This is a genomic window from uncultured Aquimarina sp., assembly GCF_947492115.1.
GTDB lineage: Bacteria > Bacteroidota > Bacteroidia > Flavobacteriales > Flavobacteriaceae > Aquimarina.
Genome location: NZ_CANLMM010000006.1, coordinates 1 through 115343, shown reverse-complemented (window position 1 = coordinate 115343; position 115343 = coordinate 1). Strand labels below are relative to the sequence as shown.

90 protein-coding genes and 3 tRNA genes (1 of these 93 running past the window's edge) are annotated in these 115343 nt (G+C 32.9%); 54 read left to right on the top strand and 39 right to left on the bottom strand.

The features are described from left to right. The 18 genes from Q1A73_RS18090 to Q1A73_RS18005 all read left to right on the top strand — a co-directional run. Positions 1-12366 carry the 3' portion of an SDR family NAD(P)-dependent oxidoreductase gene (locus tag Q1A73_RS18090; RefSeq protein WP_299608347.1) on the top strand. Its footprint begins 1098 nt before the window's first position, so 12366 of the gene's 13464 nt are visible here — the last part of the coding sequence; the start codon falls outside the window, past its left edge; the stop codon is at positions 12364-12366. A 49-nt stretch (positions 12367-12415) separates the two neighbouring features. Next, positions 12416-13912, top strand: a complete 1497-nt coding sequence (locus tag Q1A73_RS18085) for a trehalose-6-phosphate synthase (RefSeq protein ID WP_299608345.1) — start codon at positions 12416-12418, stop codon at positions 13910-13912. A 214-nt stretch (positions 13913-14126) separates the two neighbouring features. Then, positions 14127-15035 (top strand): DUF6734 family protein, encoded by a 909-nt coding sequence (locus Q1A73_RS18080; RefSeq protein ID WP_299608343.1) that lies wholly within the window; start codon positions 14127-14129, stop codon positions 15033-15035. A gap of 65 nt (positions 15036-15100) precedes the next feature. Then, a complete protein-coding gene (locus Q1A73_RS18075) occupies positions 15101-16381 on the top strand; it encodes an MFS transporter (protein ID WP_299608341.1) in 1281 nt (426 codons plus the stop codon). Between the two features lie 30 nt (positions 16382-16411). Continuing rightward, positions 16412-18703 carry an ACP S-malonyltransferase gene (gene fabD / locus Q1A73_RS18070; RefSeq protein ID WP_299608339.1) on the top strand — a complete coding sequence of 764 codons (2292 nt, stop codon included), beginning with the start codon at positions 16412-16414 and terminating at the stop codon, positions 18701-18703. A 9-nt stretch (positions 18704-18712) separates the two neighbouring features. Beyond that, positions 18713-18952, top strand: coding sequence for a phosphopantetheine-binding protein (locus tag Q1A73_RS18065; RefSeq protein ID WP_299608337.1), 240 nt, complete (start codon positions 18713-18715; stop codon positions 18950-18952). After that, positions 18953-19204, top strand: coding sequence for a hypothetical protein (locus Q1A73_RS18060; RefSeq protein WP_299608335.1), 252 nt, complete (start codon positions 18953-18955; stop codon positions 19202-19204). Beyond that, entirely contained in the window at positions 19204-20466 is a 1263-nt protein-coding gene (locus Q1A73_RS18055; protein WP_299608333.1) for a beta-ketoacyl synthase N-terminal-like domain-containing protein, read from the top strand. Before Q1A73_RS18060 ends, Q1A73_RS18055 begins: the two co-directional genes overlap by 1 nt. Before the next feature lie 21 nt (positions 20467-20487). Next, entirely contained in the window at positions 20488-21732 is a 1245-nt protein-coding gene (locus Q1A73_RS18050) for a hydroxymethylglutaryl-CoA synthase family protein (RefSeq protein ID WP_299608331.1), read from the top strand. A gap of 1 nt (position 21733) precedes the next feature. Then, positions 21734-22516: an enoyl-CoA hydratase/isomerase gene (locus Q1A73_RS18045; RefSeq protein WP_299608329.1), complete on the top strand. Its 783-nt coding sequence runs from the start codon at positions 21734-21736 to the stop codon at positions 22514-22516. Next, a complete protein-coding gene (locus tag Q1A73_RS18040; RefSeq protein WP_299608327.1) occupies positions 22504-23250 on the top strand; it encodes a polyketide synthase in 747 nt (248 codons plus the stop codon). Before Q1A73_RS18045 ends, Q1A73_RS18040 begins: the two co-directional genes overlap by 13 nt. A gap of 41 nt (positions 23251-23291) precedes the next feature. Further along, a complete protein-coding gene (locus Q1A73_RS18035) occupies positions 23292-24260 on the top strand; it encodes an acyltransferase domain-containing protein (protein ID WP_299608325.1) in 969 nt (322 codons plus the stop codon). A gap of 85 nt (positions 24261-24345) precedes the next feature. Beyond that, positions 24346-25089 (top strand): 4'-phosphopantetheinyl transferase superfamily protein, encoded by a 744-nt coding sequence (locus Q1A73_RS18030; protein ID WP_299608323.1) that lies wholly within the window; start codon positions 24346-24348, stop codon positions 25087-25089. 82 nt (positions 25090-25171) lie between these two features. Continuing rightward, positions 25172-25831 carry an MBL fold metallo-hydrolase gene (locus tag Q1A73_RS18025; RefSeq protein WP_299608321.1) on the top strand — a complete coding sequence of 220 codons (660 nt, stop codon included), beginning with the start codon at positions 25172-25174 and terminating at the stop codon, positions 25829-25831. 47 nt (positions 25832-25878) lie between these two features. After that, positions 25879-27675, top strand: a complete 1797-nt coding sequence (locus Q1A73_RS18020) for a galactosyltransferase-related protein (RefSeq protein WP_299608319.1) — start codon at positions 25879-25881, stop codon at positions 27673-27675. Between the two features lie 185 nt (positions 27676-27860). Continuing rightward, entirely contained in the window at positions 27861-28775 is a 915-nt protein-coding gene (locus tag Q1A73_RS18015) for an amidinotransferase (protein WP_299608317.1), read from the top strand. A 35-nt stretch (positions 28776-28810) separates the two neighbouring features. Further along, entirely contained in the window at positions 28811-29740 is a 930-nt protein-coding gene (gene ctlX / locus Q1A73_RS18010; RefSeq protein ID WP_299608314.1) for a citrulline utilization hydrolase CtlX, read from the top strand. 116 nt (positions 29741-29856) lie between these two features. Then, on the top strand, positions 29857-30267 hold the full coding sequence (locus Q1A73_RS18005) for an Rrf2 family transcriptional regulator (RefSeq protein WP_299608311.1): 411 nt from the start codon (positions 29857-29859) through the stop codon (positions 30265-30267). A 13-nt stretch (positions 30268-30280) separates the two neighbouring features. On the opposite strand, the gene Q1A73_RS18000 is transcribed toward Q1A73_RS18005, so the two are convergent. Further along, the gene (locus Q1A73_RS18000; protein ID WP_299608309.1) at positions 30281-30907 is read right to left on the bottom strand and encodes a chromophore lyase CpcT/CpeT; all 627 of its coding nucleotides are present in this window, start codon (positions 30905-30907) and stop codon (positions 30281-30283) included. A 66-nt stretch (positions 30908-30973) separates the two neighbouring features. Then, on the bottom strand, positions 30974-32416 hold the full coding sequence (locus Q1A73_RS17995) for an SDR family oxidoreductase (RefSeq protein ID WP_299608308.1): 1443 nt from the start codon (positions 32414-32416) through the stop codon (positions 30974-30976). 148 nt (positions 32417-32564) lie between these two features. Here Q1A73_RS17995 and argS point away from each other — a divergent pair, with 148 nt between their 5' ends. Continuing rightward, positions 32565-34343 (top strand): arginine--tRNA ligase, encoded by a 1779-nt coding sequence (gene argS / locus Q1A73_RS17990; protein WP_299608306.1) that lies wholly within the window; start codon positions 32565-32567, stop codon positions 34341-34343. 8 nt (positions 34344-34351) lie between these two features. Here argS and Q1A73_RS17985 read toward each other — a convergent pair whose 3' ends face one another. Then, a complete protein-coding gene (locus tag Q1A73_RS17985) occupies positions 34352-36340 on the bottom strand; it encodes a tetratricopeptide repeat-containing sensor histidine kinase (protein WP_299608304.1) in 1989 nt (662 codons plus the stop codon). Between the two features lie 148 nt (positions 36341-36488). On the opposite strand from Q1A73_RS17985, the gene Q1A73_RS17980 reads away from it, so the two are divergent. After that, positions 36489-36956, top strand: a complete 468-nt coding sequence (locus Q1A73_RS17980) for a GNAT family N-acetyltransferase (protein WP_299608301.1) — start codon at positions 36489-36491, stop codon at positions 36954-36956. On the opposite strand, the gene Q1A73_RS17975 is transcribed toward Q1A73_RS17980, so the two are convergent. The 3 genes from Q1A73_RS17975 to Q1A73_RS17965 form a co-directional block, all read right to left on the bottom strand. Next, positions 36953-39448: a TonB-dependent receptor gene (locus Q1A73_RS17975; RefSeq protein ID WP_299608298.1), complete on the bottom strand. Its 2496-nt coding sequence runs from the start codon at positions 39446-39448 to the stop codon at positions 36953-36955. The two genes, Q1A73_RS17980 and Q1A73_RS17975, sit on opposite strands and share 4 nt — an antisense overlap. Continuing rightward, a complete protein-coding gene (locus Q1A73_RS17970) occupies positions 39445-40350 on the bottom strand; it encodes a FecR family protein (RefSeq protein ID WP_299608296.1) in 906 nt (301 codons plus the stop codon). The genes Q1A73_RS17975 and Q1A73_RS17970 overlap by 4 nt, the downstream gene beginning before the upstream one ends. A 62-nt stretch (positions 40351-40412) precedes the next feature. After that, complete coding sequence (locus Q1A73_RS17965; RefSeq protein WP_299608294.1) at positions 40413-40928, bottom strand: sigma-70 family RNA polymerase sigma factor; 516 nt, start codon at positions 40926-40928, stop codon at positions 40413-40415. Positions 40929-41046: 118 nt separating this feature from the next. On the opposite strand from Q1A73_RS17965, the gene Q1A73_RS17960 reads away from it, so the two are divergent. The 5 genes from Q1A73_RS17960 to Q1A73_RS17940 all read left to right on the top strand — a co-directional run bounded on the left by Q1A73_RS17960 (position 41047) and on the right by Q1A73_RS17940 (position 47983). Continuing rightward, positions 41047-41694, top strand: a complete 648-nt coding sequence (locus tag Q1A73_RS17960; protein ID WP_299608292.1) for a hypothetical protein — start codon at positions 41047-41049, stop codon at positions 41692-41694. 133 nt (positions 41695-41827) lie between these two features. Then, positions 41828-43186 (top strand): fasciclin domain-containing protein, encoded by a 1359-nt coding sequence (locus tag Q1A73_RS17955; protein WP_299608290.1) that lies wholly within the window; start codon positions 41828-41830, stop codon positions 43184-43186. Positions 43187-43332: 146 nt separating this feature from the next. Then, a complete protein-coding gene (locus Q1A73_RS17950) occupies positions 43333-45516 on the top strand; it encodes a fasciclin domain-containing protein (protein WP_299608287.1) in 2184 nt (727 codons plus the stop codon). A gap of 213 nt (positions 45517-45729) precedes the next feature. Next, positions 45730-47058, top strand: a complete 1329-nt coding sequence (gene ffh / locus Q1A73_RS17945) for a signal recognition particle protein (RefSeq protein WP_299608285.1) — start codon at positions 45730-45732, stop codon at positions 47056-47058. A gap of 46 nt (positions 47059-47104) precedes the next feature. Then, on the top strand, positions 47105-47983 hold the full coding sequence (locus Q1A73_RS17940; RefSeq protein WP_299608283.1) for a bifunctional 5,10-methylenetetrahydrofolate dehydrogenase/5,10-methenyltetrahydrofolate cyclohydrolase: 879 nt from the start codon (positions 47105-47107) through the stop codon (positions 47981-47983). 242 nt (positions 47984-48225) lie between these two features. On the opposite strand, the gene Q1A73_RS17935 is transcribed toward Q1A73_RS17940, so the two are convergent. The 3 genes from Q1A73_RS17935 to rho all read right to left on the bottom strand — a co-directional run bounded on the left by Q1A73_RS17935 (position 48226) and on the right by rho (position 52808). Continuing rightward, positions 48226-49398: an SH3 domain-containing protein gene (locus Q1A73_RS17935; protein ID WP_299608281.1), complete on the bottom strand. Its 1173-nt coding sequence runs from the start codon at positions 49396-49398 to the stop codon at positions 48226-48228. Positions 49399-50296: 898 nt separating this feature from the next. After that, entirely contained in the window at positions 50297-50965 is a 669-nt protein-coding gene (gene msrA, locus Q1A73_RS17930; RefSeq protein ID WP_299608279.1) for a peptide-methionine (S)-S-oxide reductase MsrA, read from the bottom strand. Between the two features lie 163 nt (positions 50966-51128). Next, complete coding sequence (gene rho / locus Q1A73_RS17925; protein WP_299608277.1) at positions 51129-52808, bottom strand: transcription termination factor Rho; 1680 nt, start codon at positions 52806-52808, stop codon at positions 51129-51131. A gap of 202 nt (positions 52809-53010) precedes the next feature. Here rho and Q1A73_RS17920 point away from each other — a divergent pair, with 202 nt between their 5' ends. After that, a complete protein-coding gene (locus Q1A73_RS17920) occupies positions 53011-53421 on the top strand; it encodes a DUF4293 domain-containing protein (protein WP_299608274.1) in 411 nt (136 codons plus the stop codon). A gap of 58 nt (positions 53422-53479) precedes the next feature. Here the strand turns inward: Q1A73_RS17920 and Q1A73_RS17915 are convergent, their stop codons facing one another. Then, entirely contained in the window at positions 53480-53974 is a 495-nt protein-coding gene (locus tag Q1A73_RS17915; RefSeq protein WP_299608272.1) for a metallophosphoesterase family protein, read from the bottom strand. Positions 53975-54092: 118 nt separating this feature from the next. Between Q1A73_RS17915 and truA the strand changes: the two genes are divergently transcribed. Together truA and Q1A73_RS17905 are read left to right on the top strand one after the other, a co-directional pair. Then, entirely contained in the window at positions 54093-54842 is a 750-nt protein-coding gene (truA, locus tag Q1A73_RS17910) for a tRNA pseudouridine(38-40) synthase TruA (RefSeq protein WP_299608270.1), read from the top strand. Beyond that, complete coding sequence (locus Q1A73_RS17905) at positions 54842-56608, top strand: ABC transporter ATP-binding protein (protein ID WP_299608268.1); 1767 nt, start codon at positions 54842-54844, stop codon at positions 56606-56608. Before truA ends, Q1A73_RS17905 begins: the two co-directional genes overlap by 1 nt. Here Q1A73_RS17905 and Q1A73_RS17900 read toward each other — a convergent pair. The 4 genes from Q1A73_RS17900 to folP form a co-directional block, all read right to left on the bottom strand. Then, positions 56605-57381, bottom strand: coding sequence for a DUF3667 domain-containing protein (locus tag Q1A73_RS17900; protein WP_299608266.1), 777 nt, complete (start codon positions 57379-57381; stop codon positions 56605-56607). The genes Q1A73_RS17905 and Q1A73_RS17900 overlap by 4 nt on opposite strands. Before the next feature lie 34 nt (positions 57382-57415). Continuing rightward, on the bottom strand, positions 57416-58210 hold the full coding sequence (locus Q1A73_RS17895) for a DUF3667 domain-containing protein (RefSeq protein ID WP_299608264.1): 795 nt from the start codon (positions 58208-58210) through the stop codon (positions 57416-57418). Next, complete coding sequence (cdaA, locus tag Q1A73_RS17890; RefSeq protein ID WP_299608262.1) at positions 58211-58987, bottom strand: diadenylate cyclase CdaA; 777 nt, start codon at positions 58985-58987, stop codon at positions 58211-58213. A 66-nt stretch (positions 58988-59053) separates the two neighbouring features. Next, the gene (gene folP / locus Q1A73_RS17885) at positions 59054-59887 is read right to left on the bottom strand and encodes a dihydropteroate synthase (protein WP_299608260.1); all 834 of its coding nucleotides are present in this window, start codon (positions 59885-59887) and stop codon (positions 59054-59056) included. Between the two features lie 83 nt (positions 59888-59970). On the opposite strand from folP, the gene Q1A73_RS17880 reads away from it, so the two are divergent. From Q1A73_RS17880 to Q1A73_RS17850, 7 genes are all read left to right on the top strand, one after another. Then, entirely contained in the window at positions 59971-60513 is a 543-nt protein-coding gene (locus Q1A73_RS17880) for a DUF1599 domain-containing protein (protein WP_299608258.1), read from the top strand. Between the two features lie 91 nt (positions 60514-60604). Continuing rightward, positions 60605-62341: a BT_3928 family protein gene (locus Q1A73_RS17875; protein ID WP_299608256.1), complete on the top strand. Its 1737-nt coding sequence runs from the start codon at positions 60605-60607 to the stop codon at positions 62339-62341. Between the two features lies 1 nt (position 62342). Next, positions 62343-63413, top strand: a complete 1071-nt coding sequence (locus Q1A73_RS17870) for an ABC transporter permease (RefSeq protein ID WP_299608253.1) — start codon at positions 62343-62345, stop codon at positions 63411-63413. Positions 63414-63466: 53 nt separating this feature from the next. Further along, on the top strand, positions 63467-64219 hold the full coding sequence (gene tpiA / locus Q1A73_RS17865; RefSeq protein ID WP_299608251.1) for a triose-phosphate isomerase: 753 nt from the start codon (positions 63467-63469) through the stop codon (positions 64217-64219). A 95-nt stretch (positions 64220-64314) separates the two neighbouring features. Then, entirely contained in the window at positions 64315-65154 is an 840-nt protein-coding gene (gene prmA, locus Q1A73_RS17860) for a 50S ribosomal protein L11 methyltransferase (protein ID WP_299608248.1), read from the top strand. Between the two features lie 57 nt (positions 65155-65211). Then, the gene (locus tag Q1A73_RS17855) at positions 65212-65487 is read left to right on the top strand and encodes an ATP-dependent Clp protease adaptor ClpS (RefSeq protein WP_299608246.1); all 276 of its coding nucleotides are present in this window, start codon (positions 65212-65214) and stop codon (positions 65485-65487) included. Positions 65488-66252: 765 nt separating this feature from the next. Continuing rightward, positions 66253-67110 carry a M57 family metalloprotease gene (locus Q1A73_RS17850; RefSeq protein ID WP_299608244.1) on the top strand — a complete coding sequence of 286 codons (858 nt, stop codon included), beginning with the start codon at positions 66253-66255 and terminating at the stop codon, positions 67108-67110. Positions 67111-67471: 361 nt separating this feature from the next. Here the strand turns inward: Q1A73_RS17850 and Q1A73_RS17845 are convergent, their stop codons facing one another. The 3 genes from Q1A73_RS17845 to Q1A73_RS17835 all read right to left on the bottom strand — a co-directional run bounded on the left by Q1A73_RS17845 (position 67472) and on the right by Q1A73_RS17835 (position 71582). Then, positions 67472-70081 carry a TonB-dependent receptor gene (locus Q1A73_RS17845; RefSeq protein WP_299608242.1) on the bottom strand — a complete coding sequence of 870 codons (2610 nt, stop codon included), beginning with the start codon at positions 70079-70081 and terminating at the stop codon, positions 67472-67474. Continuing rightward, the gene (locus Q1A73_RS17840) at positions 70082-71002 is read right to left on the bottom strand and encodes a FecR family protein (protein ID WP_299608239.1); all 921 of its coding nucleotides are present in this window, start codon (positions 71000-71002) and stop codon (positions 70082-70084) included. A 70-nt stretch (positions 71003-71072) separates the two neighbouring features. Beyond that, positions 71073-71582: a sigma-70 family RNA polymerase sigma factor gene (locus tag Q1A73_RS17835; RefSeq protein ID WP_299608237.1), complete on the bottom strand. Its 510-nt coding sequence runs from the start codon at positions 71580-71582 to the stop codon at positions 71073-71075. 302 nt (positions 71583-71884) lie between these two features. Between Q1A73_RS17835 and Q1A73_RS17830 the strand changes: the two genes are divergently transcribed. Next, positions 71885-75319 carry a T9SS type A sorting domain-containing protein gene (locus tag Q1A73_RS17830; protein ID WP_299608209.1) on the top strand — a complete coding sequence of 1145 codons (3435 nt, stop codon included), beginning with the start codon at positions 71885-71887 and terminating at the stop codon, positions 75317-75319. Between the two features lie 510 nt (positions 75320-75829). Here the strand turns inward: Q1A73_RS17830 and Q1A73_RS17825 are convergent. Then, on the bottom strand, positions 75830-76741 hold the full coding sequence (locus Q1A73_RS17825) for a M28 family peptidase (RefSeq protein WP_299608206.1): 912 nt from the start codon (positions 76739-76741) through the stop codon (positions 75830-75832). Between the two features lie 206 nt (positions 76742-76947). Here Q1A73_RS17825 and Q1A73_RS17820 point away from each other — a divergent pair, with 206 nt between their 5' ends. Together Q1A73_RS17820 and Q1A73_RS17815 are read left to right on the top strand one after the other, a co-directional pair. After that, complete coding sequence (locus tag Q1A73_RS17820) at positions 76948-77751, top strand: histidine kinase (protein WP_299608203.1); 804 nt, start codon at positions 76948-76950, stop codon at positions 77749-77751. Beyond that, positions 77748-78437, top strand: coding sequence for a LytTR family DNA-binding domain-containing protein (locus Q1A73_RS17815; RefSeq protein WP_299608200.1), 690 nt, complete (start codon positions 77748-77750; stop codon positions 78435-78437). Before Q1A73_RS17820 ends, Q1A73_RS17815 begins: the two co-directional genes overlap by 4 nt. A 77-nt stretch (positions 78438-78514) precedes the next feature. On the opposite strand, the gene Q1A73_RS17810 is transcribed toward Q1A73_RS17815, so the two are convergent. The 4 genes from Q1A73_RS17810 to Q1A73_RS17795 form a co-directional block, all read right to left on the bottom strand. Continuing rightward, complete coding sequence (locus Q1A73_RS17810) at positions 78515-79732, bottom strand: S8 family serine peptidase (RefSeq protein ID WP_299608197.1); 1218 nt, start codon at positions 79730-79732, stop codon at positions 78515-78517. Positions 79733-80249: 517 nt separating this feature from the next. Then, a tRNA-Arg gene (locus Q1A73_RS17805) sits at positions 80250-80323 on the bottom strand. A 44-nt stretch (positions 80324-80367) separates the two neighbouring features. Next, positions 80368-80595, bottom strand: a complete 228-nt coding sequence (locus Q1A73_RS17800) for a DUF2007 domain-containing protein (protein ID WP_299608194.1) — start codon at positions 80593-80595, stop codon at positions 80368-80370. A gap of 59 nt (positions 80596-80654) precedes the next feature. Further along, a complete protein-coding gene (locus Q1A73_RS17795) occupies positions 80655-81995 on the bottom strand; it encodes an SPFH domain-containing protein (RefSeq protein WP_299608192.1) in 1341 nt (446 codons plus the stop codon). Positions 81996-82370: 375 nt separating this feature from the next. Here Q1A73_RS17795 and Q1A73_RS17790 point away from each other — a divergent pair, with 375 nt between their 5' ends. Further along, a complete protein-coding gene (locus Q1A73_RS17790) occupies positions 82371-82883 on the top strand; it encodes an adenine phosphoribosyltransferase (protein WP_299608190.1) in 513 nt (170 codons plus the stop codon). A gap of 72 nt (positions 82884-82955) precedes the next feature. Here the strand turns inward: Q1A73_RS17790 and Q1A73_RS17785 are convergent, their stop codons facing one another. From Q1A73_RS17785 to Q1A73_RS17755, 7 genes are all read right to left on the bottom strand, one after another. Continuing rightward, positions 82956-83774 carry a hypothetical protein gene (locus Q1A73_RS17785; protein ID WP_299608188.1) on the bottom strand — a complete coding sequence of 273 codons (819 nt, stop codon included), beginning with the start codon at positions 83772-83774 and terminating at the stop codon, positions 82956-82958. Positions 83775-83897: 123 nt separating this feature from the next. Beyond that, a complete protein-coding gene (locus tag Q1A73_RS17780; RefSeq protein WP_299608186.1) occupies positions 83898-84047 on the bottom strand; it encodes an SsrA-binding protein in 150 nt (49 codons plus the stop codon). 91 nt (positions 84048-84138) lie between these two features. Then, complete coding sequence (locus Q1A73_RS17775; RefSeq protein WP_299608183.1) at positions 84139-84759, bottom strand: sigma-70 family RNA polymerase sigma factor; 621 nt, start codon at positions 84757-84759, stop codon at positions 84139-84141. Positions 84760-84785: 26 nt separating this feature from the next. Beyond that, positions 84786-86810 (bottom strand): M56 family metallopeptidase, encoded by a 2025-nt coding sequence (locus tag Q1A73_RS17770; protein ID WP_299608181.1) that lies wholly within the window; start codon positions 86808-86810, stop codon positions 84786-84788. A 3-nt stretch (positions 86811-86813) separates the two neighbouring features. After that, positions 86814-87170 carry a BlaI/MecI/CopY family transcriptional regulator gene (locus tag Q1A73_RS17765; protein ID WP_299608179.1) on the bottom strand — a complete coding sequence of 119 codons (357 nt, stop codon included), beginning with the start codon at positions 87168-87170 and terminating at the stop codon, positions 86814-86816. 187 nt (positions 87171-87357) lie between these two features. Further along, complete coding sequence (locus tag Q1A73_RS17760; RefSeq protein ID WP_299608177.1) at positions 87358-89400, bottom strand: M56 family metallopeptidase; 2043 nt, start codon at positions 89398-89400, stop codon at positions 87358-87360. A gap of 4 nt (positions 89401-89404) precedes the next feature. Further along, positions 89405-89761 (bottom strand): BlaI/MecI/CopY family transcriptional regulator, encoded by a 357-nt coding sequence (locus Q1A73_RS17755; RefSeq protein WP_299608174.1) that lies wholly within the window; start codon positions 89759-89761, stop codon positions 89405-89407. 162 nt (positions 89762-89923) lie between these two features. On the opposite strand from Q1A73_RS17755, the gene Q1A73_RS17750 reads away from it, so the two are divergent. Beyond that, entirely contained in the window at positions 89924-90877 is a 954-nt protein-coding gene (locus Q1A73_RS17750; protein ID WP_299608171.1) for a calcium/sodium antiporter, read from the top strand. A 281-nt stretch (positions 90878-91158) separates the two neighbouring features. On the opposite strand, the gene Q1A73_RS17745 is transcribed toward Q1A73_RS17750, so the two are convergent. Continuing rightward, entirely contained in the window at positions 91159-92181 is a 1023-nt protein-coding gene (locus Q1A73_RS17745; protein ID WP_299608168.1) for a glutamine synthetase beta-grasp domain-containing protein, read from the bottom strand. A gap of 220 nt (positions 92182-92401) precedes the next feature. Here Q1A73_RS17745 and Q1A73_RS17740 point away from each other — a divergent pair, with 220 nt between their 5' ends. The 8 genes from Q1A73_RS17740 (at position 92402) to Q1A73_RS17705 (ending at position 102171) form a co-directional block, all read left to right on the top strand. Further along, positions 92402-94588: a glutamine synthetase III gene (locus tag Q1A73_RS17740; protein ID WP_299608166.1), complete on the top strand. Its 2187-nt coding sequence runs from the start codon at positions 92402-92404 to the stop codon at positions 94586-94588. A 332-nt stretch (positions 94589-94920) separates the two neighbouring features. Further along, the gene (locus Q1A73_RS17735; RefSeq protein ID WP_299608164.1) at positions 94921-96108 is read left to right on the top strand and encodes a hypothetical protein; all 1188 of its coding nucleotides are present in this window, start codon (positions 94921-94923) and stop codon (positions 96106-96108) included. A gap of 80 nt (positions 96109-96188) precedes the next feature. After that, the gene (locus tag Q1A73_RS17730) at positions 96189-96704 is read left to right on the top strand and encodes a hypothetical protein (RefSeq protein WP_299608161.1); all 516 of its coding nucleotides are present in this window, start codon (positions 96189-96191) and stop codon (positions 96702-96704) included. A gap of 23 nt (positions 96705-96727) precedes the next feature. Next, positions 96728-97450 carry a CsgE family curli-type amyloid fiber assembly protein gene (locus Q1A73_RS17725; protein WP_299608159.1) on the top strand — a complete coding sequence of 241 codons (723 nt, stop codon included), beginning with the start codon at positions 96728-96730 and terminating at the stop codon, positions 97448-97450. A 15-nt stretch (positions 97451-97465) separates the two neighbouring features. After that, the gene (locus tag Q1A73_RS17720) at positions 97466-97873 is read left to right on the top strand and encodes a curli production assembly/transport component CsgF (protein ID WP_299608156.1); all 408 of its coding nucleotides are present in this window, start codon (positions 97466-97468) and stop codon (positions 97871-97873) included. 6 nt (positions 97874-97879) lie between these two features. Beyond that, a complete protein-coding gene (locus tag Q1A73_RS17715; protein ID WP_299608153.1) occupies positions 97880-99355 on the top strand; it encodes a CsgG/HfaB family protein in 1476 nt (491 codons plus the stop codon). A gap of 20 nt (positions 99356-99375) precedes the next feature. After that, positions 99376-100866 (top strand): carboxypeptidase regulatory-like domain-containing protein, encoded by a 1491-nt coding sequence (locus tag Q1A73_RS17710; protein WP_299608150.1) that lies wholly within the window; start codon positions 99376-99378, stop codon positions 100864-100866. A 123-nt stretch (positions 100867-100989) separates the two neighbouring features. Further along, a complete protein-coding gene (locus Q1A73_RS17705) occupies positions 100990-102171 on the top strand; it encodes an AIR synthase related protein (RefSeq protein WP_299608147.1) in 1182 nt (393 codons plus the stop codon). Here the strand turns inward: Q1A73_RS17705 and Q1A73_RS17700 are convergent. Continuing rightward, entirely contained in the window at positions 102168-102662 is a 495-nt protein-coding gene (locus Q1A73_RS17700) for a peptide-methionine (S)-S-oxide reductase (RefSeq protein WP_299608145.1), read from the bottom strand. The two genes, Q1A73_RS17705 and Q1A73_RS17700, sit on opposite strands and share 4 nt — an antisense overlap. Before the next feature lie 57 nt (positions 102663-102719). Between Q1A73_RS17700 and Q1A73_RS17695 the strand changes: the two genes are divergently transcribed. Next, a complete protein-coding gene (locus Q1A73_RS17695) occupies positions 102720-103217 on the top strand; it encodes a DUF1648 domain-containing protein (RefSeq protein ID WP_299608142.1) in 498 nt (165 codons plus the stop codon). 62 nt (positions 103218-103279) lie between these two features. Here the strand turns inward: Q1A73_RS17695 and Q1A73_RS17690 are convergent, their stop codons facing one another. Together Q1A73_RS17690 and Q1A73_RS17685 are read right to left on the bottom strand one after the other, a co-directional pair. Then, entirely contained in the window at positions 103280-103474 is a 195-nt protein-coding gene (locus tag Q1A73_RS17690; protein WP_299608140.1) for a hypothetical protein, read from the bottom strand. Between the two features lie 89 nt (positions 103475-103563). Then, positions 103564-103926: a hypothetical protein gene (locus Q1A73_RS17685; RefSeq protein ID WP_299608138.1), complete on the bottom strand. Its 363-nt coding sequence runs from the start codon at positions 103924-103926 to the stop codon at positions 103564-103566. Between the two features lie 121 nt (positions 103927-104047). Here Q1A73_RS17685 and prfA point away from each other — a divergent pair, with 121 nt between their 5' ends. After that, positions 104048-105124 (top strand): peptide chain release factor 1, encoded by a 1077-nt coding sequence (gene prfA / locus Q1A73_RS17680; protein WP_299608135.1) that lies wholly within the window; start codon positions 104048-104050, stop codon positions 105122-105124. Between the two features lie 101 nt (positions 105125-105225). On the opposite strand, the gene lgt is transcribed toward prfA, so the two are convergent. The 4 genes from lgt to folE form a co-directional block, all read right to left on the bottom strand. Next, on the bottom strand, positions 105226-106176 hold the full coding sequence (gene lgt / locus Q1A73_RS17675) for a prolipoprotein diacylglyceryl transferase (RefSeq protein ID WP_299608132.1): 951 nt from the start codon (positions 106174-106176) through the stop codon (positions 105226-105228). A 94-nt stretch (positions 106177-106270) separates the two neighbouring features. Continuing rightward, a complete protein-coding gene (gene yidD, locus Q1A73_RS17670) occupies positions 106271-106516 on the bottom strand; it encodes a membrane protein insertion efficiency factor YidD (protein ID WP_299608698.1) in 246 nt (81 codons plus the stop codon). Between the two features lie 24 nt (positions 106517-106540). Further along, positions 106541-108037 (bottom strand): cysteine--tRNA ligase, encoded by a 1497-nt coding sequence (cysS, locus tag Q1A73_RS17665; RefSeq protein ID WP_299608129.1) that lies wholly within the window; start codon positions 108035-108037, stop codon positions 106541-106543. 41 nt (positions 108038-108078) lie between these two features. Beyond that, positions 108079-108756, bottom strand: a complete 678-nt coding sequence (gene folE / locus Q1A73_RS17660) for a GTP cyclohydrolase I FolE (RefSeq protein ID WP_299608126.1) — start codon at positions 108754-108756, stop codon at positions 108079-108081. Between the two features lie 336 nt (positions 108757-109092). Here folE and Q1A73_RS17655 point away from each other — a divergent pair, with 336 nt between their 5' ends. Continuing rightward, on the top strand, positions 109093-110625 hold the full coding sequence (locus Q1A73_RS17655; protein WP_299608123.1) for a T9SS type B sorting domain-containing protein: 1533 nt from the start codon (positions 109093-109095) through the stop codon (positions 110623-110625). A gap of 59 nt (positions 110626-110684) precedes the next feature. On the opposite strand, the gene Q1A73_RS17650 is transcribed toward Q1A73_RS17655, so the two are convergent. Next, positions 110685-112217, bottom strand: coding sequence for an outer membrane protein transport protein (locus Q1A73_RS17650; RefSeq protein ID WP_299608120.1), 1533 nt, complete (start codon positions 112215-112217; stop codon positions 110685-110687). Positions 112218-112395: 178 nt separating this feature from the next. After that, complete coding sequence (locus Q1A73_RS17645; protein ID WP_299608117.1) at positions 112396-113472, bottom strand: hypothetical protein; 1077 nt, start codon at positions 113470-113472, stop codon at positions 112396-112398. 99 nt (positions 113473-113571) lie between these two features. On the opposite strand from Q1A73_RS17645, the gene proS reads away from it, so the two are divergent. The 3 genes from proS to Q1A73_RS17630 all read left to right on the top strand — a co-directional run bounded on the left by proS (position 113572) and on the right by Q1A73_RS17630 (position 115340). Next, positions 113572-115050 (top strand): proline--tRNA ligase, encoded by a 1479-nt coding sequence (gene proS, locus Q1A73_RS17640; RefSeq protein ID WP_299608114.1) that lies wholly within the window; start codon positions 113572-113574, stop codon positions 115048-115050. A 79-nt stretch (positions 115051-115129) separates the two neighbouring features. Continuing rightward, a tRNA-Glu gene (locus tag Q1A73_RS17635) sits at positions 115130-115201 on the top strand. 67 nt (positions 115202-115268) lie between these two features. Further along, positions 115269-115340: transfer RNA gene (locus Q1A73_RS17630), tRNA-Glu, on the top strand. Positions 115341-115343: the final 3 nt, after the last annotated feature.

Sequence of the window (115343 nt, the reverse complement as noted above, 5' to 3'; positions counted from 1 at the left end):
TTGGTAGGAGAATTAGAAAACAAATGTGGTCATGATTTTTATCCAACTTTACTATTCGAGTATCAGACGATTGAAGAACTTAGTGACTATTTATTAGAAAATGAAGGGCAACATTTCTTGGATTTTAAAAAAGAAGAAGCCCCTGACTTTTTAGAAGTAACAACAAATCAAACAGTAAAGCCAGAAGATACGGTAAAAACTTCTTTGCCACTAGAAACCTCAAAAGAAGATATTGCAATTATTGGTCTTAGCGGGAGATATCCTGACGCAAACAATATACCAGAGTTTTGGGAAAATCTTAAAAATGGAAAAGATAGTATAACCAATAAATTACCTCCCAGGTTAAGAATTGATGCATCAGATAAAACTTTTTGGGGAGGTTTCATAGAGGAAGCAGAAACCTTTGACCCGTTATTTTTTCAAATTTCTCCAAGAGAAGCAGAAAAAATGGATCCTCAGACTCGATTGTTTTTGGAAGAAAGTTGGAATTGTGTTGAAGATAGTGGGTATAAAATCTCCCAATTAAGTAAAGATGAAAAAGTTGGTGTTTTCGCTGGAGTTTTTTGGACAGATTATCAATTGTATAGGGTGCAAAAAGGGAATAAACCTATATACCCAAGTAGTTTTGTTTCCCTAGTAGCTAATACTGTATCTTCGTGTTTTGGATTCAAAGGACCAAGCATAGGGTTGGATACGCAGTGTTCTTCTTCACTAACAGCTATTCATTTAGCTTGTAACAGTATTCGTAATAGAGAAAGTTCAGTGGCGATTGCCGGAGGAGTAAATCTTACTTCGCACCCTAGTAAATACTCGTGGCTATCTAACTCATTGTTTTTATCCTCTAAAGGAAGATGTGAAAGTTTTGGAGAGGGAGGAGATGGATATGTTCCAGGCGAAGGAGTTGGTGTCATTTTGCTAAAAACTTTGTCTAAAGCTATAAAAGACGGAGATCAGATTTATGGGGTTATCAAAGGAACTGCAATAAATCATGATGGAAGGAGTACTGGGTTTACCGTGCCTAATCCAAAAGCTCAATCAGAAGTAATTAAAGAAGCAATTAGTAAAGCAGGTGTGCTGCCAGAAGATTTCAGCTATATCGAAGCACACGGAACAGGCACAAGTATTGGCGATCCAATAGAAATGTCGGGCCTAAAAGGAGCATTTAAGACTGATAAAAAACAATACTGTAGTCTCGGCTCTGTTAAATCAAATATTGGACATTGCGAATCAGCTGCTGGAATTTCTGGCGTTACCAAGGTTTTATTACAGATGAAGTATAAAAAATTGGTTCCTTCTTTGCATTCATCAACACTCAATTCTAAAATAGATTTTAAAAACTCTGCTTTTGTAGTGCAGCAAAAATTACAAAAATGGTCTACACCTGATAATAAATCAAGACTGGCAGGTGTCAGTAGTTTTGGAGCTGCTGGTAGTAACGCACACGTAATTATTGAAGAATTTAAGTGCCAAGACAAAAAAAAGAATGACAATTTCAAAAATGGATTAGTTGTCTTGTCAGCTAAAAATGCTAATAGCCTAAAAAAACAAGTGTCAAATCTTGCCAAATTTCTAAGTGAAAACAAAAAAAGTAGACTAATCGATATCGCATATACCTTGCAAACCGGACGAGAAGAAATGGAAGAAAGGCTTGCTTTTGTTGTTTCGGACAAAGAAGATTTAGCAATAAAACTTTCCAAATATCTCGAAGGGGATTTAGATGGTTTCTATTGTAATAATGTGAGAAAAAATAACCGGTTAACCGATGATATTACAATTGATACAATAAAACAGGATCCATTAACTTCGAAAGAAGAAATTAGTGTAATAGCTCAAAAATGGGTTTCAGGTATAAACATAGACTGGGAATTACTTTATGCAAATGAAGACCCTAAAAGAATTAGTTTACCATCGTATCCGTTTACGAAAAAGAAATATTGGATTCCACAGGAAAGTATAAATCGATCAGTCGAAATCCATCCACTTATTCATCAGAATACGTCTAATCTTACCGAACAGCGTTTTACAAGCTGGTATTCTATAACGGATTTTTTTATAAGAGATCATAAAATTAATAATGACCACATATTACCTGGCGTAGTATATCTACAAATGGCATTAATAGCTGGCACATTATCAACGGATAAAAAAATAACACAGCTTAGTAATATTTATTGGTTGAAACCTTTTATCGGAACGGATACCAATCAAGAAATCAATATCAGATTATATTACAGAGAGCAAAGTTTGTCTTTCGACGTCTATTCTGGATCACACAAAGAAATACATTGCAAAGGAAATATTGATACTAAAGAAAAAACATTTTCTAAAAGCATAGACCCGAATAAGATCAAAACTAGACTCCCTAAATCAATTGATAAGTCGGCTTATTATGAGATGTTTAAGGAGAAAGGATTTGATTATGGATCAAATTTTAAAGGGATTGATAAGGTTTATTATTCAAAAACCGAAGCCTTGTCAAAAATTAAGTTTTCTTCTGAAGATGAAAATCAGCGCATTCTTGGAATTATTGATAGTGCCTTTCAAACATGTGCAAGTCTATACTTTAACCGTGAAGAAAATATGATCTTTATTCCTTACAGGATCGAACAAATTAACCTTTATGAAAAACTTCCATCAAAAGTTTGGTGTCATGTTACAAGTAGACTACAATCAGAAAATAATGACAGAAAAAATATCAGTGATTTAGAAATATATGATAAAAAAGGAGAATTACTGATTGAGATAAAAGGTTTTTGTTCGTTAGCCATCCCTAGTAAAAAGAAACCTGATCAAGACAAAGTACTAAAAGAGGATAAAATTCATTTATTCGATTATGTATGGAGAGAAAAATCTTTGGTAGATCATAAAAACGATCTCCAAAACGACAACTCCAAATTAATTATAGTCGCAGGAGGAACCCCCGATTTATGCGACAAATTAAAAGAAAGCTTAGTTCTAAACGTAGAATATATCAGTGAATATTATGATGAGGAGGACTGCTTCATTACACTTTTAGAAAAAATAAAAGAGCGTAAGCACCCTAAGGAAAATCTAGACATAGTTTTGATCTATGAGAATCAAGATTATTTGAAATATGGATTTGTTTCTGGACTGTTTAAAACAGCAAATTTGGAAAACCCTAAGATAAATGGCAAAACCATTGGTTTTGACAATTTATCACTTAAGAATTTTGGTTTTATCTCAAATGTTATTGATACAGAAGTGGCCTTTTTAAGTGAGGAAATAAGATATAAGGCTGGGAAAAGGGAAATCAAAAAAATAGAACCTTGGCAATTACCATCAAATTCGACTACAGTTCCAGTATTAAAAAAAGGTGGAGTTTATGTAATCACTGGGGGAGCAGGAGGACTAGGTGAAATTTTTGCGTCCTATTTGAATCAATTTAAGAATACAACATTGATTTTGATTGGTCGAAGTGAATTAGATAATAAGAAAAAAGAGAAATTATCTGGCTTGCATAGTTATGAATATTTTCAATGTGATATCAGTAATAAAGATGAAGTTTCTAAGTTAATCCCATACATCGTAGCCGAATATGGAAAGATTGATGGTGTAATACACAGTGCTGGAGTTATAAAGGACAGTTTTATACTAAAGAAAACTAAGAACGAGGTAGCTAAAGTACTTTCTCCAAAGATTAGAGGAATAAAGAATTTAGATGAACTTACCAAGAATGAATCGCTCGATTTCTTTGTTATTTTTTCATCTTTAGCAGGAGTTACGGGCAATATAGGTCAAGCCGATTATGCCTCTGCAAACGCATATATGGATAATTATGCGTCGTATCGAAATGAATTAGTTTCTCGTGACTTAAGAAAAGGTAAAACAATTAGTATTAATTGGCCTCTTTGGAAAGATGGAGGTATGCAAATCTCAGAACAATCTGAGAAAATATTAAAAGAAAAATGGGGTTTTTCACCACTTAAAAAAATAGACGGGATTAATGTTTTTAATGAATTACTTTCTAACAAAAGTGGTCAATGTCTGGTAGTGTATGGAAATAAAAATAAAATCAACCAAAACTTTCTTGGTAAAATAAATAAAGTTGAAATTTCTCCTCCTGATAACACTACCTCTAAAACTTCACGGTATGATTCACCAGAAAATAATGAAAAATTGTTTAAAAATTTAGTGTTTGAAGAATCACAAATTTATCAAGACAAATTTGAACAAATAATAGTGACCAACGATTTTAAAAATAGTGTACACAAATCAGATAATGTACAGTTTAAAGGTGCGAATATGATCAAAAAACAAAACAAGCAAGAAAAAATTACGCTCTCTGTGATTTCTGATCCTATTTCCTCAAATGAGATAAACAATCTCGATGATCAAAAAAAAGTCAATATGATAATTAATAATAATTCTGAGTATAACTCACTTACCGATCAGGAAAAATACGCCATAGCAGATCAATTGACGCAAATGGTAAAAGAATCATTATATATTGATGATGATATCGAAAAAGATATAGCTTTTCAGGAACTAGGAATGGACTCTATTATTGGAGTAGAATTGATTAAAGAGATTAATGAGCATTTTGATCTTGATCTAGAAGCCATAATTCTATATGATCATCCCGATGTTAACTCCTTATCAGAACGTGTTATTACGGAAATAAACAAAAAAAATCAACAACTTGATGAAGCTAACACCAAATCAAGTTTTATTGAGGAAACGATAAGTACTGAAGATCATAAAATAAAGTTGGAGACAATCGAAACGGATAGCTCAGAACCGGAAGAAACACTAGTTGTGAAAACCGATGTAGATAAGGTAGTAGTTGTTGATAATCCAACTATAATCTTGGAGGAAAAACCCTTAATTAGCTCTAAATCTATAGTTGACGCTACAGAGCAAACTAGTACTGAAGAGAGTCAACGAATTGCGATTGTAGGAATGAGTGGAAGATATCCTAAATCTAAAAACTTAAATGAGTTTTGGGAAAATCTTTCTCAAGGGTTGGATTGTATCAGTGAAGTTTCAAAAGATAGATGGGATGTCGAAAAGTACTATAAAAAGGATGGTGAAAAAACTGGTGATATCTATTGTAAATGGTTAGGAGAATTGGAAGATATTGATAAGTTTGATCCTCTTTTCTTTAATATTTCCCCAACTGAAGCAATATTAATGGATCCGCAGCATAGAATATTCCTACAAGAATGTTGGAGGTCCATAGAAGATGCAGGGTATCAAAAATCAGATCTAGATGGTATAAAGTGCGGGACCTATGTAGGAATTATGACAAGTGAGTATATCCAGAAAATTAAGGATACGAATGTAAAAGAAAATCTAGCACAAGTAATGGTCGGGAATGCATCTTCAATATTTGCAGCACGCCTAGCGTATTTATTGAATCTCAAAGGTCCGGCTATTGCAGTGGATACGGCATGTTCAAGTTCTATGGTTTCTATTCATTTAGCGTGCCAAGCTCTTATGAATGGAGAGGTGGATATGGCGGTTGCAGGAGGAGTTACCTTGTATCTAGGGGTAGAATCTTACCAACAAATGTGTGCTGCAGGGATGTTATCTAAAGAAGGGAAATGTAAAACGTTTGATAATAGTGCTGATGGATTTGTTCCAGGAGAAGGTGCAGGTGTAGTAGTGCTAAAAAGACTTGAAGATGCAATATCTAGCGGGGATGATATCAAAGGGGTAATTATTGGAACAGGAATTAATCAGGACGGAAAAACAAATGGTATTACCGCCCCAAGTGTTGGCTCTCAAATGAATTTAATAGATAGTATTTACGAAAAATATCAAATCGATCCGGAAACTATCTCATATGTTGAAGCACATGGAACTGGCACTAAACTTGGGGATCCAATAGAAATAGATGCACTTAGTAAAGCATATAATAACTTCACTAACAAAAAGAATTTTTGTGCAATAGGATCTGTAAAAACCAATATAGGCCATACTTCTGCTGCGGCGGGTGTTGCAAGCCTTCAAAAAGTGTTATTGCAATTTAAACATAATAAGATAGCCCCGTCCATAAATTATAAAAATGAAAATTCCCTGATAAGTTTTGATAAAAGTGCGTTTTATATCAATACGGAACTTCAAGATTGGAAAAATGATTCGAATCAACCTAAAAGAGCTGCTATTAGTAGTTTTGGTTTTAGCGGCACAAATTCACATATGGTTGTGGAAGAATACCACCAACCGTCAGAACAATATCCTCACCATGGAACCGCTATTATTCCAATATCTGCTAAAAATTTGAATAGGCTAGAAGAGCAAGTCACAAATTTGCAGGAGTTTATAAAATCATACTCCAACATAAATATACACGACCTGGCTTATACTTTGCAAATAGGAAGAAGCCCAATGCAAGAAAGAATAGTGTTTTTAGCCGATGATTTAGATAAGTTGCAATTAGAGTTATCCAGATATTTAAAAGACAATACCTCCGGATTTATTAAAGGAAACATAAAGAAAGAAAAATTAGATTTCTTTTTAAAAGGAAAAGCTGGACAGGCCTATATTAGAGAGGCTATCAAGGAAAAGGAACTGGAATCACTTGCTCAATTATGGGTTAAAGGGTTGGAAATAGATTGGAGTTTATTATATAATAATCAGGTTCCAAAAAAGATCAGTTTACCAACGTACCCCTTCGCCAGAGAAAGATATTGGGTGGCAGAAGATAAAAAACAAGTCTTAGAAATAAACACAAATCAATATCTGCATCCGTTGCTCCATCAGAATGAATCAAATTTAGATGAACAAAAATTCGTAAGTAGTTTTTCTGGAGATGAAAGTTTTATAAATGATTATGGATTTACTGAGAAAAAAATGGTTCCATCGATTTCATTTTTGGAAATGGCTAGAGAGGCTGGGGAACGATCATCAAATTTAAAAATTAACCAAATCACCAATATTAATTGGTTAAACTCAATAGGTATTCATAAGAAAACACAAGATGTTGGAGTATCAATTTATAGGGAAGAAGATGAAATCTCGTTCGAGGTATATAATGCAGATTTAGATACAGAGTATGTAAGCTGTACAGGAAATATCAGTGTAATCACTCATAAAGAAATCGATGTTTTCGAAATAGAGAAAAATAAACAAGCAATGTCGGACATTCTTACCGGCGAAGATTGTTACAATATCCTGAAAAAAAGAGGTCTTGAGTACAAGAAAAGTTATCGAGGTATTTCATCTATGTATCTTAGTAGATTTGAGGGATTATCTAAAATAACCATTGCTAAGGAAAAAGGATATGTTTTATCTCCCCAGGCATTGGAAAGTATATTGCAAACCTGTTTAGTCTTGGATAATAGTATTCAGTTTTCTGAAAAATATTCTTTAAATCATATTGATCAAGTTAATATTTATAGGCCTCTTACTGAGACATTTTGGTGTAGTGTGAAAAAAGTAACCACTGAAGGTGCAAATCAAAATAAATTACAGTTCGATGTTATTTTGATAAATGAATTAGGAGAAGCTTTGGTAGAATTTTCAAACCTTTCTATTCTAAAAGAAAAAAGCGTGACTACAACTGAGTTTGTGGATATAAAGGATGATTTGATGTTTTACGAACCAAATTGGAACACTTCCTTGCTGACCGACGCGAAAGAGGTGTTAACTCCCAAAGAACAATTAATATTGTTAGTGGATAACCAGAGGGATCATCAAAATTTAAGCATCAGTCTTGAGACGTTAGAGAATACGAAGGTGCAGGTCATAGTTTCAGAGAACTCTCTTGATTATAGCGTAGTTCTTTTCGATAGTGTTCAAAGTGCGCTAAATAGTGGAAAGCCAAAACATATTGTGGTTCTTCATCAGAATGAAGATTGGACTAATTGTGGTTTCGCTACAGGTTTGTTTAAGACTTTTCAGTTAGGGAATCATCAGTTAAGTGCTAAATTAATTGGTGTAGATTCCTTCTTAATGGAAGAGGATAAACTATTGGATATTGTTTCAAAAGAAAGGCATAATAAAGATATTGAAGTAAGATATACAAATGAAACACGAAAAGTCAGAGGTTTTACATCCCCAACAAATTCAGTTTCAGAAAAGCCTTTAGAAATAAGAGAAGGAGGAGTGTATCTAATTACTGGTGGAGCTGGTGGTTTAGGAATTATGTTTGCAGAATATTTAAGCAAAAAAGCAAATGGAATTAATTTAATCCTAACTGGAAGAAGTGAATTGTCTGAAGAAAAAAAATCAACAATTTCTAAAATACCGAGAGCTACATATTATCAATGTGATATAAGTGACCCGGAATCAGTATCCCAATTAATGCTTTCTATAGATAAAAGTTTTGGCAAAATTAATGGGGTGATTCATAGTGCAGGTGTTTTTCCGTCAGACAATTCAATTCTTTCATTAAATAAAGCATCAATAGTATCTTCCAAAGTCTTATTACCTAAAATAAATGGAACACAATTAATAGATGATTTCACCAGCAATCATCCTTTAGACTTTATGGTGTATTTCTCCTCAATCTCGGGAACATTGGATGGAGTTTTATCCTTAAAAATGTCAGACTATGCATTAGCAAATTCATTTTTGAACTATTACTCGGTTAAAAGAAATGAAGATGTGGCAAAAGGAATAAAAAGCGGTGCTACCATAAGCATTAATTGGCCATTGTGGCAAAATAGCGGCTTGTACGAGGCACAAAGTGATCATTGGATGGATGAGATATGGGGAATTAAATCACTTGAACCGGAGAAAGGATTTGAAGCATTTGATAAAATCTTGGAATATGGTAGTGATCAACTAATGGTATTATATGGCGAGAAAGATAAATTATCGAAGCATTACTGGAAAACGAATCATAAGAAAAATCAAGAGGATAGCAAAGAGATAAGACATAAGTTTGAACGAAATTTGATATCTCTTGCAGCTAAAATTTTAACTTTATCAAATGAGGATATAGATCCTACCGATCAGTTAGGTGAATATGGTTTTGATTCCATTTTACTAACTGAATTTTCGAAAGCGATTAATGATGATTATCAATTGGACATTATGCCAACTGTGTTTTTTGATCATCCTACTATTGCTGAATTATCAAGTTTCTTAATAGAAGAGCATTTTGATATCGTATCTAAAAAGTACGTTACAAGTCAATCTGATAAAATCAAAAGTGATATCGACAATGATACATCTGATCATTACGAGAATCGAATCCCTAAAAGAAAAATACCAAAGGGTAGGCAGATTTCCAAAAAACCCTCAGAACCTAATAAGGATATTGCAATTGTCGGAATGGGAGGGCTATTTGCAGAATCTAATAACAGTGATCAGTTGTGGTCACAGATCATATCAGGTGAATTGATGAATCCTATGTCCTCTTCTGATAATGAGGAATTAAATTACGGAAAGGTTCAAACAAGCTATGACCTAGAAAATCTAAAGGTCCTAGGAATATCAGAGGATCATTATACATCAATGAGTCGTCAACAAAAGTTAGTATTTAGTGCTTTAGGTCAGGCAATGAATCAGAGCAAAATATCGAAAGGGGATATTTCTAAACCATCCACAGGAGTATTTATTGGAGCAGAACAGGAGTCCTTAGATCTGGATAATTTTGCTCAGGCACAAGAGTACCAAGAAAAGAGATCTTATCTGATCCCAAATAAAATTTCTTTTCACCTCAATTTAAAAGGGCCAAGCGAGGTAATAAATACTTCATGTACAAGTTCTTACGTCGCATTGCATAGAGCGATTCAGAGCATACGACTTCAAGAATGTGAACAAGCTATTGTTGGTGGAGTAAATGTAATTTCCGAAAAGCTTTTCAAAAAAGTAGAGCATTTACAACCCTCTTCTGTGTTAAGTAACGGCACTTATACTAAAAGTTTTTCGGATGAAGGATCTGGTTTTGTGAGTAGTGAAGGTGCTGGTGTTTTGATTATCAAAAGCTTGGAAAGTGCAGAACGTAATAACGATAATATTCTTGCAGTAATTAAAAGTAGTTCTGTTACTCACGGAGGGAGAGGTTTCTCCTTAGAAGCTCCTAGTCCCGTTGGAATAAGAGAAGCGATTCATAACAGTATTAAAACGGCCAAAGTGGATCCTACTCATATTGATTACATAGAAGCTCATGGTATTGCAAACCCATTTGCCGATGCAATTGAATTAAAAAGTATTAATGATGCTTATAAAGAGCTTAGTCACGATACAACAAAACAATGGCGTATAGGAAGTATTAAGCCAACCATAGGTCATCCGGAGTTTGCCTCGGGAATTGCTTCTTTGATTAAAGTAATTAAGGCATTTCAAAATAAGGTCATTCCTGGAGTTTCTGGACTAGAAAATATCAATAAAGGTTTAGATCCAAATCACGCTTTAGTTATTACATCAGAACCTTCACCTTGGGAGTCCCCAGGTCGAGCACGCTTGGCAGCATTAAACGGATATGCAATTGGTGGTGTTAATACCCATATTGTTCTTCAGGAATACAAAAATATCGATGAGAATGTTACGCCAGATAGAACACCCCAAAAAAGTAGTGTAGTTCCAGAAGAAAGGATGGTATCCAAAAGCACTGATTCTTTGCACAATCAAAAAACATCTTTGACAAGAAATGAAACCGTTGTCGCCAAATTTAAAAGTGAAATTAAAGAGGAATTGCTTTCAATTTGGTCTGGTGTTTTAGAAGTAGATAAGGAATCCATATCGATCGATACAACCTTTTTTGAATTAGGAGGGCAGTCGATTAATGCAATGAGCCTATTTAATAAGATTAATGATACCTTCAATATAGAGTTGCCCTTACACGAGATTTTTTCTGTAAATACGATTAGATTAATGACTGATTATATTTTAGAAAAGCTCGATAATGATGAAGATGGGAAACCCTTACTGAGATTAAATAGTAAAGAGAATCAGAATTCAAAGGAGTCCTTATTTAAGAAGTTTAATCTTAGTGAAAATATTGACTATGGAGAACAACAAGAATTTGAAGTATTTCATCAGCAAGAAAAGGAATTTGTAAGAAAAAGAATTATTGGCGCGAACTCTTACAATATGTCATTTATGGTACCATTTTCTGACTTAAATACTGAAACATTAGAAGATGTAATTGAAGAGCTTGTGCAAAGACACGAAAGTTTAAGAACAACTTTTAAGTTTGAAAATGGTAAGGTACTACAATATATAGCTAAGAAGATATCAAAAATAGAAATCGAATACATAGACCTTAAAGAAAAAGAAAACAAAGATCAACTTGTTTTAGAAATTCGCGAGAATATTAATGATGTATCATTTGATTTAACGAAATCACCACTTTTTTACTTGCGTGTTGTTCACTATTCTAAGGAAATGTCTGGTTTACTTTTTACTATAAATCATACCATCTCCGATGCACTGTCTATGAATGTATTGAAAAATGAGATCGAAACGCTGTATAAAGAAAAGATAACCAATTGTAATTCTTCCTCATTACCAGAACCAAAGTTTCAGTATAAAGATTATGCTATTTGGGTGAATAGATTTTTAAAGAGTGAGGATGGGATTAAATTAAGAGATAGTTATTTGTCAAAAATCAAAGAAAGCATAGAAAGCTCTCTATCAGAAAATGATAAACTTTCTACCATATCTTATAGAGATCACCTTACCAAGGAACTTAAACAGGAATTGAAAGGGAAAGATATTTCAGGATATTCGGATGCTTATGGAACCATCGTAAAATTATATCCTGGATATGGAGCGTCCTACAACTTTTTCATGCATAAATCTGAATCTTTAGAGCTAAAAAATATTGCAAAGAACAATGAATCAAGTTTATTCATGCAATTAATTTCGGTATATGCACTGATGTTATATAAAACAGGCGGTTCTAAATATTTACGATTTTATATTCCTTTTTCCAATAGAATTTTTAAAGAGTTTGAAAATATTGTTGGTTGGCTTAGTTCCGAAATTGTGTTGACACTGGAAATTAATGACTCGTTATCATTTAATGAATTTGTGAAACAGGTTACAAAAGAGGTATTCGAAACCTCAAAGAACAGGTTTTATCCATACGAGAAAATATTAAATGATTTAAATGTTCAATTAAGCATATTGGCACCTTCATTTTTCAATTATATCATAGAATCTGACACCGTGTTGGAGAACCCAATAACTGGTCATAGTCCTGAAGGATCGGCCCATTTCAATTTTAAAAACACCATTATTGAATATAAAAATGGAATTTATTTTCAACTAGAGTATGATAAAGAGGTTTACAATGCTACGGATATTGAAAATATGTTTCAAACTTTTTTAAAGATTATAGAGAGTTTAAAAAACAACCAGGAAATCACAATTGCACAGTTATTGAAAACTATTCCCTCTGGAGAACTAGGATACCCATCCAATATTTCAGATACCCTAGAAAAATAGAATGCCCAACCAATATTCAATTAATTATAAACAAGGTAATACCGAACTTATGAGATTAGTTATTGTTTCAAATAGACTTCCGATTACACTTTCAGACGCTAAAAATTCTAAGGGCAAAAGAAGTGTTGGAGGATTGGCCACTGGAATCCACTCATATTTGGAAAAGATAAAAAATGGAGAAACCAAATTTACCGATTACAGGTGGCTAGGTTGGCCAGGTTGTGAAATAGGAGCAGGAGAAAAAACAAAAATCCGTAATGAATTCTTATCCAATTATAAGTACGATCCTGTTTTTTTGGAAAAGGAATTAATTAAAGGGTTTTACGATGAATTCTGTAATCAGATTATCTGGCCATTATTTCATGGGTTTCCAAACTTTATAGAAGATAATAATTCCAATGCTTGGGATATCTATGTTAAGGCAAATATGGTCTTTTATGAATCTCTTCGTCAAACATTAGCAGACGGAGATGTCGTGTGGATTCATGATTATCATTTAATGTTGTTACCAGCGTTAATTCGTCGGGACTATCCCAAAATAAAGATTACATATTTTCTTCATATTCCTTTTCCGGACTTGAATAGTTTTAAGCGATTACCAAATAATCAAAGAATTAAAATTTTAGAAGGGATTTCTGGAGCAGATTTAATAGGCTTTCATACGAATGAATATGCAAAGAATTTTTTTAAAAATGTAAAAGAGATTCTCCAATTAGATTGTATTGATAATAAGATTTTGTTGCCAGACAGAAAAAGTGAAGTGGGGGTGTTTCCAATGGGTATTGATTATAATGGCATTAAGGCAATTACCCAAACTGACAAATGCGTAAATCTTAAGGGAAAATCTATGGCTCAAAATGATAACAAGAAGATCATTTTATCCGTAGATAGGCTTGATTATACAAAAGGTATTCTAAATAGATTAAAAGGGTTTAATAATTTTTTGGATCAGTTTCCAGAATGGAAAGAAAAAGTAGTATTGAAGCTTATTGTCGCACCATCAAGAAGGGATATACCAGCCTATAAGGAAATAAAAAATGAAATTGATAAATGGGTAGGTAACATAAATGGAACTTATAGCACTAACACATGGATACCTGTTGTTTATTGGTATAAGCAAATAGATATATATGAGATATGTGCATTATACAAAACGAGTGATATTGCATTGGTAACACCTTTAAAAGATGGCATGAACCTCATTGCAAAAGAATACCTGGCGGCTAACAATTTAGATAAAGGAGCTTTGGTATTAAGTGAGTTTGCAGGAGCCAGTGATGAACTGAAAGGAGCCATTTCCATAAACCCGTACAATGTGGATGAAATTACCTTGGCGATTCATCAAGCATTGACTTTTAGTAAGGACGAATTGTTAACTAGAAATAGAAAAATGCACGATCGGTTACAATCTTATAACGTTGTCCAATGGGCTAAAGATATTTTTGATGCTCTGTTGATTAAAGAAGAAGAGCGTCAGTTAGAAGCACTGAGTTTTGACATATTGGTGCGCAAAATCAATCAATATAAAAGTGGATATGATATGTGAAAAGAAATACAAATTAACTCAAAATTCGTGGAGAGTTATCGATAAATAAACCTAGGTAGAGCAAAAAATAAACATATATAGGTTTTCAAAATAATGAATTAGGTAATAAGCAATTCTAACGAAGTCTTTAAGATCATTTGATTTTTGAGATTTTAAAACGATCAAATCAATAAAATAACAATTAATATAAATTTTTAAACATTATTCAAGCTGTATGAAAATAATACAAAGTTATTGGACTAAACCGGTACTAAATGGAATTATGGAATCTGAAAGTGGACGGTATTCAGGTGGTTGGCTATATGAAAAAACACATTCACTAAGTTGGATTTTTAGCTGCTTACAATTAAAAAAATATTATGATAAAGTAGAACTGGTTACTGATAAACTGGGAAAAGAAATACTGATAGATCAGTTAAAGTTACCATATACCAAGGTTCATGTGATACTAGATGATCTAAATGAATATCATCCGGATTTATGGGCATTAGGTAAGATTTATTCTTATAGTATCCAGGATGAGCCATTTATACATGTGGATAACGATGTTTATGTTTGGGGTGCTTTTTCGGAAAAACTTCATAACGCTAGATTGGTAACACAACACTTTGAAAAAGGATACCCTTTTTATGAGAATCTGTACAAAAATCTCAAAACTAATAACGTCGTATTTCCAGAAGTGATTTTAGAAAACAGGAAAGTAGAAGAGAAAATTCATGCCTATAATGCTGGAATTATCGGTGGGAATGATATCGCTTTTTTCAAAAATTATAGCAAAGAAGCCTTCAAATTTGTCGATAACAATGTTGATAAACTATCAAATATAGATATAGGACGATTTAATACAATATTCGAACAGTATTTATTTTATTGCTTAACACAATCTCAAAACATCGATGTAGCCTGTTATTCGGATATAGTAGGAGAGCAAAAGCTCGATATTTTCTTCCAAAACTTAACCAGGTTCAAAGAAGCTCCTAAGGATGCAAAATTCATTCATTTGTATGGTGAATACTGCAAAAAGCATAAAGAATTCTGTGACGAACTAGAAAATAAAGTTAAAACTCATTATCCAGAATACTATGAGAATGTAATTCCGTCAAAGATTAAAGTAACTGAATAAACGCAATGATAAATCAAAAGAACTATTGCTAAAATAGGTGCTAGCTTTTGTTTAAAAATCGTAATATGAAAAAATATTCAATTCTGTTATTTTTTGCAACAATATCTATTTTAGGTACTGCGATGACTTCTTTCTCCCTTGGTTTGTGGATTTTGAATTCCTCTCAAACTACCTTTGTGTATGCATTAATTAGCTTTCTTACAGTGTTGCCTCCAATTCTTTTAGGGCCCTTTATTGGAGGTTTTATTGATCGTTTTGATAAAAGAAAGATAATTATTTATGGACAACTCTTGGCCGGATTTTTCAGTATTGTTTTGATGACCTTATACCATCTGGATTTTATAAAAGTTTGGCACGTATTGTTGATTACCTTTTTGAACTCTATTGTCAATGGTTTTATAGGAAAGGCATTTTATGTGTCGACTGTAGTACTGGTTCCGAAAGAAAAAATTAGTAAGGCAAAAGGATTGGAAGAGACTTCTATTGCCTTGACAACAATACTGGTGCCGATCATAGTGCCTTTGATTTATAATCTTATTGGTTTAGAAGCAGTCTTTGTGATTGATATTCTTACTTTTTCTGTTTCGATTATAGGTTTCTTAACTATAAAGTATGGACTTGATACCGCAACAAAAAAGAAGTTTACAGTTCGAAATGATTTTAAGGAAGTTAAAGACTTCTTTACATCAAAAAAAGGAATGGCAGAAATACTAGTCTTTTATTCTGTAATTAGTTTTTTCCTTGGAGGATTAGGAATATTAATTACTCCAATGGTTTTAGGGTTTTCTGATGAAATTGGATTAAGTATTACGATGATTCTTGCTGGGATAGGAAGCTTTTTAGGTGGTGGATTAATGAGTTTTTTTAAGGGGTTTATGTATCCGATGAAAAGCATTCTTAATTTATTAATGATCGTTAGTTTTATTTTGGTCTTGTTCTTATTCATACCGATTAGTATTACTTCGGTGTCAATATTATGTTGCCTTTTTATGTTTTTTTCATCTATAATGATGATCTGCGATCATACTTTTTGGCAAAATACGGTGCCTTATGATTTACAAGGAAGAGTTTCTGGTTATAAAGGTCTAATAATAGGTATTTGGGTACCAGTATCTTTTTTAATAACAAGTGTTTTAATCGATTATGTATTGATCCCTGTTGCAGATCAGATTCCATTAAATAGAAATTATTATCCCGGTACAGATAGAACTTATGTCATTTTGATATTGTTTTCTTTGATTGGAGGGTTAGTATTTGTCTTCACTGGCTTTATCAAAAGGAAGAAAATTTTTAAACAGATAGACTTATTATATATAAAAAAACTAAAGCATCCGGCAGATAGTTAAGGGTTGCTTGTGATAAAAACAATTTAAGTTATGAAAACAGTAATGTTCCCTGGTCAGGGTTCTCAATATAAAGGAATGGGTAAGGATTTATTTCCAATGTATCGATCACAAACAGAACTTGCATCATCGATATTGGGTTATGACCTGGAAGAACTTTGCCTTTCAGACCCAAAAAGGCTATTAGGTAAAACTCAATTTACACAACCTGCTTTATACGTTGTCAATGCGTTTAGGTATTACGAACAATATAAAAATGAAATACCTGACTATCTTATTGGACATAGTTTAGGAGAATATAATGCGCTATTAAGTGCCGGAGTCTTTGACTTCGAAACTGGATTAAGGATGGTGCAAAAAAGAGGAGAGCTCATGGCTGCAGCATCTGGAGGAGGGATGATTGCCGTATTAGGTTTAGATAGTAAAGAGCTAAGACAACAACTAGATGACTCTGATTATGATGAAGTAGATATTGCAAACTTTAATTCGCCTTCTCAGATCGTAATTTCCGGTAAAAGTGAAGTTATGGAAAGTGTTTTGAAAAACTTTGACGGGAAAGGTATAAAAGCGATTCCATTGTTTGTAAGCGCACCGTTCCATTCAAGATATATGAAACCGGCAGCTGATGAGTTTAAGGAATTTATAAAAGGTTTTGAATTTTCACCAACCAAAGTACCAGTGATAGCAAATGCAACTGCATTACCTTATAATCCAAACGACATAAAAAACTTACTGAGCACACAAATCACAAGCTCTGTTCAATGGATAGATTCTATAAGATTTCTGATGGGAAAAGGAGTTTCCCAATACGAGGAAATTGGAGGCAGCATCCTTACCAAAATGGTTGGTGAGATTACTGAAAAGTGTAGCCCAATTAAAGAGATAGCGAACATTAAAACATCTTCTACGCCTATAAATTCAGAGAAGAGTACTACGGATAATGATAATTTATTGCAAATAAATAATGATAAAGTAGCTGCCATTCAATTAGGGAGTAAGGCTTTTCGGGATGATCATAATGTTAAATATGCATACATGACTGGTAGTATGTATAGGGGGATTGCTTCTAAAGAATTAGTTGTGAAAATGGCAAATTCCAATATGCTTAGCTTTTTGGGTACTGGTGGGATGTCAATTCAAGAAATAGAAGAAAACATCAAATACATACAAAGCAATGTGGATAAAACTGCAAGCTATGGTATGAATTTGTTACATGATATGGCTTGTCCTTCAAATGAAATGGATCAAGTTACCCTTTTCTTAAAATATAAGATAAGAAAAGTCGAAGCCTCAGCTTTTATGCAAATTACTAAATCACTTGTTTATTATCACTTAGCTGGTTTAGAAAGAAATAGCGAAGGAATAATCGAATGTAAAAATAAGATTATTGCAAAGGTTTCTAGACCAGAAGTTGCGGAAGTTTTTATGAAACCAGCACCAAGAAAATTTGTCAATCAACTTTTAGATGAAAATTTAATTTCTCAAGAACAAGCGGTAATGTCAGAGTCGGTACCGATGTGTTATGATATTTGTGTAGAGGCGGATTCTGGAGGACATACAGACGGAGGTGTGGCATTCGTATTATTTCCATCTATCAAACAGCTCAAAAACCAAATAGAATCTAGTTATAATTACAATAAATCTATTCGAATAGGCCTTGGGGGAGGCATAGGAACACCTAGTGCCGTAGCTTGTGCCTATATTATGGGAGCCGATTTCATAACTACCGGATCTATTAATCAATGTACCGTTGAGGCAGGAACTAGCAATACTGTAAAAGATTTACTTCAAGATATAAATGTTCAGGATACGGACTATGCACCGGCAGGTGATATGTTCGAAATAGGTTCTAGAATTCAGGTGCTGAAAAAAGGAGTTCTCTTTCCTGCAAGAGCCAATAAGTTGTTTGCCATCTACAGGCAATATGATTCATTAGACGATATTCCTCAAAAAATACAAACTCGTTTAGAGAAAAGTTATTTTAAGAAATCTATATCCGAAGTATGGGAAGAGACAAAAGCTTATCTAATTAATAATAACGAACGAGATGAGGTTGCTAAGGCTGAACAAATTCCTTCGCATAAAATGGCGCTTGTATTCAAATGGTATTTTGCATATTCTAATCGACTTGCATTTGAAGGGAATATAGAAAATAAGTCAGATTTTCAAGTCCATACCGGCCCAGCACTAGGTTCTTTTAATCAATGGGTCAAAGGAACATCTTTAGAACACTGGAAAAACCGTCATGTTGATGAAATAGGCATAAAAATAATGGAAGAAGGAGCTGATATATTATCAGAGAAACTTTTAAATATGATAAAATAAAAAAATACTATGAAAAACAATTTAATACAGATTATCAAAGACAACTTACTGGAGATTTTACCAGAATTACAGGATCAGGAAATTTCCACAACTGAGACCTTCGTCGATCTCGGTGCTAATTCTGTGGATAGAGGTGAGTTAATTACATTGACATTAGAAAAATTAGACTTGGATGTATCTAGAATCGAGTTTGTGACCGCAGAAACTATTGACCAATTAGCAGATTTATTAATGGAAAAACAAAAGTAAATGAATGAAAATCAGATTTTTGAATTGATCGTTGCTAATATTAAAAAAATAGCTGTCCATTTGGAAGATGTAACCATCAAAAAGAATGCAATCTTATCGCCTCTTGGTTTAGATTCTATTGGTAGAGCTGAGTTAATTATACAAACGATAGAAGACCTTCAAGTAAATGCTGTGTCTTCTGAATTTTATTCGGCAAGAAATTTAGGCGAATTAGCAAGAATGTTTGAGCAAAAAGTTAATAACATAAATTAATGATTTTACCTGTTACACAAAATAATGTTTTGGTTACCGGGATGGGAGCTTGTACTCCAATCGGAGTTGGACTGAATGAATTTTCTCAGTCCTTAATGAACGGAAGTACTAATTTTTCAACTACAGAATTTAAAGAACACGATAAAGAGTTTATATATCCAATAGCAGAGCTAGAAAATTTTAATTTTAAAAAATCTGTAAACGAATTTATATTGGATGATCCTATTGTAGATAAGATAAAGTATTTAAGGAATGTGTCGAAAAGTATTGGTAGTGGCTTATTTTGTGCAATCGAAGCTTGGTATGACTCAGAATTAAATCGTAGCGATGTAGATTTAGATAAAGTGGCAATAGTTTCCTCAGGGACTAATATTCAGCAAGCATATCATCAGGAAGTACGGAAAAAGTATCAAGACAAAGTCCATTTTATAAACCCAAATTACGGTTTTAATTTTTTTGATACTGATGTAATAGGTGTTTTGTCCGAGTTACTTGAGGTTAATGGAGAAGGACATGTAGTTGGAGCTTCCTCAGCTAGTGGAAATATGAGTATAATCCAGGGAGTTCGACTTATCAGAAATAACGAATATGATGTAGTAATTGTAGTTGCACCTGTGATGGATCTTTCCATTTATGAGTTTCAGGGTTTTACAGCTTTAGGTGCTATGGCTAGAGTTGATAAGCTTTCACCTAATGAAATTTGCAGGCCATTTGATTCCTTGCGAAAAGGCTTTGTGTATGGTCAATCTGCTGCGTGCCTCATTCTAGAATCAGAAAAGCATGCGACTGCCAGAAGAAAAAAGGCTCACGGTGTAATTGCCGGATACGGAGTTAACTTGGACGGGAATAGAAATCCTAATCCTTCATCCGAGGGAGAAAAAAAAGCTATGATTAAAGCTATGAAATCTGCAAACGTGTCACCAAGTGATATACGATATATTAATACCCATGGGACGGCCTCAATTTCTGGTGATACAGCCGAAATTGAAGCCCTGATTGGTTCAGGACTGAGCGGGATAAAAGCAAATAGCACTAAATCACTAATTGGGCATTCTTTATCTGCATCAGGGGTGATTGAAACTGTGGCTACATTACTTCAAATGCAACAGGGATATCTTCATCCTTGTCATAATTTATCCAATCCGATAACTGATAAAATCCAATGGGTTTTAAACTCCAAACAATCATTGATGCATAGCTATGCGATTAACAATAATTTTGGCTTTGGTGGTATAAATACATCAATTGTAATAAAGAAATAATAAATAAAATAAAATAAAAATATGGATGTAGGGATAGAAGCTATGAATATTTATTGCGGTTCAGCGACTCTAAATGTTTCTGATTTAGCAACGGCAAGAGGTTTAGATGCAATGCGCTTCGAAAAGTTATTGATCAATGAGAAAACGGTTATCATGCCATATGAAGATCAAGTTTCTAATGGAGTAAATGCGGCAAAACCTATACTCGATAGTTTATCCAAAGAAGAAATTGATCAAATTGATATGATTATAACTTGTACAGAGTCTGGTGTCGATTTTGGAAAGTCTATTAGTACGTATATCCATCATTACTTAGGATTACACAGAAACTGTCGTCTTTTTGAAGTGAAAAATGCATGTTATTCTGGCACAGCGGGATTACAAATGGCTATCAATTATATTTACTCGGAGACATCGTTGAATAAAAAAGCCCTTGTAATATGTACCGATATCATTCGGGTAGGGGAGCTAGATGGATCTATAGAAATGTCTTTTGCAGAGCCAAGTTCTGGATCTGGTGCCGTTGCAATGCTGGTAAGTAATAACCCTGTAGTTTTTAAAGTGGATAAAGGAGCCAATGGTTATTATGGATATGAAGTAATGGATACATGTAGACCGGCACCAGATGTTGAAGCCGGAAACGCAGACCTTTCCTTGTTATCATATCTTGATTGTTGTGAAAAAACATTTGAAGAATATCAAAAAAAAGTGGACGGAGTAGATTACGAATCTACTTTTGGATATTTAACTTTTCATACCCCTTTTGGAGGAATGGTAAAAGGAGCGCATCGATCAAACATGAGAAAGTTTAAAAAGGCAAATCCAAATTATATTGACCAAGATTTCGATAAACGTGTAAAACCGTCTCTGCAATTTTGTCAACGAGTAGGTAATATAATGGGAGCTACAACGCATCTAGCATTGGCAAGTACTATTGAAAATGGTGATTTTAAAAACGGTAAACGTATAGGGGTATTCTCCTATGGATCGGGATGTTGCTCTGAATTTTACAGTGGAGTAGCTTCTGAAAAGTCCCAACAAAAATTAAGAGAATTTAAACTAACCGAACATTTAAATAATAGGTATCAACTATCCGTAGAAGAATACGAAAACACATTTTCTGTAAACACAAAATTAAAATTTGGAACTAAAAATTACCAGCTAGATTTTGAACAATTTTCAGAACCTTTTAGCCATATACAAAATAAAGGTAAATTAATTCTTACCGAGATTAAAGATTACCATCGAATCTATAAATGGACTTAATATGCATACAGAAGAAAACCCATTTAAAACAATCAAAATAAACCAATGGAGACAAACTGTTACAATTAAAATAAACAGGCCAGAAGCGAATAACGCAATTGATCTAACATTAATTAATGAAATAACAAAAGTCTTTACCCAGTTCGAATTGGACAAGGATATCAAAGTGGTTTTGTTTGAAGGATTGCCTGATTTCTTCTGTACTGGTTTAGAATTTAAAACGATCGAAGTTGAAAACTTTGAAATATCAAATAAAGAAAGTCAAAATAAATTTTATGATTTATTAAAAAGTATCGCTTTTAGTTCTAAGGTAACCATAGCTAAAGTTAAGGGTAAAGTTAATGCAGGAGGAATTGGGATAATAGCCTCTTGTGATATAGTAATTGCAGATCACAGTGCAACTTTTGGGTTGTCCGAGGCTTTGTTTGGTTTACTTCCTGCTTGTGTAATGCCTTTTTTAATTCGGCGTGTTGGATATCAAAAAGCACAATGGATGGCACTAATCACTCAAGGGGTGTCCGTAGATAAAGCTCTTGAGATTGGATTGGTCGACGAAATCGGGACAAATTTAGAAGAGAATGTAAGAAAAAATTTACTTAGGTTAACAAAGTTAGAGACTGATACAATTAAAGAACTAAAAGAATATATGGGCGAATTGTGGATTATTAATGAACAAACTAAGGAATTGGCAGTAAATAAGATTTCTTCTCTTTTAATGAGAGATACGGTACGATCGAAAATCAACAGTTTTGTCAATGAAGGAAAAATGCCATGGAATCAGTAGTAAAATTAAAAGAGCTAGGTCATGATATTGTAGAAGTTACAATGTGTGATAAGGAGGCTAGAAATACTTTTTCAGAAAGACTAATCAATGGCCTTGTAGACATATTTGAGAAAATCAATAACAATACTGCATATAAGGTAGTGATACTTGCTGGATATGATAATTACTTTTGCTGTGGAGGAACCAAAGATGAGTTGATTGCCATTCATAAAGGAGAAATAGTCTTTAATGAGAATCCATTTTTTACCGCCCCATTGCATTGTAAAATACCTGTAATTTCTGCAATGCAAGGCCATGGAATTGGTGGTGGATTTGTGTTTGGTTTGTATGCCGATTTTTGCATCTTGGGCAAAGAGAATATTTATACTACAAATTTTATGAATTATGGTTTCACTCCAGGTATGGGTGGGACCTATATGGTACCCTTTAAGTTAGGATCCGAATTAGGAAAAGAAATGTTGTTTTCTGGACTTAATTATAGAGGTCAAGAGCTAAAAGAAAGAGGCATTCCTTTTAAGGTAGTTCCTAAAGTAAATGTATTGAAAGAGGCGTTTTCTTTTGCAAAAACACTTAGTCAAAAACCAAGAATTTCATTGATAACGCTTAAGGAGCATATGAACGGTGAGTTAAAGAAAAAATTGCCAACAGTTATTGATCAAGAACTTAAAATGCATGAGATAACTTTTCATCAACCGGAGGTAGCAGAAAGGATAGAAAAAATGTTTGGCAGATAAGTCATTTAAAAGGATTATAAAAACAAGTTATACCAATAATTTTGATAAATAATAATGTAAAGATAGGATTTCTATTCTCTGGTCAAGGGAGTCATTATAGGAAAATGGGACAAAAATTGTTTGAAAATAATAACGTTTTTAAACAAAGTCTTATCACCAGTGATTCTATTATTCAGAAAAATATAGACCGATCACTTATATATGAATTATACAAAGAAACGAATCCTACATTCGATGATCTTCTAATTACCCATCCGGCAATAGTAGCCATAGAGATTGCAATGTATACAGTAATGGAGGATCTAGGAGTATTTCCGGATTATGTTTGTGGAAACAGTCTAGGAGAGTTTGCTGCAGGAGTGGCCAGCGGAATATGGGATGCAAGAAGTGCTCTGGAAGCATCAATAGAACAAGCTAAATCTATTGTACGAGAAAATACAGAAGGAGGAATGATAACAGTATTTCGAGAAGGAATTAGTAAGTTAAATAAGTTGTATACAAAGCATAATTTGTATTTAGCATCTTCTAATTTTAGTGGACATAACACATTTTCAGGTTTAAAACACGATATAGAAGCTTTTAAACGCGAATTGAAAAAACTAAATTTAAATCATGTTCAACTTCCTGTAAATTATCCTTTTCATTCTCCATTGATTAAAAATGCAAAACACGGATTTGATTATTTTATGAGTCATAATATTTCTCTATCAACACCACGTTGTAATTATTACTCTGGCGCCGATGGCAGACAACTTTCTGAATTTGGTAGAGAATATTTTTGGGATGTTATAAGCCGTTACAATAATATTTCTAAGACAGTAGAATCGATAGAATCCAATGGAGAAGGCATATATATAGATTTAGGACCTTCTGGGACTATGGCAACTTTTGTTCAATATAACATAAACAAAAGTTCTAAATCCAAAGTTTTTAAAATCATGACTCCTTTTCAGCAAGAAGAAATTCAATTGGAAAGATTTATCAATGAATACAAAATTAATACCACTTGAGATAGCTCTGGTATGCTTTTATGATTATTAATGAATTTTAGAAAGAGTCAAGCCTTAAAATATAACATATGAATAGATTAAATTAATGATTGGAGAAGGGAAAATTATTTTACAAAGAGACAAGATGACCTTTGTTTCTTCATTTTGCGTGCTAAATAAAGATGCTATCGATTTGGATCAATATTTACACTTTTTACATAGAAAAGAATTGAGATATCTTGAAACATTAAAATTTGAAAAAAGAAGATCAAACTTTTTAATGGGAAGAGTAGCAGCAAAAACCGCCATATCTAAACTAAGTGATGAACCATTGGACTCAATAGCCATAGAGTATGGGGTATTTAAATTTCCAATCGTAAAATCCATAGGGATTCATAATATCCAAATAGGTATAAGTCATACTAAAAATATAGGCTTTGCTATTGCTTTTCCCGAAGAACATCCTATGGGAATAGATGTTGAAATTATAGATGATAATAGGGTAAATACAATAAGAAAATTTATTACAGAAAAAGAGCTGGGTTTAATTGCCAATATTGAGAAACCTTTTAATATGACCTCCACGTTGGTTTGGTCGGTTAAAGAAAGTATTTCTAAAATATTTAAAACCGGATTGACAATGGATTTTAATGTTTTGGAAATGAAAACTTTAATTAAAAAAGGAGATTTTTATATTAGCACATTTCAAAATATAGCACAGTATAAAGGAATTTCTTATCAAAATCAGGAGTATATTTTTTCTTTGGTGTTACCAAAAAACACCGTAATAGATTTAGAAGTATATAAGAATACAATAGATCAAATCTTAAACACAGAATGTAACAAATAAGTTTATGTAAGTTACTCTTACTATAGAAATGCTCTGAAGTAAATTAATTTATAAAACTAAGTGGAAAATAGATAAGCAATTAATGAATGTTAAAACTTTTTATGTGTCCGGTCTTTCGGTGAAAAATCAATGTTATTTAATACACTTAAATAATACTGGAATTTTTATCGATCCGGCTTGGAATTATGATTTGCTTAATGGTTTTTTAGAAGAAAATAACATTAAGCTAAAAGCTATTTTACTCACTCACTCTCATATAGACCATATCAATCTTGCAAATGAATTTGCTCAAAAATATAACGTACCAGTTTATATGTCCAAGGAAGAAATAGATTACTATAATTTCAGTTGTACAAACCTTATAGAAGTTAAACACCTTCAGGATATTATTCTAAATGGTTTTAGAATACAACCAATTCTTACTCCAGGTCATACCAAAGGTAGTGTTTGTTACCTGATAGAGAACCATCTTTTTTCTGGGGATACTGTATTTATAGAAGGAGTAGGGATTTGTAGTGTTGAAGGTAGCGATGTGCATCAAATGTATGATTCTGTTCAGTATCTCAAAAAAAGTTTACCATTGGATACTTTTATTTGGCCTGGACATTCTTATGGAGAATTGCCCGGAAAAACCTTGAGGTTTTTGTTAAAAAACAATATTTATTTTCAATTAGAAAACAGAAAACATTTTACAAGTTTCAGAATGAGAAAAGGCCAAAAAAACCTGTTTGATTTTATGTAGTAGTAATAACAATGAATTTAAGAAAATTGATTTTAATTTAAGTAAGTATGAATAAGGTAATTTATTGTTTTACTTTAAGAGAATATAGAAAACAACATGCACGCTATCAAAAAGAAATTAGGTTTGAAGATGCACTAAAACTTGCTATAAAGGAAATTACACTATCTATTTTAATTTCTAAGAAAAAAGGGTTTGTAACAGAATTGATAACAGATGTAGAAAGTTATCAAGTTCTTAAGAATCTTCCTTGCGATAAGCTGTCTCTGGACTTAGAATTTATATCGGATAAGTATTCATCTTGGGTTGAGGTAAAAGCATTTATCATTGCAAAACAAACAGAACCTTTTGTTTATATGGATTGGAATATTTTGCTCAATGATGATGCAATAGTGCAATCGTTAAAAAACTGTAAAGAGGATTTTGTAATAGCTTCACTTTATGATATTCCTTACTATTATCGTGCGGAAGATCAAATGAGAGTTTCTCATAGAGACATAGGAGAATACTCTTGGCTTATAGATATTGGAGGGAATTATATAGAAGAATTTCAGCAACATCATTTGTATGCATTCAATTGTAGTATTTTAGGGTTTAATAACTTAGATTTTAGAGATGCATATATTGAGAATTTTCTAAAGTGCCTAAACGTTATACGAAAAACTGATAAAAAGAACGACTCTATGCGTACAATAGAGGAATATCTTTTGTATGCAGTTGCTAAGTCCAGAGATGCATCTTATAATGCATTGTTTCATGAAATTTATGAGGAGCGAAAACGTGAGAATAATTTATTCAATTCAAGATCATTACTTAGATCAAAAAAGTTAAGAGAAGCACTTTCTAAAATTCTACTTAGACAAGAAGAACATAGATTTAGTTCCTCAAACTTAAAGGACAGAAAGTTTTCGTTAATCTTGGCAAAACATCGAAAATTGAGACCCGATTTATTCAATGAACAAACTTTGAAATTATCTAAAATTTTAGCCAAAAAAACACCAACCGAGATTCATGATATTTTCAAGAAGGAATTCCCAGATCATCCACTGGTGAGTACTAAAACAAATACAAAAGCTTTTAATGGTGTTATGATAAGTTTATGTACCGTAGTGATGAACAGAAAGGAGCATTTGATAAAAACTCTTAAACACAACTTATCCATAATAAAGGAGTTTAAAGGAAAAGTGGATATTAATGTCATAAATTATAATTCAACTGACGGATTAGAGGATTATTTGTTTGAGCAAAGTTGGTTTTTAAAAGGGGTACAAAAAGGTTATATAAATTATTATCGTAATTATAGTGCAAGATTTTACCATCGTACATTGCCTAAAAATGCAATTCATTTCCTTGCAGAAGGTACATATCTTATTAATATTGATGCTGATAATTTTGTGAGTACAGATTACTTAAAATATTGTATGTCTTCAATAAATGAAGATCACAATGTTTATTTTCGGCCTTCACGAGAAAGCGCATCAGGAACATACGGCCGTATTGGAATTCATAGAAGAGACTTTAAACATATTGGTGGTTACAATCTCAAAATTGAAAATTATGGTTTTGAGGATGTAGAAATTACTATTAGATTACGTAAAAAAGGAGTTAACCAATTACTAGTACCTGCATTTTTATGTCAGGACGCTATTGATCATAAAGACGAAATACGTACCGAAAATGAAAAGAATACTAAGATCTTTAATGATAATTGTGATGAATCAGATCATAGAAATAGAAGAATTGAATTTGATCTATATCCAAATAAATATCTAAATGTGGACATCGAAGTATTTAAAATCAATCATAAAAGAATCCCGGAAAAAGTTTTAGACCTGGAGGTGAAATAATATGAAAGCTTTATTTTTTTTATTAAATCATCAAAATGAAGGCACCTTTGAAGTTGAATTTCAATAATTAATAAAAAAACATATGTTTTTTTGAATAAAATTAGTGTCAACAAAATACCTCTTCCTATCTTTGTTCGACCAAAGAAGTTGGTTGATAACATTGTTTTTACCTAAAAATTAATCGATTGAAACTAAATATTAAAAACGAAACTTCGAGGCTTAGAGCTGTTGTTTTAGGAACCGCTGTAAGTAATGGTGCTGTTCCCAAAGTCGAGGAAGCATATGACCCAAAATCTATAGAGCATATAAAAGCTGGTACCTATCCAAAAGAAGAAGATATGGTGGCAGAAATGACAGCAGTGGCTAACGTTTTTGAAAAGTATGATGTAAAGGTTTACAGACCTCAGATAATAGAAAATTATAACCAAATTTTTGCACGTGATATTGCTTTAGTAATTGAGGATAAATTTATAAAATCCAATATCCTTCCGGATAGAGAAAAAGAGATTCAGGCTATCCAATACGTTATTGATGAAATTGCACCGGATAAAGTTTATAAAGCTCCATCAGATGATATTCATTTTGAAGGAGGTGATATTATGCTTCACAACGATCATATTTTTATTGGAACATATAAAGGCGAAGATTATAGTGATTGTATTGTCGCAAGGACAAATATGAAAGGAGTTTCTTATATTCAATCGCTTTTCCCTAGTAAAATAGTTAAAGAATTCGATCTCAATAAGTCTATGGAGGATCCAAGGGATAATGCTTTACATTTGGATTGCTGTTTTCAACCTGTTGGTAAAAATAAAGCAATTATACATAAAGAAGGTTTTAGAAACTTAGATGATTATCAATATTTAGTAGATCTTTTTGGAAATGAAAATCTATTTCATATAGATAAAAATGAAATGTACTACATGAACTCTAATATATTTTCCATTTCTGAAGATGTGGTAATTTCTGAAAAAGGCTTTACAAGATTAAACTCTTGGTTAAGAGGTTTAAATATAACGGTAGAAGAAGTTCCTTATTCCGAAATAGCAAAACAAGAAGGATTGCTTAGATGTTCTACGATGCCGTTAATCAGGGATTAAATGGTGGAGAATTATATAACAACTTTTGTAAAAAGATGAAACAAGTTACAAATACTATAGTAATGATTCGTCCTGTTAGATTTAGGATGAATGAACAAACAGCCGTTAATAATTATTATCAGAAGACCTCAGATGATAAGATAGATGTTAACAAGAATGCTCAAGAAGAATTCGATGCTTTTGTTGGAAAACTGAGAGCGGTTGGTGTAAATGTTATCGTTGTCGAAGATAAACTGGAGAATGATACTCCAGATTCTATTTTTCCAAATAATTGGGTGTCTTTTCATGAAAATGGAGATATTGGCTTATATCCAATGTTTGCAGTTAATAGACGTCGAGAAAGGCGTCCTGAAATTTTAGATGCTGTGGAGAATGAAGGTTTTGAAATAAAAAATGTTGTTGATTATACCTCTGCAGAAGAGGATGATGTTTTTCTTGAAGGTACAGGAAGTATTGTATTGGATAGGGAAAATAGAAAAGCATATTGTGCTTTATCTCCACGAGCAGATGAAGAGTTGTTTATTGAGTTTTGTGAGGACTTCGAGTATACTCCTGTAATTTTTACAGCGTATCAGACGGTAGAAGGAGAAAGATTGGCTATTTATCATACTAATGTAATGATGGGTATTGGTGAGACTTTTGCAGTAGTTTGCCTAGATTGTATAGATGACAAAAAGGAACGCAAAAACTTAGTAAACCATCTGAAAGACGACGGAAAAGAAATTGTAAACATCACTGAAGAACAAGTAAATCAGTTTGCTGGAAATATGCTTCAAGTTGTTGGCGCAAAAGAGCAAAGATATTTAGTGATGTCTTCTGCTGCATTCCATAGTCTAACTCAAAATCAAATTACAACCATAGAAAAGCATTGTGAAATCCTTCATAGTAATTTGGAAACTATCGAAAAATTAGGTGGAGGAAGTGCTCGTTGTATGATGGCTGAAGTATTTCTGCCCGAAAAATAATGAAACTTATCTTTAGTGGCTTGTCTATTCATGTTTGCCAGAAAAAACATAAAAGAATATAGAAAAAGGTGATGTAATATCTTTTAGTTATTTTTGAGTATTGTAAAAATGATTAAATGCTCTCGAAAAAAACAAAATATGGTTTAAAAGCTTTGACCTATATCGCAAGAAAAAAATGTGAGCATCCGGTTTTGATATCCGAAATAGCCAAAAGTGAAAATATTTCGCAAAAGTTTTTAGAAAGTATATTACTAACCTTGCGTAAAAATGGAATTCTAGGATCTAAAAAAGGGAAAGGTGGTGGATATTATTTAATTAAGCCGCCTAAAGAAATTTCAATGGCTGCTGTCATTAGAGTATTAGAAGGACCTATCGCGATGCTACCATGTGTGAGCTTAAATTTCTACGAAAAATGTGATGATTGTCCAGATGAAGATGCTTGTACAGTTCATAAACTGATGATAGAGGTAAGAGATAATACCTTAAAAGTTTTAGAAAACAAGACTTTAAATGATTTTATAGAATAAAAAGGATAAATTGTTAATTTTCAATAACTCTAATAAAATCATAAGGACCTTCAATCTTACCCCAAACTTGTTTTCCTTCGCTATCATATCCACGATCCCAAGAAGATATTTTATTCCTGCTCATAACAATATTACTTGTAGTGTATTTAATTTTTTTACTAAAACTACTGGAGCAAGAGTTTTTACTGGTTTTTCCTTGATATATGGTCGACGTCTTTTTTTTAAAATAAACGTCACAACCTGCTCTAACGGTTAAACTGTCAATTGTTAACTGATTAAAAAGAGACGTGTCTTTCCAACCATTAATGTATTTTTTTTGATTAGGGATTATATAGCTGCTACTACTTATGGTAATACTGTCTACTCTTTTAATGTTAATAATTCTTTGGTTATAAATCGCAGTACTTTTTTCTTCATTAAACAGTTCTTGATAGAACCAATAGCCAGATTGATCTTTCCATATTGGGGAGTTAATAAGGCAAACTGCTGCATACCCGGATTCTTCTTTAGCTTGTTTTTTGGAAGAAAACTTACCTGTTAATATTTGTACAAAATCTTCTAATTCAGGATCGTTTACAACTTTACTGTTGCAGTTACATAAGAAGATTAGTGTGATAAGAAAAGGGAGTAATTTCCGCATTTGCCTTTTTTTCAAAAATACTAATATTTATAACAAAAAACGTATTTTATCGATTTAAATTGCCTTTTATCTATGTTTTATTGCGTTTTGAGAAGAGATATTTCGTATCATTCCGCCAAAAATAAAGTAATGAAAAGGAACCATAACATACCAATACAACCGTCCCCATATCCCTCTTGGCCTAAAAGTAGCAGTTTGATGAAGTATGTTGTTTTGATCAATATCAAATTCTAACCAGGCTTCTCCTGGTACTTTCATTTCTGCGAATAGTAGTAAACGTTTTTCGGTTTTATCTGCTACAAGTACTCTCCAAAAATCTAAGGCATCTCCCGAATTAATTTTATCAGGATTTGTTCTACCTCTTCGTAATCCGACTCCTCCAAAAAACTTATCAATATGGCCTCTTATTTTCCACATCCAATCACCGTAGTACCAACCAGTCTCGCCACCAATCGCCCATATTCTTTCTATAACAAGTTCTGGATCTTTTATTTTTATCTTTTTTTTGTCTTTTAGGCACCCTTTTCTAGGTACCGTAACATATTTTTGAATGTCCTGATTAAATCGACCACTTATCATAGAATCTTTCCAACTTGATACAACCTGGTTCTGCTCTATTTTTATAAATGCTAGTTCTAGAGCCTTGGTATACGTCATAGGTTCTATACCAAGTATTTTTTGTAATCGCTTATCATTAGCAATCACAGGAATACTCATGCTATCTACTAGGTTTAGTGCGAGCTTATAGGATGTAGAAGTTACAAAATATAGCCAATACGAAGAAAGCTTAGGAGTCATTACCGGTAATGTGAAAATAAATAGCTTAATACCTCTTACTTTAGCGTATAACTGAAGCATCTGTTTGTATGTAATAACATTAGGGCCGCTAATGTCAAAGGATTGGTTATAGCATTCAGAATTTCCCAGTACGCCAGTCATAAAGCTTAAGACGTCTCTGATAGCTATAGGATGTGTTTTTGTGTTTACCCATTTTGGCGTAATCATTATCGGGAGTTTTTCACAGAGATCTCGAATGATTTCAAAGGAAGAACTTCCAGAGCCAACAATGATTCCAGAACGTAAAACTGTTAAATTAAAATCGCCTTTATATAATGTTTCTTCCACATTTTTTCTAGACCATAAATGCTTAGATAGGTTTTTTTCATTAACTATTCCACTTAAATATATGACCTGTTTAATATTAGTGTTTTTGACTAAAATGTTAAAGTTTTGAGCAGATATTTCTTCTTTCTTATCAAAATCTGAGGTAGAAGAGCTCATAGAATGGATAAGATAATAAGCTACATCGATCTGGTGTGGTAATTTGCTTGGATCTGGACGCTCAAGAAAATCTATTTCAACAATAGAAATCTTATCGGCCATTTCTTTATCAATAGAAAATCTATCTCTATCTCTTACACAACAGATTACGTCGTGACCTGCATCTAAAAGTAAGGGCAATAACCTCATGCCAATATATCCATTGGCTCCAGTAAGTAATATTTGCATTTTTTTTGATTTGGAATTGCTTAGCGCATTACTAAAAATGTATTTTTTCTTTTATTACAAGATACGAATTGATATCGATAGAACTGGTAGAACCTGATATTTCTTTTATCTTTGCAGCCTGATTTTGAGATCAAATACAATTAATAAAATGACATTACAGCAAATCATTTCAGAACAGGTAAAAGCCGCCATAAAAAAACTGTACAACGCAGATTTAGAATCTGTAGAATTGCAAGGAACTAGGAAAGAGTTTGAAGGAGATATAACCGTAGTAGTTTTTCCTATGCTTCGTGTGGTAAAAGGTAACCCAGTTCAAATAGGGGAGGCCACAGGTGCATATCTTGTCGAAAATGTTGAAGATATTACTTCTTTTAATGTGGTAAAAGGATTTTTGAATCTGGTAATTGCAGATTCATATTACCTAAAATTCTTTAAGGATGTTAAAGACAAAGAAAATTATGGTTTCCTAAATCCAAAAGAAGGAGATAAAGCTGTAATGGTAGAATATTCTTCTCCAAATACTAATAAACCTTTGCATTTGGGGCATATCAGAAATAACTTATTGGGATATGCAGTAGCCGAAATTATAAAAGCTAGCGGTAAAAAGGTATATAAAACACAAATTATCAACGACCGTGGAATTCATATTTGTAAAAGTATGGTAGCATGGCAAAAATTTGGTAATGGAGAGACTCCACAATCTACTGGTTTAAAAGGTGATAAATTAGTAGGGAATTATTACGTGAAATTTGATAAAGAATATAAAAATCAGATTGCTACACTAGTAGATGAAGGAACATCAGAAGAAGAAGCTAAAAAAGAAGCACCAATATTAATTGAAGCCCAAGAAATGCTACGTAAGTGGGAAGCTGGAGATACAGAGGTCGTAGATCTTTGGAATACCATGAATAATTGGGTATATGATGGCTTCGAACAAACGTATAAAGCTTTAGGTGTAGACTTCGATAGTTATTATTATGAAAGTAACACCTATTTGCTGGGTAAAGATAATATTGAAGAAGGTCTTGCGAAAGGAGTGTTCTTTCAAAAAGACGATGGTTCTGTTTGGTGTGATCTTACTGATGAAGGTCTCGATGAAAAACTAGTATTAAGAAGTGATGGTACGGCCGTGTATATGACTCAGGACATAGGTACAGCAATCCAGCGAGTAAAGGATAATCCAGATATTGGAGGTATGATCTACACGGTTGGAAATGAGCAAGATTATCATTTCAAAGTTCTCTTTTTGATTCTTAAGAAATTAGGATATGATTGGTCCGATAATTTACATCATTTAAGTTACGGAATGGTAGATTTACCAAGCGGTAAGATGAAAAGTAGAGAAGGTACCGTGGTAGATGCGGATGATCTAATAGTAGAAATGACTGAAACAGCAGGTGAAATTTCTAAGGAATTAGGGAAATTAGATGGGTATAGCGAAGAAGAAAAAAATAATGTTTATAAAACTATTGGTTTAGGAGCATTAAAATATTTTATCTTAAAAGTAGATCCTAAAAAAAGAATTCTTTTTGATCCAGCAGAGTCGGTAGATTTTCAAGGAAATACAGGGCCTTTTATACAATATACCTATGCTAGGATTCAGGCGATTCTTCGTAAAGCAGATTTTAATTGGAAAGAGGAAGTTAGTGATATAGCTCTAACAAGCAGAGAGAAAGAACTTGTTAAATTATTAGAGGTATATCCCGAAATTATTCAGAATGCGGCTAAGGATCTTAGTCCAGCGGTGATAGCAAATTATACTTATGATTTGGTAAAGGCGTACAACTCCTTCTTTCAAAATGTATCTATTTTTGGAGCGGATTCAGAAGAAGAAAAGATATTTAGAGTACAACTTTCTGGAGCAGTTGGAGAAACCATTAAATCTGCTTTTGGATTGTTAGGGATAAATGTGCCGGAACGCATGTAAATGGGAAACTACGATGTATGGTGCTTGGGTAATCTAATACAAAACGTACTTCCTTGCCCAAGCTTACTTTCTACCTCTAACGTTCCTTGATTAAGTAATATTAATTCATTACATATTTTTAATCCTAACCCTGTTCCTGATTCATTATCTGTTCCTTTGGTCGTTAAGGTAATATCAGAAAACAGTTTTGTGATGTTTTCTTTTGGTATTCCAACACCAGTATCTTTGAAATAGATGCTTACTGAGTCCTTTTGCTCTTTTTTATTTATAGTGAGAGAATCACCAGCTTTGCAAAACTTAACCGCATTAGCGATGATATTTTGCGCTACAATCGTGCACATATCTTTATCTGCAAATACTTTGGTGAAATCAGTAATATTATTAATCAGTTTTACTCCTTTTTCAGAAGCACGAGAAGTAAAGAAGACAATTTTTTCATTGATAACTTCAGTAAAGTCAAAGTCCTTTGGAGTAGCTTTGAGCTCTTTCATCTGAGATTTCGACCAATTTAAAAGGTTGTTTAATAGTATTGAAGTCTGATGTGTGCTATGAGCTAAGATAGGAATGATTTCTTTAAATTCGGTTTCGGAAATAACATCATCTTTTAATAAATTAAGAGTTTTGTCTAAACCATGAATTTCATTTTTTAAATCATGAGAGACTATAGAGAATAACTTGTTTTTTACCTGGTTCGATTGGTTTAGTTCTTTTATGTATTTTGCTCTTTGAATACGCGCCTTGATAATTCCTATGATGAAAATAAAAGCAACTATAAACGCAGCAATGGCAAGGTATGTGTAGATTTTTTGTTTAAATAGTTCTTCTTTAGCTTCTTGTTTTTCTCTTTTTTGTTTATCAAGAGAAGCTTGTTGTTTCTTCTCATTTTCTAATCTACTCTTTACAATATCTATTTGTTGTGTCGTTTCTTTTAATGTGTGTTTTTGATACAAATCCTTGTACTGTTTTTGCCATTTGTATGCATTTAAAAAGTCGCCTCTTGCAGAATCTAGAACAGCATATAGGTCATAAGAGTTGAGAAGGAGTGGAGTAGAATTCATTTTTTCTGATTCTTCTTTGGCAGAAGAAATATAATTTTCTGCTTCTTCAAACTTTTCTGTAGTAATAGCGATTTCGGCTAAGGACAATTTCGTTCTAATCAGCCTTTCTTTGTAGGCAACTTTACCACCAATAAAAAGAGCAGATTCATAATATTTTTTGGCTTTCTGATAGTCTTTTTTGATAAATGATATTCTTCCTAATGCACTATAACTTTCAGCTATTCCGTAGCTATAGTTCTCCTTTTTATTCATCTCCAAGGATTCATTAGAAAAATACAAAGCACTATCTAATTTGTTTTCTTTAATGTAAATAATGGCTATGTTGTGAAGCGTAGAGCCTACGGTATTGGAACCTGTTTTCTTTTTTAATTCTAATGATTGTCTATAATATTTTTTAGCGGGCTCAAAGTTCTTTAAATGAGCATATACATTACCGATGTTGTTGATAGTGGTAGCTAATTTTAGGCTATCTTTTAGTTTCTCATAATAGGAATAAGCTTCTAGGAGATGAATCAAGCTTTTTTCTGCGTTTCCAAGTCTCTGTTCGATAACGGCTTTGTTATTTTGGGTAATAGCTAATCCTCTAGTATGATTTACCCTTCCGTAATATAAGAAGGCCTGATCATAACAACGCAAAGCCTCAAAAAGTTGATCGGTTTGGTTATAAATATTTGCTTTTTCATTATATAGCTTTCCAACCCCTTTATCATATTTTATTTGTTGAGAGATTCGTATGATAGTGTCGGAATATCTTAGACCTTCTTCAAACTTTTCTTTTAAGCTTAAATCATATATGAGATCAGCAGCTAGGTCAATATTCGAGGAATCGGCGATAGAATTTGTTGCATTCACAATACTATCCAACTTTTGATGTTGACTATAGGTATGTGCATACAGAAATAGCGCTACAAACGCTAGATAGTAAGTAGTAGGTTTCATAATAAGATTTAAGGCACTTAAAAATTACAATATTTTTGGGGACTTTATATTTTTTTAACAAAAAATTTTATTCCTAAGTCATTTTTCTTATTTTTATGGAGACTGACGTTTTACCCCAAAAGATTAGAAGAACACTTCTGTTTATTTCATGAATTACCTAATATCAAGAGCTACCGATACTGATTTACCATTAATGCAACGACTGTTTTATCAAACAGTAACGATGTATGGTTCGAAAATTTTCACTAAAGCCGAAGTGAAAATATATTCCCGTCTTGCATTGGATAAAAACCATTGGATTCAAAAATTTAAAGATGATTTTATTTATAATGCCAAGCTTAATGGAGAAATAATAGGATCATTTACTCTTAACAAAAATGGAGATATTGAATATATTTTTGTTCATCAAAACTATCAGGGAAGAGGGATTGCAAAAAAACTATATCAAAAATTAGAAGAAGTTGCAAAAGATGCTGGTGTAGAAATGCTTTCGACGCAAATAAATCTCAATACAAAAGCTTTTTTCGAAAAAAATGGTTTTAGAGTTGTTAAGAACATTGAGAAAGTTGCTGGAGGTGATGATGTAGTGAGCTATAGTGGAATAAAACACCTTTAAAAACTAAGACGAAAAAAAGCATTTGGAGTTGTTCCGAGTCCAAATTCCTGTATTTCTTCAATCTGATTTGTATCGTTTAGCGTATAGTATTGATTAAACGTATTTTCTTGGTCCAAAACATTCCATACAGAAACTCCTGTTAATCCACTTAAGTAATTGTTAATTTTAAACTTATACGTAGCAGATAAATCAACTCTTATGTAGTTATTCAGTCTTGAGCTATTTGGAGCTTCATACGTAATAGTATCTCCCATATCATTGTTTGTGAAATCAGGTAGTGTGTTAGGTTTTCCACTGTGCCAGTTGATACCTGCAGATATTTTGAGATTATTTCTATTATAAGCAGCGGCAAAGTTAATGTTGTGTCTTATATCTATATTATTAGCAAAATTAGATGGGACAAGATTATTAAAAGAATAAGTGTTGTCCGCATAAGAATAACTAAGCCAGGTACTAAAATTTTTAAACCTTTTATTAATCAAAAAATCTACTCCCAAAACCTCATAAGAACCATGATCATCAGAAAATTCGAATTGATTCTGAAACCCTTGGCTTCTGGTAATGATACCAGATACTTCTTTGCGATATATATCTGTAGATATTAGCCAGTTATTATGATTATAACTAAGCCCAACTGAAATCTGGTTGCTTTTTAAAACAGGAATGTTATTGTCATTGGATAGTACCCATCTCCTGTTTTCAATACCCAAAAAGTCATTTTGAAGGTCAATGATTTGGGAGGTCGATTGACTTTTGATTTCGCCCAAGATCTCTAGCGTAAAATGATTAGAAAATCTCTTATAAAAATTTATTCTTGGTTCTAGAATATATGTATCAAATTTTTCCAAATAATTAAGACGAGCTCCTAAATTACCATATAAAGATCCATCTTTAGAATGGTATGCAAGTTCTGAAAAGATACTATGAGTTCGTATTACTTCTTTTGTCAGATTCCTAAATGTAGGGTTATTAAGGTCTTGCAGATAGGTAATACCTGTTTCGTTAAATTGATATCCATTTTTAAAATTGAGATTGGTGTTTATCTTAAATTCAGTATTCAGTTTTAAACCGTTTTCCAATACGTCATTTTCCTGAAGTAGGCGTTGATTATTTTGGATATCTGAGTTGATGGTTTCTAATCGATAATTTGTTCCATAGAGAAGTAGTTCTGTTTTGAATATGTCGCTCCATTTTCTTTGATATAAAAGACCACCAACCAAATTATTTTGTTGGGCACTGCTTTCCCTAGAAATATCTATCTGGTTATCAAAAGAGTTTTCTTGGAAAACTAAATTGTTTCTCATAATGAGTCCATTAATCTTTATTAGGTCTTTATCGGATAATTGATACAACCACCTAAGACTTATATCATAAAAAGAAAACCTTTGTCCAGAATTACCATTACTAATCACTTCAGAATTTTGAAAAGCTTTATCAAAATATTGATTATAAGTAGGTGTTTCTATAATGTCATTAATAGAATGTCGAATGGCAAATTGAACAGAAGATTTTTTGCCGATAGGCGTATCAATGTAAGTGTCGGCACTAATTAGGTTTAGTCCGATACTTGCATCTAATTCTTTATGAACTTTATCAGAAGTGTTCATAGCAATCACACTAGATACTCCATCACCATATGCAGCACTTGAACCATTTTTAAAAACTTGAACATTCTTTGTAAGAAAAGGATTAAAAGCAGATATGAGACCGAAAAAATGACTGGATTGATACATTTTAATTCCATCCCAAAGAATAAGGTTTTGATCATTTGTTCCTCCTCTTACATTAATATCAGAAACAGTTTCATTTACACTTAAGACACCTGGAAGTGCCTGAATAGTTTGTAATAAATCAGGTTCCACAAGACCGGGAAGAATTCCAAAATCATTATAATCGATCTGTATTGAACCGTCTAATTGTTTATCAATCCCCTTGATTAAATAATCGTTAATCACAATTTCATTGATATATTCAAATTTTGGTGTTAGAAGGATTTTTTTACAAGGTTGTTTAATAAAATCAAAAGCCGAAATTGTTAGGGGTGTATATCCTAAAAAACTAATAGTTATTTTTTCATTTGGAGAATCTATTTGAAGCGAAAAGTTTCCAGTAGAATTGCTGATAACCGAATCTGCCGAACTTACAACAGAAGCGTTGGCTATAACTTTTTGATCAATATCATATAAAATTCCACATATCTTTTGAGGAATGAATTGAATCGTTATCGTATTGTCAGGTAGTATAACATACTCAAATGGTGTGTTTTCTCTTAAATATAACAGCACATCATCTAAAGATAAAGTTTCCGGAGGTTTGTTAATAGATATATACTCTAATTCCTCATTTACATATGAGAAATCATATCCGAATTGTTGTTGTACATCTCTTAAAATAGAGACAAGAGGATATAGTTCTTTTTCAGTTTGACAATAACTAGTAAAAAGAATAAAAAAAAATAGAATAGTAGAAACGAGGATTTTGGGTCGAATCACTCTTTGAATAAAGTTACAGTTTTGTTATTAATCACATATTTCAAACGCATAGGAATCGTAATTGATTTCAATGCTAATTCAATATCTGAATGTACAAAATTACCTGTAAATATTATACTTGGATCGATATTTTTTGTTTTAATTTCAACCCCATATTGCCATTCTAACTCTTTTAAAACTCTGGAATAAGGAGTTTTGAAAAAATAACTTTTGTTGTAGTACCATTTTGGTTCCTTATCATTAACCTTTAATTGTTTGATACCTTTTGAGTCATATACAACAGCATCTCTTTCTCTAAGATACTTTGTTTCTTTGTTAATTGTAACACTTACAACCCCTTCATAACAGGTTACTTCTAATAAGTTTTCTCTTTGTTTTACATTAAACCGAGTACCTATGACACTAATTGTTCCTAATGAAGTTTCAACGTCAAACTTTTTTCCTTGAGCAACATTAAAATAAGCTTCGCCAGATAAATGTATTTTTCGCTTAGTATTCCAATTCTTTTCATCATATGTTACTAAAGAAGTGGAATTTAATCTAACGGTTGACTCGTCGGGTAAGTTAATTTTGGTTTTTTGGCTTGCTAATGTTTCTACTTTAGTGTTATAATCATTTGAGAAAGCAAAATATAATCCAATTCCAATTACAAAAGCAGCTGCAATACGTAATACTACTTTCAAATAATTCTTACTTGGTGAATTTGTATTTCTAGATTTTAATTGCTGATTCATTTTCTGCATATTCTCTGACACATCAAATTCTGGAGCACTAAATTTTTTAGCGGTCTCTGATATTTTTACATAAGAATCATAGACGTCCAATTTTTTGAACGCCTCTGATTCCTGCTTAGTGAGTTGTTCGTTGTCCAACCACTTTTGTATAAGATCTTCCTTTTTCATAACAAGATTCTTAATTATATAACAATTGGTAGGTCTAAATTCCTACCTGCTTTTTAATTTTTTTAAATTCCCTCTATTTCTGTTCTTAGTTTTTCTAGTGCAGTATAAATTCTTTTTTCTACGGCTTTTCTAGATATTCCTAAAAGTTCAGCAATTTCTTTATGCTTTTTACCCTCAACTCTGTTCATTAAAAAAGCAACACGTTGTGCTTCTGTAAGATTAGAAAGAGCGTTTTGATATTTTAAAAGGTATTCTTTCTCTTCCAAAATGAATTCAGGACTTTCATTGGTGCGATCTTTTTTTTCAGATAATTTATATTTTAATTTTACTTTGTCATGTTTTATCTGATTTAATGTGAGATTATTAGCTACAGTAAATAAAAAGCTTTTGGCTTTGTCTACAGTAACATTACCACAGTTATCCCAAAGTTTCATAAAAGCTTCTTGAACTTGATCTTTTGGATTGACTTGCGAACCGTATTTGAAATAAATGAAATCATGAAGATTTTTAGAATGTTTTGTAAAAAGTTCAGAAAACAATCGTTCCTCACAAATATCCTTAAATAGGGATTTAGGCATTTTGATTTTTTTTCAAATGTAAAAAAAATATAAAGTTGGTGGGAATTTCATCTTTGAAATTGTTATACTATTTGAATATAAAGAAGAAAAGAGTATGCGTGTTTTAAGAAAATGTTTTTTGACAATCTTGTTTGGTTGCGGGTTAGTATTAATTTCCTGTCAGGAAGAAGAACAAGAGATTATAGATCCAACTATTGACAATACTATTCCTCAGAATTCTCGACTTGCAGGTCTTATGAGAAATATTGTTACACATGATGGTTCATATGATGACGTCGTAGATGGAGGAAATTGTTTTAGTATTAACCTACCTTATACTATAATACTTAATACTCAGCCAACGATAATCGATTCCATCGAGGATTATAATCAATTGAGTAGTTCAGATGATATAGAAATCCAATTTCCGATTAAAATTACAACAGCTAATCATGTAGTTGAAACTATAGAAAATAAAAATGATTTAAATGCATTAGCGAATACTTGTGAAATACAAGATGAGGATATTGAGTGTGTTGATTTTGTATATCCTTTTGTGTTTGCAACATTTGATTCTGGTAATAATATATTGGGGACGACAGAAGTGTTTCATGATGCTCAAGTGTTTGGATTTATGGGAAGTTTGAATGAAAATACCGTAGTATCTATTAACTATCCTATTCAATTGCTTCTTAGTAATGGAGAATTTTTAGAGGTAGCACATAATACCGATTTACTTTCTGGTATTGAGGCGTTTGAACAATCATGTGAAGAAAATGATGGGTGAAAAATGTTTAATTTTTTAACTAAAAAGTTAAACAAAAAGTTAAAAAAGTGCTAAAATCATATTTTGAGGTAGCAATTTTAGAAAGCGAGTTGTTTCATCATCGAACAAATAATTAAAAATAAAAACCAATAACATGAAAAATTACTTCAAAAAGGCTTTTTTCGCATTATGCTTAATTTCGATCGTTGCTTGTAGTGACGATGACGATACTACTTTTATCCCTGTTTCAATGACCATCGCGGATTTCGTTGCGGACAATGCGGATTATAGTTCTTTACTTGCAGCTTTAGAAAGAACAAATCTGGATGTTACGTTAAATAGCAATGGAGATTTTACAGTATTTGCACCAAACAATGCAGCATTTACTGAATTCTTAGACGGTGCAGCTTTAGAAGATGTACCAGTTGAAACTTTAGAACAAATTCTATTAAATCACGTTTTAGATGTTAGAGCTCCATCTTCTAGTCTCTCTACAGGCTATGTTAGCAATCTAGCAACAGAGTCCAATAGCAGTGCTAATCTTAGTATGTATATCAATACATCCAACGGAGTAGTTATTAATGGTGATGTTACGGTAACAACTGCTGATATAATGACTGACAATGGGATTATTCATGCAGTAGATAAAGTTATTCCTCTACCAACTATGCTTACATTTGTCGGAGCTGACAGTAATTTTTCAACTTTAGCTACAGTTGCAACGACTACCACTGGGTTTTTAACAGACTTTGGAGCTGTTCTTAGTGGAGCAGATAGTAATTTAACATTATTAGCTCCAGATAACGATGCTTTTACTGCTTTAGGAGATATTTCTGGTGTTCCAGCAGCTACTATCGAGCAAATTTTATTAAATCATGTGATAGCGGGAACAAATATTTCTTCTTCCCTTACTACAAGTTATAATAACACTCTAGCTACTTATGGAAGTACTATGAACAATCTTAGTATTTATATAAATACGGAAAACGGAGTTTCCTTTAATGGGATTTCCACGGTTACGGAAGCTGATATTGTAGCATCTAATGGAGTAATACACAAAGTTGGGTCGGTAATTACTTTACCTACTGTAGTAACATTTGCTACTGCAGATGCAACTTTTTCTACACTGGTAGAAGCTTTAACAACGCTAACACCTTCTACAGATTTTGTAGCTGCCTTAAGTACAGAAAATGGAACAGCACCAGCTCCTTTTACAGTTTTTGCACCAACTAATGATGCATTTGCAGCGATTGATGTTCCAATGGATGAAAATGTTTTGGCTAATATTTTAAATTATCACGTAGTTGGAGAGAATAATGTGCGCTCTACTGATTTGGTAGATGGTCCTGTTACTATGTTAAATGATATTGATGTAACTATTGATGCTTCCGCACCAAGTGTTACTGGATCAGGAAACACAACGGCTAGTAATATTGTCGTAGTGGATGTGCAAGCCGCAAATGGAGTGGTACATGTGATTGATCAAGTTTTGATCCCAGCTCCAACAAATTAAGATAGAACCCTCTTTTTAAGATTACCCCAAAATAAAAATTCTTCTTTAAGGGCATTTAGTTACAGATTGATTTTTCAATTAGTTAAGAGCTAAATGCCCTTTTTTACACACTCATTTTAAATATTAACTAATTTAAATTAAAACCTATGAAAACGTTAATCAAAAGATTATCGGTGCCTTTGTTGTGCCTTTTCGTAATCAATGTTTTTATCTCTTGTAAAACAGATAATGAACAGTTAAATGAATCAGATCCAAGTTTGATTGAATTTGAAGAATCAAACATCATCAGCTTTGATGAAATAGAAGAAATGACCCAAAATATAATTGATGGTGAGTTGCTAGAGCCTGAAAATGAAGAAGAAGCTTTTGGCTTGTCTAAAAATTCTTTATTTGATATTAGTAGAGAAAGAAGAGTATATGATTTTTCTGCATCAATCAATAGCGGGGCTGGAGCAGGAACTAATATTGAAGGTGAACTTCGTTTAAATTTTACTTTATATCATGCTAGTTTTACCATTGTTAGAGGGAACTTGGTATTACCAGATGGCTCAAGAGCACGAACTAGAGGAGCTATTATAAGTGACGGTATTGTTTATCTAATCATAAATCCACCTGGAAGGAATTTAATTTTTGGAATTGGTAGAGTAGATGAAGAAGGGAACTTAGAAGGAGGATTTAGAATTTTTGGTAATGGTATTGGTAGAGGAGAATGGAGTGCGGAATTAATTAAAACAATTTTCCCTGATAAAACAATAGTGGAGTTAATTGTTGAGGATGGTAGATTCACCTCTTTAGTAGGAGCATTACAAGCTACTGATTTAGTAGCGCCTCTAACAGGAGAAGGTCCGTTCACTGTTTTCGCTCCAACCGATGAAGCGTTTGCTGCATTGGATGAAGTTCCAGAATTAGAAGTTTTAAAACAAGTACTGTTATATCATGTAGCGAGTGGGAGATTAAATACCCCACAGTTATTGGCACAGGAAATGATTGAGACATTGCAAGGAGAAAATATAAAAGTTAGTCTAGATGATAATAATGAAATAGTAATTAATGATACCGTAAAATTACTTTCTGCAAACATCGGAGGATCTAATGGAGTAATTCAGGTTATAGATGCAGTATTGATACCACCATCATTTCAACCACTACAAAGTATTGTAGAGATTGCTGTAGCCACTCCAGAGTTATCAACTTTAGTAGGTGCTTTGCAAGAGGCTGATCTTGTTGATACTTTGAATGGAGACGGACCTTTCACAGTATTTGCACCGACCAATGATGCATTTGCTGCTTTAGAATCGATTCCTAGTGGAGAAGCTCTTACAGAAGTTCTTTTATATCATGTTGCAGCAGGTAAGTTTACGGCAGAAGATTTAATAGCTGGTCAGACGGTTACAACAGTGCAAGGAGATGAGGTAACTATAGAAATGATAGATGGAGAAGTGTTTCTAAATGGCGCTATTAAAGTCATAATTGCAGATATTGAAGCTTCTAATGGTATTGTTCATGTTATAGATGGGGTTTTACTGCCTCCTGCTGATTTACAATCAATCGTAGAGATAGCTGTAGCCACACCAGAGTTATCAACGCTAGTAAGTGCATTACAAGCGGCTGATCTTGTTGATACGTTAAATGGAGATGGTCCTTTCACAGTATTTGCACCGACCAATGATGCATTTGCTGCTTTAGAAGTGATTCCAAGTGGAGAAGCTCTTACAGAGGTTCTTTTGTATCATGTTGCAGCAGGTAAGTTTACGGCAGAAGATTTGATTGCTGGTCAGACAGTTACAACAGTGCAAGGAGATGAGGTGACTATAGAAATGATAGATGGAGAAGTATTTTTAAATGGCTCTATTAAAGTTGTAATTGCAGATGTTGAAGCTTCTAATGGTATTGTTCATGTTATAGATGGGGTTTTACTACCTCCTGCTGATTTACAATCAATTGTAGAGATAGCTGTAGGTACACCAGAACTTTCTACTTTAGTGGGTGCATTACAAGCAGCTGATCTTGTTGATACGTTAAATGGAGACGGACCTTTCACAGTATTTGCACCGACCAATGATGCATTTGCTGCTTTAGAATCGATTCCAAGTGGAGAAGCTCTTACAGAAGTTTTGTTATATCATGTTGCAGCAGGTAAGTTTACTGCCCAAGATTTATTGGCTGGTCAAACTGTAACTACCGTACAAGGAGAAGAAGTAACTATAGAAATGATCGACGGTGTGGTGTTTTTAAATGAGTCCATTAAAGTGTTGTTGGCAGGTGTAGAAGCTTCAAATGGAATTGTACATGTAATTAATGAAGTTTTAATTCCATCAGCATTGCACTAAAAGAAATAGACATTTGAGTTAGCCATAAATAATTGTCTGAAGAGCTATTAGAAAGAATTTTTAATGTCTTTCTAATAGCTTTTTCTTTTTTTAATATTAATTGCAGGATGATGTAGAATTCTATCTTAACCATTCTTTATAAATACACTTCAAATCATTAAATTTGCACCATTCTGCTAAAAAAGTAGATGTTGAAAAATCAGAATAAAGTATATGTTTGATAATTTAAGTGATAAGTTAGATAAAGCGTTACATATTTTAAAAGGTCACGGTCAGATTACTGAAGTAAATGTTGCTGAGACACTTAAAGAAGTACGTAGAGCATTGGTAGATGCTGATGTTAATTATAAAATTGCTAAAGATTTTACAGCAACCGTAAAGGAAAAAGCTTTAGGTCAAAACGTGCTTAAATCGCTTAAGCCTGGTCAATTAATGGTTAAACTTGTAAAAGATGAGTTAACTGAATTGATGGGTGGTGATGTAGCTGGAGTTAATCTCTCAGGAAATCCTTCTGTCATCTTAATGTCAGGTTTACAGGGTTCTGGTAAAACAACATTTTCTGGAAAGCTAGCGAATTATTTAAAGAATAAAAAAACTAAGAAACCACTTTTAGTGGCTTGTGATGTTTATAGACCAGCAGCGATAGACCAGTTGCATGTTGTTGGTGAACAAATTAATGTAGAGGTTTTTAGTGATAGAGGTAACTCTGATCCAGTTGCTATTGCAAAAGCAGGTGTTGCTCATGCAAAAGCTAATGGATTTAATGTAGTTATAATTGATACTGCAGGTCGTTTAGCTGTAGATGAGGTGATGATGACCGAGATTGCAAATATTCATAAAGCCGTTACTCCAAATGAAACATTATTTGTAGTAGATTCCATGACTGGGCAGGATGCTGTTAATACTGCGAAAGCATTTAATGATTTATTGAACTTTGACGGAGTAATCCTTACGAAGCTTGATGGAGATACCAGAGGTGGAGCAGCTATTTCTATTAAATCTGTTGTAAATAAACCGATAAAATTTATTGGTACTGGTGAGAAGATGGAAGCTATCGATGTGTTCTATCCTTCCAGAATGGCGGATCGTATACTGGGGATGGGAGACGTAGTTTCTTTAGTGGAAAGAGCGCAGGAGCAATTTGATGAAGAGGAAGCAAGAAAGCTACAAAAGAAAATTGCAAAAAATCAATTCGGTTTCGATGATTTCTTAAAACAAATCCAGCAAGTAAAGAAGATGGGAAATATGAAAGATCTTGTGGGGATGATTCCTGGAGCTGGTAAAATGATGAAGAATGTAGATATAGATGATGATGCATTTAAGCATATTGAAGCAATTATTCATTCCATGACACCTGAAGAGCGCACAAAACCTCAAATTATTAATGCGAGTAGAAAAAAACGTATTGGAAAAGGTTCAGGAACCTCAGTTCAGCAGGTAAATCAACTACTTAAACAGTTTGATCAAATGAGTAAAATGATGAAGATGATGCAAGGTGGCGGAGGAAAGCGTATGATGCAAATGATGGGTAAGATGAGATAACTTTTATAATCAATTAATAATTTTAAATATAGAGTAGGGGCTTACTATGGAAGTTTTAGACGGAAAAAAAATAAGTAACGATATAAAAAACGAAATTGCTGCTGAAGTTCAAAAGATGAAAGATCGCGGCGAAAAAGTTCCACATTTAGCAGCTGTTTTGGTTGGAAACGATGGGGCGAGTTTAACTTATGTAGGAAGCAAGGTAAGAGCTTGTGAAAAAATCGGATTTGAGTCTACTTTAGTTAAAATGCCAAGTACTACAAGTGAGGTAGAATTACTAGCAAAGATTAAAGAGTTAAATGAGAACTCAGATATCGACGGATTTATAGTTCAATTACCATTACCTCCTCAGATAGACACGCAAAAAGTGCTTTTGGCAGTAGATCCTGATAAGGATGTAGATGGTTTTCATCCAATGAATTTTGGAAAAATGGCCTTAGATATGTCAACTTTTATACCAGCGACACCGTTTGGTATATTAGAGTTGTTAGAACGTTATAATGTAGATACCAAAGGAAAACATACTGTTGTAATTGGAAGAAGTCATATCGTCGGTAGACCCATGAGTATTTTAATGGGTAGAAAAGGTTGGCCTGGTAATTCAACAGTTACGCTTACTCATAGCCACACAAAAAATATTACTCAGATTATTTCTCAAGCTGATATTGTGATCTCCGCTTTAGGGGTTCCTAACTTTTTAAAAGCAGAAATGGTTAAAGATGATGCTGTTATTATTGATGTGGGTATTACCAGAGTTGCGGATGATTCTAGAGAAAAGGGGTATAGAATTGTAGGTGATGTGGATTATGAAAATGTAAGTAAGAAAGCTTCTTATATTACACCTGTTCCCGGTGGTGTAGGACCTATGACAATAGCCATGTTACTTAAGAACACTTTGTTAGCAAGAGAAAGACATAGAAAATAAGTTTCTTTTTATTGTTTAAGTGTATTTAAATTAAATAGAAATATCATTTCATAAAAAAGCTCTAGTTCGATTGAACTAGAGCTTTTTTATGCTGCTTATTAGGTTGTTTTAGAAAGTTGTTATTTAGTCCAGTTTGTAGAGAACTAAGCAGAAAGGAAAATAAAAGAGGTGCCATTTTTATGGCACCTCTTTTATTTTTACATTTATTATTGGTGATAATAAATTATAATTATGTGTGTTTTTTAATATTTTCCGAACGCGCTTGCGTCAATATTGTCTTGATCTTCTGCATCATTACCATAAAGTGTTCCATTTGGTAATAAGTCAAGAGATAAACTATATGAAGGTACATTCATTCCTTCAGGAGTTTTGATCGTGTTGTAATCTAAGATATCCTGACCTTTTTCGTATAGAGGATTCTTCGTAAATTGTCCTTGTCCTCTTCCTTTAGGAGCATTTGGATCTTCTCTCCAATCTTTTCCATAAGCAATAACACAGTAGTACTCACCTTCAGGAATATTTCTTATGTATTGTGTTTGATTACTATTGATATATACAATTCTGATTGTTTCATCATCTTTTGCTGTTTTACCCATTTTCACAAGTTTTACAACAACATCTGTATTTTTACCAACTTCTATTTTAAGGTAGTTGTCCAACTTATACTCGAACTTACCTTTAAAGTTAAAGGATTTCGGTGTTGCTCCAGATTTGTATGTTTTCTTTTCCCAGCTTGAGAATTTATTTTCTCTTACTGCTTTAGATGGAGCAGCGGCAGCTCTATTAGAAGAACTTGCATTGCTTCCGTTAGAAGATGTTTTTGATTCTATAGGTGTATAAGCAGTTTCAGTAGAACCAAGAGTTCTTTTGTTTGCCTCTTCTAATGCTTTCTGAGTTTCAGCTAATTCTGCAAGTCTTCTTTGCTCAGCCACACTCTTATTTTTATTAGCGGCAGCAGCGGCAGCGGCAGCAGCCGTTGCTTCCTGTTCTGCTAATCTTTGTAATCTTTCAGCTTCTGCAATAGCTTTTCTCGCAGCTTCGGCAGCAGCTATTTTAGCAGCTTCAGCATCTCTAATTGCTTTTTCAGCAGCAGCTTTAGCAGCTCTTTTCTTAGCTTCTGCAGCTTTAGCAGCTCTTTCAGCTTCAGCAATACTATTATCTTCTGCCAATAACTTGGTAAGTACGAATCCATTACCATTCTTATATTGTACAGTACTCCAATCACCATATCCAGAACTAATAACGTATACTTGAGTTCCTTGTGGTATCTCACCGATAATATCAAAATTCGCTCCAGGTCCAGTTCTTAACTCTAACTTTGCAGTAGACATTAAATAGCGGTCTAATGACTTTATCTGAGCGAAAGTCGAAGAAGTCATCACCAATAACAAAATAAATGTAAAAATTGATTTCATAATCTTTCTGTGTTTACATAATTAAAATTCAAAAATAAAGCAGATTAGGGTCTATAATCTTTGTATTGCTTTTTTTCGGGTTTACTCTATAATATTAAAAAATTTATTCAAATTCATGTTCAAAAATGCGCTTTCAAAAAATATGCCAAACTTGTTTTTTTGACATTTAGAAATTGTTAACGATTTATTGTTTCGTTAAAAATATTTCCAATTTTAAAGAACGTTTTAGTTTGTAAGTTTCTGATTTTAAGCGATTTACACGTGTTTTTTTATAGTGTAAGTTTAAACTTGTTAATTAATCACCTGAAATGAAAACTATTAAACTATAAACAAAAGTAAGTTATTAATCTGAAAAACGCAACTAGTTTTCACTTTATTTACATAAAGTTTTACTTTTTTTTTATTCAATTTGTGTTTTTCAACGATTTTTTTGTGTATTACATCTGATTTATATTGATTTTATTGGGCTTGAAGTCGGTTCGTGTTTTTTGTTAGTTCGTGATAATATTTTTTAGGTTTTTTCGAAGATGTGAATGAAGTTAAAAACTTAAATTTTCACAATATTTTAACATAATTAATTATGCTTGCATAGCTTTTTTTTAAATTTGAGTAGATTGAATTTTACTTTTATTAGATTTATTGTTTTGATAATTAAATAGTTATATTTTTTCTACTCTTCGTTTTTATAAAATCGAAAATTGTTTTTGAATTCTTGAAAAGTGGTGTTTCATTTTATCTATTATGGTTTTACCTTGGGGGTATTTTGGAATTTATTTGGCATAATTTTTAGCCATATTTATCTATGGTCAGAAATTGCTGACGGTTTTTTGTGTGTACGATTTTAGTGAGAATTTGATTTTTATTCAGAAGAATTTGTTGTTGTGCAACTAGAATATGCTTAGTGAGTATTCTTTATTAATTCAGGGAATTTTTTCTGAAAACGTTTTAATCTAGGCACGGAAATATTTTGAATATACCTGTTGTAAGGGTTTCTTTTTTCATAATCCTGATGGTATTCTTCTGCTTTCCAAAATTTTTGAAAAGGCATGATTTCTGCAGCAATTTTTCTATTGATACTTTTGCTTAAAAACTCCTTCTTTTTTGTAATAATTTCCTTTTGAGTATCATTTTGATAAAATATAATGGATCGATATTGGGGACCTCTATCAGGGCCTTGACCGTTTATTTGGGTTACATTTTGTGATCCAAAATATACATCTACTAAGGTAGAAAACGAAACTATTTTAGGGTCGTATAGTACTTCAACAGCTTCTGCATGACCGGTCCGCCCTGTATTACTTGATTCATATGTCGGGTTTTCTGTATGTCCTCCGGAATACCCAGAAATAACCTCTTCTACGCCAATTACACTTTCATAAATTGCTTCAACACACCAAAAACATCCACTTGCAAAATAAGCTCGTTCCAATCCATTTATTGGTTCAACTTGAACAGGCGTCATATTTTGTGTTTCTGTATTTGTTAGTGTATTTTTCGTTTGACTAGTTCCTTGGCAGCCAAAAAGTAAAATCGAAATAGTGAGTGTGCTATATAATAATGTCTTCATGATAATAGTTTTTGCTATTAGTAGTCTGAGTTTTGAAAGAAACCTTTCAAGATGCACTTGTAGCAAAATTAATTAGATTCTGAGTAATGAGGTCTTAAAGAAGTTGTAAATAAAGAAGGCTATCATATCGATAGCCTTCTTTATTTAAGTTTTATTGAATTTTTTATCCATTCATGGATATTAGAAATTCGTCGTTATTTCTCGTTTGTTTAAATCGCTCATTAATGAATTCCATCGCTTCGACAGGATTCATGTCTGCTAAATATTTTCTCATTACCCACATTCTTTGAATTGTGCTTTCGTCTAATAAGATGTCATCTCGACGTGTGCTAGAAGAGGTGAGGTCAATTGCAGGGAATATTCTTCTATTAGATATTTTACGATCTAATTGTAATTCCATATTACCAGTACCTTTGAATTCTTCAAAAATAACTTCATCCATTTTAGATCCGGTTTCGGTTAAAGCTGTTGCAATGATTGTTAATGATCCTCCATTCTCAATATTTCTGGCAGCTCCAAAGAATCGTTTTGGTTTGTGCAAAGCATTAGCATCTACACCACCACTTAGAATTTTACCAGAAGCAGGCTGTACTGTGTTATATGCTCTTGCAAGACGTGTAATAGAGTCTAATAATATGACAACATCATGGCCGCATTCTACTAATCTCTTAGCTTTTTCTAGAACGATATTGGCAATTTTGACATGTTCATGAGCTTCTTTATCAAAAGTAGAGGCTATTACTTCTCCTCTTACATTTCTTTGCATGTCTGTTACTTCCTCTGGGCGCTCATCAATCAGTAATATCATTTGATACACTTCAGGGTGATTTGCTGCGATTGCATTAGCAACATCCTTTAGTAACATGGTTTTACCTGTTTTAGGTTGTGATACAATCATACCACGTTGTCCTTTTCCGATAGGTGAGAATAAATCCATGATTCTTGTAGAGATAGTACTTTGCTTCTCTGCAATTTTGAATTTCTCCTGAGGGAAAAGAGGAGTAAGGTGTTCAAAAGATACTCTATCTCTTACTACCTGCGGGTCAAGTCCATTGATTTTGTTTACTTTTATTAAAGGAAAATATTTTTCTCCTTCTTTTGGAGGTCTTACTTGTCCTAAAACGGTATCTCCTGTTTTTAATCCAAAAAGTCTTATTTGAGATTGAGATACGTAAATATCATCAGGAGAAGAAAGGTAGTTGTAATCACTAGATCTTAAAAAACCATATCCATCTTGCATGATGTCCAGAACTCCTTCACTCTGAATAATTGCATCAAATTCATAATCGGGTTCTTTATAGCGATTTCTGTTATCTCTATTTCCATTATCCCTGTTTCCGTTATTTTCTTTTTTATTATTGTTGTTATTACGGTTTTTGTTCTGGGATTTATCGTTATTCCTGTTTCTATTGTCCTTTCTTTCTTCTTTTCGCTCTTCCTTTTTATCCTCTTGTTTTTTGTCCTCTTGCTTTTTCTGAGGTTTTTTGTTTACAACAGGTTGTTTGTTGCTTTGATTTGTGTCTCTTGCTTCTTTTTTAGGAGTAGTGCTTTTTTCCTGAGCGCCTGTTGCTTCTTTTGTAGTAGCTGTATTCGGTGCTTGAGCTTTTTTTGTGCGAGGTCTTTTTTGACGCGCAGCAGGTTTTGGTTCAGCTTTTTCGGTTTTAGCCGAAGTATCTTCTGTAATGACCTCTTTAACCTTATTAGGGTTCGCCGCTTGGTAATCTAATATTTGATATACCAAGTCTAATTTTTTCATGCTGCGAAATTTAGGCACATTTAAACTTTTCGCAATTTCCTGTAGCTCAGGAAGCTTTTTCGCTTTTAATTCAGAAATCTCTAACATTTAAGTTTGTTATATAATTTAAGGTTCTGGTGTTAAATTTTCTAAAGAAGAATTCTAGGAAAATTTTATTAAGAAGGTAAGTAACCTAATTAAGAATGGGTTACATAAATTGTGATGCAAGTATACGACTTTATTTTTGATTTTTTACACATATTTATAAAAAGAAACTCTTATTTTTGCTTTTCCAAAAGAAGAAGGGGTAATGATACAACGAATTCAATCCATATACTTACTATTAGTAGCGTTAATAGCTAGTGTAGTTTCTACATTAGTACCTTACGGATTTGATCAAGATAAAAATGAATTATTAGCAAAAGATAATCTTTTGGTGTTAGGAATGTTTGCTGGATCTGCGGTTTTAGCAGTGGTGAGTATTTTTTTGTTTAAAAATAGACAGCTTCAATTTGTTTTGGGGCGAATCAATATCTTATTAAACTTTATTTTACTAGGAGTATTTGTTTATTGGTCGCTAACATTATCTGGAGAAACATTGGTTTCAGAGAAAGGTATTGGGATGTTACTTCCTATTATTTCTATCGTTTTATTAGTGGTAGCCAATAAGGCTATTAAAAAGGATGAAAATCTCGTAAAATCAGTAGACCGATTACGATAAACCTAAAATCTTAGTAGTATTAGTGCGTTAGAACCCGGAGTATGCCAACTTCGGGTTCTTATTTTTTACCAAGTTCGATTACTTCTAGATTTTCTATTTTATCCTGATCTATAGTAAAGCGCAACATTGTTCTTACTTTATGGAAGCCATGTTTTCCCGCGGCTCCAGGATTCATGTGTAATACTCTATTTGTTTTATCAGGAATTACCTTTAATATATGAGAGTGGCCACATATAAATAAGTCAGGAGGATTGTTTTGTATTTCTTTTCTGGTATTACTGTTATATTTTGGTGGATAGCCACCAATATGGGTAATCCATACAGATACTTTTTCGCAATGAAATCGTTGATGTAAAGGAAAGCTTACTCTTGCTTTATCATTATCTATATTTCCATATACCGCTCGAAGCGGTTTTATATTTTCAATTGCATCCGTCACACTTAAGTCTCCTATGTCTCCTGCATGCCAAACTTCGTCCGTTTGTTCTACATAGTGTAAGATCCGATCATCTATATAACTATGAGTGTCACTTAGTAAAAGTATTTTTTTCAAATTGATGTATTGGTTTGGTTTATTATCATATAAATAATCGCAAATATGTTCGTAGAATTAATCTCTTTTATATGAAGTATATTTGCCATCATATTAAAAACAAAAATAGAATAAAGCTTTGAGATATTTTTTAGAACTTTCTTATAAAGGAACTTCTTATCATGGTTGGCAAAGACAGCCTAATGCAATTTCTATACAAGAGGTGTTAGAAAGTTCTTTGTCCTTATTATTAAAAGCAAAAATAGAGATTGTTGGAGCAGGAAGAACAGATGCAGGTGTTCATGCAAAACAGATTATGGCGCATTTTGATTATGAAAAGGATATCGATGTAGACCAATTATGTTATAAGCTTAATTCTCTTCTTCCTAAAGATATTGCAATTCAAAAGATATATTTAGTGCAAGAAGAGGTGCATGCTAGGTTCGACGCTATGAGTAGGTCATATGAGTATATTATTACTTTAGAAAAAGATCCTTTCAGTATAAATCATGCTTACTATCTTAAAAAGGATTTGGACATAGATTTAATGAATAAAGCTGCTAAATTACTGTTAAACTATACGAACTTTAAATGTTTTAGTAAGTCCAAAACCGATGTAAAAACGTATAATTGTACTATTACAAATGCTGTTTGGGAAAGAAATGGCAGTTTGTTGATTTTCAAGATTACGGCTAATCGTTTTCTCCGAAATATGGTTAGAGCTGTCGTAGGAACTCTTGTAGAAATAGGAGAGCATAAATTAGATCTTGAAGATTTAAAAGAAATTATAAAAAGTGAAAATCGTAGTGAAGCTGGGTATTCTGTACCAGCTCATGGATTATATTTGACGAAAGTAGCATATCCCAATACTATATACTTAACACAATAATGGCTGGAAAAAGCGGAAAAGCATTTGATTTTAAATTATTCAGAAGATTGATAGGGTATACAAACCCTTATCGATTTACCTTTTATTTCGTAGCGCTATCTGCAATATTGTTGTCAGGATTTGCTATACTAAGACCGCTACTGCTGCAAAAAGCGATTGATAAAAGTTTTATCCCTAAAGACGGTAATTTAATCTTGTTTTACATCGGTTTAATGCTAGGAGTATTGCTGTTAGAAGTAGTGTTTCAATTTCTGTTTATTTATTTTGCAAACTGGTTAGGGCAAGAAGTTATAAGAGATATAAGGGTAAAACTTTTTGATCATATGTTGAGTTTTAAAAAACAATATTATGATCAATCTGCTGTGGGAAGATTAGTTACTCGTGCGGTTAGTGATATAGAAACCATAGCAAGTATTTTTAGCCAAGGACTTTTCATGATTATTAGTGATCTGCTTAAAATGTTTGTGATTCTTTGTTTCATGATTTATTACAGTTGGCAACTTACATTAATTGTTCTTGCTGTATTACCTTTTATTGTTTTTGCTACCAGAGTTTTCCAAAGAAAAATGAAAACAGCGTTTGAGGAAGTAAGAACGCAAGTTTCTAATCTTAATTCTTTTGTACAAGAGCGAATAACAGGAATGAAGATTGTTCAGCTTTTTACCAGAGAAGAAATAGAGTATAATAGTTTCAAAGAGATTAATGAAAAGCATAAAAAAGGTTGGATAAAAACCGTGTGGTATAATTCTATCTTTTTTCCAATTGCCGAAATGTCGAGTTCTATTACTACTGGATTGATCGTATGGTATGGAGGTTTAAAAGCTGCACAAGGAGATGTGATTACCTTGGGTGTGGTGATTGCTTTTATAGAGCTCTCACAGATGCTTTTTAGACCTCTGAGACAAATTGCAGATAAGTTTAATACACTGCAAATGGGTATGGTAGCGGCAAATAGAGTATTTGCAATTCTAGATACCGAATCTAAGATCAATGATTTTGGACAAATAGAGCTTGAAACAATAAAAGGAGCAATTGATTTTGAAGATGTAAGGTTTAGTTATGTTGAGGACGAAGAGGTTTTAAAAGGAATCTCGTTTTCGGTAAAACCAGGAGAAACCGTAGCGATTGTAGGAGCTACTGGTGCTGGAAAATCAACCATTATCAATTTACTAAATAGGTTTTATGAAATAGATGATGGAGTTGTTTCTATCGATAGCACAAACATTCATGATATTGATTTAAAATCCTTAAGGAATCATATCGCAGTAGTGTTACAGGATGTGTTTTTATTTGCAGATACTATTTTTAATAATATTACACTTAACAATCCTGATATCACAGAAGAAAGGGTGGTAAAAGCTGCTAAAGAGATAGGAATCCATGATTTTATAAAAAGTCTTCCAAATGGATATCATTATAATGTAAAAGAAAGAGGTGTAATGCTTTCTTCCGGGCAAAGACAATTAATTTCTTTTCTAAGAGCGTATGTAACCAACCCTGGAATTTTAGTGTTGGATGAAGCTACCTCTTCTATAGACTCGCATAGCGAACAACTGATCCAAGATGCTACGGATAAAATTACTCAGGGAAGAACCTCTATAGTAATTGCTCACCGACTAGCTACCATCAAAAATGCAGATAAAATTATTGTAATGGATAGTGGTAAAATTGTAGAGCAAGGAAATCATAACGAACTACTAGAAGTAGAAAATGGGTATTATAAAAACCTCTACGACGTGCAGTTTAGCGAAATGAGGGAGGTTTAATTAATTAACCCGCTTTCTTTTAATATTCCGGAAGCTATTCCTGCGATAATCGCAATTCCAAACACTATTAAACTTATTAATAGAAATCCAACAAAACCTTTAATTATGACTCTCCAATAACTAACATTATATAAGTTTTTGAACAAGAAGGTTGCATAAATAAGTTGTATTAATAAAAATATAGAACTAGTCTCCTCTACGTAGTCTCCAAAACAAAAAGTAATAATGTAGGGTATAAAAGTAAGTATGGTAATATGAGCTATGAGATACGCATTGATTACGTTGTGTTCTAGAAAATTGTACTTTCTGTATTTTCTAAAGACAAAGCGAGACATGAGTGAAAACAGAGGTATTAAGATAAAATATCCCAAGGTTGGAAATTTTTCTACCGTTTCTTTTAAAAACTCTACCACCTCAGAATTTTTATCACTTTTATCTATTTCAGAAGCAATGTTAAATGCTTTCTCCTTTATAAAACTTAAAAGAGTAGATAGGGTAAGAGATAATAACAGATAAGATGGTAAGTTTAAATGCTTTTTTCTAACTCCATTGATATAGTCATTAATAACAATGTGAGGTTTTATTGTTAAGTCCTTAATGGTTTTTATAAGGGTACCATCAATATTTAAATATACTTCTGTTATTTCAGTAATTAAATTTTTATAGGTAATTCTTTTTGTAATCTTTTTAGCTCCGCAGTGAGAGCAAAAGTTTACATTTTCAACATTATATCCGCAGTTCTTGCAATTAGAAACTGTAACAGTTTTATCCATTTATTTCTTAGGTGATTTTTAAATATTTGATGTTTTAAATAGAAGAGCTTCCGTCGATAGGCATTACACCACTTTGTATCATAATAAAAGCAATAACAATGGAGAAAATAACAAATAATATGCTCATGATTACAAAAAATAATAGTGTTTTTAAAATGATTTTTTTCCAACTTAAGTCATATAGCTTCTTTAAAACATATGCGATGTAGAATATAGAAGCAGAGAATTGAATCCATAGTACTGGGTAAAGATTCTCAACAGTTAAAAGTATAGGCAAGGTTATGAAACTTATTACCATGGTAATGTGTGAATAAGCGTATAGATGAATAACCAAATGTTCCGTTAGATTATACTTTTTATAATTTAAAAACACAAGCCTAGATATTAAGGCTAATATCGGAATTGTTAAGAAAGAGGTAACAGATTGGTATTCAAAAGAAATATCAGATGCTATTTTACTTACTTCTAGTTGTTCTTCGGAGACCATTGTTTTCGCAAATATATCCTCCATGTATTTTTTTAGAATAAATGTATATAAACTTGCTATGGTAAGAGAAATTGCAAAATAACTAAAAACGTTAATGTATCTTTTTCTAAGTCCATTGATAAATCCATCAATCACATCCTTTGGTTTTGTGAAAAGATGAACGAATGTTCTAATAAAAGAATTATCTAAGTTTAAAAAACGATCACTAAATTCTTGAGTTAAATTTTTAAAAGTAATTCGCTTCGTAATTTTTTTAGCACCACATTCTGGACAAAAGGGAAAGTTGGCAATTTCGAAGCCACAGTTCTTACAATATTTAATGTTACTAAGTTTATTGTCCATCTATTGTAGATCTTTCTTTATTTTTTCAATTAATTCTTCTGGTGTTTTAAAGATGACAAATTCACCATTTTTTATATAAGATATCTGACCAGTTTCTTCACTTACAATAATAGCTAATCCATCGGTTTTTTCGGTAATTCCTATGGCAGCTCGGTGTCTTAATCCAAATCGTAAAGGGATGTCTCTGTCGTTTGATACTGGTAATATCACTCGAGTAGCAACAATTCTATTGTCTTCAATAATCATAGCTCCATCGTGTAATGGACTATTTTTATAAAAAATACTTTCTATTATTGGTGTTTTTACTAATATATCGAGTTCATCACCTGTGTTTTTAACAAAGTCTAATGCGGTATTTCTTTTAATTACAATCAATGCTCCTGTAAAGGTATCTCCCATTTTCTGACAAGCTCTTACAATAGCACCCACATCCGTTACACTATCTTCTGGAGTGTCTCTTATGAATTTTAATTGTCGCAAAAATTTTCTTCTTCTACCAAAGTTTGTAGATCCAATCATAAGAAGAAATTTTCTAATCTCTTGCTGAAAAACAACAATCAACGCAAACATTCCTACGCCAATAAACTCCCCTAAAACACTACTAAGCATCTCCATCGCCAGAAACTGAGTTAGTTTCCAGACAAGATAGATCATTACGATTCCTATAAAAATATTGATAGCGGCAGTACCTTTAACCAATTTATACATATAGTAGAGTAGCAGTGCTACCAACACGATATCCAGGATATCTAATATTCTAACATTGATTAAATCCAAAGGCGGTCTTTTTGTAAAAATAGAAAAATTAGCGAAACTCTGTTTCAGATCTTTTATTCAAAATGATTAATCTGTAAAATTATTGTATTTGTTTACTAGATTTACACATTCCATAGCTTCTTTTACATCATGAACTCTTAATATAGAAGCTCCTTTTAACAAAGCAATGGTATTGAGAGAAGTAGTTCCATTCAGCGATTCAGAAGGAGTGCTATTCAGAGTTTTATATATCATCGATTTTCGAGAGACACCTGCAAGAATAGGAAGCTCTTGTAGTTTAAGTAGCTCTAATTTATTCAGCAGTTCAAAATTCTGATCAATATCTTTAGCAAATCCAAAGCCAGGATCTATAATAATATCGTTGATACCCGCTAGTCTTGCTTCTGCTACTTTCTGAGAAAAATAAAACTGAACTTCTTTCACCAAATCCGAATATTGATTTAGTGATTTCATAGTTTGTGGGGTACCCTTCATATGCATCATAATGTATGGGACTTTTAATTGACCTACAATGCCAATCATATCCGTATCAAGATTGCCCGCTGAGATATCATTTATAATTGCCGCTCCAGCATCAATACATTTTGTGGCGATACTACTTCTAAAAGTGTCTATTGATAAAATTGCTTTTGGAAATTTTGAAAGAATTAAAGTTACAATAGGTAAGATTCTTTTCTCTTCTTCATCAAGAGAAATATGAGCTGCTCCTGGTCTAGAGGAATAAGCTCCAAGATCAATAAATGTAGCTCCTTCTTGCAGCATTTTTTCTACCTGCAATAAGATTTGTGATTCATCCTTATATTTTCCTCCGTCATAAAAAGAATCTGGAGTTAGGTTTAAAATTCCCATTACCTTCGGGGAACTGAGATCAATTAAAGACCCTTTGCAATTGATAGTCATAGAAAGGTTTATGCTATATTTTTAATGTTTATTTGGTATAATTGCCATATTAAAGCGAAATTTACGCAAAATTCAACAGTTATATGCAAGATACGTCTACCCAATATGACGCAATAATCACCAAATGTCGTGATTTATTTACTAAGAAAATGAAAGATTATGGAAGTGCCTGGAGAATCTTAAGATTACCATCTCTTACAGATCAAATTTTTATAAAAGCGCAACGAATTCGTGGATTACAGGAAAATGTAGAAAGAAAAGTAGATGAAGGAGAAGTTTCTGAGTTCATTGGGATCATTAATTATAGCTTAATGGCTTTGATTCAATTAGAAAAGGGAGTGGTAGATCAGCCAGATTTATCTGTAGATTTGGCGACAGAATTATACGATAAGCATATCAATATTACTAAAACATTGATGATGAATAAGAATCATGATTATGGCGAGGCTTGGCGTGATATGAGAGTAAGTTCACTTACCGATCTGATCTTACAAAAACTATTAAGAGTAAAACAAATCGAAGATAATAAAGGCAAAACTTTAGTGAGCGAAGGGATCGATGCAAATTATCAGGATATGATTAATTACGCCGTATTTGCGATGATTCATTTGGGTGAAGCAAATTAATTTTTGATTTTATAAAATACTGTTAAACTAAAAATAACAAGATATAAACCCTTTATCTTGTTCGCGATAACTTATAATCTCCATATTAAAGATGAAAATACTAGTTGGTTTTTCCAGAATATTTGTAGCAGCACTTTTCTTATTTTCAGGATTTATTAAACTAAATGATCCACTTGGGTTCTCTTATAAATTGCAAGAATATTTCAGTGAAGGTGTATTAAATATGGAGTTTTTAATTCCGATTGCGTTATTGCTAGCAGTGTTTCTATGTATTTTTGAAATTATTGTTGGAATCACCTTATTACTCGGATATTTACCAAAGTTTACGGTTTGGTCCTTATTAGGTATGATCATTTTCTTTACATTTCTCACGTTCTATTCAGCTTATTTTAATAAGGTAACAGATTGTGGGTGTTTTGGAGATGCACTTCCATTAACTCCTTGGGAATCGTTTACAAAAGATGTGATTCTCTTGGTGTTCATTCTTATTTTATTCTTCGGAAGAAAATATATCACACCTATTCTTCCAGAGAATTCTCATAAGTGGATCGTATTTGTATCCTTTACAGCATGTTTGGCATTTGCGTATCACGTACTAATGCATTTACCAACGTTTGATTTTAGAGCCTATAAAATTGGGACTAATATTGAAGAAGGAATGTCAGTACCCGAAGGAGCTCCTGAAGCAGAATTTGAATATTCGTGGAAATTTGATGTAAATGGAAAAGAAGAAATTATTAAAACTAGCGGAGAATATCCTCAGGTAGATGGTAAATATATTGGGGTAGAAACTAAAATGATTGAAGAAGGATACATTCCACCAATTCATGATTTCGCGATAGAAAAAGATGGAAATGATTATACAGCCGAGTTTTTAGAAAAGGAAAATGTGGTTCTTATCGTTATGTATAATCTTTCCAAGAGTGAAGGAGAAGGAATGAGTGTTATCAAGGGATTAACAGATAAAGCAATGGCTCAAGGATATGATGTGATAGGGCTTACAGCCTCATCTCCTGAAGAAGTGGCACAGAAAAAAGAAACCTATAATCTTAATTTCGATTTTTATAGTACCGATGAGACAGCGCTTAAAACAATTCTAAGATCCAATCCAGGAATTGTGAAGTTGAATAAGGGAACCATTACCGAAAAACTACATTGGAATGATGCCGATCAGCTGATTTTAGATAAAGTAACACCTTCCAAGCCTAGAATAAATGCAGAGCTAAAGTCTAAATTAGATAGTATTGCTAAACTAGATCAGAAGTTTAGGAAATTAATGCAAGCTAAAACAGTTGAAGAACGAGATAGTATTGCGAAGTTGGTAGGAGCTACTGAGGAAGAAGCTTTGAGTGATTATTGGTTCCAACAAAATAAAATTGATTCTTCAAATACGGTGTATGTAGAGCGAGTATTTAAGCAATATGGGTATCCCGGTAAATCTCTTGTAGGCGAACCTACAAATAAAGCCGCTTGGTATGTAATTCAACATTCTGATAAAATAGATAAATACCTTCCTTTAATTAAAGAAGCTGGAGAAAAAGAAGAAATTCCTTTTAGACTTGTAGCAATGATGGAAGACCGATATTTGATGGGTAAAGGAGAAGAGCAAGTATACGGTACACAAGGAATGACATTTAATTCTAATACCAATAAACCAATTGATATTATCTGGCCCATAAGAGATGCAGAAAGTGTGAATGAAAGAAGAGTGAAAGCAGGATATAATACTACCATTGAAGAGTACGCCAAGCTTTTGTATGGCGATACTTTCGAATATAAAATTTATACCTTAGAAGAAGTAGAGCAATTAAAGCAAAAGTCAAACTAGTATGATTTCGTACTTCTATAAATTAGGGTATGCATTACTTACTTTATTAGGAGTGATAACGGTAATCTTTCTTTTATTTACAATTCTTCCTGGTGATCCTGCTCAGATGATGATGGGACAAAACGAAAATCAGGAACAGTTGGATATTATTAATAAAAAATATGGCTTTGATTTGCCATTGACAACACAATATCGCTACTATCTAAATGATCTGTCTCCCATTTCTTTTCATAGTACTCAAAAGGATGACTTTTCCTATTTCGATACAAAAAAGTATGTTGGAACATCTTTATTAAACATCGGTAATGTACATATGGTTCTGAAATACCCCTATTTAAGAGAGTCTTTTCAGAAAAACGGAAAGAAGGTAAGTCAGGTGATTAAAGAAACCTTACCTAATACCGTTGTGTTAGCTGTTTCAGCGATTTTTATTGCCATTTTGTTAGGGATCACCATGGGTATTATTAGTGCATTGACCAAAGATCAATGGACAGATCGATTATTGCAATTGGTTAGTACAATCGGTATGAGCGTTCCTTCTTTTTTTAGTGCTATTATTTTTGCTTGGTTGTTTGGCTATGTATTACATGAATACACCAATTTAAATATGACAGGTAGTTTGTATGAGGTCGATGATTTTGGTGAAGGAACGTATATTCAATGGAAAAACTTACTATTACCTGCAATCGTATTGGGGGTTCGTCCACTAGCAGTAGTAACTCAATTAATGAGGAATTCTTTATTAGAAGTAATGAATCAGGATTATATAAGAACTGCTAAAGCAAAAGGTTTGTCTCTATTTCAGATTATCCGCAGCCATGCATTGAAGAATGCATTAAATCCTGTAGTGACCGCCATCTCTGGATGGTTTGCATCCATGTTAGCAGGAGCTGTTTTTGTAGAATATATTTTTGGATGGAATGGACTAGGGAAAGAAATTGTAGATGCCTTAAATACTTCAGACCTTCCAATAATTATGGGTTCGGTTATCGTAATTTCTTCTGTATTCATTCTAATCAATATATTTGTAGACGTTATCTATAAATGGTTAGATCCTAGAATTAGAGCATAACGATAGTATTAAAAATGTAACCAAATAAAAACCACACAAATAAATTAAAATTAATGAGAGCAAAAATTGTAGCAGGAAACTGGAAAATGAATAAAAACCTTGCTGATACAGGAGTTTTACTTTCTGAGTTAAAAGAAAAACTAAACACATCAACAGAAGCCCAAGTAATAGTGGCGCCAACTTTTACGAATCTTTATTATGCTTTTGAAGAATTAAAAGGATCCAATATTGGAGTGGCAGCACAAAATATGCATCAGGCAGAAAGTGGAGCCTTTACCGGAGAGATTTCTGCAGATATGTTAAGTAGTATTGGAGTAAAGACTGTTATTTTAGGTCATAGTGAACGAAGAGCATATTTTGGAGAAACGGATGAATTGTTAGCCGAAAAAGTTGCGACCGCTTTAAAACATGGTATGACAATTATATTTTGTTTCGGAGAAGAATTAGAAGAACGTAAAAGTGATAATCATTTTAATGTTGTCGAAAGTCAGTTAAAGAATGCATTATTTAAGTTGGATAGTGAAGCTTGGAAACAAATAGTATTAGCATACGAACCCGTTTGGGCAATCGGAACAGGTGAAACTGCAAGTCCAGAACAAGCACAAGAAATGCATGCGTTTATACGTAAAACAATTGCAGAAGCATATACAGCAGAGATTGCAGAAGAAGTTTCTATATTATACGGTGGTAGTGTGAAACCAAATAATGCCAAAGAAATTTTTGCTAAACCAGATGTTGATGGTGGTTTAATAGGAGGAGCTTCTTTAGATGCAGAAAGTTTCTCTGCGATTGCAACTTCTTTTTAAACACTAGATATTATTATAAAACAGAAAGGTATTCGCTAAAACGAATGCCTTTTTTGTTGAACAAAAGATTAACTTTGCGCTTTAATTTTTAGCATATGACAGTACCGATATATATAGGATATTACTTTACCATACAACCATTACAACCAGCTACAGAGATTCTGATTGCAGAGTTAGGTTATGCAGGTTTTGAAAGTTTTGTGGAAACAGAAACTGGAGTGGAAGCATTTATTCAAAAACCAGAGTGGAATGAGCATATTTTAGACAACATCCATATTCTAAATTCGGATGAATTCGAGATTACTTATACAACCAAAGAAATAGAACAGGTAAATTGGAATAAAGAATGGGAAAAGAATTTTAATCCTATTGTAGTGGATGATATTTGTGGTGTTAGAGCTCCTTTTCATGAAAAGTCGGATGTGATGTATGATATCGTGATAGAACCTAAAATGTCATTTGGAACAGGGCATCATGAGACTACACATATGATGATCCAACATTTACTGAAAGCTGATTTAGAAAATCAAAAAGTGTTGGATATGGGTTGTGGTACAGGTGTTTTGGCTATTTTAGCAGAGATGCGTGGTGCACAACCTATCGATGCAATTGATATTGATAATTGGTGCTATTTGAACACTGTAGAAAATGTAGAGCGTAATCAGTGCAAACACATTACAGCATATGAAGGTGACGTTTCCTTGTTAGAGGATAAAAAATATGACGTAGTGATCGCTAATATTAATAGAAACATATTGTTAAAAGATATTTCTAGGTATGCAAAAACACTAAAATCCAACGGACAACTTTTTTTAAGCGGTTTTTATAGCGAAGATTTAGAGCTAATTACTAAAGAATGCAATGCTAATAATTTAGAGTTTGTAAATAGTTTGGATAGAAACAATTGGATAGCAGCTTGTTACAAGTTAAAATAATCTAATATACGATTCGTTTTTCTGTATGAAATAGTATATTTGTATAAAAATAAGGAGATGAGCACACAAGAAAAGGTTTTAGAAGAAGTTTTAGAAAAAACCACAGAACAAAATAATAATGAAATTGTTCTCTATAATGATGATGTAAATACTTTTGATCATGTTATAGAGACTCTGATTTATACGTGTGAGCATACTCCGGTTCAGGCAGAACAATGTGCGATGTTGGTACATTATAAAGGAAAATGCACGGTAAAAACTGGTGCTTATGAAGAATTAGTGCCCAGATGTTCGAAGCTGCTTCAGGCTGGTTTAAGTGCAGAAATTGTTTAACAAAAATACTTATAAAGAAACGCTCAATATATTTTTAATATTGAGCGTTTTTTTGTTTGAAATTAAAATTTTGTTGGAGTAAATTATAACTCCTTCTTTAATATTAGCTAGTTAAAATAGAAGCCTTGCTGAAGAGTTTAATAGTAATGATATTGCAGCATTGAATTATCTATACTAAGATCTTATTACCTTTTTTGGTCTGATAATCAGAGTGTAAAAATTATGAAAACCCAACTTCGGTTGGTTTTTTTATGCTTATTATGTGTTCGGTCCTTAAGCTAATGGAAAAAAGAATGATGGTGTACTCTTAAGTTTTTTTGCAAAAAGTCATCAATAAATAGATGTTAATAAATTTTTAACATTATTTAGTTAAAAATTTATGATATGTAGGAAAAAACCTTCCAATTGTTATAAGTGTGATTTTTGTTTACATTTATTTAACATCGTTCGAAATATCATTGTTGCGTCCTTAGTTTTGTTAATTTATTGTAAAATTTCAAGTGCACTTCATCGGTTATATTGTGTGAATTAAAGATGAGGTTTTGTTAGATTTTTCGCAACTTTGTTGCATTTAATTTATCCTTTTTAAGTATTGATAGAGAATAGTTTAAGGAATTAACTGATATATCCAAAAAATTATCATATCTTCAACCCGCTTTAAATTTAAAAAGATTCAAAGCTTGTTAAATTAATAGCAATAAAATAGGTTTACTTATGAGAATCTATTTTAGAAAAAAGTAACTACACAAACTCAACTTTTTTAAAATGAAAAAAATCAAAGTATTAGCGCTTTGCGCTATCGCGGCTGGTGTAATCACATCTTGCCAAAAAGACGAAATTAATAACGATCTTCAACCAGAATCAATAGAGCTTAGTAAAGATCTTCAAGACAAGATGTTAGCTGCAGGTGTTAACCCTGGTGACGCTTATATCAAAGATTTAGTTAATCCGTTGACCGGAGAATCCCAAAGAGTGGTGACTTCTGGTGATATTACGTTGTTTGAAGATATTCTTAAATCTGGAGGTTATGCATTAGGAGATACTGAAGATGGTAACAAGCAATATAGAACAAACAACTTAGTTTCTTCTGGAAACAGAACTATTGATATTCTTGGTTATACTGGTTCTTGTTGTGCTTTATCAAGTAGAATGCAAACGGGTCTTCAATGGGCAGTAAATAACTATAATAGAATCAATACTACATTAAATTTCAGATTAACATTTGGAACGAATTTCCAAGCCGCTGATATGGTAGTATATGATAATGGACAAGGTGGACAAGGTGGTTCTGCAGGATTCCCAGAAGGAGGTAGACCATTCAAGTTTATCCAGATTTTAAGTGGTATGGCTAGCGCAAGTAATAACGTTAATGAGCACGTTATTGGACACGAAATAGGGCACGCTTTAGGTTTCAGACACACAGACTACGCTCGTAGAAGATGTGGTGGAGCTAATGAAGGAACTGCTGGAGTTGGAGCAATCAATATCCCAGGAACGCCTTCTGCTAACCAGTGGGGACAGAGTGGTTTAGACTCTGGTTCTTTAATGATTTCTTGTTTCGACGGAAGCGAGGATGGAGAATTTTCTAACTTCGATATCGTAGCATTAGAATTCTTGTATTAAAAAAAATAATCCTATCGTGTATAGGTATATATAAAAAAGCTTTGAATCCATAATGTAGAAACCATCTCAATACTGTTGAGGTGGTTTTTTTATTCTAGGAGGGTTAATATCCCAAGGCTCGACTCGCTAGTAAAACATAAACAGTGTGACACTAGAAGTCTTTTGAATACTCCGTGAACTTGCTCCCAAGATTTTTACTTTCAGGTAGATTCTTATTATAAATTACATGTAGTATACAGCTCAATATATGGTGATGTACTAGAGCGTGTTATTTCCTACAGCTACTAGGAATAGATAGTATATACTTCTTGTAATTGTTTCTTTAAATGGTTTTAACGTGATGGAGTTTTAAAAGAAGCTGCTAGAAATCGATTCTGAAGGATAAATTTGGCGTAATTCCAGCAGATATAGTATTTACTTCTTGTAATAAAAAGTCATTGTTGTCATCGAATCTAATATTGTAAGTTCGATTTAGGGTGTTTTCCTTATCATACAAATTGAATAAAGAGAACCCGATCTTGCTTCTCCAGGTATCACTTTTAGACAACTTAAACTTATAAGAAGCAGAAAAATCTAATCGGTGATAGGTGTTTAATCTTTCGCTATTAGTTTCTTCATAATCAATGAATAGAAATCCATTATCTTCCGTTATTCCTGATGCGGGAGTATAGGGTCTACCATTTCTAATTGTCCATCCGAGAGAGAATTCAAAATTATTCCATTGATAACTATGAATCCATGAAAGAGAATGTTGAACATCAAAATTCCCAGGAAAATAATTACCGTCGTTTACATTTTCGAATTTAAAATCTTGGTTAGTGTATGAATATCCAATCCAAGTTCGATAATCGCGAATTCTTTTTTTGATTAACAAATCAATTCCAAAAACTTTGCTTTCTCCAGTTTCCAAATCTAACACCCCATTAAATCCATTAGCAAAGGATGTTAAGCCTTCGGTATCTTTATAGTATCCTTCTATATCAATATGCCAATTATTCTTGTTAATAGTAAACCCTCCTGATATTTGATCACTGCTCAGCATAGAAACAAATTCTGAATCTGCCAATAGCCAAATCTGATTATCCAGATTAAAATCGTTAGGTAAATAATTTGCAACCTGACTAATTACTTGATTTCTCCTTTCTGCAGCGATTTTAGTAATTATATCATTAAATATATTAAACTCTATATTAATTCGTGGTTCCCAATATGTTTTGTCTAGAACAGAAAAATAATTGCTTCTGATCCCTGCACTTAGTTTGAATTTTTCGTTTAAGTTTAACTTGTATTCTCCAAATACAGCATGTGTAATATTATTATCGCTTTCATCGAATGTGAAATTATCTGCGGAATAGTCGGCATTGTATGTTACATCATTACTAGAAAAATCATAGCCTATCGAAAGACTATGTTTTGAATTGATGCTCCAATTGGTGTGAACTGATGCTCCTGCATCTCTGATTGTATTCGTTTCTATAATGTTGTTATTTAAAAAAAGGAAACCATCGCTAGAAGCCCTAACTTCACGCAGTCCGTCATAATTAAAATTATAGTTCGAAAAGTAAATATTGGCAGAATGAGAAAAGTTGTTACTCCATAGTTTTTCCCATTTTATGTTTGCTCCCTGATTTACGAACTCTAAGTTGTCTTTTTGGTTCTCATCGAAAGGTTCACTAAAACCTTGTATGTTTTTAATATTTAAAGTGTAATCGAGATTATTATTGGTAAAAATAGAACTAATGGTAAGCTTGTCGTTTTGTTTGTTGTTTTTTGATAAATCTAAAATAGCTTTGAGAGTTAGGTCTGTGAAATAAAATATATTTTCGTTTTCAACAGTTTCTTGATCGAGATTTTGATTGTCAACAAAGAATCGGATACTTTGAAATGCTCTATCAGAATAACTCCTAAAAGTAGGTGTTTCAATAAGATCAGTAAAGGCTCTTCTTGCAGAAATGATAACACCTAGCCCGTCATCTACAGGAGCTTCAAAATAAGCATCGATATTAGTCATATTGATGCCAACTCCAAACCCTAAATCCTTAGGTATTTCGTTTTTTGATTCTATATCAACTACACCAGAAATTCTATTTCCATATTTAGCTTCTGTACTACTTCTAGAAAGTTTTATGTTTTCCGTTATGTAAGGGTTAAAGATAGAGAGCAGATCAAAAAAATGACCAGAACTGTACATTTTAATACCATCCCAAAGTATAAGGTTATGATCTGGTGTTCCTCCTCTTATATGAAGTCCGGAAGCGGTTTCTGTAGGACTTTGAACCCCTGGTAAAAACTGAAGTGTTTGTAAAATATCTGGTTCTACCAATCGTGGTAGAATACCTAGTTTACTGGGATCAATATTTATGGCACTATTTGCTCCTTGTCGAGATATTCCTGAAGTAACATACTCTGTAATAACAACTTCGCCTAGTTGAAAGTCATCTTCCTTCATTAAGATTTTAATGCAATCTATGTTTTCCAATTCTTTTGCTATGAAATATCTATTTTTATAGCCCAGAAATCTAATATCGATTGTATCATTTGGTTTTGCTAAGTGAAGCTGGAAATATCCATTATCGTCAGTAGAAGTCGTTTTAGATTGATTCCGATTAACGACTAGAGCTTCTTGTAAAGGATTTTGTCTTCTATTATCTAAAAGATATCCACAAATCGTTATTCTCCCTACCTTTTTTTTCTTACGAATTACATAATATCTATCGTTAATTTTTTCGAAAAAAATAGAGGATTGACTTTCTATTTCTTTTAGAATGTCTGAAAGTATGTTTTTAGAAGGAGTTGTAACTTGTTGTTTTTTAACAATTTCTGGGTTAAAAGAGAATTTAATATTATAAGAGTCTTCAAGATTTTTTAAAACTTCTTCTAAAGAAATTTTATCATAACTTAATGACTCTGTTTTTTGCGAAAAAGAGGGTAGGTGTAGAAGGATTAAGAGGAGAAAAAAAAATGATTTCATTTATTCTTTAACGAGAACTATGTTGTTTTCGTTGTTAAAAGTATATGAAATTTCCATAGGAACAAAGATTGTTTTTAATGCTAATTCAATATTTTGGTGACTATAGCTGCCCGTAAAACGTTTATTAAGGTCAATTTTTGTAGTATCAAATGAAATATTAAATTGATTTTCTAAGGATTGAATCACCTGATTTAGTGGTGTATTCGTAAAAGTAGTTTCACCAGATAGCCAACTTGGTAATGAGGATTTGGTGTTCCAGTTTTCTACGACAGAATTAGCAATTCTAAACGCATTTCCTTTAGTAAGTGTTGCTTCGCCAGTACTTTCTGGTCCAATAGCTTTTACTTTTCCTTCATGGCAGATAACTTCAAAAAAATCTTTTCTGGTATTCATATTAAATTGTGTTCCTAAAACTTGAACAGTACCGGAATTAGATTCTACAATAAAATTCGAACCTTTTGTTACTTTAAAAAAGGCTTCTCCTAACAGGACCACTTTTCTACTATCATTCCAATCAGATTTTTTATAGGATAATTTCGATTTTGAATTTAAAATTACCTCCGATCCATCTAAAAGTTGAACCGTCATTTGTTCTCCATAATTTGTAGTATAAACAGTAGAACGGTTAAAGAAAAAGAAAAGACCAATAAGAACTAGTAGCGTAGCGGCAATACTATAAATCCATTTTGGAGCGAAAGAAATTACTTTAGTGCTGTTAGTAGCATCAAGCATATTTTTCTTTATCCTTTGCAAATTTTGCTTTTTGTCATAAGCCGGAGACCCCAACATTGCTACCTTATCAACGATAACCTTGTATTTTTGATATTCCTCAGAATTTTCAAATTCCATTTTTTCCTTTGGGTCAAGGTCGTTATTGAGCCATCGAGCTAAAAATGTTTCGTCTGAATACGGATTTTGCATTTGTTTTTTTGTTCTTCGTTTATGCTTTCTTTTTAATTAACAGTCTTATGTTGAATTACCCTACATAAAATTATAAAATATCTCCTAATTTTTCTCTTAAACTTACTAGCGCATAATGTATTCTCTTCTCTATGGCTTTTACAGAAACCCCTGTCATCTCAGCTATTTCCTTGTAGGATTTTTTGTCTATTCTTGATAATAAAAAGGTCTCTCGCTGTTTTTCAGGAAGATCGTCAATGGCTTTTTTAAGTTTTGCCATAAACTCTTTTTCTTCAATTATAAACTGAGGGTCTTGATTATTCAAATCCGAATGCGGCTTTTGTTCGTATTTTAGAACAACCTTCTTGTGCGCAATATGATTTAGTAAATTGTTATTTGCAACTGTAAATAAGTAAGATTTGGCTTTATAAAAAACTACTTTCTTGCAATTTTTCCATAATTTGATAAAAGCATCCTGTATAATGTCTTCCGCAAGACCAAGGTCACCGCATTTGTAATAAATAATATTGCGCAAGGACTCGGAACAATCGTCAAAGATTAATTCGAAATTTTTTTCATCACATACAGATTTCTTTTCCATAATAATTCTCGAAGATATTTATTTTCCGGAGATATTAAAATTTATTGTTTTAACAGTTTTATTTAGCTTCTATTGTTACACTTAAAAAACATCGTTTTTGAAATTAAATTTTATTGAATTCCTACAAAAGTTAAAGAAATAATAAATAAATTTTGTATTTAACTGGTAGTGAGGGTGTTTTAATTTATGAATTTTAAAAAAAATAGATTATGTTAGCGAAATTAAAAAAAAACAATAGAAAAAGTAGGGTTTTCTACCTTTCGATTGTTTATTATAGAAGTAACTCAACAAAATTTGTTTAAATGAAAAAAATTATTCTTGTTATTGTTGCGTGTTCGTTTTGGTTCGCGGGTACTGCACAATTTAATTCTTCGGCTCCTTGGATGAAAGAGCTTAATGCGCAAAAAAAGTCTTCCGGTGATAGTGAACCTTTAAAATTCCAAGAAATTGTAGATGCTTTTAATGAGTATTGGAAGGATAAAGATCATACTAAAAAAGGTTCTGGATATAAGCCTTTTAAAAGATGGGAGAATTTTTGGAAGGATTGTTTAAATGATGATGGAACCTTAATGAGCCCAAAACAGATTTGGGATGCTGGAATGCAAAAAAATGCATTACAAAGTAAAATGGTGGATAACAGTAATTGGGTGGCTATCGGTCCAGATGATATTATTGATAGATCTTTTTCTAGCGCTAATATTGGTCGTGTGAATACCATTATTGTAGATCCTGTTGATCCTAATAAATATTATGCAGGTACACCAGCAGGTGGTATTTGGAGATCTTTAGATGCGGGAGCGTCTTGGGTACCACTATCAGATGAATTACCTCAGATTGGGGTTTCTGCAATAGCAATTGATCCAGTTGATACTGATATTATTTACATTGGTACTGGAGATGATGATGCTAATGACACCGTTAGTGTAGGTGTTTTGAAATCAACAGATGGAGGACAAACTTGGAATACGACAGGCCTAACATTTACGGTTTCTGGAGCTAATAATATCAGTGAGATATATTTAGATCCTTCCGATAGAAATAAAGTTTTTGTTTCTAGTAGTAGAGGGTTTTATAAGTCTACAAATGGAGGAACTAATTTTGCCAGAATTTTTAATGCCGATCTTAATGATATGAAATTAAAACCTGGAGATTCTAATGTGATATACGCGGTTTCAGATTCTCAAGTTTTTAGATCTGATGATAATGGAGATTCTTTTTCAACAATTACGAGTGGATTACCACTATCTTCAACTTTGTCAAGAATGGTAATTGATGTAACTCCTGCTAATCCAAATTACGTTTATGTAATGAGTGCGGCGAATGATGCTAATTTTAGCTTTGAAGGAATTTACAAATCTACTGATAGTGGTGTGAATTTTACTAAAACGGCTTTTACAAATACAGATATTTTTGGAGCTGGTCAGGCATGGTATGATATGGCATTAGCTGTTTCTGATACTGATGCAGATGAAATATATACTGGAGAATTGGATATCTGGAAATCTACAGATGGAGGAGATAACTTCACTCAAGTAAATAGATGGTCCGTTAGAACAGAATCTTATACACATGCAGATATACATTTCTTACGTTTTTTTAATGGAGATTTATATTGTGGTAGTGATGGTGGTATTTTTAAATCTACAAACGGAGGTAACACCTTTAGTGATCTAACACAAAAAATGCAAATTGGTCAATTTTACGAGATTGCTGTTTCTAATTCTAACGGTAAGTCTAAGAAAATGGCAGGTGGATTACAGGATAATGGAAGTTTTGGATTAACAACTGCAGGAGAATGGAATGTATATGGTGGTGGAGATGGTATGGATGCTGCTATTGATCCTAATAATGATGATAACTATTATGGTTTCATGCAGTTTGGTCAAAATTTATGGATTTCTACTAATGGAGGTCGTACTCAGACATCAAGAGTAGCAAGACCAGGAGATGTAACCAATAACACAGCAAATTGGGTTACACCACTTCGAATGAATAGTGAAAGTGAATTGTATGCAGGATACAACGCAGTTTATAGACTAGATGGAAATGCTTTTGTTCGTGTGTCTCCAGATTTTACAGGTTCTTCGGATACTGGAAGACATAGAATAGACCAATTAGAAATTGATCCGTCTAATTCTGATATTATGTATGCTACCATTAACGAAACGATGTGGAAAAGTACAGATCGCGGTGTGTCATTTACAGAAATAGAATCTTTTACCTTAAGTATATCTTCTGTGACTATTCATAGTAGTAATAGTAACATAGTATACGTAACAACATCTGGAAGATCAGGTGGTGTATTTAGATCAACTGATGGTGGTCAAAATTTTACGGATATTACTGGAGATTTACCAGCTGTTCCGAAATTGGTAATTAAGCACCAGGGATTACATTCTCAAGATCCTTTGTATGTCGGTACAACAATCGGTGTGTATAGAACTGATAATACAACTCCAGGAGTTTGGGAGACATTTGATAATAATTTGCCTAACTCTCCTGTTAGAGATCTAGAAATTAATGTTAATGATGGTAATATTACAGCAGCAACTTATGGTAGAGGTGTTTGGCAGTCTCCTATTCCTGTTGAATTAGCTCAAGATGATATTCGTTTAGTTGCAATTAATTCTCCAGGTACGGAAATTAATTGTGGAGCAGTTTCGCCTTCTTTTACAGTTAAAAATAACGGTACTAATCCAATTTCTTCTATTGATATAGAGTATGTGGTTGATGGTAATTCTAATACTACTACTTGGACAGGGACTATAAATTCTAATGCAACTGCGGTAATTGATTTACCTGAATTAAATTTAGATTTAGGAGAGCATAGTATCAGTGTTGTAGCTTCGGTAGCAAATGATGCAAATGGAGGGAATAATTCTATAGACGTTAATTTTAATACTAATTCAACTTTTAATGTTTCAGAAGGTGTAAACGATTTTGAGGATGCAAGTGATGCTTTATTAACAGGTGGAGGAGTTTTATGGGAAAGAGGAGTTCCAGCAGGTGCTTTATTAAATACAGCTGCGTCTGGACAAAATGCTTATGCAACTAACCTAGATGGTAACTATCCTGATGGTATAACTAGTTATTTGATTTCTAAATGTTATGATATGACTACCGTTGGAGAAAATCCTGTTCTTAAGTTTAATATGGCTTTTGATATAGAGTTGGATTGGGACTTTATCAATGTAGAATATTCTACAGATGGTGGGGCTGCATGGAATATTCTTGGCTCAGCTAACGATCCAAACTGGTATAATAGTGATACGGCGGTTAATTTAAGCAATTGTGCTACTTGTCCTGGAGCACAATGGACTGGAACTGATGCGACTATGAAAGAGTACAGTTATGACTTATCAGCGTTTTCTGGTGAGAGTAACTTTGTTTTCAGATTTAACTTTGTGTCTGATGGAGCATTTAATAATGAAGGTGTGGTTATTGATGATGTTGTTATTGAAGGAAATACACTTAGTGTAGAAGAGGTAGAAAACAGACCGGCACTAAGCTTGTTCCCAAATCCTTCAAGTGGTATTTTTAATATACAATGGAGAAACGCTGCTAATGTTTCTTATACCGTTTCTGATTTAACAGGAAAGGTAATTGCATCTCAAAAAGGATTAATTTCTTCTGAAAATGCAGCTCAAATTAATTTATCTAATTACGCAAGAGGAATGTATTTCCTTAATGTAAACTTAGATGGTGTAGAAGAAACAAAAAAGCTTATTAAAAACTAAAGGTTTCACTTATTAATAGGTTATTATTATCATCTGTTAATAAAAAATAACTTTAATATAAAGAAGGCTGTCAGCAATTTATTGCGGACAGCCTTCTTCGTTTTATCTGTCATCACTATTTAAAAAAGATGGATCTAACGATCAGTTTTCGTTTAATAAACAAAGATATTCCAAAGAGAATATAGAATACACTTTTGAAAGTATACCAAAAAGTAAACTGATAAAAAGCTCCTGAAGGAACACCACTTGGTTTTATAATGATGAGTGTGTGTAATACTATCCTTAGTAATCCATAACCAATTAGTAATATGCTCCAATATTTAATTAGTTTTGGAGTGTTTTTTTTCTTTTTAAATAAATAAAAAAAGGGAGATGTTAGTATTATCATTATCAAAAAAGGGTAGAATATACCTGCTAATAGATATTCAATACTTTTAATGATAAAGGGAATAAAACTTACAATTAATAAGATTTCATATAGCTTGTTGGGTAATGTTTGTCTTTCAGGTCTCATTGTGCTAGTTTTTTAAAAATTTTGAAAACGAAGTTTGTGGAGGATAATAGGTAGTCAAAATTGATAGTTTCATAAGTGTCTTTGGGAGTATGAATAAAAGGTGTTGTATCTCTTTTAGCATATTCTTCAGAAATTCCAACAGTGCTAAAACCCTCATCAATAAATGATTTATGATCAGAAGAGCTTACTGTAGTGCTGTATATGGGAATGTGGTATTTCTTAGCATTGCTTTCATATAGATTTTTAAGCTTCTTAGAGGGTAACTCTATTTCAATTCCATAATTTTGATCCTTGTCCCATCCCATCATATCTATAGTGTGTACAGAATGTATCTTTCTATTCATTTTTTTTAGCATTTTTGCGTAAGCTTTACTGCCGACTTCTCCATCCTCCTCTTGATCGAACAAAACGATAAGAAAATTGATGTTTCTTTTCTTTAGTTTTGCGAGTTTATAGGCAATGGCTAGGCTTAAGGCTACTCCCGTAGCATTATCAATAGCGCCAGGACAATTACGTTCAGAATCATAGTGTCCTCCAAATAGTAGGTATTCATTGCTATCTGTAGTAGCAGGTAATATCGCAGCAACGTTAATTCCCTTTACGGGTGGTAAACATAAATCAAGTAATGGATTTCCGTTTGAGGTGCGGTAATAATGATTTTCAAGTTGCCAGCCTATTGAAGATAAATAATCAGATAGATAATTTGCAGTAATATCGCGCTCTTTAGGTGATGCCCTTTGGTTTAAATAGATTTTATCTTTAATAGGAGTCTTTCCTGTTAATTTTTGTAAGATCTCCATTTGTATTGAGGTGATCTCTTTCTCAGGTGCTAGTTGATTTTGAGAATTAGACAAAAAAGGAGTTAATAGTAGGCCAACAATACTGAGTTTTTTTAATAAATTATTCATTTACATTTGTTTAAGTGTTTTTCAAATCTATATGTAATCATTCCTTTGAGCTAAATTTTATGATCAATATAGATGTGTATACTGCACACTATATAAATTTATGGGTGCAAATGTATCTATGTATTTTTGTAGCGCGTTGGTCATTGTTTTAATAGTGTTTATCCATTAAATTAGTTGAGATCATCAAAAAGAAATACATTTGGATTATGTCTAAGCGTTATAGAGAATATTTTCATGTCATACTTCTTGGAACTATTATTCTCATTTCCGTCATTGGAATGGTTCGATTCAAAAGGCTTGAAGAACTTTCAGGATTACCAATTCATGATTATTATTTTTATGTATTTCAACTTATCTTTTTGCTTACTATTGGATACATCGTAATACGTTGGTTTTTCAATTTGTGGAAACAATATCAAACACTTAAAAATGATAAGAATAAGGCTGAATTAATGCTATTGAAAAGTAAGGTGGATCCTCATTTTTTCTTTAACACCTTGAATAATCTATATGGTCTCGCGATAGAGAAATCGGAGAAGGCTCCTGATGTAATCTTAAAACTTTCGGAAATAATGCGTTATACTATTTACCAAGGAGCGGAAGATGTGGTGTCTATACAACAAGAAGTAACGTATTTAGAACAATATATTGAGATTCACTTGTTAAGATATAAAAAAGAAGTAGCTATTTCTTTTAAAAAGGATATAGATGATCATCACCTAAAGATAGCTCCATTGTTGCTTATAATGCTGCTAGAAAATGCTATTAAGCATGGTGTAGAAAGTATGATTACAAATGCATATGTTAAAATAAATTTGAGTGTAAAAAGTAGTACGTTGTCTTTTGAAATAGAAAATAATTTTAAGTCAAATACTAAAAATGAGAATAAAGAGGGTATAGGTTTGAAAAACTTAAAGAAAAGACTTCAGTTGTTATATCATAAAAAACATCAATTAACACTTAGCAGGGATCATGATGTTTTTAAAGCAATGTTAGAGATAAAGCTATGATTAGGTATATGATTTTGGATGATGAACCTATCGCACATCGGATTATTGAAGGTTTTGCAGATAAACTCCCAATGTTGCATAATGTTGGCAGTGCATATAACGCATTCGAAGCACTTTCTCTTTTAGAAGAAAACAAAACAGATCTTTTGTTTTTGGACATTAATATGCCAGAGTTAAGCGGCTTCGAGTTCTTAAAAACACTTTCTCGTCCTCCTAAAATTATTGTTACCTCTGCTTACAAAGAATTTGCACTAGAAGGATACGAGTTGGATGTGATAGATTATTTATTAAAACCTTTTGCATTTGAACGATTTCTAAAAGCCGTTAATAAAGTGATTCTTTTAGAAAAAAATGAAATACCGTTAGAAGGCTCGGAAAGGAATCAGTATATATTTATGAAATCAGGTAAGAAACAAATTAAAATATCTTTAGATGATATTCTTTTTATCGAAGCTGCTGGAAACTACTGTAAAGTATTTCTGGAAAATCAAATGATTCTTACCTTATATAAAATTTCTACCTTCGAAAAAGAGTTACCTTACAATTTTTTGAGAATACATCACTCATTTATCATATCAAAAGAAAAGATCCAAATTATAGAGGGTAATCAAATTAAAATAGGTGATCATAGCATTCCTATTGGACAAACCTATAGAAGTACTGTGAATAAAATGTTGTCGAGATAAGAGGAAAGCTTTCTAGAGCTTTAAAAAAATATAAAAGAGGCTGCATAGTACAGCCTCTAGTAAGTTTGGAAATTATATTAATTCAAGGTGGCAATAGGCGCAGTATGTCCTCCTTTACTTACGGATCCATCAGTAGCAGTACTATTACCTCTTAATAGTAATATTCCAGCTACGTGTGGTGAGGCCATAGAAGTACCTGAAATTCTATTAAACTGTCCGTTTAACCAAGTTGACCAAACATCTGTTCCTGGAGCCCAACGATCAACACTTCTTCCGAAGTTTGAACCAGAGGCAGGAGCATCTGTGTTAGTCATATTACCTACAACCCAAGTATTAGGGGTTTGTAATAATTTTGGAGAATAAAATTGAGTGTCGTCATTGCTATTACCTGCCGATGTAGCTCCATAAGTGGTACGCTCTAAGTTTCTAAATGCATCATCTATTGCTTGCGAGGTAAATCGACTATTGAAACCTACACTAAAATTCCAGGTTTCACCAGTATTTGCGTTATCCGCAACATAATCTACTCCTTGAATCAGACCGTCAACAGTACCATTTCCATCGGCATCTAGAACTCTAACGGCAACTACGGTTGCGCCGTATGCTACACCAATAACTCCAGAGCCGTTGTTCCTGGCAGCAACTGTTCCTGCTACATGTGTTCCATGTCCGTCTTCATCTACCCAAGATCCACCAACAAAACTTATGCTTTGATTCGTGTCTATAGTTAAATCGCTATGAGGGGCAATACCGCTATCTATTATCCAACAAGTTTTTCCGACACCATTTCCTCTACCTACTCGATTTATACCCCATGGTAAAAACTCTCCATTACTCAGCTGTGAGTCATTGGTTACAGCTTTGTTTTGTACTGTAGGAGGAAGACTGCTTACCGGTTTACCAGATTTAAAATTTGCTTTTAGTATATAATTCGGTTCTACATAAGCCACTGCAGGATCTTCTCTAAGTGATGTTACCTGTTCCGTAGATAGATTTCTAGCAGTAAAACCTTGTATTGCTTTGGAGTAAGTGTTTTTGATATTCTTAATCGAAATTCCCTGTCGGGATAGGATTTTGTTGGATTTATTTTCTATTTCTGCACTTTTACCGGAAATGGATTGATCCTGATGATATACTATGATATATTCACCAGGTATGGCCTGACTAGCTCCTATATCATTTACGATATCTATTTCAGATGCTGTATCGTTAAAGGTTTCTTCATTCTTTTCACAACTATAAAATAGAAATGAAAAAACGGTAATTGTGCTTAAAATTCTAAATCTAATCTTCATGATTTTGAGTTTTGTGTTAAGGTTTAATTTAAGAGTATGATGAGTGATTAGTTTATGTGCTCATCTCTATTATAAACGTTCGAAAAATGAAAATCCCTAAAAAGGAATTGATGTATTGTATAAGCGGAATATTCCGCTGTATAAAACGTTGAAAACACTAAATAAACAACAGAAATAAATTGAACGATTTTAACAAAAGAAGAGTTAATTCTTAGTGTTTTTTGTGAATTAACACAATAGTTGTGATGAAAATAAGGATTGTATTGATAAAATTTTAATGGGTAGGAATAGGCTAAATTTTAGAAAAAATGTCATGCTTCTTTACTGTTGTATTTACTCTGTATATATCTATAATTTGTTTCCTGCTCTCTATTTGGTTTGTTACTAAAAAATACCTTGAATCCTTATTATCCGAGTGTCATAAAACTATTTTTTTGTTTGTACTCGGATTCTTGAACGAGTTCGAATCTTATACAAACAAAAAAGCTCACCATTTGGTGAGCTTTTCATTCTTAAGTGACCTCGGCAGGATTCAAACCTGCAACCTCTTGAGCCGTAATCAAGTGCACTATTCAGTTATGCTACGAGGCCTTTTTTGCGGGTGCAAATATATGTGAAAATTATAAATTAAAAAACTATTTTAAAATTTCTTTTTTAAAATTTTCAGTGATTTTATAAGCTTCTTGAAGATTATCATCCTTTACTAAAAGCTCACTCGAATTTTGAAAAGTTCCAAAGCCTGCTAATCTTGCAGATTCATCATGATTTTTAATGATGGTAGCAATGCCTGCCTCATCAAGTAAAAAAGCTAACCTGTTTGCAAGTATTGATGTTCCGATATATAATTTTACGTATGTTCCCATAATGCGATATTTTTAAATATTTTTTAAGTGGGATGCATTATACATCCCATTCTTAAATTCTACTCTTTAGATGTTTTTTGAGACATCATTTTTTTTGCTAAGTCCGCACCAATTAGTGATTGTAATAGGTTGGTGTCTTTTCCTGATTTTCCTCCATCCTGAATATAAATTTCAGGTAGTTTTAGATCCTTTAATTGCTTGGCAACGTTTACAGAGGTTTTAAATTCCCATTCAGCTCGCTCCTGTGGTGTAAGACCAGCATTTACCAGCTTTGCATTCTCATAAGACTGTGCGTCTGCCATTGTTTTCTGAGTTTTTGCTTTAAACTGTGCTACTTCATAGTTTTTTCGCTCTTCTATAAGATTGAATTCTGCCACCTTAGCTTTTGTTTCTGCTTCGATGGTTTTTTGAATTTGCTCTTTTTCTAAGCGAGCTCTTTCTGCAGCTTTCTCAGCTTCTCCACGAGCAATCTCCTTTTGAGCTCTATAGAATTCGCGTTCTGCCTGCTGTTTTTCTAATTGTGTCTGTGCTACTTCTTCTTTCTGTAACTGAAGACGTTTGTCAAACTCAGGCTCCCAGTCGATTTCAGTGACAACTGCTTGTACCACCGTTAAACCATATCCTCTTAATGAGTTGCCTTTCTCGCGAACAGGCTCTCCATTATGATATTTTATACGAAATCTCTTTTGTTTCGATTCTTTATTAGGAATAGTTCTTACTGTAGTACTATCACCAATAGTTTCTCTGGTTTCTGTAGCAATAAACTCTTCCAAAACATACATTCCGTTTTCTAGCTGATCTTTGAAATACCGATCAAAATCAGATGCTTGTCCAGATATATAATCTTGTGCATCCATAAGTTTACAAGTATTCTTAATAGACTGATCTATGTTAGGGATAATTCTGGATCTGATTAAGTTTTTCTCCGTTTTGTTACGATCTGCCACAGATAAAAATTGATCTTCATCTGCAGTGTTGATACTAATCACTACCGAAGTAGCGATTCTCGCTTTTACCGCATCGCTAAATGCCCAATATTTTGCTTTGTCTACATTAGCGTATTTGCTTTGCTCGCCCAACTCATTTTTCTTGTTAGGGATAACGTATTTAATAGGTAATTCAAACTGTATAGGGATTAATCTTCCCCACATTTTGGTATTGATTCCCTGGTTAACTACTGCTTTCTGGCTTCCCCAAGGGTATTGTACTGCATACGCTGTTCCCGGTTCTGCATAAAAGAACATCCCAGAGATGACACTCATACATAACCCTATAAGGATCATGGCAATGTTTCTTTGTCTAGTGAACTTGTGTAATAATTTTGATTCTTTGAAAAATGGTTTGATGATGAAAATGGTAACTCCAATAATAACCATTATGATTCCTAAATATGTAAGCATAGCAATGACTTTTTAAAATGTTAGTTATTTATAATTAATCAAAAAGAAAGACTATGTTTTACATGATTTCTAGGTTTTAAATTGAAAATAATTGTTATCGTATTGTTGTACTTTTTTAAAATATAGTACTAGAAGTTTATAAAAAAATATTTTGGAAGAAATCTATGAAAGTGAATATTTTTTGTAATCTAAAAGATGATTCATGTTTTATTATGTAATTATATACTCTTTAATATTGTTATAAAATATAACTTAAAAAGAATTTTTTATAAGTAATTGTAAGAATTGAAGGCTATTTTTTGAGATGGTTTTATAATCCAAGAGGCTTTTGATAATTTTTGAGGCTCTTTTTTCGATTTTCATTATTTTGCAACTATGAACATAAAAGAACTGATAAGAGATATTCCTGACTTTCCTAAACCAGGAATTATATTTAAAGATATTACTCCTTTACTAGCTAATTCTGAAGCTTTGGTATATGTAGCAGATCAACTTGCGGAGTTAGTTCCCAGTGAAATTAAAGTAGATAAGGTAATTGGTATTGAAGCTAGAGGCTTTATTCTAGGAAGTATGATTGCGCAACGTTTAGGTGCTGGATTTGTTCCAGTTCGCAAACAAGGTAAATTGCCATCAGACACTTATAGCAAGAGTTATGGGTTAGAATATGGAGAAGATGTTTTAGAAATCCATCAGGATGCTATAAAAAAAGGAGAACGTATACTAATTCATGATGATGTGTTGGCAACTGGAGGAACGGCAAAAGCCGTTTGTGAATTGGTAGAACAACTAGGAGGCGAAGTTGTGCAGTGTAATTTTATTATGGAATTAAGCTTTCTAAATGGAAAAGATAAACTTGATTATCCTATAGCTTCTGTATTACAATATTAGCAGAAGGGACAAATAAAAAGCGTCTTTACCGCGGTAAAGACGCTTTTTATTTTTGTATTATTCTCTAAAAAATTATTTTTTGGTAATCGCAATGATGGCGCCATCTTTTGCTTTATCTCCATATAGGCTAATGGCAATATTAGATTTTAAGAAATCTACTTCTTCTAACTTATCGGCTTTGGCTAATTCATCCAACGTTTTGAAGTCTGCTTCTTTTCCATCTATAATGATTAATTTTTCGATATCTGGATCATCTACAAAGCTGTACTTCTTAGATTTTCCAAAATTCGCAGGGAACTGCTGGTTGTTAAAGAATATATTCCCATCTTCATCTTCATTAAAATCAAAAGAATTCATGATTTGATCTTTTAATTTCCCAATGTTAAAATGTTTTCCATTGAAGAATATTGAATCCCCTTCCTGGTCAAAATCAAAATTGAATCTGAAATTCTGGTTTTTTAAAATGCTGTCTAGGTCAATAGTTTGATGATTAAAACCAATTTGATTTCTCCATGAGTTGATATCAAACATTCCGGAATTGGTGATATATAGATTACCATTTTTATATCCAAGTTCTACATCAGATATGGGTTCTGATGATGAGGAAGAATATTTACTTTTCGCATTTCCCTTTTTTAAAACGATGCTTAAGCTAGTGATTTCATTTTGTTCATTAAACTGTATCTTTTCGATAATTAGCTCAATACCGCTTTCAGAAAAAAAGTCCTTTAGGTCTTCTAACTCCTTTTCTGTGGTGTCTTTATTAATTGTTGCAATAATCTCATTAGGTTGCAAAGTATATTGAGCGGAGTCTGTAGGTAGTTTGGATGTAAATGCTGTTAAGGAAAGTATACCTAGTATACCCATTCCTAAAAAGATCCATTTTTTCATACTAAATATTATTTTTCGGGTTTCGATTTTTAATTGAAATGAATTCGATTATAAATACGAAAACGGAATAAAGATGTTGCAAAAAAGATCTATTGTAGCAGTGTAAATTTCTGAAAGTAAGATTTATAAAGCTCTTTTTGTGACATATAATCTCCACCCAAAAATAAGTAGCTGAAGTTTAGAGGCTTTACTTAAATCTAATCTTCTTTTTGTAAAGCTAGGGAGTAATATTTTGTTTACTCTAGCTAAAAAAATAAAGAATGGTTTGGTCATATCAGTAAATCATAAGGTATGAAGAAAATCTTTCAGATATAAAAGTAAGCAATTTTAACATTACTATACCTAATTGTAAGTGGAGCTTCTATTAGCCTAGTGATATTCTTACTTTTTGAAGTGAAGTATCTCGTTTAGTGATTTTTGATTGTTTTTCTTCTTTGAGTTCAAGATGAATAGGATCTTTTTCTATCATCGCAATGAGTGATTTTTTAGCTTCAAATTTCTTTTTTCTTGTGTATTCTTTCGAGTATCCTGTTATTTCTGAAATTTCATTCATACTTTTCCCTTCACAAAAAAGCTTTAATACTTCTTTAGATGATTTACTCAACTTGTAGAAATATTTACGATATAAATTTTCCTTTTCCGTTTGTTCAATCTCCATATCGATCATATTTTTTTCTTTGCATTTTTGAACTTGACGTTCATCAAAAATTATTTTTTGATTTTTTCGGAGCCGATTTCGCCAGATATTTTTACAAACTCCTTCGAAATAAGCAGATAAAGAAGTTTCTATTGTAAGAGTGTTTGTTTTTAACTTTTGATATAGGATGATCATTGCATCTTGGAAAATGTCTTCTACATCTAATTGATTTCCTGAGTTTTTAATTATATATGTTCGGATGCAGGGGAGATGCTTTTGGTAGAACTCTTTTATAATTAATTCATCTCCTGAGACAATTCCATGAATGATGTTTTGATCTTTTATCATTTTTTATAAATAACTAGATGAGAGAATTATTTAGTTGTTATTATAATTGCCCCATTTTTAGCAATGTCTCCATATTGCTTTAGAGCTTTACTATCGGGTATTCTCATAATATTTGTAAAGGTGCTATGGTCTTTTTTTCTTAATTCGGAGTAAGTAATTACAATGTTGTCTATTATAATGATAGGATCTATTTCTTCCTTCCATCTAATTTTTGGGATTCCAAATTTTTCAAATATTTTATTTATTTTAAAATTTGAAGCTTTAATTAAATTAGCCTCTCCTTTATTATAAGTTACAAATCCCATATAAGGTGTAGTTGAGCTGTGCTGTTCGGTTTCTTGAAAGTCCAAAATTCTAACCGTAATATCTTCTTTTCCAAATTTTTCGTAAAATGCCTCCATGAATAGTTCTTTAGCGGGAAATGGGATAGCATTTTCAATTATAATTATTCCGTCTTTAGCAATAGTACCGTACAATTTCATGGCTTCATCAGGTTGAATTACTTCTATATTTGATATTACCATAAATCTTTTATTTAATAGTTCGGATTTTTTGTAAATAGTGTTATTAATTTTATATACAGAACCTTCATTTAAGCCTATAATGTTAGAATTTGTTTCATTCATTGTCTTTCTATACTTATGGCTTATATAGCTATAATCAGCAAAGAATTTAAAGATTTCTATCTCACCATTTTCATTGGTTTCTCTTACCAATGATAGATTGAAAATCTTGCTATCATTGTCTTCATCAGCAATCCCACCAGTATTTCCAAATTCATCTTCAAAGCTTATGTTAATTTTGGAAATATATCCATCATGATATTCCAATGTATGGATTTGTAAATCAGTTTTAAACTCATCTTTTAGTCTTTTTTGTAATGCAATAATCTCGTTCTTAGTAGTAGTGGGAGCAATTAAGAATTCATCAATACGATTAGGAGAATTTCGATCTCTAATGGTTTCTTTTTTCTTTTTAGGGATTTTCTTTAAAACTACCGGTATTTGTGTTGTTTTGTTTTGTTTCTTAACAAAAGTAGTTTTAACCTCGTCAGTTTCATTTTTTACAGTTTCTTCTTTTGTTACTGTATTTTCTTTTTGAACAGGTTTCTTCGGGTAGATTATAGGAATATGTTTTATTTCTTCTTTGATGTTGAAACTCATCATGAAAACAACTAACATTGGTGCTATAGTAAATAATTTCCATACTTTTTTTCTATTAGATCTTTCTGTATTTAGCATTATTATTCGTTTTTTGATTAACGATTGATGAAAGTTATTGGTAATGGTAGAAAAATTTTTGGAAGCTACTTGTACTATAGCTAATTGGTAACTTTTTTTAAGATCACTTTTTTTTGTGATTTCCTGATCTACGATGAACTCTAAATTTTGTTGTAACGCTTTTTTGTATATCCATATAAAAGGATTCATCCATTGAAAAGCACATAATAATGTAACAATAAGAATGTCGTATGTATGTCTTTGATAAACATGAATTTTCTCATGTTTAATAATCATATCCAGCTCATCATCTGTATGTAAGGATGGATTAATGACAATACTTTTGTTAAAAGAAAAGGGAGCGATTTTTTTGTCTATAATTATTTGTTTATATCCCTTTTTGTTGGTTGTTATCCCTTTGCTAATCAGTCTCGTAATGGTAAATAGTTGCCAAAAAAACCAGGTAAGGAAGACTAGTATTCCTATTGTATAAAGTGTTAAGAAAATAAGTTCCCAGTTCCGCTTTTTTTCTTTTATAGGGATCTCTAAGGAAGATTCTATGGGAAGCGGTGTTTCGCTTAATATATTTTGAGATGCCGTCTGATATTTTGGAGATGTAGTTTGATGAATTTTCTGTTGCAAAGGAACTTCTATCTCAGTAGTAGTTTTAATTGTAATAAGAGGTAAAAAAACAGAACACATCATCCCAGCTAAAAAGAAATGTCTATTCAAACTAAAGAAAGTGTCTTTTTTGAGAAATAACGAATAAGTTAAATAGAATAGCGCTAAAATTCCACTTGATTTAAGAATGTAAGGAAAAAAATAATCCATGGTTTACTTCTTTTTGTTGATTATATCAAGAATTTCTTTTAGCTCATCTTCCGTTACTTTTTCTTCTTTTGCAAAAAATGATAGCATATTCGTATAGGAATTATTAAAGTATTCTTTGATGGTTTTACTTACATATTTATTTCGATATTCTTCTTTACTTATAATTGGGTAATATTGATGGGTTTTTCCAAAGGCTTTATGTCCAATATATTTTTTATCCTCTAGATTTCTAATAACTGTAGATATCGTGTTATAATGAGCAGCGTTATTAAGTTCAGCCTTTATTTCCTTTGTAAAAGCTTTACCTAGTTTCCACATAATTTTCATTATTTCTTCTTCTTTATTTGTAAGTTTTTCCATAAAAGTATAGAGTTGTAACTAATGGCAAAGGTATAACTAAAAAAACAGTTATACAACTGTTTTTTTAGTTACATAACTGTTTTTTTAGTTATAAGAGTGATTTGTTTTAGATTTTGAGCATAAAAAAAACTGTCTGAAAAGCTTATTCTTCAGACAGTTTTTTAATATCTACTGTATGATGGACGTATTACTTAGTTAGGATTTCAACTACACCATTTTCAGCTTCAACACCGAATTTTTTTAGTGCTTTTTCGCCTTTATAGACGTTTACAGACTTAATTTTGTTTTTGTTTATACTACCAAGCATACTCTGATCTGCTTTTTTTCCGTTAATGAATATTAACGGTTTTTTACCATCTTCAGTGGAGCCAAATCGAATATCCTCATTATCTATATGAATGTCTAAACCAGTTTCTTTTTTATAGTTCTTTTTGGCATATTTCTTAGTGGTAATCTGAATAACTCCATCTTCTGCTTTTTTTCCGTATTTTTCAATGCCTTTTTTACCTTTAAGTACTTCTATTGTTGCGATATCATCTGATTTTAGTTTTTTGACATCTTTTTGACTAGCTTTTTTACCATCTATATAATAAAGAGGTTTCTTTTTAGAATTGCCATCAAACTTAAAGGTGGTTTCATGACTGTCAGAATGGAAATGAATACCGTCTTCATCATCATTACTTTTGATTATGAAACTATTTTCACCTTTCTTTTTGGATAGTTTGTGTTTAGATTCTTCATTAATAATGAAATAGCTTTGTCCTTCATCATCCGATTGTATTTCTATACTTTGAACATCAACATGTCTGCTTTTGCCGTCTTTGCTGATCCAAATATTCTTGTTTCCTGACTGACCGATATTGATCTTTTCTTCCTTACTGTCGTAGGATAATACCAAAGGATTGATGGGCTTGTCATCAGACACGGAAAAATTAGCATTACTTTTACTAGAGGTTACTTCTATGCTGATGCTTGTGATTTCGTTACCACTATTTCTTTCGATATCGCTAAAACTTACTTTTACGTCGTACTCGTTTTTTAAAATACGCTTTACTCTCTCTAGTTCTTCTTTTGTAGATGTTTTGTTAATAACAAACTCGATAGTGTTTTTCTTTTTGATTTTGGAAACCTGTGATTCGACGATCTTGTTTTTCTGTGAATTAATTTTTGGTTTTTCAGTTTTCTGAACAGCACCTATTTTTTGTTTAGTAGGAAGATTTTTAGTAGGATACCTGTTGTCTGATGAAATTGTAACCTCTTCCTTTTTTGGGGATTCTAGTTCATTTTCTTTTTTAGTGATATCGGATATCGAAGAGATTTTGTCGTTAGAAGTAATTACTTCTTCAGGAATATCGGCCTGATCGATATATCGTATTTCAGTTTTGGTATTAAAACTCCATAAAAATAAACTTAGTAATGGAAGGATGATAGTGGCTTTCCATAGATTCCTGTGATTTGACTCTTTTTTGTTTAACATAACGATTCGTTTTTTGATTAATGATTGATAAAAATTATTTGTGATTGATGAATAATTATTTGCTGATACTTTGACTAATGTTAATTGATAATCCTTTATAGAAGAAAGGTCTCTAGTAGCTTCCTGATCGGCTATAAACTCCAAATTTTGTTGTATACTTTTTTTGTATAACCATGAAAGAGGGTTCATCCATTGGAATATTACAAATAAATTGATAAGTAAGATATCAACGCTATGGTATTGCGCAGCATGGATTTTTTCATGTTTCAGGATCATTTCTAATTCTTTAGAATCATGTAGTAAGGGATTGAAAATAATGTATTTGAAAAATGAAAAGGGTGCAATATCTTCTTTGGTTTTTACAAAAGAAAACCCCTCATCTTGACAATTATGGCTTTTATTTAAAATTTTGCGCAATGAAAAAAGTTGAATTGCAAAACGAACTAATAGTATTGATGTAGTTACCAGATAGATACTTAAAAGAACGGACCACCAATCGATAATTGAAGATGTTGCTACAACTTGTGTAGGAGTATCAGTACCATATTCAATAAAATGAAAATTGGGTTGCTCTATAAATTTTATTTGGGTAAACTCTAAGAAGGGTAATAAGATTGCTCCAAGTACTCCTGCTATCAAAAAATGTCTATTTGCAGAAAAGAAAGTGTCTTTTCTCAGTAGAAAGAAATAGACAGCGTAGAACAATGAAAGTATGATACTCGATTTAAGTAAATATAATAGAAATGCCTCCATAGCTTTATTTTTTTTGTTCAATTACTTTTAAAATCTCTCTTAGTTCTTCTGCAGTGATTTTTTCTTCTTTGGCAAAAAAGGAAACCATGTTTTTGTAAGAGTTGTTGAAGTACTGGGTCATTGCTTTACCTACAAATTTGTTTCTGTAAGCTTCTTTGGTTATGACTGGATAGTATTGATGTGTTTTTCCAAAAGCTTTATGATCGATATATCCTTTTTCTTCAAGATTTCGAATGATCGTAGAAACTGTATTGTAATGTACTGTGTTGTTTAATTCAGCTTGTACTTCTTTTGCAAATGCTTTTTCTAGCTTCCATAAAGCTTGCATAATTTCTTCCTCTTTATTGGTGAGTTTTTCCATAGTCTCATTTATTTGAGTTCAAATATATAACTACAAATCTAGTTTCACAACTATTTTTATAGTTTTTAATTGATTTCAAGGTGTTTGATTTGTTAAAAAAAGGCTGTAACATTTACTAGATATGATATACTTATTCTATATTCGCAATCAAATTAATAGCATATGATTCAGAGTATACTTTTTGTGGTAATTGGTTTTGTTTTACTCGTGGTAGGAGGAGAGTATTTAGTGCGTTCTTCAGTAGCATTATCGTTTCGATTAAAGTTGTCGAAGATGGTTATCGGGCTTACTGTGGTATCGTTTGCTACTTCTGCACCTGAGTTATTGGTGAGTTTGCAAGCTGCATTGGGTGGATCGGCTGACCTTTCATTAAGTAATGTAATTGGATCTAATATTGCTAATATCGGTTTGGTTTTAGGGATAACTGCATTAATTGGTCCTTTGGCAATTGATAAAGACTTTTATAAGTTTAATTGGCCAGTTATGGTGTTATTGTCTTTAGTATTGTATGTTTTTCTTGACAATGATGGTGTACTTACTAGAATAGAAGGTGGTGTTTTATTGGGTTCTTTGTTGGTATATATGTTTTTGTTGATAAAAAGAGCGAGAAAGCAGGCCGATAGCTCCGTTGAAGATGTGGACGATTCTTTAGAAAGTGTATCTAATTTTAAAATGATACTTTGGTTGTTGATAGGTGGTGTTGCTTTGTATTTTGGTTCTGAATTGTTAGTAGAAGGAGCAAAGGATATTGCTACCAGAATGGGAGTGAGTGAGGCGGTTATTGGACTTACTATGGTAGCTGTTGGAACTAGTGTGCCGGAATTGGCAGCATCTGTGATTGCCGCATTAAAACAGGAAAAAGCAATCTCATTAGGAAATCTTATTGGGTCCAATATTTTTAATATTGCTTCGGTATTAGGAGTGACTTCTTTAATTCAACCTATTTCTGTTACGGATACTCGGTTGATGAATATTGATATTTTTTGGATGTTAGGTTTTGCTATGATATTATTACCGTTAGCTTTTATTCCAAAAAAAATGGTCCTCGGTAGGCCTAAAGGATTCTTAATTTTTGCAGGCTACTGTATTTTTATAGCCTTGGTTTTTATAGGTTAGTTTCAAAAATAAACATCGTATTAGTAAAGTTTGCTTTTAATAAGTTTCCTATAGTTTTGTTTAGTTGTTATTGCAAGTTAATCATGGACGTACAGTCTTATTTTGCTTGTGTATAATGTTTCTTTTGTATTGACTTTTTAAAAGGTAAAGAAGTTAATAAGTAAGAAACCTAGCTTTCTTTGTTTTGGATCGCATTTAATGTTATTATAAATAAAAAAACAGCCTTCAATTACGAAGGCTGTTTTTGCGTTTAACAACTTTAGTTAGTTACTATCTTTATGTTATGCTGTAACTGGTATTTCAGCAGTTTTTACAGTCTTAACAATTCTTGCAGCAATTTTGTATGGGTCTCCATTAGAAGCTGGACGACGATCTTCTAACCAACCTTTCCATCCTCTTTCTACAGTTATGATAGGAATTCTAATAGATGCTCCTCTGTCGGATACTCCATAAGAGAATTCGTGTATCGACTGTGTTTCGTGTTGTCCTGTAAGTCTTTGGTCATTAAACTCTCCGTAAACTGCAATATGTTCTGCAGTTACAGGTCTGAATGCTTCACAAATTGCTTCGTAAACTTCTTTAGAACCACAAGTTCTTAAAATCTCGTTAGAGAAGTTTGCGTGCATACCAGAACCGTTCCAGTCACCTTTGATTGGTTTTGGGTGGTACTCAATGTAGTATCCATATTTTTCAGTTAATCTGTCTAGTAAGTATCTAGCTATCCAGATTTCATCTCCTGCTTTCTTAGCTCCTTTAGAGAATAATTGAAATTCCCACTGTCCACTAGCAACCTCTTGGTTAATACCTTCGAAGTTAAGACCTGCATCGATACATAAGTCAGCATGCTCTTCTACGAAATCTCTTCCGTGAGTATTTTTTCCTCCTACAGAACAATAGTACATTCCCTGAGGACCTGGATATCCACCTACAGGAAACCCTAGAGGTAACTGAGTAGTTTTATCCATAATAAAGTATTCTTGTTCGAAACCAAACCAGAAATCATTATCATCATCATCAATAGTCGCTCTTGCATTTGATTCGTGAGGTGTTCCATCAGCATTTAAAACCTCAGTCATTACTAAATATCCATTTCTTCTTGTTGGATCAGGATAAATAGCAACAGGCTTTAATAAACAATCAGAAGATCCTCCTTCTGCTTGCTTTGTAGAACTACCATCAAATGACCACATTGGGCAATCTTCTAACTTCCCACTAAAATCTTCTTCAATTTTTGTTTTACTTCTTAGATTAGCAGTTGGTTTATAACCATCTAACCAAATGTATTCTAATTTAGCTTTACTCATAATTAACACTTTATAAATTGAACTCTTAAAGGTTTCAAAATTAGTTTTATTTTGTGATAACGGAAAAAAAATAGGGGGTCAAATGTATTTTTTTTATTAATTTTTATCAACACCCTACTTTTTTATAGGGTATTTTAGTTTTATTTTAATTTTTGTGGAGCATTTTTTTGATTTTAGCAATGAAAACTTCCTTTATATTTGCAAATAAATTTTCTTGATTATGGCAACACTTAGATTTGAAGCATTAAAAGAAACCTTAAATCGTAAATCTGTAATAGTTACGGAAACCGAAAGAAGGTCTGTATTGTTTGGTGAAAACGTTTTTAATCAGGCAACTATGCTTCAGTATCTAACCAAAGATGCTTACAATAGCGTCATGGATGCCATTGATAATGGTGCTAAAATTGATAGACAAATAGCAGATCAAATTGCATCAGCTATGAAGGAGTGGTCTTTGTCTAAAGGTGTTACACATTACACACATTGGTTTCAGCCACTTACTGGTGCTACCGCAGAAAAACATGATGCATTTTTTGAAACTATTGGCGATGGTCATGGAATTGAAAAATTTGGAGGAGGTCAATTAGTGCAACAAGAACCTGATGCGTCTTCATTTCCGCATGGAGGTATTCGAAATACATTCGAAGCTAGAGGATATACTGCTTGGGATCCATCATCTCCAGCATTTATATATGGTACAACACTTTGTATTCCTACAGTTTTTGTCGCTTACACTGGAGAGGCTTTGGATTATAAAACACCATTGTTAAGAGCTTTGCACGCTGTAGATCAGGCTGCAACTGGGATTGCTAAATATTTTGATAAAAACGTAAAAAAAGTGAATGCCTCTCTAGGATGGGAGCAAGAGTATTTTTTAATTGATAAAGCTTTAGTAGAATCAAGACCAGATCTTGTAATGACAGGAAGAACCTTGTTAGGACATTCCTCTGCAAAAGGGCAACAATTAGATGATCATTATTTTGGTAGTATTCCAACCAGAGCACTGAATTTTATGAAGGACCTAGAAGTGGAATGTATGCTTCTTGGAATTCCGGTAAAAACAAGACATAATGAAGTAGCTCCAAATCAATTTGAATTGGCTCCGATTTATGAAGAAACAAATCTTGCTGTGGATCATAATTCATTGTTGATGGATATTATGGAAAAAGTAGCTGCTAGACATCATCTAAAAGTATTATTGCATGAAAAACCATTTGCAGGAGTAAATGGATCCGGAAAACATAACAATTGGTCTTTGGGTACGGATACTGGAGTCAATTTGTTAAGTCCTGGAAAAACACCGATGAGTAATTTACAGTTTTTAACATTTTTCATCAATACAATTAAAGCTATTAACGAGTATGAGGAGCTAATGAGGGCGGGTATTGCTTCTGCAAGCAATGATCATAGATTGGGTGCCAATGAAGCACCACCTGCAATCATGTCTGTATTTATTGGTGAACAACTGACTTCTGTGCTTAAGGATCTAGAAGGAGTAACCGATGGAAAATTGTCTCCAAAAGAGAAAACAGATTTAAAACTCAATGTAGTTGGTAAAATTCCGGAAATTTTACTCGATAATACCGACCGTAATAGAACATCTCCTTTCGCCTTTACAGGAAACAAATTTGAGTTCAGAGCTGTAGGTTCTAAAGCTAATTGCGCGAACCCTATGACAATCCTAAATACGATTGTAGCAAAACAATTGGTAGATTTTAAAAAGGAAGTAGATCTTTTAATTGATAAAAAAAGCCTTAAAAAAGACGAAGCAATTTTTAATGTATTAAGAGAGTATATCAAAACATCCAAGGATATTCTTTTTGAAGGAAATGGTTACGGAAAAGATTGGGAGAAAGAAGCTAAAAAAAGAGGGCTAAGTAATAATAAAACTACACCACAAGCACTAAAGGTAAAGATTTCTAAAAAAACACTTGATCTTTTCGAAAAGATGAGTGTGATGAATAAAATAGAAGCCGAGGCTAGATATGAAATCGAAATAGAAGAGTATGTAATGCGTATACAAATCGAAGGCAGAGTGTTGGGTGATATTGCCCGAAATCATATTATTCCAACAGCGATTAAGTATCAAAATATGCTAATCAATAACGTTTCTGGTCTAAAGAATTTATATGGAAATGATTTCAAGAAATACGGAAAAGAGCAAATGGATATTATCGAAAAGATTTCTGAACATATAGGTGCTATCAATATGAAGGTAAATGAAATGATTGATGAAAGACGAAAAGCAAATGCTTTAGAAAATCTTGAGAAAAAGGCAATTGGATATTGTGAAAAAGTAAAGCCTTTATTTGATCAAATTCGATATAACTGTGATGAATTGGAGTTATTAGTAGATGATGAGTTATGGCCTTTAACAAAGTATAGAGAGCTTTTATTTATCAGATAGGTAAGAATTTACTGACCAAGATGCTTTTTTGTTTTATTTTTAACAAAAAATTAATATCTGTTAAAACCTTGAAAAAATCGCATAAAACTCTGTTTGTTATGGGTTTTCCGTAATGCATTTTGTCGAATTCTTACTAATATTATAAAAATCCCCTTAATGTTTTCATAAATTTGTTTTGTTCCTAAAAAACAAAAGGATTCCCCTGTTAGGAATATCTCCCCAGATTTTTCATTGAAAACCCGATTTCAGATAGTGTTAAGGATTGTCTGAGATTGAATCATGCGCCCCAAACAATAAATTGAATTATTAATCAAATTTAATATATTTTACGTATGAAAAAAGTAATTTTTAGTCTAGCAGCTTTATTAAGCGCGTCAGTGATGGTGGCACAGTCAAACGCCAGTAGTGTTGATCAATCAGGTGATGCCAATGCAGCAAATATTACGCAAGTTGGTTTAGCAAACACTAACACAACTACTCAATTGGGATCAGGTAACAGCGCAGAAGCCATTCAGGGTAGTGAAGCATTTGCTTCTAGAAACGGAGTTGTAACTCAGATGCAAACAGGTGATAAGAATACTGCATTTGCACAGCACGAAGAAGACAGAAACGAGGTGTATCAGGTTCAGATTGGAAACGGTAACTCTGCTTCTGCTACTCAAAATCTTTTAAACTTTGGAGGAGATAACCTTTCTGAGCAACTTCAAGAAGGAAATGGTAATACAGCTACTATTTCTCAAGAAGGAGCAGGATTCTTTGGTGATGGATCTTTAAACTACGCTGGTCAAGGGCAATTTGGAGATGCAAATACTGCTACAACTTCTCAAGGTGGAGAAGAAAACTTTAGTTTAATCATTCAGTCTGGTTCTTTTAACACAGCTTCTATGGCGCAAGTAGGAGATGTAAACTTAGCAGACCAAAGACAAACAGGTGAAGCTAATTTAGCTGCTGGTGAGCAGTGGGGAACAAGCAATACTTTAATCCAGTCACAAACTGGTGGAGGTAATATCGCAACTTCTCTTCAAGGAAGTAGCTTCTTTGACTCTAGAGGAGGTATCGTAGATCAATTACAAGAAGGTGATGAGAACGAAGCTTTTGCTCAGCACGAAGAAGATAACAACTTTATTATCCAAACTCAAATTGGTGATGGAAACTCTGTTTCTGCTTCTCAAAACTTAGCTTTCTTTGGTGGTGAAAATACAGCAAGCCAATTCCAATTAGGAAATGGAAACGTTGCTACAGCTACTCAAGAAGGAGATTTCGGTCTTTTCGGAGAAAGTAACTTGGTATTACAAGGACAAATTGGAGACGAGAACACAGCTATCTCTTCTCAAAACGGAGCTAGTAATGTTAGTGATATCTTTCAGTTAGGAGATTCTAACTTTGCACAAGATACTCAGTTTGGACAAAGCAACACTACTTTTGTAACTCAAACTGGAGAGTCTCACAGTAGCATTATTCTTCAAAGTGGAACTGGAAACGCAGCTGTTGTAACTCAGTCTGGTTCTGGAGAACTATAAGAAATAATTTAATATATTTGAAAGGGTTATGCTAGCTAAGGTTAGCATAGCTCTTTTACTACTTTTAAAACCCTTTACTGATGAAAAAATATTTCGCATATTGTTTAGTGATAGTATCCTTACTTTTGGGTGAGAATATCTATGCTCAGAATAACGACGATCAGGATGAGTCATTGGTAGAGAGCCAGGAACGATTCATTACGTTAAATCAATTACAAAATAACTCAGTTGTGCAAGCTCAAAGAGAAAGCTTTATGAATAATAACTCTGTTTTTATTCAGCAAGTGGGGACAAACAATCAGGTTTTTTCAACCATAACAGCGCAAACTTCTGATATTCGATTAAATCAGAACGGAGAACAAAACTTGATTGATATTAATGAGACTTCTAGGGATATCGAAAAGTTTATTACTCAAAACGGTAATAATAATCGTGTTATTGATTTTTCCTTTAATCCAGAAGTTTCTACCAATTTAGAAATTCTTCAAGATGGAGATAATCTTTCGTTTGAAAAGTTTGGTAGTAACGAATTATCAAATAATCTAAAATTTAAGATGACTGGAAATGCTCGTACGATTATCGTAAGAAGTTTTTAAGGTACTAAAAAGCGGTTTGTTTTATGCGTTTTAAACTAGCTGTAATATTTCTGTTTATATTCCAATTTGCTAGTAGCCAGTTTACCAATACTGATGTTATTGCTAAACTAAAGACAGAAAGAATTGATGATATTATTTCCGTAAATGCGGAGGCAACCAACGCCACCGAGGTATACAAAAGTTTAAAATATACGTTTTCAATTTTTAGAACCGATACCACAAAAACTGTTTCCAAAAGTAATCAAGAAGAAAGATTTACACTAGAAGCTAATGAACAAAAAAGTCTTACTAATACTACAATTGGTGTAGATGAGAAAGATAAAATTGTGATGCTTTTATTAGTCTATGAAGAAGATAAGATTGTAGGCAAAGCTCGAATTGCCTTTAATGAAAAAGATCAAAAAAAAGAAAAAGAAGAAGAATATGTTGAGGATGATGGTATTGTTTTAAAAGGTATTGTTATCGAAGAAACCAAAACAAAACCTGGAAAGGATTTTTATGATTTCTTTTATACTTCCTATACCTTAAATAGAATTAACGGTTCTAAGATAGTCGGCGTTTATGAAAAACTTAGTTTTGGTAGAAGCACCATCATTCAAGTAAAAATAGAAGATAAAGTCATTCATGAATTTTTAGGTAAACCAGATATCGAATATTTAGAGCAAATGTCAAAGGTTTCGATTCGAAGAGTTTATAAATATTTCAAGGATTTAAAGAAACAGAAAAGAGATATTTTTCAGTATTAATAATTACTTATAAAAATGAAGTCAATAATAGTCACTATAATACTTGTCTTTTGCTCGTATCAATACAGTATGGGTCAAGACTTGATTTATAGACCCAAGAATCCAGCTTTTGGAGGTGATACTTTTAATTATCAATGGTTGTTGAGTTCTGCAGAAGCTCAAAATACATTTACAGATGAAAGTGATTCTGATGGAGATAATAGATCAGAATTGGAGAGATTTACCGAAAGTTTAAACAATCAGTTACTTAGTCAGATATCCAGAACTTTATTTAATGAGCAGTTTGGGCAAGAAGGTCTTACCGAAGGTACTTTTAGTTTTGGAACACTGTTTATAGAGATTTTTCCATCGGGAGAAGGTTTGGTAATTAATATTTTAGACACTAGCACAGGAGATCAATCCCAAGTAATAATTCCTAATTAAATTTTAATGTATCACAAGTTTTATCAAGTAATTCTAGTAATTACTTGTGTCATATTGTTATCCGGATGTGGAACATATTTTAACCAACCCATCACGGTAGAACAAGCAAGAATAGGGGAAGACACAAAATTCACTCAAACACTCAGAGATTTACCGGTACCAAAAGAACCTGTGGTTGTAGGAGTCTATAAGTTCAGGGATCAAACTGGACAGTATAAGCCTACTGAAGCAGGAAGTACTTTTAGTACTGCAGTTACTCAAGGGGCAACAACAATATTAGTGAAGGCATTGGAAGATTCTAAATGGTTTGTACCTATCGAACGAGAGAATCTAAGTAACCTACTGAATGAACGTAATATTATTCGTTCTACCAGAAAAGAATACCGAAAAAATAAAAACACGAATGAGCCACAATTGCCTCCACTTTTATACGCGGGTATTATTTTAGAAGGAGGGATTGTTTCTTATGATTCTAATATTATTACTGGCGGATTAGGAGCAAGATATTTTGGGGTTGGTGGATCTACTCAATACAGACAAGATCGTATTACTATTTATTTAAGAGCTGTTTCTACATCTAATGGAAAAATCTTAAAAACGGTATATGTTTCTAAAACAATTTTATCACAGGCATTAGATGCTAGTTTCTTTAGATATGTGAAGTTTAGTAGGTTGCTAGAAGCGGAAACAGGATTTACTAAAAACGAACCAGGGCAGATAGCAGTTTCTGAAGCGATAGAAAAAGCTGTAGAATCTTTGATCATTGAAGGTATTGAAGATAGATTGTGGAGTCCTGCAGCGGATCAGCAAGAGGTAAATGAACTTTTGGCAGACTACAATGCGGAAAAAAATGAAGCACAAAATACAGGACTTTATGAGCGTTATTTTAAGGAAAGACGTGGAAAAAAATCACTTTTTGCAAATGGAGGATTGGCATTAATTAGCGGTGATTATAATAATGCGGATTTATCATATTCTGCCAGAGTAGGAGGTAAATGGTATTTTAATCCATACATCAATGCTAATGCCAGCTTAAGTAAATTTCAATTACGAAATGAAGAAGCATTCTCAGAAGGGTTTAATGCGATCGATATCAATGCTGAGTTAACACTCTTGCCTTTTGAAAAACTTACACCTTTCTTCTTCGGAGGTTTAGGAACTGTAAATTCGGATGATTTTGATCGAACATTTTTTAAATTTCAATATGGTGGTGGAATAGAATATTTAGTTACTGATCAAATAGGAGTAGCGTTTAATGCTACTCATAATCTTGTTTTAGGAGATAAATTAGATAATGTATCGCAAGGTAAAAGAGATGATCAGTATTTTAATTTCTCTTTAGGACTCAATTGGTATTTTAAAAGTCCGTTAAAAATGGATAAAGAGTTACGTAAACAAAAACGTAGAGAAGAAAAAGAACTTAGGAAGTTAAAAAAAAGAAACAGACAAGTAATTGAAAATGGTGAGGTTCCTAAAGGATAATGCCTAAAACTCTTATGGAAATGAAAAGATATTTTATAAAATTAGTATTGGTTTTTACTGCGGTATTAGTGAATTCCTGTAGCGAAGATACTATCGATTTAGAAGGTTTAGGATCAGTGAGAGGACGAGTAGTGACTGTGGGTACCAATGAACCGTTAGAAAATGTGAAAATTTCAACAAATCCATCTTCTAGTACTGTTTTTACAGATGAAAATGGAGAATATTTAATAGAGAATATTCCTTCTGGAGATTATTCGTTAGCAGCTCAGCGCGAGGGACTTTTGGCTCAATTCGAGGCGATATCTATCATTGCAGATCGAGAATTGGAGATCGTTTTTGAAATGGATATAGAAACTGCAGGGAATAGACCGCCTGATGCAGCTGTTCTAGATACTCCAGCAGACAATGCTGTAGATCAACCGGTAGAAGTTACATTGGTTTGGACTGGTGCAGATCCAGATGAAGATTCACTTACATATACAGTAACTTTGAGAAATGATGAAAATACAGACGTAGAGATATTCGAAAATATTACGGATACAACTTATGTGCTTACCGATCTTCAGTATAACGTAAAATACTTTTGGCAAGTAAGTAGTAGTGATGGAATTAATGATCCTGTAAATAGTAATACTTTTGCTTTTGAAACAGCAAGTCCTCCTAATAATCGAATTATTTATACCAGATCCGTAGGAGATAATAGTGTTATTTATTCTGCAAATGAGCAAGGTGATACAGAAATTCAATTAACTTCTGAAACTAACAACAGTTTTAGGCCAAGACGCCATGTTGCAACAGGAAAAATAGCATTCTTGCAGTCAGTAGGCTCAGATACACATTTATTCGTTATGAATGAGGATGGAACTCAGGTTTCACAGGTAACCTCTCAGGTGTCAGTTGCAGGATTTGATTTAGGCGAGATTGATTTTTCATGGTCCGATAATGGTGCAAGGTTATTATTTCCTAATCAAGATAAATTATATAGTATTGATGTTGATGGTAGTGGATTAACTCTTGTGTACCAGACATCTGATGGGGATCTAATTGCAGAGGTGGATAAAAATGATAATAATGGAGTGATTGCTTTAAAAACTAATAATCTAGATGGTTATGAGGTGGAGATATTTACAATTAATGCAGCTGGAACGGTTCTAGAAACTATTTTAACTGGAGTTTCTGGAGCTGCTGGTAGTATTAATCTTTCTGTTGATGGTACAAAATTATTATACAATCAAGATATTTCAGGTTTTGAGAGTAGTGATTACAGACAACTAGATTCTCATTTGTTTATCTATGATTTTGGCGACAGTTCACGTTTAGATATTTCTATTCAGAAACCATCGGGAACTAATGATTTAGATGCACGATTTTCTCCAAATGAAGCTGCCGTGATTTTTGTGAATACATCTAATGATGGAATATCACAAAGAAATATTCAAACAATGACAATTCTTGAAATTGCGAATAGGGCAGATCTTATACTCAATGCCTCTATGGCAGATTGGGAATAATCTTAATGTCTTATATAAAATAAGAGAATTGCGATTTACTTCTAATAAATCGCAATTCTTAGTACTAAAATCGAAATTAATTCGATTATCTTTGCCCTTTACTAGTGGTATAATACAATAATAATGAGTCAAGAAGTAAGTAAACGCTACGCTCAGCGAGGTGTTTCGGCATCTAAAGAAGATGTTCATAGTGCAATAAAGAATATCGATAAGGGTCTTTTTCCGCAAGCATTTTGTAAAATCGTTCCTGATTATCTTACAGCAGATGAGGACTATTGTTTAATAATGCATGCAGACGGAGCTGGTACAAAATCTTCTCTTGCTTATATGTACTGGAAAGAAACAGGCGATGTCTCAGTTTGGAAGGGGATAGCACAAGATGCATTAATAATGAATATAGACGATTTATTATGTGTAGGAGCTACGGATAATATCATGTTGTCTTCTACCATTGGTAGAAATAAAAATTTAATTCCAGGAGAAGTAATTTCTGCAATTATTAATGGAACAGAAGAGTTGTTAGAGGAGCTTAAAGGCTTTGGAGTTACAATTCATTCTACCGGTGGAGAAACTGCTGATGTGGGTGATTTGGTGAGAACAATTATCGTAGATTCCACAGTAACCGCAAGGATGAAACGTAAAGATGTTATTGATAATGCGAATATTAAGGCTGGTGATGTGATTGTAGGCCTTGCATCTTTTGGTCAGGCTACTTACGAAAAGGAATATAATGGAGGAATGGGTAGTAATGGTCTTACTTCAGCAAGACACGATGTGTTTCATAAGGTGTTAGCAGAGAAATATCCAGAAAGCTTTGATGCTGCTGTTCCTTCTGAACTTGTGTATTCAGGAAAAACAAAGCTTACGGATGCAGTAGAAAATGCTCCCATAGACGCAGGTAAACTTGTATTGTCTCCTACTAGAACTTATTCACCAATTATAAAAAAGATATTATCTAAATTTGATAGTGATACGATTCATGGAATGGTACATTGCAGTGGAGGAGCGCAAACTAAGATTTTACATTTTGTAGAAAACCTTCATATTATCAAAGATAATTTATTTGATGTACCTCCTTTGTTTCAGTTAATACAAGAAAATTCTGGAACTGATTGGAAAGAGATGTATCAAGTGTTCAATATGGGGCATCGAATGGAATTGTATGTTTCTCCTGAAATTGCAGATGAAATTATTACTATTTCTAAAAGTTTTGATGTGGATGCTAAGGTTGTAGGTCGAGTAGAAGAAGCTACATCCAAAAAACTTACTATACAGAGTGAGTTTGGTGAGTTTATGTATAGCTAAATAATCCCTTTTGTTTTGTGAGCATATTTTTCCTTTAGCAATTGTAGTTTTGGGTGTATATAACGTTTGCAAAATGGTTTTTCAGGATTATTATTATAATAGTTAAGAAGTTCTTCTCTTGATGACTGAAATGATTGAAATTTTAGGATTTGAGTAATTAACTTATTATCAAAATCATGATTTAATTTTGAGATTATAGCCGCTATGATTTCTTTTTCATGATCATTAAAATAATAAATTGCACTTCTGTATTTTTTTCTGAAACTATGATTAGAAGTACTTTTATGTGTATGTAAATGGATTTCTATTAAATCATGTAACTCAATTATTTGAGGGTCATAGGTTACGACAACTGCTTCAGAAAAATAATTATTTTGATCAGTGCTGGCAATATAGCCTTGTTCTACTTTTATGATTCCACGTAAGGACTGAAAAACAGCTTCTGTACACCAATGACATCCACCTCCAAAACCAATTTTTACATAACTCATAATTGTAAAAATCGTAATTAAATCCTTTATTAGTACTTTTAAATTAATTAAATAGTTATGGGGAATCCAATAATTAATATAAAGAAAGACGCTACAGATATTGTATTTGAAGTATGTGCATTTATAGGTTTGGGAGTTTTGTTATTACTTCCGATTATCTATAATGCTGATCTTCTAGATCAAATTCCAACACATTTTAATGCAAAAGGCGAACCAGATAATTACAGTTCTAAAACCTCAATTTGGGTGCTACCAGTAATTGGGTTGTTGATGGTAGTAGGTCTTTATATTCTTAATAAGTTTCCTCATAAGTTCAATTACCCTTCGAAAATATCAGAAGATTCAGCTCCTAGGTATTATAAAATAACCACTAGATTAATAAGAGTAATTAATTTAATCATTGCATGGTCTTTTGCTTATATTTTATATGGTTCTATACAGGTTGCGATTGGGGTTTATGATGGTTTAGGAAATTGGTTTTTGCCAGTATTTATTGGTGCTTTGCTCGGTGTAATGATATATTTTATTTTGAAATCTAGGAAAATTACTAATTGATTTTCGAGAGCTCGAAACATTTGTTCAAGCTCCCGAGAATGTAAACTTTGATCTGTAAGGTGTTATCCGAGTTCTTTGTTAAATTGAATTGTTTCTGATTCGTTGTCCTCTTCTTTTGTTTCTATGAGTTCAATTGTGTTATCATCATTGAATTTACCTTCTTTTTTCTGATAGAAGATGGGTACAGGAATCATTGCGACCATAATAATAAATAATACTAAGACAATTCGTCTTATTGCTTTTTTAAATCTTTTCATTTTTAAAATAATGTAAACCACTAGCAGGTACGATAGTGGAATTAATGATATTTGAAATAAAGGATTAGGTCTTTTGGAAGACCTATATTTTAAACAAAAAGACTTTCTTCTTCAGAAGAATAAGTAGGGATGTGGAATAATAAATGATACTTAATTTCCGATGAAATTATCGTATCAAGTTTTTTATACATGATCGAAGCAATAGTTTCATGGTGCTTCGAAATTGAACTTAGTGTGGAGGTAGTAATAAAATAGGGAGATTCATTAAACGCATTCCCTAAAGAAATTACTTTAACTAAGCTTTGCTGATCAGAAACAACAAGTTCAATATTTTCTTGAAAAGAAATAGGTGATGTATAATTAGAATATCCTCCAATGCCCAAAAAGAGCAAAAGAGTCATAAACCAACTAAAAATCAGCTTTTTGTTGTATGTATTATTGTTTCCAGTCATATGAGTTGTAAAAATACAATTTTTTGAGTTACAAGATTGTTGTTTAGATTCAGAAAATGCGTATGACCTTTGCTCAAAAAAATGTACTTTTGTAAATTCCACGGACAGGACAGATAGAATTATGATTGATAAATTAAATATTGTTAAGCAGCGATTTGATGAGGTGAATGATTTGATCATTCAGCCTGATATTATTGCAGATCAAAAAAGATATATAAAGCTTAATAAAGAATATAAAGATCTCAAGGCATTAATGGATGAAAGAGATCGGTATATCGAGTTAACGGATAATAAGAAAGAGGCTGAAGAAATTATTTCAGATGGGAGTGATCCAGAAATGGTAGAAATGGCTAAAATGCAGTTAGATGAGGCTAAAGAGGAGCTACCTGCTTTAGAAGAGAAAATTCGTTTTATGCTTGTTCCTAAGGATCCTGAAGATGCTAAAAATTGTGTGGTCGAAATTAGAGCGGGAACAGGTGGTGATGAGGCGAGTATTTTTGCGGGAGACTTATTTAGAATGTATACTAAGTATTGCGAAGGAAAAGGATGGAGTACTAGCGTAGTGGATCTTAGCGAAGGAACTAGTGGTGGATACAAGGAGATTATTTTCGAAGTGAATGGAGAAGATGCATATGGAACCATGAAATTTGAAGCAGGAGTGCATCGTGTACAAAGAGTTCCACAAACAGAAACGCAAGGTCGAGTGCATACCAGTGCAGCTACTGTAATGGTATTGCCAGAAGCTGAAGAGTTTGATGTAGAATTGGATATGACAGAAGTAAGAATCGAACGAACCACTTCTACAGGACCAGGAGGACAGTCAGTGAATACCACATATTCTGCTATTAAGTTACATCATGAGCCTACAGGGATGATCGTAAGTTGTCAGGATCAGAAATCATCCCACAAGAATTTAGAAAAAGCACTAAAAGTACTTAGATCGAGATTATATGAATTAGAACTTGCCAAAAAGCAAGCTGCAGATTCTGAAAAGCGTAAAAGTATGGTTTCTTCTGGAGATCGTTCTGCTAAAATTAGAACTTATAATTATCCGCAAGGTCGTGTTACAGACCATCGTATCGGGTTAACTTTATATGATTTAAGTAATATCATAAATGGAGATATTCAGAAAATTATTGATGAACTTCAGCTAGTAGAAAATACAGAGAAATTAAAAGAATCCAACGAAGTTTTTTAGTCTTAATATGATTATAAGACTAGAGAAAAGGATTTCTTGAAGAAGACAAAAAGAGGAAAGTTTTAAAACTTTCCTCTTTTTTATATAATATACTTGGTTAGTTATTTTAACGTGTATGATTTTGGTGCTTCTTCTACTTTTTTTGCTCTGACTACGAAATAAAGACCAACTAAAATAAAAGGTATGCTCAGCCATTGTCCTGTAGATAGGGCATCCCCTAAAGCATCTTCAAAACCACCTTGACTCTTTTTAACACTCTCTACGATAAATCGAACAATAAATATCAACATCATATACATACCAAAAAGGAATCCTCTATTGTTTCTTTTATCCGTTTTCCAATAAATAAACCAAAGAATCAAGGATACAAAGATATATCCAAAAGCTTCGTATAATTGTGCAGGATGTCTATAAGGAATCGCTTCTAAAAGGTTTGCGAATTTAGGATTATTTACCACTGCAGAATAAGCCTCATTTACATTTTTAATTCCAGTTTCCCTTATCACTTCTGCTTTACTTAGACCATCACGGATAAATTTTACCCCAAATGGCGAATCTCCTGAAGGTTCTCCTATAATTTCTGAATTAAAGAAGTTTCCTAAGCGAACAAAAATACCTCCAAATGCTGCAGGAATAGTTACTCTATCCATTACCCATAATGGGTGTTTTTTTAATACATTTTTAGAGTAATAATACATAGCAATGATAAATGCAATGGCAGCGCCATGGCTTGCAAGTCCTCTAAAACCAATGAATTCAAACGCAGGATTAAACTTAAACGGTAAAATGATTTCAAGGAGATTGTTTCTGTAGTAGTCCCAATCATAGAAAAATACATGACCAAGCCTAGCTCCTAATAGTGTTCCTATGACAGCATAGATAAAAACAGAATCTAGTTTTTCCATAGAAATCTTTTCACGGATGTATATTTTTTTCATCAAATACCATCCTAGAGAAAAAGCAACAACAAACATTAGGCTGTAGAAACGAACGACAAAAAAACCAAGATCCAATCCTTCGATCGGATTCCAAACTATTTTAGAGAATATCATATAGAAATCTATTTTTCTAGGGTAAATATAGGTATTTAATTGAAGTCAAAATTATAATTGAAATAATATTGAGTTAAACTATCATATGATTGAGTTAACTTTTCTTTTTGCAGCAAGAATCAGGAACAGGATCATATCCGCTGCCTCCCCAAGGATGGCAACTAAAGATACGTTTTATAGCAAGTTTTCCACCCTTAATTAATCCGTGTTTTCGAAGCGCTTCTAAACTATAATGCGAGCATGTTGGCTGATATCGACAAGTTGCAGGTGTTAATGGAGAGATGAAATTTTGATAAAACTTAATCAATCCAATAAACGGAGCTGTCAAAATTTTTCGCAACGTTATTCTAGAGCTCAAAATATATTAGTTAAGGGTAAAGCTGGTTCCTTCTCGACCATCTTTTAACTGGATACCCATTGCTAGCAATTCATCTCTTATTTTATCACTAGTAGCAAAATCTTTGTTTGCTCTAGCCTCAGCTCTTAAATTGATTAACAATTCTACTGTGCTAGAAAGCTTATCGCTAATATCTGAAGATGCTTCATTAATATTTACTAGTCCTAAAACATCAAAGACAAAATCATTTATTTTTGTTCTAAGATTTTCATAATCCTCCTTAGAGATAGTAGCTTTTTCTTCTTTTACAGAATTGATGAATTTTACCGCTTCAAATAGTTTAGCTATCAAAATCGGACTATTAAAGTCGTCATTCATGGCATCGTAACATTCTTTTATCCAATTTTGAACATCGAAACCATTGGTATTATCGCTGATTTTTAGATTTTCTAAGGTTTTAACGGATTCCATTAACTTGTAGAAACCTTTTTCAGAAGCTTCTAAAGCATCATTAGAAAAATCTAAAATGCTTCTGTAATGAGCTTGTAACATGAAAAAGCGCGCTACTGTTGGAGCAAAAGCTTTATTCAATTTATCACTCTCACCACTAAATATTTCTGCCGGAGATAGAATGTTTCCAGTGGATTTTGACATTTTTTTACCATCTAACGTCAACATGTTAGCATGCATCCAGTAATTTACTGGTGTTACTCCACAAGCGGCTTCTCCTTGGGCAATTTCACATTCGTGATGTGGGAATTTAAGATCCATTCCTCCGCCATGAATATCAAATTTTTCGCCTAAGTATTTTGTGCTCATTACGGTACATTCTAAATGCCATCCTGGGAAACCGTCACCCCAAGGTGATGGCCATCTCATAATATGTTTAGGTTCTGCTTTTTTCCATAAGGCAAAATCCTGTGGATTTTTCTTATCACTCTGAGCAGTCAATTCTCGGGTATTAGCAATCATGTCTTCTAGATTGCGGCCACTTAATTTTCCGTATTGATTAGTTTCGTTAAATTTCTTTACATCAAAATATACAGATCCGTTAACTACATAAGCAAATCCGTTATCAATAATAGTTTTAATAATCTCAATTTGCTCCACGATATGACCAGTAGCTGTAGGTTCTATACTCGGTGGAATGTTGTTGAACTTCGCTAAAATATTATGAAAATCTAATGTGTAACGTTGTACAATTTCCATGGGTTCTAGCTGTTCTAAACGTGCTTTTTTAGCAACTTTATCTTCACCTTCATCAGCATCATTTTCTAAATGACCAGCATCTGTGATATTACGAACATAACGTACTTTATATCCTAGGTGTTTTAAATATCTATAGACTAAATCAAAAGAAATAAATGTTCTGCAATTCCCTAAATGTACGTTACTATAAACAGTAGGTCCACAAACATACATGCCTATGTTTCCTTCTGTTATAGGAATAAATACCTCTTTCTGACTAGAAAGAGAGTTGTAAATTTTAAGTTCCTGAGTTTTGTACAACGGAGTTGCTACCATAATTTTGATTGTGCTTATTGTGATTGATTAATAAATGTGGATTAAAATCTAGTGTCTAATTTAATGTAGTCTAAAAATTCTCTACGAACAGATTCTTCTTTGAATTTACCTCCAAATTCGCTAGTAACCGTGCTACTTTCTATATCTCTAATTCCTCTAGAGTTTACGCATAAGTGTTTTGCATCTATCACGCAAGCAACATCTTTAGTGTTCAGTACTACTTGAAGATCCTGAACTATCTGCATCGTCAAACGTTCTTGAACCTGTGGTCGTTTTGCATAATAATCCACGATACGATTCATTTTTGATAGGCCAACAACGGTACCGTTAGAGATATAAGCTACATGTGCTCTTCCTATAATGGGGAGTAGGTGGTGTTCGCAAGTAGAATAAACAGTAATGTTTTTTTCAACAAGCATTTCACCATATTTGTAGTTATTGTCAAAAGTAGAGGCTTCTGGTTTTCGCTGCGGGTGTAAGCCAGCGAAAATTTCATTTACAAACATTTTTGCAACTCGTTGTGGAGTTCCACTTAGACTATCATCATCAAGATCTAATCCTAAGGTTTCCATAATGTGTCTTACATCTTCTCTAATCAAAGCGATTTTTTCTTTATCACTTAATTTAAAAGCATCTTCTCTTAGAGGTGTAGTTGCGCTAGTAGCTACATGATTATCACCTAGCGCTTCAATAGCTTCAAGGGCCTTGTCTATCTTCACAAGTTCAAATTTTTGTTATTACTTCAAGAATTATAATCGTACACTTGTGTTTGCAAATGTTTATTATCTAAAATTGAAAGAAGATTACTTGTACTTACAATTTTAAGGTATTCTTTTTTTAATTTCCTACATTTTATAATCAAGTTAAATTCTAAAAATTGTAATTCAAAAGAAATCAATTATAAAACAGGCTGCAAAGATACAATTTTGTCTTTTTACTTAGTAAAAGCTATGTTAACAATTATAAATATTCTTGTGGTTTTCTAGACACTTTCTTAAAAATTAGTAAATTTAATTCCTACACAAGAAAATAGACTAACCTACGTTATATAAAATATGTCAAAATTACTACCTCAAATCTTATTTTATTTTGCGCTATTTGGCCTTTGTGGTCAATATGTCAATGCTCAGGATTTTGATACTGCCTGTCAGAATTCTCAACCCTTTTGTTCTGATGAATCATTAGAACTTACTTTTCCTAATACAACTGGTGATATCAGTGGGCTGGGAGAAGTTGGGTGTTTAAATACTACTCCAAACCCTTCTTGGTATTTTATTCTCATAGATGAACCTGGCGAATTAGTCTTTGATATTCGTCAATGGGTAGATGCTGATGGAGATAGTCGTTTAGATCGTGATGAACGACAGTTAGATGTTGATTTTATCGCGTGGGGACCATTCCAGACATCTTTTATTATCGATTGCGAAGATCAGCTTTCTCGTGGATGTGACCTTAATGGAGATGGTGAGAATATACGACCAGCAGAGTGTGTGAACAATGCAGATGAGCCAGATTTTTATATAAATGATGAGGATAATACAAATATTGTAGATTGTAGTTATGCAAGAACCTCCGATGATAATTTTATAGAGACTTTTACCATTCCTGATGCTCAAACAGGCGAGTTTTATATTGTGTTAATCACAAATTTCGCTGATGAAGCAGGAGTGATTCAATTAGAGCAGACCAATCTTGGTGAAGATGGAGCAGGAACTACGGATTGTAGTGTGTTGGAACCTGGGATACCACAAGATAGAATAGCCACTTGTGGAGAGTTTCCTTTAACAATAGAAGGTAGGTTTCCAGCAAGTTCGGGTCCTCCTGCGGTTCCAGCTGCGGTAACATTTCAATGGGCTAGAGCAGATTTAGGAGATACTAATTTTGTGGATATACCTGGAGCTACATTTCCTTTTTATGATAATGTTACTTCAAATGGGGTTTATCAACTGAGGGGTTTTGATTCAAACGGTATCGAAGTGCCAGACTCACCAGATCAGGTATCTGTATTAGATGTTTCGCAAATAGCTTTTCAGGTAGATTATACTATAACAGAAGAATCTTTTTCAGGGTTTTATACACTTACTGCAGAGGTATCTACAGATCCTATAGTAGAGGCGGAAGGCTTTACCGACTTTGAATACCGATTGGACAGAGATATTAATATGGATGGAGTGTTTGTTGAGTATAGAGAATATCAATCATCACCCGTTTTTGAACAGGTTCCTCCTGGAGATTATAGAATCGTTGCTAGATATGCAAACTGTCCAGATAATGAAAGAACCTCAGTGGATATTATGATTCTGGGATACCCTAAATATTTTACACCTAATGGAGATGGTTTTCATGAAACATGGAACCTTATAAATCCAGAAGATCAACCTACTCCCGCGTTAGTGTATATTTTTGACAGACACGGTAAATTGTTAAAACAATTAAATCCAACTGGGCCTGGTTGGGATGGAACTTATAATGGAAATTTAATGCCTTCTTCTCAATATTGGTTTAGAGTAGAATTTAATGAGCAATCGGATCGGGATCCGAATAGAGGTAGAAGAACTTTTTCTGGAAGTTTTTCTCTAATTCGATAAGAAATAAAAAAGGAGTTGATGCTAATCAACTCCTTTTTTATTTTGCGACTTTATATCTTTTATAAATTGAGACTGAGTGTAAATGTAAGGTTGTCTCTATAACTATCTACAAAAGCAAAATTGGTGAAAGAAGAATTTGGATAAAATTGCTGGTTTCGTTGTTGCTCAGAATAGTCATAGGCTACATCAAATTTAACTTTCCCAAAATTATAACCAATACCAAGAGATAGACCAGTTCTATCTCCAAGAGTTATTTCGTCCTGATATGGACTTTCTTCGTAGCTGTAACCACCTCTAAAACTCCAGTTTCCATTTCTTAATTCTCCTCCAATTCTAAGAGTAGAAGCTCCTTGTAAAGTATTTTCTATTTCTCTGTTCAAATCTGAAAAATCATCAAATCCATCTGAATCAAATTCAGTTGATCCATAATCTTTGTATGAATAATCTAGGCTAATAAGACCTCGTTTTCCAAATAAGATAGCAACACTTCCAGTTGCTCTTGCTGGAGTTCGTAATTGATACTCCGGAAAAATATTGATTACATTAGGGTCGACAACATTAATATTTCCTGTGGTGTTAACCGTTCTAACTCGTTGCGAAGTCTCTTCTTCAATATAATACCATGTTGGTGACTCGAAGGAAGCTCCTAATCTTAAACGATTAGATACTTTTAAAATTCCACCTACTTGCGCAGAAAATCCCGCACCAATGGTAGATAATCTATTAGTAAAAGAGATTTCATTTATACTACTTCCAGCATTATTATTGAACTCATCAAATATGGTAACTCTATCATAATTGATAAAATGTGAATTTAAATTGAATCCCAAATGGAATCTTTCGTGTATTTGCATTCCTGCATTTACGGTAAACTTACCATTAAGTCCTGTGCTTTCGTAATAATAATCTTGATCAACTGGATTGTTGATGTCTGTAACTACAGCAGAAGAATAATTTACATTATCAGGATCACTTGGGTCATCTGCGATGATGATTCCACTTTGATTTCCTAAAAAAGCTTGTTGATATCTAAAACCATTATTGCCACTATTTTCACCAAGATCTATATAAACATCTTGGACGCTTTCATTTCCTGTAGTCGGTCCAACGATTGAAAGTGGCACACCTTGAGCCTGTGCTACAAAATATTCGGCAATCGAACTGTTACTACTTCCAAAAGCAAATAATTCTTCAGCAAAATCGGTTGTTTGGTCATAAGCAATTCCTAATGATATTCTGCCAATTTTGGAGGATTCATTTCTGTTATTGTATACAAAAACAGCTCCTAATTGATTAAAATTTAGATTAGTAAAAGAGGATTCGTTAAAACCATTTAGATAGCTTACATCATTTTGAATATTAGATGACGAAAGTGTAATAGATCCTGATGAGTTAAGAAATACAGCAGAGCCTGCAGGGTTGATTTGCAAGGCAGAAAGATCGCCACCTAAAGCTCCAAATGCTCCACTCATTCCTCTAAAGCGAGCTGTTCCTAAAATTTCTTGTTGAGAAAATCTAACCGCATCAGTGATATCCTGCGCATTTGTTAAAGAGAAGGACAATATGCTTATAATTAAAAATATCTTTTTCATATATGGATTCGATAAATAAGAGAAACTCTTAATTATTTATATATAACAAGTAAATACGATCAAGATATTAGTAGGGTATTAAAATGCTATAAATATCTTGATCGAATAAACTGTATTATACTGTAATAGGTTTATTTGTTATAAATGAAATTAAGTAGAGGTAACTACTTGTGTTGTATTATCTTCTTCCACCACGACTTCTTCCGCCACGGCTACCACCTCTTGATCCGCTGCTTCTAGATCCACCACTACTTCGGTAAGAACCAGAACTACGACTACTTCTTGAAGATCCTGAGTAACTTCTAGATCCAGAACTTCTGGAGCTCCTAGAGCTTCCACTATAGTTTCTTGATCGAGAACTACTCCTGTTAGGGCTAACAGATCTTGATCTTGAGTAATTTCCGTTATTAGAGGATCTAGTTCTTCCAGAGTATGTGGAAGTTCTTGTACGTCTATTATTGTTAGCAGAAATTCTTCTCCTATTATTATAGGAACTTCTGTTGTTATAATTTCGGCTTCTCGATCTATTATTAAAAGATCTAGATCTTGCATTGTAAGCGCTTCGGCTTCTGAAATTACTAGCGTAAGCATTTCTAAAGCCACGATTTCTAAATCCTCGATTGTATGCTATTCTGTTACGTCCATAAAAACCATATCCGTAGTTGTAATAAGGAGGACACCAGAATCCACCGCCATACCAGTATGGGTTACCCCATCCGAATCCAGCATTCCAGCCCCAGTTGTTCCATCCCCATCCAAATCCAGGGCCCCAACCAGCATTCCAACCCCAAGAGTTGAATCCCCAGTTGTTCCATCCCCATCCTATACCAGGACCCCAGGCATTCCAACCCCAGTTATTCCATCCTGTATTAATGATGTTGACAGATACTTCGTCATAATCACTACCCCATGTAGGTTGACCACCTTCATAGTTTAAAGCTACACCAGTAGTGTCTGCTGGATTGTAATTATCACTAGAATAAGAATCTATATCAGTAAAAATCGCATCTTGTTCAATTACATTGTCAATCTGAGCAGATTTTTCTGAAAAATAATTAGAATAATAATTTGAATTAGATTGTGGTGTGGTTTCAGTTGGTTGAGGTTCATAGTTCCTTTGGCTTCTTGCTTCACCATAAATACCATCATCATACGATACATATTCATACGAGCCACAAGATGTCAACATAAGAACAGAGACTGCCAGGAAAGTCCCCACAGCTCCATTTTTTTGAAAATAATTTTTAAGTCGCATATCTCCTTATTTTATTGTTGAACAATACAAATTTAGTTAGTTTTGCGCTAACTATTTTTTATTTAACAAAGTCACAACATTTGTGCCAAATAGCAAGTTATGAGCAAAAATCTAACGAAACGTAGTGAAGATTATTCTAAATGGTATAACGAATTAGTCGTAAAGGCTGATTTAGCTGAGAATTCGGCAGTAAGAGGGTGTATGGTAATTAAGCCCTATGGGTATGCAATTTGGGAGAAAATGCAGGCTGAATTGGATAAAAAATTTAAAGAAACAGGTCATCAAAATGCATATTTTCCTCTTTTTGTACCTAAAAGTCTCTTTGAAGCAGAAGAAAAAAATGCAGAAGGGTTTGCAAAAGAGTGTGCTGTAGTTACCCATTATAGATTAAAAACAGATCCAGACGATGCTTCGAAATTAATAGTGGATCCAAACGCAAAATTAGAAGAAGAACTCATAGTACGTCCTACTTCTGAAGCTATAATTTGGAATACTTATAAAGGTTGGATACAGTCTTATAGAGATTTGCCGATATTAGTGAATCAATGGGCAAATGTAGTAAGATGGGAGATGAGAACACGTTTATTTTTGAGAACGGCGGAATTTTTATGGCAGGAAGGACATACGGCTCATGAAACAAGACAAGAGGCTATTGCAGAAACGGAACAAATGAACAATGTATATGCAGATTTTGTTGAAAATTTTATGGCAATTCCTGTTGTAAAAGGAAGGAAGACAGAGAGCGAACGTTTTGCGGGTGCTGAGGATACTTATTGTATCGAAGCGTTAATGCAAGATGGAAAAGCACTACAAGCTGGAACCTCTCATTTCTTAGGGCAAAACTTTGCAAAAGCTTTTGATGTGAAATTCACCTCTAAAGAAGGAAAGCAAGATTATGTTTGGGCAACTTCTTGGGGAGTTTCGACAAGATTAATGGGGGCGTTGATTATGACGCATAGTGATGATAATGGGTTGGTTTTACCTCCTAATTTAGCTCCAATTCAAGTGGTTATTGTACCTATTTATAAAGGAGAGGATCAGTTAGATCAGATTTCGGAAGTGGCAAATCAGTTAGTTGCAGATTTAAGAGCTAAGGGGATTTCGGTAAAATTTGATAATCGAGATACACATAGGCCTGGAGCAAAATTTGCGCAGTATGAATTACAAGGAGTGCCTTTGCGCATTGCTATAGGACCTAAGGATTTGGAAAAAGGAACTGTGGAGCTTGCTCGTAGAGACACATTGTCAAAACAGTTTGTACAAAAGGATGATGTTGTTAACACCATCGAAGCTTTATTAGTGGAAATCCAGGAAAGTTTACATTTAAAAGCAACTCAGTATAGAGATAATCATATTACTGAAGTAAATTCTTTTGAAGAGTTTAAAGAAGTTTTAGAGAATAAAGGAGGGTTTATATCTGCTCATTGGGATGGTACAGCAGAAACAGAACAAAAGATAAAAGAGCTAACAAAAGCTACTATACGTTGTATTCCTTTTGATGCGAAAGAAGAAAATGGTGTTTGTGTGTATAGCGGAAACCCTTCTAAAGTAAGGGTGTTATTCGCAAAAGCATATTAATTTTAGAAAAAAATAAAATAACACTTGCGCCATTAAAAAATAGTTGTATTTTTGCATCCGCAATTAGGCAAACAACTATGGCCCGTTCGTCTATCGGCTAGGACGCCAGGTTTTCATCCTGGTAAGAGGGGTTCGATTCCCCTACGGGCTACGAATAAAAAAATAATTGCAAGTTTAGAGTGAAAGCTATAAATTTGCACTCCTTGAAAAAGGAAAATGGCCCGTTCGTCTATCGGCTAGGACGCCAGGTTTTCATCCTGGTAAGAGGGGTTCGATTCCCCTACGGGCTACGA

Bases quoted from the DNA above. Each gene is read 5' to 3' on its own strand.
- Q1A73_RS18085 (WP_299608345.1), top strand. From the start codon at position 12,416: ATGAGATTAGTTATTGTTTCAAATAGACTTCCGATTACACTTTCAGAC.
- Q1A73_RS18080 (WP_299608343.1), top strand. From the start codon at position 14,127: ATGAAAATAATACAAAGTTATTGGACTAAACCGGTACTAAATGGAATT.
- Q1A73_RS18075 (WP_299608341.1), top strand. From the start codon at position 15,101: ATGAAAAAATATTCAATTCTGTTATTTTTTGCAACAATATCTATTTTA.
- fabD (WP_299608339.1), top strand. From the start codon at position 16,412: ATGAAAACAGTAATGTTCCCTGGTCAGGGTTCTCAATATAAAGGAATG.
- Q1A73_RS18065 (WP_299608337.1), top strand. From the start codon at position 18,713: ATGAAAAACAATTTAATACAGATTATCAAAGACAACTTACTGGAGATT.
- Q1A73_RS18060 (WP_299608335.1), top strand. From the start codon at position 18,953: ATGAATGAAAATCAGATTTTTGAATTGATCGTTGCTAATATTAAAAAA.
- Q1A73_RS18055 (WP_299608333.1), top strand. From the start codon at position 19,204: ATGATTTTACCTGTTACACAAAATAATGTTTTGGTTACCGGGATGGGA.
- Q1A73_RS18050 (WP_299608331.1), top strand. From the start codon at position 20,488: ATGGATGTAGGGATAGAAGCTATGAATATTTATTGCGGTTCAGCGACT.
- Q1A73_RS18045 (WP_299608329.1), top strand. From the start codon at position 21,734: ATGCATACAGAAGAAAACCCATTTAAAACAATCAAAATAAACCAATGG.
- Q1A73_RS18040 (WP_299608327.1), top strand. From the start codon at position 22,504: ATGGAATCAGTAGTAAAATTAAAAGAGCTAGGTCATGATATTGTAGAA.
- Q1A73_RS18030 (WP_299608323.1), top strand. From the start codon at position 24,346: ATGATTGGAGAAGGGAAAATTATTTTACAAAGAGACAAGATGACCTTT.
- Q1A73_RS18025 (WP_299608321.1), top strand. From the start codon at position 25,172: ATGAATGTTAAAACTTTTTATGTGTCCGGTCTTTCGGTGAAAAATCAA.
- Q1A73_RS18020 (WP_299608319.1), top strand. From the start codon at position 25,879: ATGAATAAGGTAATTTATTGTTTTACTTTAAGAGAATATAGAAAACAA.
- ctlX (WP_299608314.1), top strand. From the start codon at position 28,811: ATGAAACAAGTTACAAATACTATAGTAATGATTCGTCCTGTTAGATTT.
- Q1A73_RS18005 (WP_299608311.1), top strand. From the start codon at position 29,857: ATGCTCTCGAAAAAAACAAAATATGGTTTAAAAGCTTTGACCTATATC.
- Q1A73_RS18000 (WP_299608309.1), bottom strand. From the start codon at position 30,907: ATGCGGAAATTACTCCCTTTTCTTATCACACTAATCTTCTTATGTAAC.
- Q1A73_RS17995 (WP_299608308.1), bottom strand. From the start codon at position 32,416: ATGCAAATATTACTTACTGGAGCCAATGGATATATTGGCATGAGGTTA.
- argS (WP_299608306.1), top strand. From the start codon at position 32,565: ATGACATTACAGCAAATCATTTCAGAACAGGTAAAAGCCGCCATAAAA.
- Q1A73_RS17985 (WP_299608304.1), bottom strand. From the start codon at position 36,340: ATGAAACCTACTACTTACTATCTAGCGTTTGTAGCGCTATTTCTGTAT.
- Q1A73_RS17980 (WP_299608301.1), top strand. From the start codon at position 36,489: ATGAATTACCTAATATCAAGAGCTACCGATACTGATTTACCATTAATG.
- Q1A73_RS17970 (WP_299608296.1), bottom strand. From the start codon at position 40,350: ATGAAAAAGGAAGATCTTATACAAAAGTGGTTGGACAACGAACAACTC.
- Q1A73_RS17965 (WP_299608294.1), bottom strand. From the start codon at position 40,928: ATGCCTAAATCCCTATTTAAGGATATTTGTGAGGAACGATTGTTTTCT.
- Q1A73_RS17955 (WP_299608290.1), top strand. From the start codon at position 41,828: ATGAAAAATTACTTCAAAAAGGCTTTTTTCGCATTATGCTTAATTTCG.
- Q1A73_RS17950 (WP_299608287.1), top strand. From the start codon at position 43,333: ATGAAAACGTTAATCAAAAGATTATCGGTGCCTTTGTTGTGCCTTTTC.
- ffh (WP_299608285.1), top strand. From the start codon at position 45,730: ATGTTTGATAATTTAAGTGATAAGTTAGATAAAGCGTTACATATTTTA.
- Q1A73_RS17940 (WP_299608283.1), top strand. From the start codon at position 47,105: ATGGAAGTTTTAGACGGAAAAAAAATAAGTAACGATATAAAAAACGAA.
- Q1A73_RS17935 (WP_299608281.1), bottom strand. From the start codon at position 49,398: ATGAAATCAATTTTTACATTTATTTTGTTATTGGTGATGACTTCTTCG.
- msrA (WP_299608279.1), bottom strand. From the start codon at position 50,965: ATGAAGACATTATTATATAGCACACTCACTATTTCGATTTTACTTTTT.
- rho (WP_299608277.1), bottom strand. From the start codon at position 52,808: ATGTTAGAGATTTCTGAATTAAAAGCGAAAAAGCTTCCTGAGCTACAG.
- Q1A73_RS17920 (WP_299608274.1), top strand. From the start codon at position 53,011: ATGATACAACGAATTCAATCCATATACTTACTATTAGTAGCGTTAATA.
- Q1A73_RS17905 (WP_299608268.1), top strand. From the start codon at position 54,842: ATGGCTGGAAAAAGCGGAAAAGCATTTGATTTTAAATTATTCAGAAGA.
- Q1A73_RS17900 (WP_299608266.1), bottom strand. From the start codon at position 57,381: ATGGATAAAACTGTTACAGTTTCTAATTGCAAGAACTGCGGATATAAT.
- Q1A73_RS17895 (WP_299608264.1), bottom strand. From the start codon at position 58,210: ATGGACAATAAACTTAGTAACATTAAATATTGTAAGAACTGTGGCTTC.
- folP (WP_299608260.1), bottom strand. From the start codon at position 59,887: ATGACTATCAATTGCAAAGGGTCTTTAATTGATCTCAGTTCCCCGAAG.
- Q1A73_RS17880 (WP_299608258.1), top strand. From the start codon at position 59,971: ATGCAAGATACGTCTACCCAATATGACGCAATAATCACCAAATGTCGT.
- Q1A73_RS17875 (WP_299608256.1), top strand. From the start codon at position 60,605: ATGAAAATACTAGTTGGTTTTTCCAGAATATTTGTAGCAGCACTTTTC.
- Q1A73_RS17870 (WP_299608253.1), top strand. From the start codon at position 62,343: ATGATTTCGTACTTCTATAAATTAGGGTATGCATTACTTACTTTATTA.
- tpiA (WP_299608251.1), top strand. From the start codon at position 63,467: ATGAGAGCAAAAATTGTAGCAGGAAACTGGAAAATGAATAAAAACCTT.
- prmA (WP_299608248.1), top strand. From the start codon at position 64,315: ATGACAGTACCGATATATATAGGATATTACTTTACCATACAACCATTA.
- Q1A73_RS17855 (WP_299608246.1), top strand. From the start codon at position 65,212: ATGAGCACACAAGAAAAGGTTTTAGAAGAAGTTTTAGAAAAAACCACA.
- Q1A73_RS17850 (WP_299608244.1), top strand. From the start codon at position 66,253: ATGAAAAAAATCAAAGTATTAGCGCTTTGCGCTATCGCGGCTGGTGTA.
- Q1A73_RS17845 (WP_299608242.1), bottom strand. From the start codon at position 70,081: ATGAAATCATTTTTTTTTCTCCTCTTAATCCTTCTACACCTACCCTCT.
- Q1A73_RS17840 (WP_299608239.1), bottom strand. From the start codon at position 71,002: ATGCAAAATCCGTATTCAGACGAAACATTTTTAGCTCGATGGCTCAAT.
- Q1A73_RS17835 (WP_299608237.1), bottom strand. From the start codon at position 71,582: ATGGAAAAGAAATCTGTATGTGATGAAAAAAATTTCGAATTAATCTTT.
- Q1A73_RS17830 (WP_299608209.1), top strand. From the start codon at position 71,885: ATGAAAAAAATTATTCTTGTTATTGTTGCGTGTTCGTTTTGGTTCGCG.
- Q1A73_RS17825 (WP_299608206.1), bottom strand. From the start codon at position 76,741: ATGAATAATTTATTAAAAAAACTCAGTATTGTTGGCCTACTATTAACT.
- Q1A73_RS17820 (WP_299608203.1), top strand. From the start codon at position 76,948: ATGTCTAAGCGTTATAGAGAATATTTTCATGTCATACTTCTTGGAACT.
- Q1A73_RS17815 (WP_299608200.1), top strand. From the start codon at position 77,748: ATGATTAGGTATATGATTTTGGATGATGAACCTATCGCACATCGGATT.
- Q1A73_RS17810 (WP_299608197.1), bottom strand. From the start codon at position 79,732: ATGAAGATTAGATTTAGAATTTTAAGCACAATTACCGTTTTTTCATTT.
- Q1A73_RS17800 (WP_299608194.1), bottom strand. From the start codon at position 80,595: ATGGGAACATACGTAAAATTATATATCGGAACATCAATACTTGCAAAC.
- Q1A73_RS17795 (WP_299608192.1), bottom strand. From the start codon at position 81,995: ATGCTTACATATTTAGGAATCATAATGGTTATTATTGGAGTTACCATT.
- Q1A73_RS17790 (WP_299608190.1), top strand. From the start codon at position 82,371: ATGAACATAAAAGAACTGATAAGAGATATTCCTGACTTTCCTAAACCA.
- Q1A73_RS17785 (WP_299608188.1), bottom strand. From the start codon at position 83,774: ATGAAAAAATGGATCTTTTTAGGAATGGGTATACTAGGTATACTTTCC.
- Q1A73_RS17780 (WP_299608186.1), bottom strand. From the start codon at position 84,047: ATGACCAAACCATTCTTTATTTTTTTAGCTAGAGTAAACAAAATATTA.
- Q1A73_RS17775 (WP_299608183.1), bottom strand. From the start codon at position 84,759: ATGATAAAAGATCAAAACATCATTCATGGAATTGTCTCAGGAGATGAA.
- Q1A73_RS17770 (WP_299608181.1), bottom strand. From the start codon at position 86,810: ATGGATTATTTTTTTCCTTACATTCTTAAATCAAGTGGAATTTTAGCG.
- Q1A73_RS17765 (WP_299608179.1), bottom strand. From the start codon at position 87,170: ATGGAAAAACTTACAAATAAAGAAGAAGAAATAATGAAAATTATGTGG.
- Q1A73_RS17760 (WP_299608177.1), bottom strand. From the start codon at position 89,400: ATGGAGGCATTTCTATTATATTTACTTAAATCGAGTATCATACTTTCA.
- Q1A73_RS17755 (WP_299608174.1), bottom strand. From the start codon at position 89,761: ATGGAAAAACTCACCAATAAAGAGGAAGAAATTATGCAAGCTTTATGG.
- Q1A73_RS17750 (WP_299608171.1), top strand. From the start codon at position 89,924: ATGATTCAGAGTATACTTTTTGTGGTAATTGGTTTTGTTTTACTCGTG.
- Q1A73_RS17745 (WP_299608168.1), bottom strand. From the start codon at position 92,181: ATGAGTAAAGCTAAATTAGAATACATTTGGTTAGATGGTTATAAACCA.
- Q1A73_RS17740 (WP_299608166.1), top strand. From the start codon at position 92,402: ATGGCAACACTTAGATTTGAAGCATTAAAAGAAACCTTAAATCGTAAA.
- Q1A73_RS17735 (WP_299608164.1), top strand. From the start codon at position 94,921: ATGAAAAAAGTAATTTTTAGTCTAGCAGCTTTATTAAGCGCGTCAGTG.
- Q1A73_RS17730 (WP_299608161.1), top strand. From the start codon at position 96,189: ATGAAAAAATATTTCGCATATTGTTTAGTGATAGTATCCTTACTTTTG.
- Q1A73_RS17725 (WP_299608159.1), top strand. From the start codon at position 96,728: ATGCGTTTTAAACTAGCTGTAATATTTCTGTTTATATTCCAATTTGCT.
- Q1A73_RS17720 (WP_299608156.1), top strand. From the start codon at position 97,466: ATGAAGTCAATAATAGTCACTATAATACTTGTCTTTTGCTCGTATCAA.
- Q1A73_RS17715 (WP_299608153.1), top strand. From the start codon at position 97,880: ATGTATCACAAGTTTTATCAAGTAATTCTAGTAATTACTTGTGTCATA.
- Q1A73_RS17710 (WP_299608150.1), top strand. From the start codon at position 99,376: ATGAAAAGATATTTTATAAAATTAGTATTGGTTTTTACTGCGGTATTA.
- Q1A73_RS17705 (WP_299608147.1), top strand. From the start codon at position 100,990: ATGAGTCAAGAAGTAAGTAAACGCTACGCTCAGCGAGGTGTTTCGGCA.
- Q1A73_RS17700 (WP_299608145.1), bottom strand. From the start codon at position 102,662: ATGAGTTATGTAAAAATTGGTTTTGGAGGTGGATGTCATTGGTGTACA.
- Q1A73_RS17695 (WP_299608142.1), top strand. From the start codon at position 102,720: ATGGGGAATCCAATAATTAATATAAAGAAAGACGCTACAGATATTGTA.
- Q1A73_RS17690 (WP_299608140.1), bottom strand. From the start codon at position 103,474: ATGAAAAGATTTAAAAAAGCAATAAGACGAATTGTCTTAGTATTATTT.
- Q1A73_RS17685 (WP_299608138.1), bottom strand. From the start codon at position 103,926: ATGACTGGAAACAATAATACATACAACAAAAAGCTGATTTTTAGTTGG.
- prfA (WP_299608135.1), top strand. From the start codon at position 104,048: ATGATTGATAAATTAAATATTGTTAAGCAGCGATTTGATGAGGTGAAT.
- lgt (WP_299608132.1), bottom strand. From the start codon at position 106,176: ATGATATTCTCTAAAATAGTTTGGAATCCGATCGAAGGATTGGATCTT.
- cysS (WP_299608129.1), bottom strand. From the start codon at position 108,037: ATGGTAGCAACTCCGTTGTACAAAACTCAGGAACTTAAAATTTACAAC.
- Q1A73_RS17655 (WP_299608123.1), top strand. From the start codon at position 109,093: ATGTCAAAATTACTACCTCAAATCTTATTTTATTTTGCGCTATTTGGC.
- Q1A73_RS17650 (WP_299608120.1), bottom strand. From the start codon at position 112,217: ATGAAAAAGATATTTTTAATTATAAGCATATTGTCCTTCTCTTTAACA.
- Q1A73_RS17645 (WP_299608117.1), bottom strand. From the start codon at position 113,472: ATGCGACTTAAAAATTATTTTCAAAAAAATGGAGCTGTGGGGACTTTC.
- proS (WP_299608114.1), top strand. From the start codon at position 113,572: ATGAGCAAAAATCTAACGAAACGTAGTGAAGATTATTCTAAATGGTAT.